At 45.2% G+C, this 115343-nt stretch carries 125 protein-coding genes and 1 other RNA gene (1 of these 126 cut by a window edge); 100 read left to right on the forward strand and 26 right to left on the reverse strand.

All coding sequences use genetic code 11. The annotated features are described in order from the left end of the window. The first annotated feature begins 106 nt into the window (after positions 1-106). From H9L42_RS02015 to ppdK, 10 genes are read left to right on the forward strand one after another with little or no spacing between them, the layout of a single operon-like run. Positions 107-370 carry a YabP/YqfC family sporulation protein gene (locus H9L42_RS02015; RefSeq protein WP_187301766.1) on the forward strand — a complete coding sequence of 88 codons (264 nt, stop codon included), beginning with the start codon at positions 107-109 and terminating at the stop codon, positions 368-370. Then, the gene (locus H9L42_RS02020) at positions 318-1553 is read left to right on the forward strand and encodes a sporulation protein YqfD (RefSeq protein ID WP_187301767.1); all 1236 of its coding nucleotides are present in this window, start codon (positions 318-320) and stop codon (positions 1551-1553) included. Before H9L42_RS02015 ends, H9L42_RS02020 begins: the two co-directional genes overlap by 53 nt. Further along, positions 1507-2496 carry a PhoH family protein gene (locus H9L42_RS02025; RefSeq protein ID WP_187301768.1) on the forward strand — a complete coding sequence of 330 codons (990 nt, stop codon included), beginning with the start codon at positions 1507-1509 and terminating at the stop codon, positions 2494-2496. The genes H9L42_RS02020 and H9L42_RS02025 overlap by 47 nt, the downstream gene beginning before the upstream one ends. Further along, positions 2493-2975, forward strand: a complete 483-nt coding sequence (gene ybeY, locus H9L42_RS02030) for an rRNA maturation RNase YbeY (protein ID WP_187301769.1) — start codon at positions 2493-2495, stop codon at positions 2973-2975. Before H9L42_RS02025 ends, ybeY begins: the two co-directional genes overlap by 4 nt. Continuing rightward, positions 2959-3351, forward strand: a complete 393-nt coding sequence (gene cdd / locus H9L42_RS02035) for a cytidine deaminase (protein ID WP_187301770.1) — start codon at positions 2959-2961, stop codon at positions 3349-3351. Before ybeY ends, cdd begins: the two co-directional genes overlap by 17 nt. Beyond that, a complete protein-coding gene (gene era / locus H9L42_RS02040; protein WP_187301771.1) occupies positions 3348-4244 on the forward strand; it encodes a GTPase Era in 897 nt (298 codons plus the stop codon). Before cdd ends, era begins: the two co-directional genes overlap by 4 nt. A gap of 14 nt (positions 4245-4258) precedes the next feature. Beyond that, positions 4259-5026: a DNA repair protein RecO gene (gene recO / locus H9L42_RS02045; protein ID WP_187301772.1), complete on the forward strand. Its 768-nt coding sequence runs from the start codon at positions 4259-4261 to the stop codon at positions 5024-5026. Positions 5027-5044: 18 nt separating this feature from the next. Then, positions 5045-5716 carry a DUF4342 domain-containing protein gene (locus H9L42_RS02050; protein WP_187301773.1) on the forward strand — a complete coding sequence of 224 codons (672 nt, stop codon included), beginning with the start codon at positions 5045-5047 and terminating at the stop codon, positions 5714-5716. Between the two features lie 32 nt (positions 5717-5748). Beyond that, positions 5749-7152: a glycine--tRNA ligase gene (locus H9L42_RS02055; RefSeq protein ID WP_187301774.1), complete on the forward strand. Its 1404-nt coding sequence runs from the start codon at positions 5749-5751 to the stop codon at positions 7150-7152. Between the two features lie 15 nt (positions 7153-7167). Beyond that, entirely contained in the window at positions 7168-9795 is a 2628-nt protein-coding gene (ppdK, locus tag H9L42_RS02060) for a pyruvate, phosphate dikinase (protein ID WP_187301775.1), read from the forward strand. Positions 9796-9921: 126 nt separating this feature from the next. Here ppdK and mscL read toward each other — a convergent pair whose 3' ends face one another. Beyond that, positions 9922-10347 (reverse strand): large conductance mechanosensitive channel protein MscL, encoded by a 426-nt coding sequence (mscL, locus tag H9L42_RS02065; protein ID WP_187301776.1) that lies wholly within the window; start codon positions 10345-10347, stop codon positions 9922-9924. Positions 10348-10532: 185 nt separating this feature from the next. Between mscL and H9L42_RS02070 the strand changes: the two genes are divergently transcribed. Then, positions 10533-11054: a nitroreductase family protein gene (locus H9L42_RS02070; protein WP_187301777.1), complete on the forward strand. Its 522-nt coding sequence runs from the start codon at positions 10533-10535 to the stop codon at positions 11052-11054. Positions 11055-11062: 8 nt separating this feature from the next. Here the strand turns inward: H9L42_RS02070 and dinB are convergent, their stop codons facing one another. Further along, entirely contained in the window at positions 11063-12283 is a 1221-nt protein-coding gene (dinB, locus tag H9L42_RS02075) for a DNA polymerase IV (protein ID WP_187301778.1), read from the reverse strand. Between the two features lie 102 nt (positions 12284-12385). Between dinB and H9L42_RS02080 the strand changes: the two genes are divergently transcribed. After that, positions 12386-13630 carry a MalY/PatB family protein gene (locus tag H9L42_RS02080; RefSeq protein WP_187301779.1) on the forward strand — a complete coding sequence of 415 codons (1245 nt, stop codon included), beginning with the start codon at positions 12386-12388 and terminating at the stop codon, positions 13628-13630. Here the strand turns inward: H9L42_RS02080 and H9L42_RS02085 are convergent. From H9L42_RS02085 to H9L42_RS02115, 6 genes are all read right to left on the reverse strand, one after another. After that, positions 13627-14151, reverse strand: coding sequence for an adenine phosphoribosyltransferase (locus H9L42_RS02085; protein WP_187301780.1), 525 nt, complete (start codon positions 14149-14151; stop codon positions 13627-13629). The genes H9L42_RS02080 and H9L42_RS02085 overlap by 4 nt on opposite strands. Positions 14152-14470: 319 nt before the next feature. Continuing rightward, positions 14471-15220 (reverse strand): class I SAM-dependent methyltransferase, encoded by a 750-nt coding sequence (locus tag H9L42_RS02090; protein WP_187301781.1) that lies wholly within the window; start codon positions 15218-15220, stop codon positions 14471-14473. Continuing rightward, positions 15217-15729, reverse strand: a complete 513-nt coding sequence (locus H9L42_RS16875; protein ID WP_243235610.1) for a hypothetical protein — start codon at positions 15727-15729, stop codon at positions 15217-15219. The genes H9L42_RS02090 and H9L42_RS16875 overlap by 4 nt, the downstream gene beginning before the upstream one ends. Before the next feature lie 72 nt (positions 15730-15801). After that, positions 15802-16341: a TIGR04076 family protein gene (locus H9L42_RS02105; RefSeq protein ID WP_187301784.1), complete on the reverse strand. Its 540-nt coding sequence runs from the start codon at positions 16339-16341 to the stop codon at positions 15802-15804. A 10-nt stretch (positions 16342-16351) separates the two neighbouring features. After that, positions 16352-16591, reverse strand: a complete 240-nt coding sequence (locus H9L42_RS02110) for a hypothetical protein (RefSeq protein ID WP_243235611.1) — start codon at positions 16589-16591, stop codon at positions 16352-16354. Positions 16592-16849: 258 nt separating this feature from the next. Continuing rightward, positions 16850-17206: a PAS domain-containing protein gene (locus H9L42_RS02115; protein ID WP_187301785.1), complete on the reverse strand. Its 357-nt coding sequence runs from the start codon at positions 17204-17206 to the stop codon at positions 16850-16852. A 291-nt stretch (positions 17207-17497) separates the two neighbouring features. Between H9L42_RS02115 and H9L42_RS02120 the strand changes: the two genes are divergently transcribed. Further along, on the forward strand, positions 17498-18748 hold the full coding sequence (locus tag H9L42_RS02120; RefSeq protein WP_187301786.1) for an MFS transporter: 1251 nt from the start codon (positions 17498-17500) through the stop codon (positions 18746-18748). Positions 18749-18813: 65 nt separating this feature from the next. Here H9L42_RS02120 and H9L42_RS16880 read toward each other — a convergent pair whose 3' ends face one another. Both H9L42_RS16880 and H9L42_RS16885 read right to left on the reverse strand, forming a co-directional pair. Further along, positions 18814-19215: a hypothetical protein gene (locus H9L42_RS16880; protein ID WP_243235612.1), complete on the reverse strand. Its 402-nt coding sequence runs from the start codon at positions 19213-19215 to the stop codon at positions 18814-18816. Between the two features lie 198 nt (positions 19216-19413). Beyond that, on the reverse strand, positions 19414-20199 hold the full coding sequence (locus H9L42_RS16885; protein WP_243235613.1) for a vWA domain-containing protein: 786 nt from the start codon (positions 20197-20199) through the stop codon (positions 19414-19416). Between the two features lie 257 nt (positions 20200-20456). On the opposite strand from H9L42_RS16885, the gene H9L42_RS02130 reads away from it, so the two are divergent. From H9L42_RS02130 to H9L42_RS02165, 8 genes are all read left to right on the forward strand, one after another. Then, positions 20457-20825, forward strand: a complete 369-nt coding sequence (locus H9L42_RS02130) for a hypothetical protein (protein WP_187301787.1) — start codon at positions 20457-20459, stop codon at positions 20823-20825. A gap of 13 nt (positions 20826-20838) precedes the next feature. Then, positions 20839-21447, forward strand: coding sequence for a hypothetical protein (locus H9L42_RS02135; protein ID WP_187301788.1), 609 nt, complete (start codon positions 20839-20841; stop codon positions 21445-21447). Positions 21448-21724: 277 nt separating this feature from the next. Beyond that, the gene (locus tag H9L42_RS02140; RefSeq protein ID WP_187301789.1) at positions 21725-22771 is read left to right on the forward strand and encodes a virulence RhuM family protein; all 1047 of its coding nucleotides are present in this window, start codon (positions 21725-21727) and stop codon (positions 22769-22771) included. A gap of 26 nt (positions 22772-22797) precedes the next feature. After that, complete coding sequence (gene uvrB, locus H9L42_RS02145) at positions 22798-24780, forward strand: excinuclease ABC subunit UvrB (RefSeq protein ID WP_283243205.1); 1983 nt, start codon at positions 22798-22800, stop codon at positions 24778-24780. A 16-nt stretch (positions 24781-24796) separates the two neighbouring features. Further along, positions 24797-27643: an excinuclease ABC subunit UvrA gene (uvrA, locus tag H9L42_RS02150; RefSeq protein WP_187301790.1), complete on the forward strand. Its 2847-nt coding sequence runs from the start codon at positions 24797-24799 to the stop codon at positions 27641-27643. 115 nt (positions 27644-27758) lie between these two features. Next, on the forward strand, positions 27759-29159 hold the full coding sequence (locus H9L42_RS02155) for an MFS transporter (protein WP_187301791.1): 1401 nt from the start codon (positions 27759-27761) through the stop codon (positions 29157-29159). Between the two features lie 63 nt (positions 29160-29222). Further along, positions 29223-30164 carry a DMT family transporter gene (locus H9L42_RS02160; protein ID WP_187301792.1) on the forward strand — a complete coding sequence of 314 codons (942 nt, stop codon included), beginning with the start codon at positions 29223-29225 and terminating at the stop codon, positions 30162-30164. Beyond that, positions 30164-31597: a nicotinate phosphoribosyltransferase gene (locus H9L42_RS02165; protein ID WP_187301793.1), complete on the forward strand. Its 1434-nt coding sequence runs from the start codon at positions 30164-30166 to the stop codon at positions 31595-31597. The genes H9L42_RS02160 and H9L42_RS02165 overlap by 1 nt, the downstream gene beginning before the upstream one ends. 49 nt (positions 31598-31646) lie before the next feature. On the opposite strand, the gene fba is transcribed toward H9L42_RS02165, so the two are convergent. Both fba and H9L42_RS02175 read right to left on the reverse strand, forming a co-directional pair. Then, on the reverse strand, positions 31647-32576 hold the full coding sequence (fba, locus tag H9L42_RS02170) for a class II fructose-1,6-bisphosphate aldolase (protein WP_187301794.1): 930 nt from the start codon (positions 32574-32576) through the stop codon (positions 31647-31649). Between the two features lie 92 nt (positions 32577-32668). After that, positions 32669-33064 carry a hypothetical protein gene (locus tag H9L42_RS02175; protein ID WP_187301795.1) on the reverse strand — a complete coding sequence of 132 codons (396 nt, stop codon included), beginning with the start codon at positions 33062-33064 and terminating at the stop codon, positions 32669-32671. A gap of 115 nt (positions 33065-33179) precedes the next feature. Here H9L42_RS02175 and H9L42_RS02180 point away from each other — a divergent pair, with 115 nt between their 5' ends. Next, entirely contained in the window at positions 33180-33434 is a 255-nt protein-coding gene (locus H9L42_RS02180; protein WP_187301796.1) for a hypothetical protein, read from the forward strand. 17 nt (positions 33435-33451) lie between these two features. On the opposite strand, the gene H9L42_RS02185 is transcribed toward H9L42_RS02180, so the two are convergent. Beyond that, the gene (locus tag H9L42_RS02185; protein ID WP_187301797.1) at positions 33452-33775 is read right to left on the reverse strand and encodes a hypothetical protein; all 324 of its coding nucleotides are present in this window, start codon (positions 33773-33775) and stop codon (positions 33452-33454) included. Between the two features lie 133 nt (positions 33776-33908). On the opposite strand from H9L42_RS02185, the gene H9L42_RS02190 reads away from it, so the two are divergent. The 29 genes from H9L42_RS02190 (at position 33909) to H9L42_RS02330 (ending at position 64876) form a co-directional block, all read left to right on the forward strand. Beyond that, positions 33909-34877: an RluA family pseudouridine synthase gene (locus H9L42_RS02190; protein ID WP_187301798.1), complete on the forward strand. Its 969-nt coding sequence runs from the start codon at positions 33909-33911 to the stop codon at positions 34875-34877. Positions 34878-34914: 37 nt separating this feature from the next. Continuing rightward, on the forward strand, positions 34915-35460 hold the full coding sequence (gene lepB, locus H9L42_RS02195; RefSeq protein ID WP_187301799.1) for a signal peptidase I: 546 nt from the start codon (positions 34915-34917) through the stop codon (positions 35458-35460). Then, positions 35460-35972: a signal peptidase I gene (lepB, locus tag H9L42_RS02200; RefSeq protein ID WP_187301800.1), complete on the forward strand. Its 513-nt coding sequence runs from the start codon at positions 35460-35462 to the stop codon at positions 35970-35972. The genes lepB (H9L42_RS02195) and lepB (H9L42_RS02200) overlap by 1 nt, the downstream gene beginning before the upstream one ends. 124 nt (positions 35973-36096) lie before the next feature. Beyond that, on the forward strand, positions 36097-36594 hold the full coding sequence (gene lepB, locus H9L42_RS02205; protein WP_187301801.1) for a signal peptidase I: 498 nt from the start codon (positions 36097-36099) through the stop codon (positions 36592-36594). A gap of 10 nt (positions 36595-36604) precedes the next feature. Then, positions 36605-37057, forward strand: coding sequence for an SsrA-binding protein SmpB (gene smpB, locus H9L42_RS02210; protein WP_187301802.1), 453 nt, complete (start codon positions 36605-36607; stop codon positions 37055-37057). A gap of 9 nt (positions 37058-37066) precedes the next feature. After that, positions 37067-37357, forward strand: a complete 291-nt coding sequence (locus tag H9L42_RS02215) for a hypothetical protein (protein ID WP_187301803.1) — start codon at positions 37067-37069, stop codon at positions 37355-37357. 80 nt (positions 37358-37437) lie between these two features. Continuing rightward, positions 37438-37813: a transfer-messenger RNA gene (gene ssrA, locus H9L42_RS02220) on the forward strand. 255 nt (positions 37814-38068) lie between these two features. Beyond that, positions 38069-38221: a hypothetical protein gene (locus tag H9L42_RS02225; protein ID WP_187301804.1), complete on the forward strand. Its 153-nt coding sequence runs from the start codon at positions 38069-38071 to the stop codon at positions 38219-38221. A gap of 93 nt (positions 38222-38314) precedes the next feature. Further along, entirely contained in the window at positions 38315-38827 is a 513-nt protein-coding gene (locus tag H9L42_RS02230; protein WP_187301805.1) for a hypothetical protein, read from the forward strand. After that, positions 38796-39623: a ParA family protein gene (locus H9L42_RS02235; protein ID WP_187301806.1), complete on the forward strand. Its 828-nt coding sequence runs from the start codon at positions 38796-38798 to the stop codon at positions 39621-39623. The genes H9L42_RS02230 and H9L42_RS02235 overlap by 32 nt, the downstream gene beginning before the upstream one ends. Continuing rightward, positions 39577-40518 carry a ParB/RepB/Spo0J family partition protein gene (locus H9L42_RS02240; protein WP_187301807.1) on the forward strand — a complete coding sequence of 314 codons (942 nt, stop codon included), beginning with the start codon at positions 39577-39579 and terminating at the stop codon, positions 40516-40518. Before H9L42_RS02235 ends, H9L42_RS02240 begins: the two co-directional genes overlap by 47 nt. A gap of 227 nt (positions 40519-40745) precedes the next feature. Continuing rightward, positions 40746-43637 carry a VaFE repeat-containing surface-anchored protein gene (locus tag H9L42_RS02245; protein ID WP_187301808.1) on the forward strand — a complete coding sequence of 964 codons (2892 nt, stop codon included), beginning with the start codon at positions 40746-40748 and terminating at the stop codon, positions 43635-43637. A 62-nt stretch (positions 43638-43699) separates the two neighbouring features. Beyond that, entirely contained in the window at positions 43700-44020 is a 321-nt protein-coding gene (locus H9L42_RS02250) for a hypothetical protein (protein ID WP_187301809.1), read from the forward strand. Between the two features lie 3 nt (positions 44021-44023). Then, complete coding sequence (locus tag H9L42_RS02255; protein ID WP_187301810.1) at positions 44024-44161, forward strand: hypothetical protein; 138 nt, start codon at positions 44024-44026, stop codon at positions 44159-44161. Beyond that, a complete protein-coding gene (locus H9L42_RS02260) occupies positions 44124-44333 on the forward strand; it encodes a hypothetical protein (protein WP_187301811.1) in 210 nt (69 codons plus the stop codon). The genes H9L42_RS02255 and H9L42_RS02260 overlap by 38 nt, the downstream gene beginning before the upstream one ends. An 83-nt stretch (positions 44334-44416) precedes the next feature. Then, entirely contained in the window at positions 44417-51466 is a 7050-nt protein-coding gene (locus tag H9L42_RS17320; protein WP_187301812.1) for a DEAD/DEAH box helicase family protein, read from the forward strand. 64 nt (positions 51467-51530) lie between these two features. Continuing rightward, on the forward strand, positions 51531-52196 hold the full coding sequence (locus H9L42_RS17325; RefSeq protein ID WP_187301813.1) for a PC4/YdbC family ssDNA-binding protein: 666 nt from the start codon (positions 51531-51533) through the stop codon (positions 52194-52196). A gap of 10 nt (positions 52197-52206) precedes the next feature. Continuing rightward, on the forward strand, positions 52207-53178 hold the full coding sequence (locus tag H9L42_RS02275; RefSeq protein ID WP_187301814.1) for a DUF3991 and TOPRIM domain-containing protein: 972 nt from the start codon (positions 52207-52209) through the stop codon (positions 53176-53178). Continuing rightward, positions 53162-53584 (forward strand): DUF3846 domain-containing protein, encoded by a 423-nt coding sequence (locus H9L42_RS02280; protein WP_187301815.1) that lies wholly within the window; start codon positions 53162-53164, stop codon positions 53582-53584. The genes H9L42_RS02275 and H9L42_RS02280 overlap by 17 nt, the downstream gene beginning before the upstream one ends. Before the next feature lie 27 nt (positions 53585-53611). After that, the gene (locus tag H9L42_RS17140; RefSeq protein ID WP_187301816.1) at positions 53612-55075 is read left to right on the forward strand and encodes a peptidoglycan DD-metalloendopeptidase family protein; all 1464 of its coding nucleotides are present in this window, start codon (positions 53612-53614) and stop codon (positions 55073-55075) included. 334 nt (positions 55076-55409) lie between these two features. Next, entirely contained in the window at positions 55410-56000 is a 591-nt protein-coding gene (locus tag H9L42_RS02290; protein ID WP_187301817.1) for an MptD family putative ECF transporter S component, read from the forward strand. Continuing rightward, positions 56000-56722 carry an energy-coupling factor transporter transmembrane component T gene (locus tag H9L42_RS02295; protein WP_187301818.1) on the forward strand — a complete coding sequence of 241 codons (723 nt, stop codon included), beginning with the start codon at positions 56000-56002 and terminating at the stop codon, positions 56720-56722. Before H9L42_RS02290 ends, H9L42_RS02295 begins: the two co-directional genes overlap by 1 nt. A gap of 13 nt (positions 56723-56735) precedes the next feature. Continuing rightward, a complete protein-coding gene (locus H9L42_RS02300) occupies positions 56736-58199 on the forward strand; it encodes an ABC transporter ATP-binding protein (protein ID WP_187301819.1) in 1464 nt (487 codons plus the stop codon). Positions 58200-58206: 7 nt separating this feature from the next. Then, complete coding sequence (locus tag H9L42_RS02305) at positions 58207-59160, forward strand: helix-turn-helix domain-containing protein (RefSeq protein WP_187301820.1); 954 nt, start codon at positions 58207-58209, stop codon at positions 59158-59160. A gap of 111 nt (positions 59161-59271) precedes the next feature. After that, on the forward strand, positions 59272-61038 hold the full coding sequence (locus H9L42_RS02310) for an ABC transporter ATP-binding protein (protein ID WP_187301821.1): 1767 nt from the start codon (positions 59272-59274) through the stop codon (positions 61036-61038). 1 nt (position 61039) lies between these two features. Continuing rightward, positions 61040-62788: an ABC transporter ATP-binding protein gene (locus H9L42_RS02315; protein WP_187301822.1), complete on the forward strand. Its 1749-nt coding sequence runs from the start codon at positions 61040-61042 to the stop codon at positions 62786-62788. Between the two features lie 22 nt (positions 62789-62810). Continuing rightward, positions 62811-63191: a metal-dependent transcriptional regulator gene (locus tag H9L42_RS02320; RefSeq protein WP_187301823.1), complete on the forward strand. Its 381-nt coding sequence runs from the start codon at positions 62811-62813 to the stop codon at positions 63189-63191. A gap of 213 nt (positions 63192-63404) precedes the next feature. Further along, positions 63405-64370 (forward strand): helix-turn-helix transcriptional regulator, encoded by a 966-nt coding sequence (locus tag H9L42_RS02325; RefSeq protein ID WP_187301824.1) that lies wholly within the window; start codon positions 63405-63407, stop codon positions 64368-64370. An 11-nt stretch (positions 64371-64381) separates the two neighbouring features. Then, a complete protein-coding gene (locus H9L42_RS02330; protein WP_187301825.1) occupies positions 64382-64876 on the forward strand; it encodes a GNAT family N-acetyltransferase in 495 nt (164 codons plus the stop codon). A gap of 67 nt (positions 64877-64943) precedes the next feature. On the opposite strand, the gene H9L42_RS02335 is transcribed toward H9L42_RS02330, so the two are convergent. Further along, complete coding sequence (locus H9L42_RS02335; RefSeq protein WP_187301826.1) at positions 64944-65252, reverse strand: helix-turn-helix domain-containing protein; 309 nt, start codon at positions 65250-65252, stop codon at positions 64944-64946. A 244-nt stretch (positions 65253-65496) separates the two neighbouring features. On the opposite strand from H9L42_RS02335, the gene H9L42_RS02340 reads away from it, so the two are divergent. The 20 genes from H9L42_RS02340 (at position 65497) to H9L42_RS02435 (ending at position 74917) form a co-directional block, all read left to right on the forward strand. Beyond that, positions 65497-65691, forward strand: coding sequence for a nucleic acid-binding protein (locus H9L42_RS02340; RefSeq protein WP_187301827.1), 195 nt, complete (start codon positions 65497-65499; stop codon positions 65689-65691). Positions 65692-65709: 18 nt separating this feature from the next. Continuing rightward, on the forward strand, positions 65710-66357 hold the full coding sequence (locus H9L42_RS02345) for a flavin reductase family protein (RefSeq protein ID WP_187301828.1): 648 nt from the start codon (positions 65710-65712) through the stop codon (positions 66355-66357). A gap of 95 nt (positions 66358-66452) precedes the next feature. Further along, on the forward strand, positions 66453-66863 hold the full coding sequence (locus H9L42_RS02350) for an ester cyclase (RefSeq protein ID WP_187301829.1): 411 nt from the start codon (positions 66453-66455) through the stop codon (positions 66861-66863). Between the two features lie 40 nt (positions 66864-66903). Next, positions 66904-67299, forward strand: coding sequence for an SRPBCC family protein (locus H9L42_RS02355; protein ID WP_187301830.1), 396 nt, complete (start codon positions 66904-66906; stop codon positions 67297-67299). Between the two features lie 28 nt (positions 67300-67327). Further along, a complete protein-coding gene (locus H9L42_RS02360) occupies positions 67328-67510 on the forward strand; it encodes a DUF4177 domain-containing protein (protein ID WP_243235614.1) in 183 nt (60 codons plus the stop codon). A gap of 20 nt (positions 67511-67530) precedes the next feature. Then, complete coding sequence (locus H9L42_RS02365; RefSeq protein WP_187301831.1) at positions 67531-67860, forward strand: DUF3795 domain-containing protein; 330 nt, start codon at positions 67531-67533, stop codon at positions 67858-67860. A gap of 164 nt (positions 67861-68024) precedes the next feature. Further along, positions 68025-68471 (forward strand): helix-turn-helix domain-containing protein, encoded by a 447-nt coding sequence (locus H9L42_RS02370; RefSeq protein ID WP_187301832.1) that lies wholly within the window; start codon positions 68025-68027, stop codon positions 68469-68471. Positions 68472-68510: 39 nt separating this feature from the next. Then, on the forward strand, positions 68511-68909 hold the full coding sequence (locus tag H9L42_RS02375) for an SRPBCC family protein (protein ID WP_187301833.1): 399 nt from the start codon (positions 68511-68513) through the stop codon (positions 68907-68909). Positions 68910-68954: 45 nt separating this feature from the next. Beyond that, entirely contained in the window at positions 68955-69137 is a 183-nt protein-coding gene (locus H9L42_RS02380) for a DUF6019 family protein (RefSeq protein ID WP_187301834.1), read from the forward strand. 24 nt (positions 69138-69161) lie between these two features. Then, the gene (locus H9L42_RS02385; RefSeq protein ID WP_187301835.1) at positions 69162-69575 is read left to right on the forward strand and encodes a DUF3788 family protein; all 414 of its coding nucleotides are present in this window, start codon (positions 69162-69164) and stop codon (positions 69573-69575) included. A 24-nt stretch (positions 69576-69599) separates the two neighbouring features. Next, positions 69600-70058, forward strand: a complete 459-nt coding sequence (locus tag H9L42_RS02390) for a VOC family protein (RefSeq protein WP_187301836.1) — start codon at positions 69600-69602, stop codon at positions 70056-70058. A gap of 34 nt (positions 70059-70092) precedes the next feature. After that, a complete protein-coding gene (locus H9L42_RS02395) occupies positions 70093-70620 on the forward strand; it encodes a GNAT family N-acetyltransferase (RefSeq protein ID WP_155219492.1) in 528 nt (175 codons plus the stop codon). Between the two features lie 47 nt (positions 70621-70667). Next, positions 70668-70922 (forward strand): YgiT-type zinc finger protein, encoded by a 255-nt coding sequence (locus H9L42_RS02400; RefSeq protein ID WP_155219495.1) that lies wholly within the window; start codon positions 70668-70670, stop codon positions 70920-70922. A gap of 74 nt (positions 70923-70996) precedes the next feature. Next, complete coding sequence (locus H9L42_RS02405; RefSeq protein ID WP_187301837.1) at positions 70997-71632, forward strand: GyrI-like domain-containing protein; 636 nt, start codon at positions 70997-70999, stop codon at positions 71630-71632. Positions 71633-71644: 12 nt separating this feature from the next. After that, the gene (locus H9L42_RS02410; protein ID WP_187301838.1) at positions 71645-72268 is read left to right on the forward strand and encodes a CatA-like O-acetyltransferase, family 2; all 624 of its coding nucleotides are present in this window, start codon (positions 71645-71647) and stop codon (positions 72266-72268) included. Between the two features lie 19 nt (positions 72269-72287). Continuing rightward, positions 72288-72731, forward strand: a complete 444-nt coding sequence (locus tag H9L42_RS02415; RefSeq protein WP_187301839.1) for a hypothetical protein — start codon at positions 72288-72290, stop codon at positions 72729-72731. 312 nt (positions 72732-73043) lie between these two features. Further along, positions 73044-73619, forward strand: coding sequence for a transcriptional repressor LexA (lexA, locus tag H9L42_RS02420; RefSeq protein ID WP_346726272.1), 576 nt, complete (start codon positions 73044-73046; stop codon positions 73617-73619). Positions 73620-73641: 22 nt separating this feature from the next. Next, positions 73642-73911 (forward strand): hypothetical protein, encoded by a 270-nt coding sequence (locus tag H9L42_RS02425; protein ID WP_187301841.1) that lies wholly within the window; start codon positions 73642-73644, stop codon positions 73909-73911. Positions 73912-73943: 32 nt separating this feature from the next. Next, positions 73944-74138, forward strand: coding sequence for a hypothetical protein (locus H9L42_RS02430; protein WP_187301842.1), 195 nt, complete (start codon positions 73944-73946; stop codon positions 74136-74138). Between the two features lie 308 nt (positions 74139-74446). Further along, on the forward strand, positions 74447-74917 hold the full coding sequence (locus tag H9L42_RS02435; RefSeq protein ID WP_187301843.1) for a sigma-70 family RNA polymerase sigma factor: 471 nt from the start codon (positions 74447-74449) through the stop codon (positions 74915-74917). 91 nt (positions 74918-75008) lie between these two features. On the opposite strand, the gene H9L42_RS02440 is transcribed toward H9L42_RS02435, so the two are convergent. Together H9L42_RS02440 and H9L42_RS02445 are read right to left on the reverse strand one after the other, a co-directional pair. Beyond that, on the reverse strand, positions 75009-75407 hold the full coding sequence (locus H9L42_RS02440) for a putative toxin-antitoxin system toxin component, PIN family (protein ID WP_187301844.1): 399 nt from the start codon (positions 75405-75407) through the stop codon (positions 75009-75011). Position 75408: 1 nt separating this feature from the next. Continuing rightward, positions 75409-75666: an AbrB/MazE/SpoVT family DNA-binding domain-containing protein gene (locus H9L42_RS02445; protein ID WP_187301845.1), complete on the reverse strand. Its 258-nt coding sequence runs from the start codon at positions 75664-75666 to the stop codon at positions 75409-75411. 636 nt (positions 75667-76302) lie between these two features. On the opposite strand from H9L42_RS02445, the gene H9L42_RS02450 reads away from it, so the two are divergent. From H9L42_RS02450 to H9L42_RS02475, 6 genes are all read left to right on the forward strand, one after another. Beyond that, positions 76303-76677 (forward strand): type II toxin-antitoxin system PemK/MazF family toxin, encoded by a 375-nt coding sequence (locus tag H9L42_RS02450; protein WP_187301846.1) that lies wholly within the window; start codon positions 76303-76305, stop codon positions 76675-76677. Between the two features lie 142 nt (positions 76678-76819). Next, positions 76820-77020, forward strand: a complete 201-nt coding sequence (locus tag H9L42_RS02455; RefSeq protein ID WP_187301847.1) for a helix-turn-helix domain-containing protein — start codon at positions 76820-76822, stop codon at positions 77018-77020. 11 nt (positions 77021-77031) lie between these two features. Then, positions 77032-78219 (forward strand): tyrosine-type recombinase/integrase, encoded by a 1188-nt coding sequence (locus H9L42_RS02460; RefSeq protein WP_187301848.1) that lies wholly within the window; start codon positions 77032-77034, stop codon positions 78217-78219. 591 nt (positions 78220-78810) lie between these two features. Next, entirely contained in the window at positions 78811-79905 is a 1095-nt protein-coding gene (locus H9L42_RS02465) for a Fic family protein (protein WP_187301849.1), read from the forward strand. A 298-nt stretch (positions 79906-80203) separates the two neighbouring features. Continuing rightward, on the forward strand, positions 80204-80584 hold the full coding sequence (locus tag H9L42_RS02470; RefSeq protein WP_087178933.1) for a TnpV protein: 381 nt from the start codon (positions 80204-80206) through the stop codon (positions 80582-80584). A gap of 210 nt (positions 80585-80794) precedes the next feature. After that, entirely contained in the window at positions 80795-81643 is an 849-nt protein-coding gene (locus H9L42_RS02475; RefSeq protein WP_187301850.1) for an ABC transporter ATP-binding protein, read from the forward strand. Here H9L42_RS02475 and H9L42_RS02480 read toward each other — a convergent pair. Then, positions 81600-81944: a hypothetical protein gene (locus tag H9L42_RS02480; RefSeq protein ID WP_187301851.1), complete on the reverse strand. Its 345-nt coding sequence runs from the start codon at positions 81942-81944 to the stop codon at positions 81600-81602. The two genes, H9L42_RS02475 and H9L42_RS02480, sit on opposite strands and share 44 nt — an antisense overlap. Positions 81945-82092: 148 nt before the next feature. Here H9L42_RS02480 and H9L42_RS02485 point away from each other — a divergent pair, with 148 nt between their 5' ends. Continuing rightward, positions 82093-82314: a DUF134 domain-containing protein gene (locus H9L42_RS02485; protein ID WP_187301852.1), complete on the forward strand. Its 222-nt coding sequence runs from the start codon at positions 82093-82095 to the stop codon at positions 82312-82314. Positions 82315-82427: 113 nt separating this feature from the next. On the opposite strand, the gene H9L42_RS02490 is transcribed toward H9L42_RS02485, so the two are convergent. After that, positions 82428-84836 carry an MBG domain-containing protein gene (locus H9L42_RS02490; protein ID WP_187301853.1) on the reverse strand — a complete coding sequence of 803 codons (2409 nt, stop codon included), beginning with the start codon at positions 84834-84836 and terminating at the stop codon, positions 82428-82430. Positions 84837-85209: 373 nt separating this feature from the next. On the opposite strand from H9L42_RS02490, the gene H9L42_RS02495 reads away from it, so the two are divergent. Next, the gene (locus H9L42_RS02495) at positions 85210-85470 is read left to right on the forward strand and encodes a transposase (protein ID WP_187301854.1); all 261 of its coding nucleotides are present in this window, start codon (positions 85210-85212) and stop codon (positions 85468-85470) included. Positions 85471-85908: 438 nt separating this feature from the next. Then, the gene (locus tag H9L42_RS02500; RefSeq protein WP_087255585.1) at positions 85909-86799 is read left to right on the forward strand and encodes an ABC transporter permease; all 891 of its coding nucleotides are present in this window, start codon (positions 85909-85911) and stop codon (positions 86797-86799) included. 68 nt (positions 86800-86867) lie between these two features. Here the strand turns inward: H9L42_RS02500 and H9L42_RS02505 are convergent, their stop codons facing one another. Continuing rightward, positions 86868-88304: a MobA/MobL family protein gene (locus H9L42_RS02505; protein WP_187301855.1), complete on the reverse strand. Its 1437-nt coding sequence runs from the start codon at positions 88302-88304 to the stop codon at positions 86868-86870. Between the two features lie 247 nt (positions 88305-88551). Continuing rightward, entirely contained in the window at positions 88552-88767 is a 216-nt protein-coding gene (locus tag H9L42_RS02510; protein ID WP_004612412.1) for a helix-turn-helix domain-containing protein, read from the reverse strand. 180 nt (positions 88768-88947) lie between these two features. Between H9L42_RS02510 and H9L42_RS02515 the strand changes: the two genes are divergently transcribed. Both H9L42_RS02515 and H9L42_RS02520 read left to right on the forward strand, forming a co-directional pair. Beyond that, positions 88948-89634 carry a helix-turn-helix domain-containing protein gene (locus tag H9L42_RS02515; protein WP_187301856.1) on the forward strand — a complete coding sequence of 229 codons (687 nt, stop codon included), beginning with the start codon at positions 88948-88950 and terminating at the stop codon, positions 89632-89634. Between the two features lie 87 nt (positions 89635-89721). After that, a complete protein-coding gene (locus tag H9L42_RS02520; RefSeq protein ID WP_465270633.1) occupies positions 89722-90834 on the forward strand; it encodes a tyrosine-type recombinase/integrase in 1113 nt (370 codons plus the stop codon). 386 nt (positions 90835-91220) lie between these two features. Here H9L42_RS02520 and H9L42_RS02525 read toward each other — a convergent pair whose 3' ends face one another. After that, positions 91221-92495: an ATP-binding protein gene (locus H9L42_RS02525; protein WP_187301857.1), complete on the reverse strand. Its 1275-nt coding sequence runs from the start codon at positions 92493-92495 to the stop codon at positions 91221-91223. 158 nt (positions 92496-92653) lie between these two features. Further along, entirely contained in the window at positions 92654-92968 is a 315-nt protein-coding gene (locus H9L42_RS02530) for a helix-turn-helix domain-containing protein (RefSeq protein WP_465270634.1), read from the reverse strand. A 226-nt stretch (positions 92969-93194) separates the two neighbouring features. On the opposite strand from H9L42_RS02530, the gene H9L42_RS02535 reads away from it, so the two are divergent. The 7 genes from H9L42_RS02535 to H9L42_RS02565 all read left to right on the forward strand — a co-directional run bounded on the left by H9L42_RS02535 (position 93195) and on the right by H9L42_RS02565 (position 100948). After that, positions 93195-93905: an ABC transporter ATP-binding protein gene (locus H9L42_RS02535; protein WP_187301858.1), complete on the forward strand. Its 711-nt coding sequence runs from the start codon at positions 93195-93197 to the stop codon at positions 93903-93905. Continuing rightward, a complete protein-coding gene (locus H9L42_RS16915) occupies positions 93898-95475 on the forward strand; it encodes a hypothetical protein (RefSeq protein ID WP_187301859.1) in 1578 nt (525 codons plus the stop codon). Before H9L42_RS02535 ends, H9L42_RS16915 begins: the two co-directional genes overlap by 8 nt. Positions 95476-95523: 48 nt before the next feature. After that, a complete protein-coding gene (locus H9L42_RS02545; RefSeq protein ID WP_187301860.1) occupies positions 95524-95856 on the forward strand; it encodes a DUF3795 domain-containing protein in 333 nt (110 codons plus the stop codon). A 163-nt stretch (positions 95857-96019) separates the two neighbouring features. Beyond that, positions 96020-96652 (forward strand): alpha/beta fold hydrolase, encoded by a 633-nt coding sequence (locus H9L42_RS02550; protein ID WP_187301861.1) that lies wholly within the window; start codon positions 96020-96022, stop codon positions 96650-96652. A 31-nt stretch (positions 96653-96683) separates the two neighbouring features. Further along, positions 96684-97334 (forward strand): TetR/AcrR family transcriptional regulator, encoded by a 651-nt coding sequence (locus H9L42_RS02555; protein ID WP_465270636.1) that lies wholly within the window; start codon positions 96684-96686, stop codon positions 97332-97334. A 107-nt stretch (positions 97335-97441) separates the two neighbouring features. Continuing rightward, positions 97442-99211 (forward strand): ABC transporter ATP-binding protein, encoded by a 1770-nt coding sequence (locus H9L42_RS02560; RefSeq protein WP_187301862.1) that lies wholly within the window; start codon positions 97442-97444, stop codon positions 99209-99211. A 3-nt stretch (positions 99212-99214) separates the two neighbouring features. Next, entirely contained in the window at positions 99215-100948 is a 1734-nt protein-coding gene (locus H9L42_RS02565; RefSeq protein ID WP_187301863.1) for an ABC transporter ATP-binding protein, read from the forward strand. 652 nt (positions 100949-101600) lie between these two features. Here H9L42_RS02565 and H9L42_RS02570 read toward each other — a convergent pair. The 3 genes from H9L42_RS02570 to H9L42_RS02580 form a co-directional block, all read right to left on the reverse strand. After that, entirely contained in the window at positions 101601-102926 is a 1326-nt protein-coding gene (locus tag H9L42_RS02570) for an APC family permease (RefSeq protein ID WP_187301864.1), read from the reverse strand. A gap of 50 nt (positions 102927-102976) precedes the next feature. After that, positions 102977-103870: a carbon-nitrogen hydrolase family protein gene (locus tag H9L42_RS02575; protein ID WP_187301865.1), complete on the reverse strand. Its 894-nt coding sequence runs from the start codon at positions 103868-103870 to the stop codon at positions 102977-102979. 76 nt (positions 103871-103946) lie between these two features. Next, complete coding sequence (locus tag H9L42_RS02580; RefSeq protein ID WP_187301866.1) at positions 103947-104699, reverse strand: helix-turn-helix domain-containing protein; 753 nt, start codon at positions 104697-104699, stop codon at positions 103947-103949. A gap of 321 nt (positions 104700-105020) precedes the next feature. Between H9L42_RS02580 and H9L42_RS16800 the strand changes: the two genes are divergently transcribed. From H9L42_RS16800 to H9L42_RS02605, 6 genes are all read left to right on the forward strand, one after another. After that, positions 105021-105188 carry a hypothetical protein gene (locus H9L42_RS16800; protein ID WP_207734893.1) on the forward strand — a complete coding sequence of 56 codons (168 nt, stop codon included), beginning with the start codon at positions 105021-105023 and terminating at the stop codon, positions 105186-105188. Positions 105189-105323: 135 nt separating this feature from the next. After that, positions 105324-105833, forward strand: coding sequence for a cyclophilin-like fold protein (locus H9L42_RS02585; RefSeq protein WP_187301867.1), 510 nt, complete (start codon positions 105324-105326; stop codon positions 105831-105833). A gap of 17 nt (positions 105834-105850) precedes the next feature. Next, the gene (locus H9L42_RS02590; protein WP_187301868.1) at positions 105851-106384 is read left to right on the forward strand and encodes a flavodoxin family protein; all 534 of its coding nucleotides are present in this window, start codon (positions 105851-105853) and stop codon (positions 106382-106384) included. 16 nt (positions 106385-106400) lie between these two features. Further along, entirely contained in the window at positions 106401-107438 is a 1038-nt protein-coding gene (locus tag H9L42_RS02595) for an aldo/keto reductase (RefSeq protein ID WP_187301869.1), read from the forward strand. Positions 107439-107467: 29 nt separating this feature from the next. Next, positions 107468-108457, forward strand: a complete 990-nt coding sequence (locus tag H9L42_RS02600; RefSeq protein ID WP_187301870.1) for a DUF362 domain-containing protein — start codon at positions 107468-107470, stop codon at positions 108455-108457. Then, positions 108450-109355: a permease gene (locus H9L42_RS02605; RefSeq protein WP_187301871.1), complete on the forward strand. Its 906-nt coding sequence runs from the start codon at positions 108450-108452 to the stop codon at positions 109353-109355. The genes H9L42_RS02600 and H9L42_RS02605 overlap by 8 nt, the downstream gene beginning before the upstream one ends. 65 nt (positions 109356-109420) lie before the next feature. Here the strand turns inward: H9L42_RS02605 and H9L42_RS02610 are convergent, their stop codons facing one another. Then, positions 109421-110839 carry an alanine/glycine:cation symporter family protein gene (locus H9L42_RS02610; RefSeq protein ID WP_187301872.1) on the reverse strand — a complete coding sequence of 473 codons (1419 nt, stop codon included), beginning with the start codon at positions 110837-110839 and terminating at the stop codon, positions 109421-109423. 331 nt (positions 110840-111170) lie between these two features. On the opposite strand from H9L42_RS02610, the gene H9L42_RS02615 reads away from it, so the two are divergent. From H9L42_RS02615 to H9L42_RS02635, 5 genes are all read left to right on the forward strand, one after another. Further along, positions 111171-111869, forward strand: coding sequence for a response regulator transcription factor (locus tag H9L42_RS02615; protein WP_187301873.1), 699 nt, complete (start codon positions 111171-111173; stop codon positions 111867-111869). After that, a complete protein-coding gene (locus tag H9L42_RS02620) occupies positions 111869-112816 on the forward strand; it encodes a sensor histidine kinase (RefSeq protein WP_187301874.1) in 948 nt (315 codons plus the stop codon). The genes H9L42_RS02615 and H9L42_RS02620 overlap by 1 nt, the downstream gene beginning before the upstream one ends. A 67-nt stretch (positions 112817-112883) precedes the next feature. Further along, positions 112884-113888 carry an Rpn family recombination-promoting nuclease/putative transposase gene (locus H9L42_RS02625; protein ID WP_187301875.1) on the forward strand — a complete coding sequence of 335 codons (1005 nt, stop codon included), beginning with the start codon at positions 112884-112886 and terminating at the stop codon, positions 113886-113888. Positions 113889-114064: 176 nt separating this feature from the next. Next, positions 114065-114748, forward strand: coding sequence for an ABC transporter ATP-binding protein (locus H9L42_RS02630; protein ID WP_187301876.1), 684 nt, complete (start codon positions 114065-114067; stop codon positions 114746-114748). Further along, positions 114741-115343, forward strand: partial view of an ABC transporter permease gene (locus H9L42_RS02635; protein ID WP_187301877.1) — the 5' end (the start) only. The gene runs 1908 nt beyond the window's last position; only the first 603 of its 2511 coding nucleotides appear in the window; its start codon is at positions 114741-114743; its stop codon lies beyond the right edge, outside the window. The genes H9L42_RS02630 and H9L42_RS02635 overlap by 8 nt, the downstream gene beginning before the upstream one ends.

Raw genomic sequence — 115343 nt, forward strand, 5'->3', positions numbered from 1 at the left:
CTGATTTTGCCACAAACGGATAAAAGTTTCAATAATCTTACCGTAAAAGTCTGACATATTCCCGGAAAAGCTCTAATAAAATAGAAGGAAATGAAAAGGAGGGACTATGGCCATTAAGGATGAACTGCTGTTTGATTTTTCCATTCATCTGCCGAGGGTACTGCTCAGCGGCAATACTGTGATTCTGGATAATGTAAAAAAACTGGTATTGCTTTCGTCCGAACAGATCATCGTATATCATGGGCAGCGTTTTACCTCAGTCAGAGGGAAAGGCCTGAAAATAAAGGAACTCAAAGACGAAAGGATGCTGATAACCGGTGACTTGGAACAACTCCAGTTTTACGGAACATTACAGGAAGATAAAAATTGAAGGTTTCCAGCCTGATAAATTGGTCGATCGATGTATCCGTGACCGAATCCGCCTTCGGGGAATTACATTTGTCAGCAACCTGGAGCTAACTTTGTTTGTAAGTGATCGGGACTTTAAGAAACTGAAAAAAATGGCGGGAAATCGTTATAAAATTACGATTCTCGGAAATGGAGGCTACCGATACTGGCTTGGTTTTCTGAGAAATCGAAAAATTACAATTCTGGGAATGATCCTTTTCGCGGCCTTTCTTTATTATCAGAGTCTGTTTGTTGTGGAAATTCGAATTGACGGGTATGAAACAATTAGTGAGGCGTCCCTCCGTGAAACTTTGGCGGAAGCGGGTCTTTATGAAGGATGCAGGAAAAAACTGGATGTGGATTCGATCAAAATACGGCTTTATGAGGAATACGATAACATTTCCTGGGCAGGGATTACCCTAGATGGAAATCTGGCGCAGGTAAAGATTTCAGAGGGCGCAAACCCGATAAAAAAAGAAGAAACAAACGTCGCGAAAAAAAAGCCATGTAACATTGTAGCAGACAAAGCCGGATATATCAGCAGTGTAGATCCTGAAGAAGGGCTGAGGGCAGTAAAGGACGGGGCTTATGTAAAAAAAGGAGATGTTCTGATAACGGGAAAGATTCCGCTGAACAGCACAGCATACGGAACCGAGTCAGAAGATGAAACGGAAACTTATGTTCATGCGGCGGGGACAGTTGAGGCAAAGATTCCCCAGCGGCTCCATTTTTTCGCGGAAGCGTATGAACGGATCAAAAAAGAAACAGGGCGCTGCATCTGGGGAATTTCCATTAACGGTCACAATCCGGCAAAGGCGTTGAATACTTATGAGACCTGCATCGTGGAAACGAAAAATCTTTTTAACATTGTAAAGCCTTTCCGCCTGAAAGTGGATCTTGTTTGCGTCAAAGAAGTACGGATCAGCCAGAGAAAGGCTGGGAACAGAGAACTAAAAAAAGCGGTAAATGCGCAGGTACGCAGGTATGTGAAAGAAAATTTACCGGAAAGCACACAAATCTTAAATAAAAGTTTGAATTTTTCACGGGAAAAAAATATAATAACTATAGGTGTGACATTAGAGACCCTGCAGAAAATAGGAATAGAAGAGGAGATTGTAGTTGATAAACAACGAGACGGAAAACATAAGAAAAATCGCGATCGATGAAACAATTGACCGCGGGGAGCTGTTTGGAACGCTGGACAGTAATGTCCGCATCCTGAAGGAAAATCTCGATGTGGATATTATGCAGAGGGATAATGAACTGATTTTGCGTGGAAAGGATGCGAAACGGGCGGAGGCGATTTTTCAGGAACTAATGGAAATCATATCCAGCGGTGAAAAGCTGGATGAACAGAAGATCAATTACGTGATTGCCCTGAAGGACGAAGGTCTCTCCTATGAGGAAAGCAAGGTGAACAAGGATATCATTTGCTTTACTCATAAGGGAAAGCCGTTGCGCCCTAAGACCCTGGGACAGAGAAAATATGTGCAGAGCATCCGCAAGAGAGATATTGTCTTTGGAATCGGGCCCGCGGGAACAGGTAAGACCTATATCGCGGTTGCCATGGCAGTCCATGCTTTTAAGAATAAAGAAGTGCAGAAGATCATTCTGACGCGTCCGGCGGTGGAGGCGGGAGAGCGCCTGGGGTTTCTTCCCGGCGATATGCAGGAGAAGGTGGATCCATATCTGAGGCCTCTTTATGATGCCCTTTACGACGTTTTGGGAAGAGAAAGCGCACTGCGATTGAAAGAAAAAGAAGCGATCGAGGTTGTGCCGCTTGCCTACATGCGGGGGAGGACGCTGGACAATTCATTTATTATTCTAGATGAGGCGCAGAACACGACGAGAGAACAGATGAAGATGTTTCTGACTCGGATGGGGTTCGGGTCAAAGATTGTTGTGACCGGAGACGTAACACAGGTGGATCTCCCCAGAGGTAAGAAATCCGGACTTCTGGAAGCCGCTAAAATTCTGAAAAACGTAAAGGGTATCGATTTCTGTTATCTGAAGGATGTAGACGTTGTGCGGCACGAGCTGGTTAAGAAGATTATCGGGGCATATGATAAGTATTATCAGGCTCACCCGTATGAGGAGGATAAGGAATGAAGATTTTATACGACGCGTCGGAAGGAGCCGGGGTTCTGGAAGCGGAACTGCTTAAGACGCTGGAAAAGGCAGCGTCTTTGTGTGTAGAGTCCGAGGGTATTGATCCGGAGAGGACGGAAGTGAGCCTGACCCTTGTAAGCGGTGAAGAAATTCAAACCTTGAATCGGGATTACCGGGGGGTGGATCGGGTTACGGATGTCCTGTCTTTTCCGCAATACGAGGATATAAGGGAACTTCCACAGGAAGGCGACATTCCCATCGGCGATGTGGTGATCTGCCTTCAGAAGGTTCGTGAGCAGGCGTGTGAATTCGGCCACTCGCAGGAGAGAGAGATGGTGTATCTGTTTGTCCACAGTATCTGCCATCTGCTGGGCTATGATCATATGGAAAAAGAGGACAAGGATGAAATGCGGGCGAAAGAAGAGAAAGTGATGAAGCAGCTGGGGCTGGAAAGGAAAACGGATGAAAGGGGAATATAAAGATTTATACCGCAAAGCGGACGCGGTTAAAAAGAACGCTTATACGCCTTTTTCTCATTTTCAGGTGGGAGCCGCGCTGCTTGCGAAAGACGGGACCGTATTCACGGGAGTGAATATCGAAAATTCTTCTTATGGCGCGACTATCTGCGCGGAACGGACCGCCTTTGTGAAGGCGATTTCAGAAGGGTATCGGGACTTTCAGGCCATCGCTATTTCTTCCAGCGGAGGCGAGGCGCTGCCTTGCGGGATTTGCAGGCAGTTTATGTACGAATTCAGCCCGGAACTGGACGTTATCACAGGAAAAGATGAAAACAGCCTGAGGGTGCAGCCTTTAAGCCGGCTGCTTCCGGAAGGCTTTCGATTGGAGACAGAATGAAATCAGGATTTATCAGTATTATCGGTAGACCCAATGTGGGAAAATCTACCTTGCTTAACGCGATTTTAGGAGAGAAAATCGCCATTGCCACAGAGAAACCCCAGACTACAAGAAATACGATACGGGGAATTTATACGAGGCAGGAAACTGAAGAACGGGAAGGGGTGCAGATGATTTTCATCGACACGCCGGGAATCCATAAACCAAAAAATAAGCTAGGGGATTTTATGACCGAAGCGGCGCTTAATACCTTCCATGAGGTGGACGGGATTATCTTTATCACCGACGATCGGCTGAGCAAGGGACCGGGAGACCCGTATATTTTGGAAATGCTTAAAAAAGTAGAAACTCCGAAACTGCTGGTCATTAACAAGATTGATAAAACCGGACCGGAGGAGTATCGGAGGGCGTATGAAGAATTCGAGGGAACAGGAATCTTTTCAGGTATTATCGGCACTTCCGCCTCTCAGGGAAAAAATGTGGAGGATGTCATAAAAGCCGCAGAGGCTTTCTTAAACGAAGGTCCGATGTACTTTCCGGCGGATATGGTAACGGATCATCCGGAACGTTTTATTGTCAGCGAATTGATTCGGGAAAAGCTGTTGATGTATCTGCAGGACGAAGTCCCTCACGGCGTGGCGGTGGAGATCGAGCAGTATGAAGAAAATCCAAAGCTTACCAGGATTGGAGCGGTGATCTACTGTGAGAAAAAATCCCACAAAGGAATTATCATAGGAAAAGAAGGCAGGAAGCTGAAAGGGGTAGGAAAGAGCGCTAGACAGGAGATTGAAGCGCTGCTGGGAACAAAAGTCTTTCTGCAGCTATGGGTAAAGGTGAAAGAGAATTGGCGGGACAGTGATTTTGCCTTATCCAATTTCGGTTACAAGGAATAGAGGAGCGAGACGTCATGATCACAGATACAGAAGGAGTCGTACTAAGGCAGATAAAAGCTGCCTACGGCCGCCGTATGGTGCTTTTGTTTTCCAAAAAATACGGGAAGATCAGCGCGGGAAGCAGTATCAGTGAGAAAGGAAGAAGCCGGGCGGCGCTTGCCATGCGCCCTTTTACCTATGGCAGATACGAGCTTTTTAAGAATCGGGACAGCTATAATGTAAATTCGGCGGAAGTAATTAAAAGCTATTACAAGATCGGGGAAGATGTAGATAAATACATGAACAGTTCCTATGTGCTGGAATTTACGGAGAAGGTGCTTCCTGAAGGCCAGCCGTCCCAGGCGATGTTCAATCTGATTCTGGATTTTTTCAGCGTTATGGAGGAACGGAAAAAAAGCCACGGTACACTTGTTTTGGGTTATGAAATCAAGACCCTGAAGATCATGGGCGTTATGCCAAACCTAAAGGAGTGCGCTTTATGCGGGAAAAAATGTACAGAGGAACACGCATCGCTTTTTTTCAGCATAAAGGAAGGCGGCGTAATTTGCGGGGATTGCGGCCGTAACCTTGAAATTCCTTCCAATGATACATTGATTTATCCGATTAATTTTGGTATAGTAGATATATTAAAGTACTTTGCGGATCATTCTCTCAAAAATTTTGAAAATCTGGCCTTGAACGAGAAGGTCCGGTCGCAGTTACAGACTATGATAAGGCAGTATGCGGCATACTATTTAGAGATTGGTGAATTAAAGAGCGAAAGCTTTTTAACGGAGTATTGAATAGCAGGAGGTTATGTCATGGAGATTACGTTGGAAAAAATTGAACTGGTCAAGGACAGAACAGGCGTGAGCTACGCGGAAGCAAAAGAAGCGTTGGAAGCTGCGGACGGCAGTGTGGTAGACGCAATTATCAGCATTGAGGAAACGATTGATCGGAAGGACAGCCGTTCTTTCAGCAGCCAGGGAACTGCAGTTCTGGATAATTTAAAAGATCTGATTAAAAAAGGAAATGTCGCCAAAATCGTTGTGAAAAAGGACGATGAGGTTGTGCTGAACATCCCGGTAAATCTGGGAATTATCGGAACTGTCGTTGCGCCGTGGGGAGCTGTATTGGGTGTTGTCGCGGCTTTCGGTTTTAAATGTGTAGTGGAAGTGGTTAAAGACGACGGTACGATTATTGATGTAAGCGATACGGTTTCTGATACAATGGGATCCGTTGTAGAAAAAGGCAGTGTCGTTGCGGACGAAATGAAAGGCCGGGGCGCGGATATTTATCAGAACGCGAAGGCAAAGGCAACGGACGCCATCAGTAAGGTAAAGAAGGAAAAGGAGGATATTGATTTCTCCAGCTGCTTTACAGAAGAAGAGGATGACGTTGTTGAAGAAATGGAAAATACGAACGAACAGGAAGAACAAGTGAGTGACATCAGCTTTGAAGATGTCAGTGACGACGATCCAAATATGAAATAAACAAAATAGAAATGGTAGGTAGTATACGAGCAATGAGTAAAGAAGTGACGATGGACAAAATTACCGCCCTGGCCAAGAACAGAGGATTTGTGTATCCGGGTTCGGAGATTTACGGGGGCCTGGCAAACACATGGGATTACGGCCCTCTGGGCGTTGAGTTTAAAAACAACGTGAAAAAGGCCTGGTGGAAAAAATTTGTGCAGGAATCCAAGTACAATGTGGGACTGGATGCCGCGATTCTGATGAATCCGCAGACATGGGTAGCTTCCGGTCACGTAGGGGGATTTGCCGATCCTCTGATCGACTGTAAGGCATGTAAGTCCAGATTCCGCGCGGACCAGCTGATTGAGGAATACCTGAAATCCGAAGGCATCGAAGATATTTCTGTAGACGGATGGTCCAATGAAAAACTGGAAGAATTTATTCAGGAAAAGGGCATCCGGTGTCCGGAATGCGGAAAAGCGGATTTCACGGGAATCCGGCAGTTCAACCTGATGTTTAAGACTTTCCAGGGGGTGACAGAGGATTCCAAATCGGAACTTTTTTTGCGGCCGGAAACTGCTCAGGGAATCTTCGTTAATTTCCGGAATGTTCAGCGGACATCCAGAAAGAAGATCCCATTCGGGATCGCGCAGATCGGGAAGTCTTTCCGTAACGAGATTACGCCGGGAAACTTTACCTTCCGCACGAGGGAATTTGAACAGATGGAACTGGAATTTTTCTGTAAGCCGGGAACAGATCTGGAATGGTTTTCCTATTGGAAGGACACTTGTGTGAACTTCTTAAAGAGTCTGGGTATGAAAGAAGAAAACATTCGCCTCAGGGATCATGAGAAGGAAGAGCTGTCCCACTACAGCAACGCGACGACGGATATTGAATATCTTTTCCCGTTTGGATGGGGAGAACTGTGGGGAATCGCCGATCGTACGGATTTCGATCTGAAACAGCATATTGAGCATTCCGGGCAGGAAATGAACTATATGGATCCGGAAACCAATGAAAAATATGTTCCTTACTGTATTGAACCGTCACTGGGAGCGGACCGCGTGGCTCTGGCTTTCCTGGTGGACGCTTATGATGAAGAAGTCCTCACTGACAGCAAAGGAAAGGAAGACACAAGAGTTGTCCTTCGCTTCCACCCGGCTCTGGCGCCGTTTAAAGCAGCTGTGCTTCCGCTCGCGAAAAAATTGGCACCGACAGCTGAGCCGATTTATGAAGAATTATCCAAGTATTTTAATGTGGATTATGACGCGGCGGGCTCCATTGGCAAACGCTACCGGAGAGAGGATGAAATCGGTACTCCGTTCTGCATCTGTGTGGACTTTGACACGCCGGAAGACAAGTGTGTGACAATCCGTGACCGGGATACCATGGAACAAGTTAGAATTCCTGTTGATCAGGTTAGAAGCTATATAGAAGAAAGACTAATTTTTTAGTAAGGAGAATGTAAAGTGGAAAAGAAAAAGTTTGTTTACTCATTCAACGAAGGCTCCAAAGACATGAGAGACCTGCTGGGAGGCAAGGGAGCAAATCTGGCGGAAATGACCCGGATCGGACTTCCGGTGCCTTTCGGATTTACGGTAACGACACAGGCCTGCAACCGCTACTACGAAGAAAATCAGACGATTGGGGAGGATATTGTAGCGGACATCTTTGAAAAGCTTTCCGACCTGGAGAATGTAACCGGCAAGCAGTTTGGGAGTGTAGAAAATCCGCTGCTGGTATCGGTACGTTCGGGAGCGAAAATTTCCATGCCGGGAATGATGGACACGATCCTGAACCTGGGATTAAACGACGAGACGGTGGAAGGGCTGGCAAAGCTGACGGAGAACCCGAGATTCGCCTATGACAGCTACCGGAGATTCATTCAGATGTTCGGAGACGTGGTGATGGAGATTGCCAAGAGCAAGTTTGACGCCATCTTCGATGCCAAGAAAGAAGCGGAAGGCTGTGAATATGACGTGGACCTGACAACCGAACATCTGCAGGACATTATCGAAGGCTATAAAAAGCTGGTAAAAGAAGAAATGGGACGGGAGTTCCCGCAGGATCCGAAGGAACAGCTGATGGAAGCGGTGAAAGCGGTATTCCGTTCGTGGAACAATGAGCGAGCGATTCTGTACCGGGAACTGAACGATATTCCGGGAGATATCGGAACGGCGGTAAACGTACAGTCCATGGTATTCGGAAACATGGGGAACACTTCGGGAACAGGAGTGGCCTTCACAAGAAACCCGGCCAACGGAGAGAAGAAGCTGTTCGGTGAATTCCTGGTGAACGCGCAGGGAGAAGACGTGGTAGCGGGAATCCGGACGCCGCAGCCGATTGCGGAGATGGCGGAAGCGTTCCCGGAAGTATATAAGGAATTCGCGCGGATTTCCGAACTGCTGGAAAAACATTATACGGATATGCAGGATATGGAGTTTACGGTAGAGCGGAACAAACTGTATATGCTGCAGACGAGAAACGGAAAGCGTACGGCAGCGGCGGCGGTAAAAGTAGCGGTAGATATGGAAAAAGAAGGTCTGATCGACAAGAAGACGGCGGTTACAAGACTGGAGCCGGCGATGATCGACCAGCTGCTGCATCCGAAATTTGACGAAGCGGAACAGAAGGCGGCGAAGAAGCTGACCAAAGGACTGCCGGCATCCCCGGGAGCGGCGACCGGAAAGATTTACTTCAACGCGGCGGACGCGGTAGCGGCGGTTGAAAACGGAAATCCGGCGGTACTGGTAAGACTGGAGACTTCTCCGGAAGACCTGGCTGGAATGGTCGCGGCGGAAGGAATCCTGACGGCAAGAGGTGGAATGACCTCCCACGCGGCGGTGGTAGCAAGAGGTATGGGCAAATGCTGTGTATCCGGGTGCGCGGAAATCAAGGTGGATGAAGAAGCGAAGAAACTGATCATCGGAGATGAGACCTTCGGGGAAGGGGATTATATTTCCCTGGACGGAACGACCGGAGACGTCATGAAGGGACAGGTGAAGACGGTTCCACCGGAACTGTCGGGCGATTTTGGAACTATCATGCAGTGGGCGGATGAAATCCGAACCCTGAAAGTGCGGACCAACGCGGACAATCCGAGAGATGCCAAACAGGCGGTCGAGTTCGGAGCGGAAGGAATCGGACTTTGCAGAACGGAGCACATGTTCTTTGAAGAAGAGCGGATTCCGGCAGTTAGAAGAATGATCCTGGCGGATTCGGAAGAAGAGAGAAGAGAGGCTCTGTCCTTCCTGTTGCCATACCAGAAGGGGGACTTTAAAGGAATCTACGAGGCGATGGGGGATCGGCCGGTGACGATTCGTCTGCTGGATCCACCGCTTCATGAGTTCCTGCCGCATACGGAGGAGGAAATCCGCCAGCTTTCCGAGCAGATCAACGTACCGTATGAAAAGCTGGCTAAGAAGACGGAAGAACTCCATGAATTTAACCCGATGCTGGGCCACAGAGGCTGTCGTCTGGCGGTCACCTATCCGGAAATCGCGGAGATGCAGGCGGAGGCCATTATCATGGCGGCCATTGAAGTGAGAAAAGAAAAGGGTCTGGACATTGTGCCGGAAATCATGATTCCTCTGGTAGGAATGAAGAAAGAGCTGGCGGATGTGAAGGCGACGGTTGTGAAGACAGTCGAGAAGGTAATGGAACGGGAAGGCGTGAAATTCGATTATCTCATCGGAACCATGATCGAGATTCCGAGAGCGGCGCTGACTGCGGATGAAATCGCAGAGGAAGCGGAATTCTTCTCCTTCGGAACCAACGACCTGACCCAGATGACCTTTGGTTTCTCCAGAGATGATACCGGAAATATTATCAAAGAGTACAGAGAAAAAGGAATCTTTGAGGAAGATCCGTTCCAGAGTATCGATCAGGTTGGCGTAGGTCAGCTTGTTAAGATGGCGGTGGAAAAAGGAAAAGCGACAAGACCGAATATTAAGCTTGGAATCTGCGGGGAACACGGCGGAGATCCGAAGTCTATCGAATTCTGCCATAACATTGGTCTTCAGTATGTATCCTGCTCGCCGTTCAGAGTACCGATTGCGAGATTAGCGGCCGCGCAGGCAGCAGTGAAAAACAGCTGATTGCAAATGGAGACGGTTAACCGATGTTGCTAAGTAAATAAAATAGAAAAGGTTCCGGCTGGTCAGAGTATCTGCTCTGACGGGTCGGAACCTTTTTGCGCGCAAGTGAGCGCGGATAGCGCTCTTTTAAGCGTTCTGTATCTGATTGTCTGTACATTCTGTCTCTAATAGGGAAGTACAGTGCGCGCAGCGGGTGGCTTCCACAGGGATGTCACTCAGACAGAAGGGGCATTTCTTTGTTGCGGGAGCTTCTTCTTTTTTCCTTGAGCCGAGAGCTACCAGTTTATTGATCCCCTTGAGCAGGCAAAACAGTACAAAGGCCATGATGAAGAAATTAACCAGAGCTGAGATGAAGGCGGAGGCAAATCCGGCAACATCCTGCAGGGTATAAACCTGGCCACCTGTTACAAAGTTCAGAATGGGATTGATAAAGTTATCCGTAAGAGATGTAACGATTGCGGAGAAAGCGCCACCGATAATTACGCCGACGGCCATGTCCATCATGTTTCCGCGCAGAGCAAAAGTTTTAAATTCTTCGATAAATTTTTTCATATCAACATTGTCCTTTCGTTCATTGATATGGTATAAAAAACGCTTTAAATAATATAGCATATCGGCGGGAAGAAAAAAAGAAATTTTTTATATTTCATGATATAATAAATTATTACGGTTTACAGAATCAGAAGGCCTGCGGCGGCGGATTTGCCTGCCGGAGCAGCCAGAAGGAGAATAAAAAGATGATTGAGAAACTGCAAAAACGGCGGAGTATCCGCAGGTACACGGAGGAAGCCGTTCCGGAAGAAAAACTGAAAACAATTTTAAGGGCGGGACTTTTGTCTCCCACGTCGAAAAACCTTCATCCCTGGGAGTTTCTTGTGGTGCGGGATAAAGAAACCCTTGGAAAACTGACAGACTGCCGGGATAAAGGCGCGGACATGCTCAAAGGCGCGGCCGCGGCGGTAATTGTAATGGCGGACACAGAGGTAAACGATGTCTGGATCGAGGATTGCTCCATTGCCATGAGCAATATGCATCTTACCGCGGCGGATCAGGGAGTGGGAAGCTGCTGGATTCAGATCCGGAACCGGAACAGCAGAAAAGATGGAATGACATCGGAAGCCTTTCTGAAAGAATTGTTTTCTTTGGAAGAGAAATACGCGGTGGAAGCTATTCTTTCACTGGGTATTCCGGCTCAGGAGCGGCCTCCCCTGCAGCTGGACGAAAGACTGTGGGAAAAAGTCCACTTTGAGACATTCTGAGCCTGGGATCAGTCGCTTCGATTGTCTTTGGGATCAATGCCGATATCGTTGTTCAGCACCCGCCCGAAGGTGATGGCGTTTTCTCCGAACCTGGCCCGGATATCGTCGATGGCCCGCTCCACTTTTTCCCCTTTTTCGTGAGAGGCTGTATTTTCATCGAAAAAGGAAAGCTGCTGCGCCTCGTTTTCATCGCACAGGTTAATCGCGGTAATGGTCAGCATCCGAATCGGCGCGTTAAGCTTCCAGGAAGCCTCGATAATCGAAATGGCTTCCCGAAAGATTTCTTCCGCCAGGTTTGTGGGCGCGGACAGCTGTTTCTGGCGGGAGATTACCTTGAAATCGGGATCTTTAATATCCACTTTTATCCCGGCGCCTTTCATCTGGTATTTGCGGAGTCGGCTGGCGACTGTATCGGAGAGGGCCGTTACCGCAACTTTGATATCATCTATCCCTATCAGATTCCTACGGAAGGTGGTTCCATTGCCGACAGACTTTATTTTTTCTCGCTCCGAATAGCGGCAGACCGGACTGCTGTCCAGGCCGTTGGCGTATTCGTACAGCATGCCCCCCTGCTTTCCTAAAAGCGCGGTTAAAAGTCCGCGGTCGGTTCGGGCCAGATCACCGATAGTATGGATCCCCGACTTGTTCAGCTTTTCCGCGGTGGCGCTTCCGACGAAAAACATCTTTCTAACGTTCATGGGCCAGAGAAGCTGTTTGTAATTGTCGCGGCTGATTACGGTCGTTCCGTCCGGTTTATTGTAATCACTTCCCATCTTCGCGAAAATTTTATTAAAGGAAACACCTACGGACAGGGTGAGACCCAGTTCTCCGCGGATGGTCTCACGCAGGGTGTCGGCGATTTGCCGACCGGTTCCGAACAGTTTGAGGGAAGCGGAAACGTCCAGCCAGGATTCATCAATACTGAACGGCTCCACCATATCGGTGAACCGCTGATAGATTTCATTGATCTTCAGGCTGTATTCTTTGTATTTGTAGTGATGGGGCGGAAGAAGATGAAGATCCGGGCACTTTTTTTTCGCCTGCCAGACTGTCTCAGCTGTTTTTACATTATATTTTTTTGCATGGGTATTTTTGGCCAGTATAATACCGTGGCGGTTCTCCGGATTGCCGCAGACTGCCACCGGAACATGTTTTAATTCAGGATGCTCTAAAAGCTCCACAGAGGCGTAAAATCCGTCCATGTCACAGTGTAAGATTGTTCTGTCCATAGACCTATTATATACGATCCCCGCGGCGCAGACAAGCGGAGGGAGAAAAGGACCGACAGACGGAACGTAATCCGACAAAGGAAAGGAATTAAGGAGTTTGTTATGAAATATGATTTTACAACCATTATGGATCGCCGCGGACGGGACGCGATGGCGGTGGATCTTCCGGGGAATTCTTCGGGAAAGGGATTTTTCTCAGGAGCAAAGATTCGGGAGGGATTTGATATAATTCCCATGTGGGTGGCGGATATGAACTTCCCCACCGCTCCCGCGATTCCCCGGGCCATCGCCTCCAGGCTGCAGCATCCCGCCTATGGGTATTTTACTCCGAGAAAGGAGTATTACGACGCGATTATCAACTGGCATCAGCGGCGATATGGGATTACCGGGCTGGAAAAAGAACAGATCGGGTATGTGAACGGAGTTTTGGGAGGCGTCGTGTCCGCGCTGAATGTTTTCTGCTCTCATGGGGACTGTGTTGTGCTGCAGTCGCCGACCTATATCGGTTTTACCCACGCGATTAAGGATAACGGGTGGAAGATTGTCCTCAATCCGATGATTCAGGACGAAGACGGAGTGTGGAGAATCGATTATCTGGATCTGGAGGAAAAGTTGATCCGGCATCACATTCACGCCGCCGTTTTCTGTTCGCCCCATAATCCTTCAGGGCGTGTGTGGGAGCGATGGGAAATTGAAAAGTTGATGGAACTTTACCGAAAATATGAGGTATATGTGGTTTCGGATGAAATCTGGGCGGATCTGGTGATGCCGGGCCAGCGCCATATTCCGACCCAGTCAGTTTCGGAAGACGCGAAGATGCGGACCGCGGCCCTGTACGCACCGTCGAAAACCTTTAATCTTGCCGGGCTGGTAGGATCTTATCAGGTGATCTATTCACCCTATCTGCGCCAGCGGATAAAAAAAGAAGAGGCTATGACTCATTTTAATGAAATGAATGTGCTTTCCATGTACGCGCTGATAGGCGCTTATTCCGGGGAGGCGGAAGAGTGGCTTGATGAGTTGAGACAGGTCCTGGACGGCAATCTGACTTACGCGGTGGATGTGATCCGTCAGAAGTTTCACGGCGTGAAGGTAACAAAGCCGCAGGGCACTTATATGCTGTTTTTAGACTGCACAGAGTGGTGCGCGGAGCATGAATGCAGCATAGAAGAACTGTACAAAGCGGGTATTGAGGTGGGCGTTATCTGGCAGGATGGCCGGCCGTTTCATGGAGACTGCCATATCCGCATGAATCTCGCGCTTCCGCGCGCCAGAGTAGAAGAAGCTTTTGAACGGCTGGAGCGGTATGTGTTCTGTGGAAAAGAAAAGAGCCGCGGTGAAGTTTAAGCTTCATCGCAGCTCAGAACTGAGGCAATCTCATAGTCTTTCAGCTGTCTGCGGCCTTCCAGTTCAGGAAGTTCCAGCAGACAGCAGATTTTTACCACTTTGCCGCCAAGGGTTTCCACCATGTCCGCGATGACCCGCAGTGTATTTCCGGTTGCCATCAGATCGTCGATGATGACCACTTTCTGTCCCGGAGCTACCGCGTCTTTGTGCATTTCCAGTTCTGTCCGGGCGTATTCCATCTCAAATCCCGCCCGTATCGTTTCACGGGGCAGTTTCCCTTTCTTTCGCACGGGTATAAATCCTTTTTTCATCTGATAAGCGATAGGCATTCCCAGGAGAAATCCGCGGGATTCCGGAGCCGCGACCAGATCGAAGTCTGTATCCGCAAGCAGCTTCAGAATTTCCTTGATAGCAAGCTGTAGTCCGTCTTTGTCCTGCAGGATTGAAGTAATATCCCGGAAAACAACACCGGGTTTCGGAAAATCAGGAATGCTGACTAAATAATCTTCCAGTTTATTCATTGTAAAATACCTCCATTTTTGTTCGAGATACAAGTTCCGTTTCACCTTCAAATCAGGAAGAAGCGGTACCGCGGCTTTTCAACAGGCGAAATGTGTCTGTTTGCAGGGGTTTGCGGATTATCCACAAAAAAAATATTATTGTATACAATTATATCCAAGGGAGGTTGTGGATAAACATATTTTTACAATTGTTGAAAATTAAAGGTTTGTCCCGAATTGTCCCAAAGAGTTATCCACAGGTTTTGCTCCGCCATTTGTGTTTTCTGCGGGAACGGCTGTTCCTGTGAAAAAACAGTGTGTTTCTGTCCGCAGGAGTCGTTTATTTCCGGGACATGGCATAAAAAACATAGCTGTAATCGTCTTTATGACGCAGATAGAGGTCGATTTCCGATTGTAGCATGGCCGCCGCACCCAGGGCATCCGGCTGATCCGGGTAAAGGTTTCTTATGCGATCCAGGTTTTTCTGTAAGGGAGCATAATACTCCTTCGTCCAGTCGCTGACCGGGCAGACAAAATGGCCTTCGGAAATATATCCGGCATCTTCAATCCGCCGCAGATTTTCCGCGATGGTGCCGATCTGGGGGTAGGCGGACTGCCAAAAATCCAGGCTTTCGCGGGAAGGGTCATCCTTTAGCCAGCTGATTTCGCTGCAGATCTGAAAACCGCCCGGTTTCAGAAAGCGTTTCCACTCCTTCAGGCCGCGTTCAAAACCAATGATGTAAATGGCGCCTTCCGACCAGATCAGATCAAAACTTTCCTTTTCAAAGGTCATATCAAACATGGACATCTCCAGACCGTGAACCCGATCGGAGATGCCGCGGGCAGCGGCGCTCTGGTTAAGCGTTTGGATATAAGGGCTGTGGCTATCAATGGCGGTGATATCCGCTTTCGGAAAATGAGACGCGAGAAGGAACGTATGGGTTCCAACTCCGCAGCCTACATCGAGAATTCGCACGGGCTGTGATTTCCGCGGGAAAAAGGCCAAAGCTTTTTCTGTGGATTCTCTGCTTCCCGGGCCCAGGCGTTCCATGCCCTGAAATGCTTCATAAAAATAGTCTTCTTTTGTCATTGTATATCCTCCATTGTTTCTTCCGGCATGTAATCTCTGCGAAGATCCGCAAAACGCACCATGATCCAGAAGGCAAGAGCCCATTGAACCAAGACGCGGCCGATCAAAATCCAGTCCCAGCCCGCGCCCACGCTGTCCAGGAACAGATCGGTCATGGAAACTGCCGCGCTGAAGGTTTCCGCGACCGCGAAAATACAGGCGATGCGCAGGCAGGGGTGTGTTCCGCCTTTTTCCAGCTGTGCGGAACCGGCAAAAATACTGGTATAAAAAAGCAGCAGAATCAGGCTTTCGACAAAAAGAGAAAGACCGCTTATGAACCAGTAGCCGGACGGGTATGTCAGTTGAAGATACATGCGGATGAACCATAAAGCCACGCCTGCCAGCCCCAGCTTTTGTGCGTACTGAAAAAGCTTCACCCCGGAACCCCGGTAAAGAAAACTGGCTCCGGAAACTGCCAGGTACAGGCCAATCAGCCCTAAAACGCCCAGGAACAGGTTTGGTCTACCCACGAACTCAAAGATATTTCTCAGGGAAAAGGGAAAACCGATTCCCGACAGTAATTTTTTACCTTTCCTTCGAAATTAATCAATTCGTGAGATCGTATAATTTCCGCATTCTCCAACAAGAGCGTGGAGCAATTCGTCCGGTATATCCTTTTTGAGAATCACCTCAGCAAAGCCTTCTTCCAGGTTAAAAAAGGCATCCTGCACTGCTTTCGGTTTTTTGAGAGCCGCAACAATTTTCTCCCTGTCTTCCCGGGTGCGGATCCCTTTTATATAAAGAACCTTGTAATCAATCCGCTCGATTTTAAAGATGACCGGACGGGTGCCGTCGTTGCAGCAGGCGATCATGATTTTTTCGTCATTGGTCCAGCCCCGCATGATAGAGCCGCCCTGCAGCGCGGTATAAATATAGCGGCTGATGCAGTCCCAGGCTTCCGAACACTGGGTTCCGTTTCCCTCCCGCCAGAAGTCATCTTTTTTTCCGTAGCGTTCAAACAGGAACTCCTGCCCCACTTCATAAAAGGGGCAGGGCCCCGATTTTGGATCTGCCAGATACTGCTCCTGCAGATCGGGATATAGTTCCTTTCTCAGTACCGTTACTTTACATTTGTGCTGCATGGTGAAGTGCCTACTGTTCCCTGTTATGCAGCAGAGCCAGCGCGGAACCGATTGTAGCGAGGAACAGGAGCCCCATCCGCAGCCAGACCATAAAGAGCCCGAACTCTCCGCCACATACTTCATCTGGAGAAGTTCCGAATTCATCGCAGAAAACGCCCAAATCCCAGAACAGCTTCAGGGAAATCAGAAAAGATGCCGTACAGCAAATAAATAAAATCAGTTTTAATAATTTTGTTTGACGTAATTTCATAGAATACCTCCACTTTATTGAAAACACAGATCTACATAATCTATTATACCTTAAGACCAGTCTTTTGGATATAGAAAAAACAACGCTGTGGAAGCAGATATCCACATGCGGGAATGGGCAATTTTTTCAGAGAAACGGGCAAGTATCCAAAACATCGGTCTGTCATCAGCTTTGCGGTATGTGATGAAAACGGTCTTCCGCGGGGGTAAGGGTGCGAAGCATCCGAGCAAAGTCTGAATTCATTTTGCATCAGCCTCCTTATAACTGCTGATTTAGCTCAAACCGCTCAAAGAAACCGATCCACTCGCCTTTGCTGTTTCGGACTCCCTGTATGTAGATACGCAGGTTCCGGGTGGAAACGCCGATAAAGACTTCTTTTCCATTGCGCTTGATCCCTTCATAGGCGGTTTTGATCCGCTCCACAGATTTTTCGTTGTTGTGGCATTCGAAGATAGACGCTCCGATTAAGTCTGAATAGCCTCGTTCCTGATAATAATGGTATTCCGCGTTCCGATTCATAAAGCGGATTTTGTAGTCATTGTCCACGAAAACGATGGGGTATGGATAAGCGTTTAAGATTGATTCCAGTAATTCCGGTTTTTCTGTGTGTTCCATGTATTCCATTCCTTTCCGTTCCCCACGGGGAACCATGACAAAGTATAAGTATACGCTATATTCTTAGTATAGTAGAAGGAAGAACGTTCTTCAAGCGTTAAGGGTCTGGTTTTGAGGATTTCTCCGGTATCACCCGAAATAGCCACTCTGAAAGCGAAAGAGAAATGATGCTTTTGTGGGATTTTCCTTTTTCGCGAGAACGGTTATGCTGTTTATGTTAAATTTTGAATTTTATGATAATTTGGCGATTATGGACAGTTCCGGAATGGTACAATAAAGGAGGTTTAAACCATGGAAAACAACATCCAGACACAGAAAAAGTTTCATTACGCATGGATGATACTGGCAGCTATGTGCGGCATTATGATCGGCACGATGGGAACGGTTTCCAGTTGTATGGGGATTTTTACGCCGTCTGTCGCAGCGGATCTGAATGTTCCGGTGACGGCGGTATCCATCTATTTTACAATTCGTACGCTGACGATGGCGGTCTTTCAGCCAGTGGCGGGCATAATGTTCAATAAATTCGACACCCGCGTTCTTATCGGGGTTGCCGTTGTACTGAGCAATGGCGGAATGATGCTTATGTCGCAGTTCCACCACATCTGGGGTTGGTATATCTGTGCGGTTATTAACGGCATCGGGCTAGCCTTTATTTGTTATCTTCTGGTTCCCATCGTGCTGAATAACTGGTTTAAGACGAATCTGAGCCTTTCCATCGGAATCGCGACTGCCTGCACAGGGATCGGAGGAGCAATCTTCTCCCCTCTCTGCGGACAGTGGATTGCCGCATATGGATTCCGGAACACTTATCTCCTGATCGGGGGTATTGGTCTGGTGGTTTCTCTTATCTGTGTACTCCTGCTGCGCTCCAGACCGGAAGACAAGGGACTGCGCCCTCTGGGTGCTGAAAAGGCGGAAAAAATGGGAGACTCGGCGGCAGACACCAGAGGAATGACAGTGAAAGAAATGGTCAAGACCCCGCAGTTCATTCTGATCTATGTAATTGTGATCGGGATCTATTTTGCAGGAGCGTTTATGCAGGATGTAACGAACATGGCGGTCAGCAAAGGATTTGATATTGAGCATGCTGCCACGGTTTCCACGGCTATGATGCTGGGAATCATTTTCGGAAAAATTGCATTGGGGCTTCTGAATGATCATATCGGAACCCGGACAACGCTGGTAGTGGGAGCAATTTTTGGGATTGTTTCTTTTGCGTTCCTGGTGCAGGGCGGATCTTCTCCGATTTTTGTGTACGCGGGAGGATTCCTTTTCGGCGCGTGCTGTGCGGCGATGTCTGTCAATCCGGCTTTTGCCATCAAAAGAGCCTTTGGAAACCGGGAATATGCGAAAATTTACAGCTATGCGGCAACTGCCGGTGTTCTGACCAGTTCAATCGGTCATCCGATCTATGCGGCCGTGTATGATATTACCGGAAGCTATAACGGCGTAATGGTAGCCTGCATCGTTGGGCTGGTACTTGTTATTATTCTGACCTTTCTATCGGTTGAACAGTGCCGCAGAAAGTGGGATAAGTAAGTGAACAATATTTTTGGCTATGCTTTTCCCATCCGGAGACTGTTTCCGGAGAAGTCCTGCAAAAGTTATACTGTCACGGTTGAGTCACAGCAGCGGAAGTCCGTGTCAATATTGTGGGCGATAAGGCGGACTTTGAGGTTTCTGGTATTGCACATGGAGTTGGGAACGCTGCCTGCGGATACATCCAGATCTTCAGGAAGCACAAATTTGATACATTTTACCAGAATGTCCCGGCAGCTCGGAGAAGTGTGGGCGGGGATCGTGATTGCCTTCATTCCGCGCTGATATTCGTCTCCATTGGCGTCGACTTCCGTGAGGATAACCCCAAGAGCCACTCGCTTTCCGGGACAAACATTTTTGACGGTTACGTCCAGCTGGACAATGCGTCCCAGCGATTCCAGATAGGTGTCACCCAGATCGACCTCAACGGAATCCTCACAGCCTTCCACCTTTAAGTCAATCGGCACCGGACAGGGTTCGGGGTCGACAACAATCCCACAGTCTACCAGAACAGACGGATCCGGGAACGTAACGGAATTGCCTTCGTTATCGGTATAAGTGATAGAGGCGTTGATCGGTTTTGTTCCTGAATCCTGCCCGATATGGCGGACGAAAAATTCCAGCGAAGCGCCTTCGTTGGCGGAAACGCCCAGTTCCGGTATCTCTCAGCGAAGGGTTGTCGCGTTTACCATCATGGCGCTGCCTTTGGTAGGTGGAATCACGCTGGTTATCATAAAGTCAGAATTTACGATTTCATCAATTATAATATCGGTCGCGCCGGGTTTGGAAATATTCGCCGCCAGATCTTTAAACAGGTCTTCCAGATCCGCGTCATTAGGTGTAACCGCCACATGAGAGGTGTCCGGATCCGTTGCCCAGTCATTTAAGGTGTCTACATCAATTCCGTCCGCACCAACGAGTCCAATACAGTAAATGATGATTCCTGCTGCCCGCGCTGCTGCCGCTACAGGGCTGGGCGGCGGACCCGCAGTTGTCTTTCCGTCAGTGAACATGACAATGACCTTGGCGTTTGTCGAGGCAGGATCAAACAGTTGGATCGCTTTTTCAAAGGCGTCCGCGTGGTTTGTGGATCCGCCTGCGGAAAGGTTGTCGACAGCTGTTTTTAAATCAGCCACAGAGGTAATAAGCTGCGTATCCGCTGTGGCGGTGTTCGCGAAGCTGACAATTCCGATCCGGCTGCCGGATCCGATCTGCCCGTCGTGGGCGCTGTCGATTGCTTCGTCAATAATATCAATAAACGTCTTTGCTCCGGCTTTCATATTGGCAAGGGGCGATCCCGCCATGCTGCCCGAACGGTCGAGCACCAGAGCAATGTCAGTTGGGTTCGAAGAAATATCGGGGGCCGCGGAAAGGGCCAGGGTTACTTTCAGCATCCCTTGGCAGTCGATACGGCTCACATTGATCTGCTTGTTTGAGTTTGTAATACCCATATAGATTCCTCCTGATTACCCTTTCAGCTATTTGGATTACCGCGCCGGTTTTCCTGCTGCTGGGAGCGGCGCTGCCGGCGGCGGTTTACAGAAGCGTATCAAAGAAAACGATTGTGGAGCGGTTGCGTGAGATAGAATAAGAACAATTTGATAAAAATAACATAAAAGTAATAATTTGGAATGAATTCCATTGACATGCCCTTATCCCGATGTTATACTTTTTTCATCAATATGCGCGAGGGAAAGGAGAGAATGGAATGACGGACAATGAATTGCTGGTGGCGATTTCCGATATGATGGAGCTGCATCTGCAGCCGGTGTGCCAGCGGCTTGATAAACTGGACAGCAGAATCGATCGTCTGGAAAGTCGCGTAGACGGACTGGAGGAAATGTTAACAAGTCTGGACAATTATGTGAGAATCGACATGGATACAAGGTTGAAGCATGTGGAACTGACTGTGGAAAACCGTATGCTTCCTGTTCTCCTGGATTTAAGGAGCTGCTACAAAGATACTTATGAACGGTACAGGAAGTGGGCGGATCATCTGGAAGGCATGAACCAGGATGTAATTCTGCTGAAACGGACGGTCACGGAACACAGCAAAAAGCTGGAACAGCTGTCGTAGGACAGCGTCAGCCATGGAAGGGATATGTGATATGAAAGTAGAGCAATTTGTAATGGCTTACGGCGTGGAACAGGATCGGCTTCGCGCGCTGCTTCCGGAGGGGTTCGAATCTTTGCGGCCGGTTTTGAGAATCAATGGAGAAATCCGGGAGGGTGATCCGGAGTCCGTATACATAGAACTGAACACTGCCGTCGAGGCCTGTGGAAAGCGGGGATGGCTGAACATCGGCTGTTGGGACAGCGGCAGTTCCGAACTGTGTTATCAGAGAAAGGGGAAATCCGTAACCTTTGAAATGCCTTTTCTGACCATTACCTATACAGGCGTGGGAGTGGAAGGCGGATGTCCTGCGGAAAAGGATAACGACGGCTGTTTCTTTTTCGGGGAAAGGCTGACGCTGCGGCCGCCGGAACAAATCGAGGAAAAGAAAGAGTTCTGCGACTGTACGTTTGCATGGAAGTTTGCGGAAGGCGGCGCCCATGGAGCCAGTATCGGGAAAACTCTGCCTGCCGTTTCCTCCGCGCCGAAAACACATTACGCAAAGCAGGCCTTTTCCGTGCTAAACGCGGCGGCAATTCCCTGTGAACAGGTATTGGGAGCCTATGTGGTGCGGTTTGAGCGGTGAAGGAAGGTGTGCGAAAGGCTTCGGATGATGTTTTTCATATTCCGGCGGCAATGAAAAATAGATATGGAAGTAAGAAAAGTACAGAACAAACGTTCCTTTTTGTTGTGTACTTTTTAATTTTTTTGTGCTAGAATGGAAACGGCATTTACGATACTCTTTTGTGCTGTTTCGTCCATATTTTGAGGGCAGAATGATACGAAACGGACAAAATGATTTTATGACGTTCGCAGGAAAAATTCGTAATGATTAGAAGCTCTTGAATTTAAAGGTGAGGAATATGAATAAGAAAAAAGAAATATCGATAGTACGTTCTTCGGCAGCAGAGTATCTAACATTTATTACAGCAACCGGAGAAAGTGATGTTAATGCTATATATTTTGATGAAAATGTGTGGCTGACTCAGAAAATGATGGGACTTCTTTACAATGTGAAAACTCATACGATTAATTATCATCTGAAAAAGATATTTGCAGATGGAGAATTAGACGAGAATTCAGCTATTCGAAAATTTCGAATAACTGCTTCAGATGGGAAAAGCTATAACACAAATCATTATAATTTAAAAGCGATTATCGCTGTGGGAAATAAAGTGGACTCCCCAAGAGCCGTTCAGTTTCGTAAATGGGCAAATGGAATTATAGAAGAATTCACAATAAAAGGCTATACTATGGATGATGAACGACTAAAGAACTTTGGAACTGTACTGACAAAAGATTATTTCGAAGAACAGTTGCAAAGAATCCGGGAGATTCGGTTGTCTGAGCGGAGATTTTATCAGAAAATCACAGATATTTATGCAACTAGTATAGATTATGATTCCAAGGCACAAACAACAAGACTTTTTTTTGCAAAGGTGCAAAACCAATTACACTGGGCGATTCACGGGGAAACGGCAGCAGAGGTAATCTATCATAGAGCGGATAGTGAAAAAGAGCATATGGGATTACAGACATGGAAGGATGCCCCTAATGGTAAAATACAAAGATTTGATGTTACAGTTGCAAAAAACTATTTGAACGAGCAGGAACTTTCGGCTATGGCTCGAATTGTTAATGCTTATTTAGACCTGGCGGAAATGCGTGCAGAAGAGCATATTCCCATGACGATGGAGGACTGGGCGGAACAGTTTGAGGGCATTTTAAGATTATCGAAGAAAGAAGTTTTAATGCACGCGGGGAGCATATCGGCGAAAATAGCGGAAGAACATGCGTTAAGTGAGTTTGAGAAGTATCGCGTAAAGCAGGACAGATTATATCAGAGTGATTTTGATCGGGTATTATTGGAAATGGAAAATGAGGGAAGTGACAATTTTGAAAACAGCTAGAAAATACAAGACAGGAGGACTCGCAATTGAGAGAAGAACGTCTTTTTAAAATAGCATCGGAATTCGCGCCCATGGGGGATCAGCCCCAGGCCATTGAGACACTGGCAAAGGGCGTGCTGGAAGGAAAATCACATCAGACCTTAATGGGCGTCACCGGTTCGGGGAAGACCTTTACGATGGCCAATATTATAGAAAAGGTCCAGAAACCGACCCTGGTGATCAGCCACAACAAAACTCTGGCGGCCCAGCTTCACGGGGAGTTCAAAGAGTTTTTCCCTGACAATGCGGTGGAGTATTTTGTGAGTTACTACGACTATTATCAGCCGGAAGCCTATGTTCCATCCACGGACACCTACATTGAAAAGGATTCCGACATCAACGAAGAGATCGAAAAACTGCGCCACTCGGCTACAGCGGCTCTGTCGGAACGGACCGACGTAATTATCGTAGCCAGCGTTTCCTGCATCTACGGACTGGGAAGTCCGGTGGACTATGAAAACCAGGTCCTGTCTCTGCGCCCTGGCATGGAAAAAGACCGGCAGGATATTCTGCGCAAGCTGGTGGACATCCAGTACACCAGAAACGATATGGGATTTATGAGAGGCACGTTCCGGGTGCGGGGCGACATCATCGACATTTATCCGGCGGGAGCCGAAAGCGCTGTGCGGATCGAGCTGTTCGGGGATGAAGTGGAGAGCATCAAGGAGATCAATCCGGTAACCGGAGAAATCATCGGCCTGAGAAATCACGTGGCAGTGTACCCGGCGTCCCATTATGTGACAACCAAGGAAAACATTGAACGGGCGGCTCTGACCATTACCGATGAACTGACTGAGCGGATTCAGTGGTTCAAAGATCGGGGAAAGCTGCTGGAAGCCCAGCGCATTGAGCAGCGGACCCGTTATGATATTGAAATGCTGCGGGAAATCGGAAGCTGTAAGGGAATTGAGAACTACTCCAGGCATCTGAACGGTCTGCCTGCGGGAACCCGGCCTTACACCTTGATCGATTATTTCCCGGATGATTTTCTGATTCTCATCGATGAATCCCACGTGATGCTGCCTCAGCTTCGTGCCATGTACGCGGGAGACCGGTCCAGGAAAAGCTCGCTGGTGGAATACGGATTCCGTCTGCCGTCGGCTCTGGACAACCGCCCGCTGAAGTTTGAAGAATTTCAGCAGCTGGCCCATCAGTGCATTTACGTCAGCGCCACGCCGGGACCCTACGAGCGGGAGCAGAGCGGAGGCATTACGGCGGAACAGATTATCCGGCCGACCGGACTTCTGGACCCGAAGATTGAAATCCAGAAGAGCGAGGGGCAGATTGACCATCTGATTGGGGAAATCAACAAAACTACGGAAAAGGGAGAAAAAGTCCTGGTAACAACGCTGACCAAAAAAATGGCGGAAAGTCTTACGGATTATTTAAAAAATGCGGGAATTCGTGTTCGATATCTTCATTCTGAGGTAGATACATTAGAGAGAATGGAAATTCTGCGGGATCTGCGGATGGATGTGTTCGATGTATTAGTGGGAATCAACCTGCTGAGAGAGGGACTTGATATTCCGGAAGTCTCGCTGGTAGCCATACTGGACGCGGATAAGGAAGGCTTCCTGCGGACGGAAACTTCTCTGATTCAGACCATCGGACGGGCGGCCCGTCACGCGGAGGGGCGGGTTATCATGTATGCCGACAGCATCAGTCCGGCCATGAAGGTTTCCATTGAGGAAACAGAGCGGAGAAGAAAGATTCAGGACGCTTACAATAAAGAGCATGGCATTACGCCGAAAACCATTAAAAAGTCCGTTCGTGATGTGATTGAGGCGACCAAAGCCGCGGACGATGAAGAGCGGTACAAGGGCAAGAGTCCTCTGGAACTGACTAAGAAAGAACTGAAAGAATATGTAAAGAAACTGGAAAAAGAAATGAAGCAGGCGGCGGCCGATCTGCAGTTTGAACGGGCGGCGATGCTTCGCGACCAGATTTTCGAATACAAAGTAAAGTTATAGCAAATGAGGGGAAGAGATGGCAAAAGATATTTATATCAAGGGAGCAAATGAAAATAATCTGAAACACATAGATGTGACTGTGCCGCGGGACAAGATGGTGGTGCTGACCGGACTTTCCGGATCAGGGAAATCGTCCCTGGCCTTTGACACCATTTACGCGGAGGGACAACGCAGATATGTAGAAAGCCTGTCCGCTTACGCGAGGCAGTTTCTGGGACAGATGGAAAAACCGGATGTGGAGTATATTGAAGGGCTTTCGCCGGCTATTTCCATCGACCAGAAGACCACCAGCAAAAATCCGCGTTCCACAGTGGGAACGGTGACCGAGATCTATGATTATCTGCGTCTGATGTACGCCAGGATCGGCGTTCCTCACTGTCCGGTCTGCGGAAAGGAGATTTCCAGCCAGTCCGTGGATCAAATCGTGGATATCCTCATGTCTCTGGGAGAAGGAACCAGGCTTACTATCCTGGCTCCGGTGGTGCGCCAGAGAAAAGGGGAGCATGAAAAGATCCTTGAGCGTATCCGCAAAGAAGGCTTTACCAGAGCGCGGATTGACGGAGAAATGGTGCTTATCAATGAAGAGGAAGTCAAGCTGGAAAAACAGCAGAAGCATATTATTGAAATTGTTGTGGACCGGATTATTGTCAAGGAAGGAGCGGAGAGCCGCCTGGCGGAAGCATGCGAACTGGCGATCTCCCATGGAGACGGTCTGGTAGTGGCGCATATAAAACAGGGGGATCAGGAATACGACCGGATTTTCAGCACCAGCCTGGCCTGCCCGGAGCATGGAGTCAGCGTCGCGGAACTGGAACCCCGCATGTTTTCCTTCAATAATCCATTTGGAGCATGCCCGGACTGTAACGGATTGGGATTCAACGAACGAATTGATCCGGATCTGATTATTACGGATCAGGAAAAGAGCATTCCGGAAGGGTGTCTGTCAGCGATTTTCGCGTCCATGGAGTTTTCGGGATTTTACCGTCAGCTGATTGACGCGCTGGCTGAGTACCACGGTGTGGATATCCATACGCCTTACAAAGATCTGCCGAAAAAATTCAAAAAGGAATTGCTTTACGGAACCGGAAAACGGCATCTCAAATACTACTACAAGAGCAGAAGCAACGGGTCGGAGTCTTATCGGGATCATCCCTTTGAAGGGATCATCAACAACCTGGAACGGCGTTACCGGGAAACCAATTCCGACTTTATCAAAGAGCGGATGCGCAAATACATGACGGTGACGCCCTGCGAAAGCTGCGGAGGAAAGCGTCTGCGCCCTGAAATTCTGGCAGTGACGGTAGGAGATAAAAATATTGCCCAGCTTTGCGATCTTTCCGTGCGGGAAGCGCTGGAATTCGTGGATAAGCTGAAGCTTTCGGAAAAGGAAGCGATGATCGCCAATCAGATTCTCAAGGAGATTAAGGCGAGATTGCAGTTCCTGATTGACGTGGGGCTGGATTACCTGACTCTTTCCCGTTCATCGGGGACCCTGTCAGGGGGCGAATCCCAGAGGATCCGCCTGGCGACGCAGATCGGATCCAGCCTGGTGGGAGTTCTGTATATCCTGGACGAACCCAGCATCGGGCTTCATCAGAAAGATAATGAAAAACTGCTGGCAACTCTGCGTCATTTGACCGACATCGGAAACACCCTTATTGTCGTGGAACACGATGAGGATACCATGTACGCCGCGGATCATATCATCGATATCGGGCCGGGAGCGGGGATTCACGGCGGCGAGCTGGTAGCGGAAGGAACCGCCGAAGAAATTAAGAAATGTGAACGTTCTCTGACCGGCCAGTATCTGAGCGGCAAAAAGAAGATTGAGGTTCCGAAAAAAAGGCGGGAAGGAAACGGCCTGAAGCTGCAGATTAAAGGGGCCGCGGAAAACAACCTTAAGAAGATTAATGTCGATATTCCCTTAGGCAAGCTGGTCTGCGTCACCGGCGTGTCCGGATCCGGAAAAAGCAGTCTGGTCAACGAGATTCTGTATAAGGGCGTGGCGTCCATTACCAACGGACTGAAAGAGCGGCCGGGAGCCCACAAAAAAATCCTGGGTATTGAACACATCGACAAAGTGATCGACATTAACCAGTCGCCTATCGGCAGGACGCCTCGTTCCAATCCGGCCACTTATACGGGAGTGTTTACCGGAATCCGGGATCTGTTCGCTCAGACGCCGGAAGCAAAGCTTCGGGGCTACGAAAAGGGCCGCTTCAGTTTTAATGTAAAAGGCGGGCGCTGCGAGGCGTGCAGCGGCGACGGAATCATTAAGATTGAAATGCACTTCCTGCCGGATGTGTATGTTCCCTGTGAAGTCTGCAAAGGAAAACGATATAACCGGGAAACGCTGGAAGTCAAGTACAAGGGCAAAAGCATTTTCGACGTTCTGGATATGAACGTTTCCGAAGCTCTGGAGTTTTTCCGGAATATCCCGTCCATCGCGAGACAGCTGGAAACGCTGGAACAGGTAGGACTGGGATATATCAAACTGGGGCAGCCTTCCACCCAGCTTTCCGGCGGAGAGGCCCAGAGAATCAAGCTGGCGTCCGAACTTTCCAAGCGGAGTACGGGGAAGACTCTTTATATTCTGGATGAGCCGACAACAGGTCTGCATTTCGCCGATGTGGACAAGCTGCTGCAGGTGCTGGACACTCTGGTGGACGCGGGGAATACAGTGGTCGTCATTGAACATAATCTGGACGTGATCAAACGGGCGGATCACATTATCGATCTGGGTCCGGACGGAGGATTCCGGGGCGGGCAGATTGTGGCGGAAGGAACGCCGGAAGAAGTGGCGGAAGTGGAAGGATCCTATACCGGGGAGTTTCTGAGGAGAATTTTAGGTAGCGAAGAATAAAGTCCACAGATCGCAAGATAATACAAACAATCAGCAAAAAAAGAGTTTACGAATCAGAGAAAGATGATGTAGACTCTTTTTTGGAGTAATCAGTCGAATAGTAAGGAATGTGAATATGAAAAAGCGAGAATTAGCAGCATATGGAGCGGCAAGTATCGCGGACGCGGGGCCGTATAGTCTGGTGACCGTTTATCTGATTGTCTTTTTGACAACGGTAGCAAAGCTGTCCCCGGAGCAGGCAGGGATGGTGACATCTGTTACGATTCTTGTAAATGGAATTGCGGAAGGTCTTTTAGGCTATATTTCCGATCATACAAAGAGCCGGTTTGGCAGGCGAAGGCCTTACCTGCTGGCTTCCCTTGTACCTCTTGGGGCAGGACTTATCCTGCTTTTTACTGTATTTGAGGGAAGCCCTTCTGTGCGAATGGCATCTTATCTTGGCGCGGGATTTTTATTCTGGGCAGGATTTGGTATGTATTTTACGCCTTACTCCGCTTTGGGGGCGGAGCTAACTTGCGATTACAGTGAAAGGAGTATTCTCAGGACCTGCGCTCGGATTTTTGGTCTGGTAGGAAATATTCTGGGGATGGTACTGCCTCTTACCATTGTCAGCTTTCTAAGCGGCAGGGGCTGTTCTGAAGCACAGTCGTGGAAGATATTAGCGTCTCTTATGGCTGTATGCGCCTGCAGTTCCATTCTAATTACCTGGAATTCGACAAGAGGAAAAGAACAGACGGGTAACGTTGGCTGCTCTGAGGAAGGAAGCAGGGTCAGTATTTTGGGGCTCCTGAAGGATTACTGGAGTATTCTGAAGCTAAAGCCTTACAAATACCTGATAGGCGTTATTATTTTCTTTATGGCGGCAAATACTTTTTACAATTCCAGCATGGTCTTTTTCGCCAGGTATACGTTGGGAATCCGCGATGAAATCACGTCGGCTGTTTTTCTTATTTCACTGATCGCGAATTTTATTTATACACCCATTCTCGGATGGGGCTCTGCCGCAAAGGATAAAAAGCATGTGGTGGCAGCTGCTCTGGCTGCGGCGGGGCTCGGCTGTCTGTGTTTCTTTTTTTCAGGAATTGACAGTTACGCGAAAATGGTGGCGTATGTATGCGTCTTTTCTCTGGCGTATGCCGCTTACTGGCAGTTATTTAATTCTCTTTTGTATGATCTCAGTGAAGTAGGGGAATATGTGCTGGGAAAACGAACGGAAGGCAGCATTATGTCTGTTTACGGTCTGATTTCTTCGATCAGCACTTCTGTAGCAACACAGGCGGTAGGCTGGATTTTGGGGATGAGCGGATATAACGCGGCGCTCGAAGTCCAGAGTCAGAGCGCGCAGATGACGATTAATTATCTGTTTACCCTTGTTCCAGGAGTTTGTTTGCTGGTCGCGGCAGCTTTGCAGCAATTATACCCTCTTAACAAAAAACGATTTCAGCAATTAAAACAGGCGATTTCTGAGAAAGATAAAAAAGAAAGTATTCCTTCGGAATTGAAAAGGATCATTTAGTGCTTTACAAAAGCATGAGCACAGCATACAATTAAGAATGAGAAATTTCAGGACAGGTGAAAAATGAGCGAGAAAAGACAAATTGATATTGATGATTGTAAAAAAGAAAGCCGAGACAGAGCAAAGTTTTATACATACCTGCTGATGTCCGGTCTGGTTATTGCGTGGGGGTTCGACTATGTGGTGGCAAAACATGTGCTTACCATCCTTCAGCCCTTAGGTCTTTTATTTTTTAAATATACCGTCGGAATGGTTCTGATAATTTGCATCAAACTGAAAACTGATCGGAAGAGTATTGTACGGAAAAAAGACATTCCATTGTTTGTTCTTTGTTCCATCTGCGGGGAAATTCTTTATTTTTTCTGTGAATATACCGCCATGGATTATATCCCGGTTTCTTTGGTAACGATTATTCTGGCCTTTGTCCCGGCTCTTTCTATTATTATCGAACGGGTTATTTTTAAACGAACCGTTACAAAGCCAATGGCAATCGGTGTAACAATCTGTATTCTGGGGGTTGCTCTGATTATCGGAGTTGACTTTGAACATTTGCTTCAAGGCAGGATGATTGGATACTTGCTGGCGTTCGGAGCTGTTTTTTCATGGAATGCGTATAATTTTCTGACGGCTTCGCTTCATGATCGTTACAGCAGCATTACACTGACCTGCACACAGCTTATTTGTACATCTCTGCTTACACTTCCGTACGCAATACATACAATGCCGCCTCTTGAGGCTTTTACACCGGATATGATCGGTGGTATAATATACCTTGGCCTGATCAATGCAGGGTTGGGATTTCTGATTACTGTAAGATCGCTGCATGTGATCGGCCCTACCTCTACCGCGTTGTTTTCCAACTTCCTTCCGATTACAAGTACGTTTTTTGGTTGGATTCTTCTGCATGAATCTATCTCTGGAGTGCAGTTGGCGGGAGGCGCGGTTGTTGTTGCGGCGGCATGTGTTGTTATTAAAGAGAAAGGTAAAATGGAGGAATTATCCTGATGATTGAAAAGCTGAACCTGACCATGCTCACAGACTTTTATGAACTGACCATGGCAAATGGGTATTTTGAATCAGATATGGCGGAAGATATAGCCTATTTTGATTTATTTTTCAGACAGATACCGGACGGCGGCGGTTACGCGATTATGGCGGGGCTGGAGCAGGTGATCAATTACCTGGACAATCTGGAGTTTTCCGAGGAAGATATCGCTTATTTAGAAAAAAAAGGAATCTTTCGCGAAGAATTTCTGGATTATCTGAGAAATTTTCATTTTGTATGTGATGTCTGGGCGGTTCCGGAGGGAACTCCTATTTTTCCGGGAGAGCCAATTGTGACAGTACGGGGGCCGGTGATGCAAGCTCAATTTGTAGAGACCATGCTACTGCTTCAAATTAACCACCAGAGCCTGATCGCTACAAAAGCAAACCGGATTGTGAGAGCGGCGGGAGGAAGGCCGGTTATGGAATTTGGAACTAGGCGAGCCCACGGTGCGTCAGCAGCTGTTTACGGCGCGCGGGCAGCGTATATTGGAGGCTGTTCCGGCACGGCATGCGCAATTGCAGATCGGGATTACGGAGTGACTGCTCTGGGAACCATGGCTCACAGTTGGGTTCAGATGTATCCGAATGAATACGAAGCTTTCCGCAAATATGCGGAAATTTATCCTGACGGCTGTACGCTGCTGGTAGATACCTACAATGTGCTGAAGTCTGGAGTCCCCGCGGCGATTCGGGTGTTCGATGAACTACAGCCGAAAAGTAAAGGAATCCGTATTGACAGCGGAGATGTTGCCTATCTGACGAAAAAAGCCCGGAAAATGCTGGATGAGGCGGGACATGAGGACTGCCAGATTGTGGTATCGAATTCGCTGGATGAATATATTATTCAGGATATTATTGTGGAAGGGGCATGTATTGACTCCTTCGGCGTAGGCGAGCGCTTGATTACATCTAAATCAGAGCCAGTATTCGGCGGCGTGTACAAGCTGTCTGCGTTGGAAAAAGACGGGGAAATGATTCCCAAGATCAAGATCAGTGAGAATATAGAAAAAATTACAAACCCGGGATTTAAAACCGTATACCGTCTGTTTGACCGCGATACGAATAAAGCCATCGCTGATGTAATTACGCTCGATGGAGAACCGGTGCCGGAAGGGGATGGATATGAGATTTTTGATCCAAGGGCTGTCTGGAAGAGAAAGAAATTATATAATTTTTATGCGAAAAATCTGAGAGAACCGATCTTTGAAAAGGGAAAATGTGTCTATCAGATCCCTTCTATTGACGCGGTGAAAGAGCACTGTAAGGAGCAAATTTCAACGCTGTGGGAAGAAACGCTTCGATTTGAAAACCCTCAGACTTATTATGTGGATCTTTCTCCTGCGCTGTGGCAGATGAAAAATCAGCTGATCGAAGAGCACAATAAATTTTAAGTAAAAGCATATAGAAAAAGCGGGCCGGGAATTTCCCGGCCCGCTATATTTATCTAATGTTAGATGCGTTCAGCACATTCTTGATTTTATGCTGAACCATGCGTTTAATTGCGTCTCTGGCAGGTCCCAGATACTTTCTTGGATCAAAATCCTCAGGGTGTTCTATAAGATGCTTGCGGACTTCCGCAGTCATAGCAAGCCGCAGATCGGTATCAATATTAACTTTACAGATTCCGTGCTTTGTCGCCTCTTTAATCATATCTTCCGGGACACCTTGAGCTCCGGGAATATTTCCGCCATATTCATTGCACTTCTGCACAAATTCCGGAAGAACCGTGGACGCTCCGTGAAGAACCAGCGGTGTGTCCGGAATCAACTGGTGGATTTTCTGTAAACGTTCAAAATCCAGATAAGGTTCACCTTTGAATTTGTAAGCGCCATGACTGGTTCCGATAGCAACTGCCAGTGAGTCAACGCCTGTTTTCTCCACAAATTCCGCGGCTTCCTCTGGAACTGTGAAGGTCGCGGAGCGGGCGTCTACCTTGATATTATCTTCTACACCGGCCAGCTTCCCAAGCTCTGCTTCAACAACAACTCCCTTACTGTGAGCATAGTCGACAACTTCCTTAGTGAGACGGATGTTCTCCTCGAATGGGTGTTTGGATCCGTCAATCATGACGGATGTGAATCCATCATCGACACATTTTTTACAGATATCAAAATCTTCACCATGATCCAGATGCAGCGCAATATCGAGGCCCGTATCAAGAATAGCAGCCTCTACAAGCTTAAGCAGGTAGGCAGGTTTGGCATATTTTCTGGCGCCCGCGGAAACCTGAAGAATCAGAGATGTATTTTCCTCTTTCGCCGCATCGACAATTCCCTGTATGATCTCCATGTTGTTCACATTGAACGCACCAATCGCGTAATCGTTTTTCAACGCTTTTGCGAACATTTCTTTGGTAGTGATTAAAGACATTTTGTTCCTCCTGATATTTGATAATGGTACAAAGACTATACTACATTCTATTATACACGGATTAACAGAAAAAACCTACCAAATTTCTTCTTTTATTTGGAATTTTGATTCCCGCTCAGCATGGAAATCAGCGGCCCTAGAGTCTGCATGGCGCTCTGCAGATCAATATTTGGCAGTTGAGGAGCGGATGCAGAAGGTTCCGGCGGCAGAGGAGATGCTTCGTCTTCAGGGAAAGAAGCTGGTGTAGGGGCAGGCGCGGGAATATGCGCTGACGAAGGAACCTGCCGGGGGACGGAGCCTGTGAAAACGGGTCCAGACAGATTCGTGCCGATATGACTGAGCTCGCTTACTTTTTCCAAAGTGTTTACAGCACCATGGAGCTGGGAAAGCAGCGTATCCATATTCAGAGAGACATTTCCATGAGACGGGCCGGGCATCCGTCGGCCTCCGGCTGCCGCCGCAAGAAGTAATAATGCCAAAGGATTCATATATGTAACCTCCATATTCATATGATTTACTATCATATGAAAAATATAATGTCTTTGTGCAGTGGTACCGCATATATATAGTGTGAGCATATTGAAGAAAACAGGAGGTTAAAAGATGGATAATAGAATGATTATGGAACTGGCGAAGCAGTTGGGGTTGCCGGAAGAAACAGCAGAAGCGAAAGCCAAGGAATATATAGGGAAAAGCGATGAGGAAATCCTTCGTGAAATTAAAAGGATAAAAACGATTTTAAAGAAAGATAAAAAAGCATATCAAAAACAGATGCAGACAATTCGAGCGTTGGCAGGGACCATGAGCGGACCGCAGAAAGCGCGCCTGGAAAAAATAATTGCTCTGCTGGAGTCTTAATTACAGGGGGTAGGATACTATTGAGCTGCTGATGTCGGTGATGTCGCCGCAGACGTTGGGGCAGTAGTTGTCTGTGTGGCCGCCGATGAAGACGGAGATGTTGTTCCAGAGGAAGCAGCTGCTGCCGCACTCGTTCCTGACGCGGAGGACTGGGAAGAAGCCGGAGCAGAAGTGGTGGTCTGCTGGGTAGTCTGCTGCGCCGCTGTGGATTGAAGCAGGGTATCCGGATAGGACATAATGTCCCCGATACGCAGGTAGATAATGAAAGCTGCCGCCGCTAAAATGAGAAATGCAACAATGATGTCGTTTTTATCATAAAAAAAGTCCTTGATTCGGTTCATATTAAAATCTCCTTTTTAAATACCTCTTTTACTAGGGTATCATATTTCACATACTTTCACAAACTCAAATTTATGAAATTTTCTTCATAGATCATATATACTTTTATGCCGCACTTGTTGTATAATAAATTTTATGGTGAAATTAACGATCTCGAATAATGATAGTGAACAGCGGTTGGATCGCTTTCTGAAAAAGTATCTGAACCATGCGCCGCTGAGTTATATATACAAGCTGATCCGCAAGGACGTAAAGGTAAATGGAAAGCGTGCCCGTATTGATACGATGCTGACAGAAGGGGATGAAATTGCTCTTTATATCAGCGAAGATGAAATCCGGCAGCTTCGAAAAATCAAGGAAAAACCGGCGCCAAAGCGGCAGTTTGGCATTGCTTATGAAGACGAAAATCTGATCGCGGCAGAAAAGCCTTTTGGGCTTCTGACTCACGGTGACTCCAGAGAGAAGAAAAATACGCTGGCAAATCAAATCTGCGGTTATCTGCAGCAGAAAGGAGAGTACGATCCGGGGGAGGAAAAAGTTTTCGTCCCTTCACCTGCGAACCGACTGGATCGAAACACAACAGGATTGGTTCTTTTTGGGAAAAACCGGCAGACACTCCAAGCGCTCAATCAGATGATCCGACAGCGCGGATTTGTGGGTAAGTTTTATCTTACGATTACAGCTGGAGAGATGAGAGAACCGATGGTTCTGACGGATCGAATGGAAAAGGAATCTGGAAATAACCGTATAAAGGTGTTGCCAAAAGATGGAGAGCGCGGAAAATTGATGGAGACCATTGTAAGGCCGCTGAAAACGGGAAAGGGATTTACCCTTGCAGAGGTAGAGCTGATTACCGGCAGAACGCATCAAATCCGTGCTCATTTGAAAAAAGCGGGATTTCCAGTTATCGGAGATGGGAAATATGGGGATCCGGCAGTAAATAGGAAGGTGAAAAAAACATTCCAGTTGACGACCCAGCTGCTGCATGCTTATAAAATACGGTTTGAGCGGACAGATCCGGCGCTGGATTATCTGGAAGGGCGCGAGATCACAGCGAAGCTTCCGGGGTTCTTTGAGGGAATAAAAAAGGAACTTTTTGACTAGGATAGGAACAGGGTAACATTAGACAAAGGAGCAGGATATGTCACAGAAAAGCAAGTATCAATCAGAGGCTTCATGGAGACTCAGATATAGGCCGTATATTGTCGCGGCAGTTCTTGCCTTTGTGCTGACCATGCTGGTCGCTCCTGAAGTCAATGAGGGTGATGGGATGGAGCCGGCCTTGAAAGGCGGACAAGTACTGGTGGTTACGAAAAAATCTTACTCTGCCAACCGGGGCGCTCCGAAACTGGGTCAGATCGTGATTTTGGAAAAGACCCTGGCTCCGGAAGTTTATGGGGATAATATTATTAGCCGGGTTGTGGGTTTGCCCGGTGATGAAATTGAAATAAAAAACGGAAAGGTATATCGGAACGGGAAAGAGTACATAACTGAAGGCGGTATTTCCGGGGCAGAAGGCAGTCTAAGCGTGAAAGTAAGCAAAGATGACGTGTTCCTCTTGTCGGATAATCGGCGCTCGACGATGGACAGCCGCAATAAAAAGTTGGGTACCGTTGACATGCGGGAGATCAAGGGAAATGTCAAGTTTATCATCTGGCCGTTATCTGATTTGGGAGGAGTACAATAATGAAAGGACTAATAAGGGATATTTTGATAGCGGTTGTGATTGTAGTGGCAATTACAATGGTTATTAAGCCGACGATCGTAAAGGAAAGTTCCATGCAGCCAACGCTGTATGAAAATAATTATCTGCTGCTGAACAAGCAGGCCTATCGATTTGGGGAAGAGAAAAGAGGCGATATTATTGTGTTTGAATCGTCTTTGGAAGATGATAACGGAGGCACAAAGCTTTTGATCAAGAGAATTATTGGCCTTCCGGGGGATACGATTACGATTGAAAACGGAAAGGTCATTCTCAACGGAGTTGAGCTGCAGGAGGATTATACTCTGGAAGATGAAACTCCCGGTTATTTGGTAGATTTTGAAGTTCCGGAAGGACAGTTTTTCGTTATGGGAGATAACCGCAGGGTCAGCATTGACAGTCGTTCGGAAGAAGTAGGTTGCGTGGATGAAGAACAGATTGTGGGAAAAGCCTTTGTAAGATTATATCCGTTCAGTGAGATCGGCGGGCTGTATTGAGGCTAAACTCACATATGAGATTATGGATACATAGCATTGAAATGTTCAATAAAATAGGATGATTTTGACCTGTGGGAAACCCTGCTTTTGTACATAAAATTAAAATGAAGGAAGATGATATGTAATGAAAAGCAGGAAAAAAAGGGGAATTGCGTTGACGAGCGCCGCGGTTCTGGGAATCCTTTTCGCCTTCGCGGGAACATGTTCGTTTTCAATATGGAAAGCACAGGGAGATTCCATGGCGCCGGCGATTCAAAAGGGAGAGCGTGTATGGATCAATAAACTCGCCTATTTATTTGGTAAACCCCAACAGGGAGAACTGGTTGCTTTCCATTGTGACGTTTACAGCGAAGACGGGGAAGGCAGTACGCTGATTAAGCGGGTGGCGGCGACAGAAGGCGATTCTGTAGAGATTAAGGACGGGACGTTTTATGTAAACGGCCGCGTTTATAATGAATTCGCAGCGGAGCTTGTTTATATGGAACCCATGGAAGAAGTTACAGTAAAAGAAGGCGAGGTTTTTGTTTTAAGCGATGACCGCAGCGCGGCTCTGGACAGCCGGGACAGTGCGGTGGGAACGCTGAAAATTTCGGAACTGACCGGAAAGGTTTGTTTTAAATAAGGTATGGATAATGAGTGGGATTAAGGTAGTTGCCAATAATAAAAAGGCAAGGCACGATTATTTTATAGAAGATACTTATGAGACGGGAATTGTCCTGACCGGGACGGAGATTAAGTCCATCCGGCAGGGCAAGGTCAATATAAAAGAAAGCTACGCGAAAATTGAAAACGGGGAGATGATTTTGTACGGAATGCATATCAGCCCGTACGAGCATGGAAACCGTTTTAATGTGGATCCTCTGCGGCCGAGAAAGCTGCTGCTGCACAAGCGGGAAATTCAGAAACTGATCGGGTATACGACTTTAAAAGGTTTGACACTGGTGCCCCTGAGGATGTATATTAATGAAAAAGGCAGGGCGAAATTGGAACTGGCGGTGGCGCGCGGCAAAAAGGATTACGATAAGAGAAACACAATCGCGAAGAGAGACGCGGACAGAAGGATGCAGCAGGCCATGCGGAAGTAAGGAGGAACGATGATGCAGGATTTCTTTAACAAGGCGGGAAAAGTCGCCAAAGATACGGCAAGCAGAGCCGCGGATAAAGCGGGAGATATGGTTGAAATCGGCAAACTGAAGGCGAAAATCAGCGCCGCGAAATCAGATGTTTCTGCGAAAAAGAAGAAGATCGGGGAGTATTATTTTGAACAGTATATGGGCGGCGCCGCGGTAGACGGGGCAGTAGGTTCCATGTGCGAGGAGATCAAAGGAAAGCTGGAAGAAATTGAGGAACTGGAGAAAAAAATTCAGGAAGTAAAAGAAGACTAGTTTCAAATCCGGAATTTTGTGGTATAATAAATCAGCAGATGAAAAAAGCCTTTTCCGGCGGAAATCATATTGCTTTATATGGGGATGTCTTTGGTTTCGACGGGGGTGTGGAAACCGGAGAAGCGAGCCGCAGTTTGTCCGGTCTGCGTTAAAAAGGACACGTTAAATATAAACGCTAAAAAGAATAACAATTTTGCACCGATGGCTATGGTTGCGTAAGGCGGTCATAAGCTGTGCATGTCGGCTCCGGCTCACCTGTAGGCCGGATGTCCGGCAACGACTATACAGGAAAACTCTATGTGAATTCCTGGCAGCATAGGGGAATAACAGGATAGCCGACGAAAAAGCCTGCTTTTGGGCGTTTTCAGAAGCGAAACTCTAAAACAAAAGCTGCGCTCGGAGAAACTCTTGTGGAAATGCTTTCGGACGCGAGTTCGATTCTCGCCATCTCCACCACTGATCGGCTCGGGATGCTGACGCGTTCCGGGCTGTTTTATTGCAACGGAAGGCGCATGATTTCAATGGGTACAGCGTTTTTTGAAACGTGATTTCAGGCCATTTACAGACGCATATAAACGGCAAAAAAACACAAAAAATAGGGGATTTTTGAGGAGAATAGGGGATGAATTGGGGACAAAAATGTGCGATTTCTTTGCACATTTGTCAAGCAACCTTCTTTCTGATACACTGCCAGCAAAGGAGGGAAGAACGATGTTTGAAAAGAAAATTCGAATCTGTCTCAACTCGGAAGAAATAAGAATTTTAACCAGAAGTCTCATTGACCTGAGAAATGATTTAATTCAACAGGGAAGATATACGGACGCAGTAGATGAGATCCTGCTGAAGCTGCTGAAAAAAGCATAGAATCCAGTACATACATATTAGTGAATATCTGTTTTACATAGCCATCTCAATAAGGAGGTGGCTTTTTTCATGCAGAATTTCAGGAGGTAGAACATGAAGATTTCCGTATTTGAAGGAAAAAGAAAAGAAAACGAAGCTGTAAAATGTGAAGAAAAAGAAAGATGCCCTGTGGAGTTTATCGAAGCTCTGGCAAGAGTTCTCGACCAAAGCATGATGCAAGCGGCAAAAGAAAAAGGAATCACAATCGACGTATATACGGATATGATCCACAGGATAGGTGGGTATACGGAGAAGGAAGAATATGATGTGGCGTTTGATATGCTGCTTCAGCTTGCCTCTGTCCTTGAAACGGATGCGAAGTTTATCATAGAGGGACTTCCGTTTCTGGATGAGAACGCAGTAGATATATTTCTGGAATACTTTGCGGAATATATCGAAGACGGGCATGTACTGGATCTTCTGCTTGAGATTCCGGAAGATGAGGAAGAGGAATGGGAGGAAGTTTCGCTTGAAGATGTGCTTGATGAAGCATATAGAGCGATCAAGGAGATGTTTTGCGGTGAGGTGAAAGTAAATGAAGGAAGCGAAGATAATCGCCATATGTAATCAGAAGGGCGGAGTCGGCAAGACGACGACAACGGTCAATTTGGGGATCGGTCTTGCAAAAGAGGGAAAGAGAGTCTTGGTGATCGATGCAGACCCGCAGGGCGATCTGACGACCTGTCTCGGATGGAAAAATGGCGATGAACTGCAAACCACGTTAGCCGACCTGATGAATAAGACTCTTACAGAAAGACCAATAGGAAAAGGAGAGGGAATCCTGCACCATGAAGAAGGGGTGGATCTCCTGCCATCGAATCTTGAACTTTCCGCAATGGAAATGAATCTGGTCAATGCGATGAGCAGAGAACTGACCTTAAAGAATTGCCTGAAAGAGATCAAGAAAGACTATGAATATATTCTCATTGATTGTATGCCGTCTCTTGGAATGATCACCGTGAACGCATTGGCAGCGGCAGACAGTGTGATGATTCCGGTGCAGGCACAGTATCTTCCGGCAAAGGGCATGACGCAGCTTGTTCAGACCATAGGGAAAGTGCAACGGACCCTTAATCCGGACTTGAGAATTGATGGTATCGTTTTGACGCTTGTGGACGGCAGGACGAATCTTGCGAAACAGACGCTGCATATTTTAAGAAATCAATACGGAAACCGGATGAAGATCTATTCTTCTCAGATCCCGGTTGCGGTAAAGGCTGCTGAGACAAGTTTTCAGGGGAAAAGCATTTATGCTTATGATAAAAACAGCTCTGTAGCAAAAGCCTATGAAAATCTGACGAAGGAGGTGATAAGGAATGGCGAGAAAACAAGAGATCGACTTCGAACTTCCGAAGCTCGATGACCTTTTTACTACGCAGCAGGAGCGGGACGAGGCGAAGCTAAAGAAGATCCATGATATACCTCTCGATCAGATCGACGATTTTCCGAGTCACCCTTTTAAGGTCATGGACGATGAAGAGATGTTGAAGCTGGTGGAAAGTATTCGGGAATACGGCGTTATTACTCCTGCTATCGTGAGGAAAAAGGAAGAGGGGAAATACGAAATGATCTCTGGACACCGGAGAAAGCGGGCCTGCGCCCTTGCAGGAATTGAAACATTAAGGGCGGAAGTCGTTGAGATGAGCCGCGATGAAGCCATTATCTTTATGGTGGATTCCAATCTCCAAAGGACGAAGATCCTTCCGAGCGAGAAAGCGTTTTCCTACAAGATGAGGCTGGAGGCGATGAAACGGCAGGGAAAGAGAACGGATTTAACTTCCGCCCCACTGGAGCGGAAGTTTGCTGAAGCAAGAGATCGTATAGGATATGAAGTTGGAGAAAGCAGAGAACAGGTAAGGCGATATATTCGTCTAACGGAATTGATTCCGGAGATTTTGGAAATGGTGGACCAGGAACAGGTTGCTCTGCGTCCGGCGGTGGAGATCTCTTATCTTCCGAAGAAGATGCAGAAAACCTTATGTGAAATCATGGATATGGAACAATGCACTCCGTCTCATGCCCAGACAATCCGAATGCGGCGTATGCTTGAGAGCGGGAAGCTGACGGAAGAATCGCTTCTTGCCATCATGCAGGAAGAAAAGCCGAATCAGAAAGAACGGCTTGTTTTAAGAGACAGCAGAGTGCAGAAGCTCTTTCCGAGGAATCTTCCTGCTGAAAAGCGGGAGGAATATATCATAAAAGCAATGGAGTATTACGGTAAATACCGTGAGAGGCTGAAGGAAAGCAAAGAGCGGTAAGCATAGCAGGAGTATCTTTGCCGTTTCCTTCCCCACACCCCAACCTTCGGACAACCTGTAACTTACTGAAAAAGAAGAATCTTACTCATAAGTATAGCCATCTGCAATGCAGCAGATGGTTTTTACATATAGCCTGAAGTCCGCAGGCAGTATGAATTTAACGACAAGGAGGGTAAAGAGCTATTGCGGACATTCTCCCTTAAGAATCAGGGAATTGGAGGAGTAACATGCAGAATATACGAAAGAAAAACAGGAGTAGGATTCTTGCAGGTCTTCTGTGCATTGCGCTGCTTATCGGCATGATGCCGTTTAATGCAATAAACGCTCATGCGGCAGACGGGAAGATCACGATCAGAGTAGGTGAAAGGATCGACTACAGTTCACACTTCACCCATTATTTTTACGCAGGGGATAAAGAAAGCCCTGTTTACTGTGCTCAGCCGCAGCTTCCGGCACCAGGATCGGGAACATATTCATACAGCTTCTTAAAGCCGGATTCGGTTTTGGCAAAGTGTCTTTACTACGGATATGGCGGACCGGGATTTTCCGAGTATACGGATAAAACGCTCAGCGGCCAGTGGGATGGAAAGGATGACGCTTATGCACTTACGCACATCATAATTTCCATTGCGTATGATAAGACGACAAGCGCAGATGTTGATCCGTTCAGAGGACTCAGCGGGACATGGAAAACAAAAGCACAGAATCTGTATAACTATGTGAAGAGCCTGCCGGATCCGCCGGTAAATTACAGAGCATATCTGATTAAGGTGGATGGGTGCCAGGATCTTTTAGGGTCGTTTAACGACACAGGAAGTATAAAGCTTAAAAAAGCATCTGTAAGTGGCGTAGTAACTGACGGGAATCCAAACTACTCCCTTGCGGGGGCGAAATATGGCGTGTATTACGGAAGTGAGCTGATCGGAACGATCACGACGGATTCTTCCGGTGAGGGAAGTCTTGACAATGTTCTCGTTGCAAATTACACGGTAAAGGAGATTGCACCATCGAAAGGCTATGCGATCGATGTGTCGGGTCATAATGTAAGTGTGAAAGCTGATACTACAGTGACGGTAAATGTAAAGGAAGTACCGCAGGTAAATCCTATGGATCTCGTGCTTCAGAAGCTCGATCTTGAAACAGGAGAAAGCAGCCCGCAGGGCGGAGCAAGCCTTGCAGGAGCCGAATTTACAGTGGACTTTTATAAAGCAAAGGCGGAAAGCAGTGTATCCGGGATGGAGCCGGAACGAAGCTGGACGTTCAAGACCGATGAAAACGGGCAGATAAAGTTCACGAAAGAATATCTTGTTTCAGGTGATGATTTTTATTACGCAAACGATGGAAAGACCATAAGCCTTCCGCTCGGAAAGGTCGTAATCAAAGAGACAAAGGCTCCGGAAGGGTATCTTTTAAGCGATGCGGTATATACGGTGAATATCACATCTGAGGGAACTGCGGAAACCGTCAGGACATATAACGCACCAGATGCGCCGGAGCAGGTGAAACGAGGAGATCTGGAGTTCGTAAAAGTATCGGATGGTGATTTAAACAGGCTCGCTAATGTGCCGTTTAAACTCACATCGCTTACGACAGGAGAAAGTCATATTCTCGTGACTGACAAGAACGGATATGCAAGTACCAGCGCAGAATGGAATTTGCATACAGCAAATACGAACAGGGGCGAAACAGCAGAGGACGGGATCTGGTTTGGAACTTCTGCACCGGATAACAGCAAGGGAGCGTTGATCTATGATGACTATGAGCTGGAGGAGTTGAGATGTGAAGCAAATAAGGGAATGAAACTTCTGAAGTTCAAGGTGAGTGTATATAAAGACAGCGTAACCATTCCTCTCGGCACGCTTACGGATGACCGTATCGAAATAGGAACGGAGGCACTGGATGAGGAAACAGGCACTCATTTTGGAAAAGCGGAAGAGACCGTGATCATTGTAGATACCGTTTCTTATGAAGGACTTGAAAAGGGGAAAGAATATAAACTGATCGGGACTTTAATGGATAAGGAAACAGGAGAACCGATTAAGCAAGACGGTAAAGCGGTGACCTCAGAGACTACTTTCGTTGCCAGAGATGAGAGTGGAAAAGTGAGTGTTGAATTTGAAGTTGAAGGGAAACTATTGAGAGGTAAGGCGGTCGTTGCCTTTGAAAAGCTGTATTACGAAGATATAGAGCTTGCAATACATGCGGATATCGAGGATGAAGACCAGAGCGTATATTATCCGGAAATCGGAACGCAGGCAAAAGATAAGGAGTCAGGGCTTAATAAGAGCATTGCAAATGAAAAAGTAACAATCGTTGATACTGTTTCCTATGAAGGACTTCAGAAAGGAAAGATTTATACTCTGAAAGGTACTTTGATGGATAAGGAGACGGAAAAGCCGCTTCTTATCGGTGGCGAAGAGATCACCGTAGTAAAGAAATTCAAGGCAGAAGATATTTCCGGCGAGGTAAGTGTGGAATTTGCGATCAATGCTTCCGATCTTGACGGAAAGGAAATTGTTGTCTTTGAGAGCCTGTATAAAGGGGATAGAGAGCTTGCAGTCCATGCAGATATTGAGGACGAAGGGCAGACGATTTTCTTCCCTGAGATCGGGACAACGGCAAAGGATGGAAGTGATGGAGATAAGATTCTTTCTTCTGATGGCGAAGTGACGATTGTAGATACGGTGGAATACGACGGTCTTATAGAAGGCAGGAGTTATACTCTGAAAGGCACTTTGATGGATAAAGACACAGAAAAGCAGGTCTTGATAGATGGAAATGCGATCCTAGCGGAAACAACCTTTATAGCGGAAAAGGCAAGCGGGAGCGCCGAAGTGACGTTCCGTTTTTCTGCGGACTCCCTGAAGGGAAAAGCCCTCGTTGTATTTGAAACACTGTACTATGCAGATTCTGATATAGAAGTAGCAGATCATCAGGATATCGAAGATGAAGGTCAGACCGTTATTGTAGAAAAACCTGTAATGCCGGACACTCCAAAGACAGGAGATGATTCCAATGTTTGGATCTGGATCGCACTGCTTGTAATAGCGAGCGGAACGATTGCAGCTGTGCAGATAAGAAAAAAGAACGGGCAGGAAAACACGGATGACGAAGAGTAAATAGTTTTTACAGAGGAGCAGTAAACAGATTGCTCCTCTGATTTTGTAAATGGAGGGGTGATATGTGTTTATTTCGAATGGATTTGGCGATCCGCTTTGGAATTCATGCTGCCATTATCATGCAGTTTCTTTGGGAACACTTAAATCCCGGAGTGTGTGATGAGCGGATCAGGAAATTCAATAACAAAAGATGGTACAGGTGCTCGCAGAAGATGATGAGTGGATTTCTCCCTTTTCTCAGCCGCAGCATGATACAGGACGCCATGGGAACGCTGGTAAAGCAAGATGTGATTAGAAAAGGATGTCATAATGAGAATCCATTTGATAAAACGAACTGGTATTCCTTTACGGAGTACGGCGAGTATCTTATGAGAGGAGAATAAATCGTGAAGATATTATGTGAGGAATGCTGCTATTACGATGTAAGATCCGGGCTTTGCGGGTTTTGTATGAAAAGGATCGTAAGAGAGGTGGAGGAAAAGTTAAATGGCGATGGACAAGACGACGATAAAGGTACTGAATAAGCTGTTCGAGCATGGATATCGAACGGAAAAGGCGATCTTGAATTTCAGCCTGGAGGATATTCAGAAGATAGAGTGTTATGCACCGTCAGAGATCGCAGCGCTGATAGGACTTAAAGAAGCGGTAAAAGGAAATAAGGTAATTTCCTACCTCAGCGGTGGGGAAGAAACCTGATAATTACGGGGCGTACAAAAGCAGCTGCGCCCTTTACATAGGTCAGTTGTTTGTCATAAAGTGAAGAAAGGCAGGTGAAGTATATGGCAAGCAAGTATGTGTATATTGCGAAGCTTTATGATTCCATATCAAAAGAAGTCGCAAGAAGTCCGGAGGACTGGAAAGCTTTTCTTGAAACAGCAAGTAATAACTATAAGCTGAGATTTGATGAAAATCTGCTTGTTTACGCACAAAAGCCAGAAGCAACTGCGGTTCTTGAAATTGAGAAATGGAATGGCAGATTTCACAGATGGGTAAATCGAGGAGCCAAAGGAATTGCTGTGTTTTACGATTCTCCGGATGGGAAAGCCTCACTGAAACATTATTTTGACATTGCAGATACGCATGAAGGAAAGAATCCGGTTCCGGTTCCGATCTGGAAGATGAAGGACGCATATAAAGATGAAGTAATCAGCGCATTAGAAGGGGTCTTTGGAGAGCTTGAGAGGAAAGACAGCCTGAAAGAGGCAATTATCAGCGCTGCTGAAAACGGGGCGGAAGATAACTTTACAGAGTATCTGGAGGCTCTGAAGGCGTGCAGGCAGGGAAGCTTTCTTGATGATCTTGACGAAGACAATCTTTCGGCAGTATTCCGAGAAACTGTAGCAGAAAGCGTTGCATATATGATGGGAAGCCGCCTTGAAGCTTCAAAGGATATGGCGGAAGAAATGATGTTCTCGTGGATCAGTCAGTTTAACACAAAAGACAGCCTGAATGCTCTTGGATATGCAACCGTGGATATTGCGGCAATGGGACTTAGAGAAATTGCGAAAACCGTTCTAATGCTCGAAAAAGAAGATCGCACATTTGGAGCTGTAAAACAGAGCGAATATAATGAGGAAAAGGAAAGGAGCAAAAAAGATGGAGATCACTTATACGATGATAAACGGGGTTCAGATACCGGATATAAAGGTGCTGGAGACAGAAGAAACGGAACTCGGAGTCTGGGCAATGAGAAGGAAGGATTATCTTCAGAAGGAGAAGCGGACCGTATATTACAATCTTCTGACGTCGTGCAAGTTGAGCGAACATCTGCAGCAGATCGAGCGCGAAGCGGAAGAGATGATGCAAATGCTTACAGATCAGATGAAAGTGAAGGAGAAGATCAGCGAAGAACTGAAGGAGAAATCTCCGATGCAGTGGACACAGGAGATGAACAATATCAGACAGAGCGCAAAGGAGATCGTACTGAGGGAACTCATATACAATTAGCATACTTTGATCGCGGAGCGGAAGACAGAAGTCTTCCGTTTTTTCATATAGACAAAGTGGCGGAAGCTGTCCGCAGTTTTTTTGATGAGAATACTTTACAGGAGATCGAACTTTTCTATAAAGAAAACAGTGATGAAGGAAGCAGGATTTCTTTTCTGAAAGAAAAATTTTCGGAACTCCCTGAAAAAGACGCGCTTGGTTATGGTTGTAAACTCTACAGTAATGTCCTGTTTCTTTATGAAGGCGAGCAGGGAATACCGCAAAGCGGAGCCTACTATGACTGGCGCGTTATAGAAGAATGTTTGGAAGGACTTATGCTCACGGGAGCATTTTACAGTGAAATCGATCCGAGAAGCTTTACCTTTTCGCAGGAGATCATCGATATAGCTTTAACCTCCGGAAGCCTGTATGAGAATGGGAAGTTCCGAATTTATGAGCAGTTTCAAAAGAGCCTTTCAGAGCAGGAGAATATAGCGTTTCTGAAACAGGAATACGGGATCGGAGGAAGATCCGATATCAAGGAAGGAACCAGGATTGGTGAAAATCATAATAGTAAGGGGATCGAACTTCATAGAGGTTACGGTGAAGATGCTCCGAGGTTCTTCTTAAAGTGGAAAGATGTCTGCCGCAGGATAGAGGATCTGATAAAAATCAACAGATATCTGAACGCGAAGGAACTCTCCGAATATCCCAAGTGGCTTGAACGACAGGAGGAGAAAAGAGCGCAGAAGAGGGCGGAACAAGAGGAGAAGCTTAAGCAGCCGGATAAAAATATCCACTATGAATATCATCTTGGAGACACCGTGTATCTTGGAGCCTCACAGTATGAAATCCTTGAGATAACGGAAGATTCGGTAAAGCTCTTTGATGAGAACTGCCCTCTGATCAATCAGGAACTTCCAATCGAAGTGTTTGAGCGAAGGATGAGAGAAACGCCTGCAAATGAGCACCTTATTGCAGGAGATAAGCAGAATGCTGCACATGAACTTTCTGAAAAAGAAGAAATTGAAAAGACAGTATCCGAAGAAGATTCTTCAGAGCAGAGTTTAAAAGCAGATATCGTTCCTCTTTGGGAAAGAGCTGATTCTGAAAAGAATATGCCGAAAGCACTTAAAGGCGAGAAAAAAGATTATCGTATCGCGGCCGGGTTTGATGATTATAGAACGAAGAAGGAGCGTTTTGCAGACAATATAAATGCGATTGAACTTTTGAGAAAACTTGAGCAGGAAGAAAGATATGCAGATACTGCTGAGCAGGATGTGCTTGCAAAATATGCAGGCTGGGGAGGAATACCGGAAGTATATGATGAAGAAAATGAGTCGTGGCACGATGAATATATCCGTCTGAAAGAGCTTCTTACAGATGAGGAATATTTATCTGCAAGGGAATCGACGCTTACCGCCTTTTATACTCCAAAGACCGTGATAGATGGAATCTATAAGGTGCTTGAAAATATGGGTTTTAAGCAGGGGAATATCCTGGAACCGTCCTGCGGAGTTGGAAATTTCATCGGCTGCCTTCCTGACAGCATGAGAGAAAGCAGGGTTTATGGTATTGAACTTGATAAAATAAGCGGCAGCATCGCAAAGCAGCTTTATCAAAATGCGAGTATAGCAGTCGATGGTTATGAGAATACAAACCTTCCGGACAGCTTCTTTGATGTGGCGATAGGGAATGTGCCTTTCGGAGATTTTAAGGTGTCTGATCCAAAATACAATAAATATAACTGGCTGATTCATGATTATTTTTTCGGAAAGACATTAGATAAAGTAAGACCCGGAGGCATAATTGCGTTTGTTACAGCAAAAGGCACGATGGATAAGACGAACAATTCAGTGCGGAGATATCTGGCGGAGCGTGCGGATCTTCTTGGAGCCATCAGGCTTCCTGATAATACCTTTAACAGCGCCGGAACAGAGGTCACTTCGGATATCCTGTTTTTGCAGAAACGAGACCGCATGGTAATCCCGGAACAAAACTGGATGTATTTAAGCGAGCTTGAAGACGGAATAAAGATCAATTCCTATTTTGCAGATAATCCTGAAATGATACTCGGCGAAATGAAGATGATTTCAGGAAGGTTCGGACCGGAAGCCTCCTGCGTTCCTTTTGAAAATGCGGATCTTGGTACGCTTCTTTCGGAGGCGGTTTCCGGAATTCATGGTGAGATTTCAGATTATGAAACAGATGAAATGGAGGAAGAAGAGGCAGTCCCGGCAGACCCGGAAGTGCGAAACTTTTCGTTTACCGTAGCGGACGGGGCTTTGTATTTCAGAGAGAACTCCATGATGTATCCGGTAAAACTTTCCGATACGGCAGTCAGCAGAGTAAAGGGAATGATCCAAATACGCGATAGCGTTCGCCGCCTGATAGAGCTGCAAACAGAAGATGTTCCGGAAGGGGAAATCAAAGAAGAACAGGGAAAACTCAATGCTCTATACGATACCTTTACAAAAAAATATGGTCTTATAAATAGTAGAGCAAACAGTTCGGCATTCTCAGAAGACAGTTCGTATTGCCTGCTTTCAGCACTTGAAGTGATCGATGAAAACGGTAATCTGATTCGAAAAGCGGATATGTTTTCAAAAAGAACGATCTCACCTGCACGGCCGGTGGCAAGGTGCGATACTGCGTCGGAAGCGCTGGCGGTCGCAATCGGCGAGCGGGCTTTTGTGGATATGCCTTTTATGTCAGAGCTTACGGGAAAAGAAGAAACGGAGATATATGACGACCTGAAAGGCGTAATTTTTCTTAATCCAAAGTACGAGCTTGGTGCAGAATCTCAAAAGTACCTTACGGCGGATGAATATCTGTCGGGGAATGTCAGGGAGAAACTGAGGGTGGCGAGATCCCTGGCTGAAAGCAATCCAGAATATCGGATTAATGTAGGGCACCTTGAGAATGTGCAGCCGCAAGATCTTAATGCAGGAGAGATAAGCGTAAGACTTGGAGCCACCTGGATTCCGACAGAGGTGATAAGTGAATTCATCTTTGAGCTTCTGTCCACGCCTAAATATGCGCAGTGGAACATTCATGTGCATTATTCAAACTATACAGGTGAATGGAGCATTGAAGGAAAAAACAGTGATCGCGGAAATGTCAGTGCATACAGCACCTACGGTACGAAGAGAATAAACGCATATAAGATTATTGAAGAAACTTTGAATCTGAAAGATGTGAGGATCTTTGATTATCTGACGGATGAGGATGGGAAAAAGAAGGCGGTGCTGAATAAGAAGGAGACTGCAATTGCACAGGGAAAACAGGAACTTATAAAGCAGGCTTTTGCTGACTGGATCTGGAAAGATTCAGAAAGGCGTCAGTATTTGACGGAGAGATATAACCAGAAATTCAATTCGATCAGACCAAGGGAATATGATGGCAGTCATATAGTCTTTGCCGGCATGAATCCGGAAATTGCGCTACGAAAGCATCAGAGGAATGCTGTTGCGAGGATATTGTACGGAGGAAACACATTGCTTGCACACGCTGTAGGTGCGGGGAAGACTTTTGAAATGGCAGCTGCCGCTATGGAATCAAAGAGGCTTGGACTTTGCAGTAAATCCATGTTTGTTGTGCCGAATCATCTGACGGAGCAATGGGCGAGTGAGTTCCTGCAGCTATACCCTTCCGCTAATATTTTAGTGGCAACGAAGAAGGATTTTCAGAAAAGGAACAGAAAAAGATTTTGCGGGCGAGTGGCCACAGGTGATTACGATGCCGTTATAATTGGACATTCTCAGCTTGAGAAAATCCCGGTAAGCGAGGAAAGGCAACGAAAAATATTAGAGGAACAGATCGAAGAGATTACGGCAGGGATTGCAGAGCTTAAAAACAGGAGAGGGGAAAGGTTTTCCATCAAGGCTCTTGAAAAGAGCAGAAAAAAACTGAAAGCAAAGCTTGAAAAGCTGAATGATCAGAGTAAAAAGGACGATCTTGTAACCTTTGAAGAGCTCGGCGTAGACCGCCTCTTTATTGACGAGTCTCATTATTATAAGAACCTGTACCTTTATACCAAGATGAGAAATGTAGGCGGGATCGCACAGACGGAAGCATTCAAATCCTCTGATCTTTTCATGAAATGTCGGTATCTTGATGAAATCACGGGAGGCAAGGGAATCGTATTTGCAACGGGAACGCCAATAAGCAATTCCATGACGGAGCTCTATACGATCCAGCGGTATCTGCAATATGATATGCTGCAGAGAAATGATCTCCAGCATTTTGATGCATGGGCGTCTACCTTTGGCGAGACGGTGACTGCGATAGAACTTGCGCCGGAAGGAAGCGGATATCGCTCGAAAACCCGGTTCGCCAAATTCTATAACCTTCCGGAGCTGATGGCAATGTTTAAAGAGGTTGCCGATATTCAGACGGAGGATATGCTGAAACTCCCGGTTCCGAAAGCCAATTATCATAATGTGGCGGTAAAGCCATCTGATTTTCAAAAAAAGATGGTAGAGGAGCTTTCTGAAAGAGCGGAGCGTGTGAGAAATAAAATGGTTGATCCGTCAAAAGACAATATGCTTAAAATTACAAACGACGGAAGAAAGCTCGCCCTTGATCAGAGGCTTGAAAACGAAACCTTGCCTGATTTTGAAGGCAGCAAGGTCAATGCCTGTGTGGATAACATATTTAAAATATGGGAAAAAGGGAAAGCTCAAAGGCTGACGCAGCTTGTGTTTTGCGACCTCTCCACGCCAAAAGATGATGGCTCTTTTAATATTTATGATGATATACGGGACAAGCTTGCCTTAAGAGGCGTGCCGCAGGAAGAGATAAAATATATCCACGAAGCAAACACGGAAGCGAGAAAAATGGCACTGTTTTCTCAAGTGAGACAGGGGGCGGTTCGTATCCTGATCGGCTCTACCCAGAAGATGGGCGCAGGCACAAATGTGCAGAATAAGCTCGTTGCAATACACGATATTGACTGTCCGTGGAGACCGTCTGACCTGGAGCAGAGATCAGGCAGAATCATAAGACAGGGGAATGAAAATGAGGAAGTTGAGATCTTCCGGTATGTGACGGAAGAAACATTCGACGCATATCTCTATCAGCTGGTGGAGAACAAACAGAAATTCATCAGCCAGGTCATGACGGGGAAATCCCCTGTGAGAAGCGCCGAAGATTTTGATGAGGCGGTTCTTTCCTACGCAGAAATCAAAATGCTTGCAACGGGAAATCCTCACATCAAGGAAAAGATGGATCTTGATATTCAGGTATCCAAGCTGAAGCTTTTGAAGCAAAATTTTCTAAGTGAAAAGTATTCCCTTGAAGATAGGATCGAGCGGGTTTTTCCTGCACAGATAAAGTACTATGAAGAGCAGATACAAGGGTTTAACGAAGATATTGCTTTCTTAAATTCACAGCCTTCCGATGAAAAGGAATTTGCAGGGATGTTAATAAAGGGAGAGAATTTTGTGGAAAAAGCGCAGGCGGGAGAGCGGATTTTACAGGAGTGCAAGGCGATGAAAAGTCCTGATCCGGTTTTTCTGGGTGAATACCGCGGCTTTAATATGGAGCTTTCTTTTGATACAGTTGCAAGGGAGTTTATGATTATCTTAAAACGCTCCATGCAGCATACGGTAAAACTCGGAAACGATGCAAGCGGCAATATCATAAGGATCGACAATGTTCTTTCAGGTATTGAAAAGCGGGCTGCTGTTGTAAAAGCGGAATATGAAAATGTTTTGACTCAGCTTGATAAAGCAAGGATAGAGACCAGCAAAACCTTTGAACATGAAGATGAGCTCAAGGAAAAGTCCGCAAGGCTTGATGAACTCAATATCCTTTTGAATCTGGATGAAAAGGAAAATACCGTAATTGATGTGGAGCCGGAAGAGCTTCAGGATGTGCCGGACAGAGAATATGAACGATAGGACATCATTATTTAATATATGAGCGTGCAGGGCAGAAAAAAGGCGCGCTCAGGATACATACCGGATGGCGATCCGAGGTCATTCGGTTTTTTTATTGCTCAGAAAGGAGGTGGAAGCTATAGGAGAAAGGCGTGATATTAACAGGGAACTACTTGAGAAAATGGAGGTGGAATATGAAAGGTATGTAAACGATTTGCTTGGAAAAAAGCCGGAGGAAATCATAAAAAGCTCTTATGAAACTGTGATCAGGGACGAGATTTTATTCATGATAGAAGGGAATTACTTTTCTCATGAACAGATGATGGATCTTCTTAGCTTTGAAAATCCGCTCGAAATCTGCACGACTGCATGGAAAGAGTGCAATGAGGTGGACACAGAAGAAATAAGGGAAAGTGTTGATGGGTATTTACAGGAATTGAAAGATGATATGAAAAGAAAGGAAGAGGAACTTATGATAAATAACAATGATATCAGTTTTGAAATCGTAGAACATATAGGAGTGATTTCTCAGAATCAGCATGGTTGGGCAAAGGAACTTAATGTCGTATCATGGAACGGCAAAAGACCTAAATTCGACATTCGCGATTGGTCGCCTGATCATACCCACATGTCGAGAGGGCTTACTTTAAGCGAGCATGAAATGAAAAATCTTAAGGATATTGTAGCAGACAAAGATCTGACAATACCTGCAGGCTCCCGTGATAAAAAGGAAAAGGATTATGAAAGATAAGGTGGTATAAATGGGCTGGGTGACTACGCAAGAGATCGAAAAGGCCAGACAGATCGATCTTCTGACATATCTGAAGCTTTATGATCCGAGTGAGCTTGTCAGGATCGGAAATGATATTTATTCGACCAGAACTCACGATAGTCTTAAGATCAGCAACGGTGCATGGATGTGGTTTTCCAGAGGGATCGGAGGCTACAGCGCGCTTGATTACCTTATAAAAGTAAAGGAGATCCCGTTTGTTGAAGCCGTTAATTTATTAAACGATAAGGGGTGCGCATATCGCAGCACCCCTGCTTCATCTAAAGGAAAACTTCAGGATAAGAAGCTGCTGCTTCCGGAAAGAAACGAAAGGAGCAGCAGAGTAGTTGCATATCTTTGCAGGAGAGGAATCGATCTTGAAATCATAAAATACTGCATTGAAAATGACCTCTTATATGAATCCAGGGAACATGGCAATGCGATTTTTGTGGGATACGATAATGAGAATGTCCCAAGGTATGCATCTTTTCGTGCCACAAATGGGATGAGGATCTTAGGTGATGCTGCCGGAAGTGATAAGAGGTACTGCTTCAAAATATTAAGTCCGGCAAGTAATAGTACGCATATTTTTGAAAGTGCGATCGATCTGCTTAGCTTTGCTACCCTGCGAAAAATGGACGGATTTAACTGGAAAGAAGAAAACCTTGTATCCCTTGCCGGCGTATACAGACCGAGAGCTGACGGCACATCAAAAGTGCCTGTTGCTCTTCAGAAGGTCCTTTCGGAAAACTGCAGGACATATGATCTGCATCTTCATTTTGATAATGATTTTGCAGGAAGAACCTCTGCAAAGGGACTTATGAAGGCTCTTGAGGGTGTGTATGTGGTCTACGATGAACCGCCGCCATACGGCAAGGATTTTAATGATTATTTATGTAGACGAATACGCTTTTCTGAAATAGAAGAGGAAAAGGAGATGATGAAAAATGAGAGAGACCGCTAAGCTGAAGGTACTGTATATTGAACCGATGAAAACTCCCAAAATTGTTGAAATCGATGGTGATTTAGAGTCTATGCAAAATCTTGTTGGAGGATATATTGAAGAGTATATGCCTTTTGAAGATGAGGTCGCGATCGTTTGTAACGATGAAGGAAAGATCAATGGACTTGAACCAAATCGAGGGATATTTGATAAGGAAGGAGAGCTTCAGGATATAATCTGCGGTTCTTTTTTTATCTGCTATGCGCCGGTAGAAAGCGAAAAATATCTTTCGCTTCCGGATAATCTCAGAAAAAAATATGAAGAAATGTTCCGTCATCCTGAGATAATCACGCGTACAGATACGGGTGATCTTAAGATAAGAAGACTGTTTTTACCCGGAAGAGATATTGACAGAAACGAGAGATAGCGTTTTGCAGATATATTAGCAAGCAGGATGAAACATTCCTATGCCAGAACAAAGGAACTGGTAGAAGAAAAGCAAAAGAGCACCGAAGGCTCACCGGCAGAATATGCCGTAAACAGGCTTTCCGGCGCAGGGAATACACTCATGCGAAAAGGCGGCGGGAAGTTTAATGAAGCCGGAGGAAAGAGCGTCACTGTTTTGAAGAACGAGATCAGGCAGCGAAGGCAAGGAATAAAGGACAAGGGAGCGGACATAAGCAGATCGTCATACACTGTAAGAAGGCCGGGAACAAAGATAAAAAAGGCAGGGCGAAGCAGTAATGAAATATCGTATTCGGCAAATAAACATGCTTTGTCGAAACGACTTGCTCAAAAACGGCTTACCGGAAAACATGTTAAATATTCAGGCGTGAGAAAAGGCGCTGTCAGGGCAATCCATGCAGTGCGAGCGATCGCGGCGAGTTTAAAAACACTTTTTGTATTCCTGTTTGCGGGAGGGTGGATCGCAGTGCTTGCTGTTGTAATATGCTGCCTCTTTGGGGCAGCTCTTTACTTTTTTGGCGACAGCAGTTCCAATGATTATCTTCCCGTGAGTGCAGAAGTGGAAAGCTATACTCCAGTAATAGAAAAGTATGCGAAAGAATATGGGATACCGGAATATGTAGAGCTGATCAAGGCGGTCATGATGCAGGAGTCAGGCGGCAGGGGTACGGATCCCATGCAGGCTTCAGAGTGCAGCTTTAATACGAAGTATCCGAAAAAGCCAAACGGGATAACCGATCCGGAGTACTCCATAAACTGCGGTATCCAATATCTTAAAAGCGCTATTACAGCTGCTGGAGTCCAAAATCCGGTGGATATGGACAGGATAAAGCTTGCCCTGCAGGGGTATAACTTCGGTGTGGGATATATATCATGGGCGCTTGAAAACCACGGTGGATATTCGAAGGCGGGAGCCGTAGAATATTCCAAACAGCAGGCGAAGAAAAACGGATGGTCTTCATATGGAGACACGGATTACGTGGAGCATGTGCTTAGATATTATCCGTATGGCAACTATTCCTATGATGTTATCTTTAACGGAAGCGGAAAATTGGGACTTCCGATAGCAGGTATGACACAGGGAAATATAACTTCCCATTTTGGACCGAGATCTTCTCCGGGAGGGATCGGCTCAACAAATCATCAGGGACTGGATATCGGATTTCCAACCGGGACAAAAGTACTTGCCTGTGAATCGGGGACAGTAACTTCCGCAGGCTGGAACGGAGGACTTGGAAAATGCATTATCATCAGACATAGTAACAGCCTTGAGACTGTTTACGGACATCTCAGTAAGATCAATGTATCAAAAGGACAGAAAGTAGTGAGAGGTCAGGTGATCGGTGAAGTTGGAAATACAGGTAACTCAACAGGACCGCATCTGCATCTGGGAGTCAGGGTAAACGGCAGTTATGTGAATCCAGAAAAGGGATGGCTGAGCATGGGGAAATAGAAAGACGAGGCAGGGCGTTTCCCCTGTCTCTTTACATATATGCGCTCAGTGTAATTGGTGAAGTCCGAGTTCAACATGAATAGAAATCATTATGTGCCGAATGGTAAATATATTAGGGCGAAAAGGTGATAAAAGAGCAAAGCATATATATATGTTTGCATTGCTTGACGGTATATGAAATCAAATATTCGTAACCATTTGGAGTATTTTCAAACTATCCAGAGTGGCACAGTCTATTTGGGTTATAGTAAAATTTGATTATGCGAAATCCTGTTTCGCTATTTTTAATCACAATGGGTTAGAAGTATCTAACTACACTGGAGGTATGTAGAGAATGGAAGCAAGAAGTAACAAACTACAAGCCAAAGACCTTATCAACGTAGGCATTTTCACCGCCATCTATTTTGTCATTTTCTTTGCGGGTATGATGCTGGGATATATCCCTATCTTTATCCCGCTGTTAGGATTGGTGTGCCCCATCCTGTGCGGTATTCCCTTTATGCTGTACTTAACGAAGGTCAAAAAATTCGGCATGGTATCTCTGACTGGCATTATCCTTGGCTTGCTGAATTTAATTATGGGTAGTGGCGTGCTGGTTCTGATTTTTGGTATCATCTTTGGCGTTCTGGGCGATGTAATTTTGCGGGCCGGAAAGTATCAAAGCTGGAAATGCACGCTCCTTGGCAATGGCGTGTTCTCCCTTTGGATCATGGGATATGTAAGCCGGATGTTCTTAACTCGTGACACTTTTTTTGCTTCACTTGTAAGCAGCTATGGACAGGAATATGTAGATACCCTTATGTCCTATACTCCTGGCTGGACATATCCGGTTCTGTTTGTTGTCACTTTTATCGGCGGCATTTTGGGGGCGCTTCTTGGCAAGGCCGTGTTGAAGAAACATTTTGAAAAGGCGGGGATTGCCTGATGGATGCGGCGATTACAACGCTAAAATTTGAAAACAAAGCTGTTATTCCCACCGATCCAAGGACAAAACTGTTTTTGACTGTAACTGTCAGCACGATTATGATTACCGGAGGTACAGGCGGATTTATGAATTTCGTCCGTCCGTGCCTCATGGCTTGTCCGATTATTTTTCTGCTCCTTTCGAGAAAATGGACAGCCGCAGCCAGATTTGCAGTTACATACGCTGTTTTGTTTGCGTTGGAATTAACGGTATTACCGCTGCTCACTGGCACATGGAATTTTATCCTGGGAGCCGCAGTCGGAATTTATACGCATATGCTCCCCGGATTTATCATGGGATATTATCTGGTGAGTACGACAACCGTCAGCGAATTTGTTGCTGCGATGGAGAAGATGCACATTCCACAAAAAATCGTGATCCCTATGTCGGTGGTATTCCGATTTTTCCCCACAGTCAAAGAGGAATATGCAGCCATTCGGGACGCTATGAAGATGCGCGGCATCACTACCTTCCGCAGTCCCATGAAGATGCTGGAATACCGGATTGTTCCTCTGATGATTTCGATTGCCAAAATCGGAGAAGAACTGTCTGCGGCTGCTCTTACGCGAGGGCTTGGAGCGCCGCAGAAACGGACGAATATATGTAAAATCAGCTTTGGGCCTTTGGACTTTTTCTTCTTCCTGCTGGCGATACCCTGTTGGGTCGGTTTCTTTATCTGTTAGGAGGAAGGCGCCTATGATTGAATTTCGCAACATCAATTTTCGATATGCCGGGGGAACGGATGCCGGCGGGCTTGTAAACATTAACTTAATCATCCCGGACGGGCAAGTTATCCTTTTGTGTGGACAATCTGGCTGCGGAAAAACAACCCTGACCCGGTTGGTGAATGGGCTGATCCCAAATTATTATGAGGGCGAGTTAAGCGGTGAAGTCCTGCTGGATGGAAAGAACATCAGCAGACTTCCACTCTATGAAACAGCAAAATATGTGGGGAGCGTTTTTCAAAATCCCCGCACACAGTTTTTTACGGTGGACTCTACTAGCGAACTGGCCTTTGGATGTGAAAATCAGGGCTTGCCTGAAGAAAAAATCATTCAGCGGGTGAAATCGACTGCGGAGCAGTTTGGGATGGAGAACCTGCTGGGGAAAAATATCTTTTCTCTTTCCGGTGGGGAAAAGCAGAAAATCGCCTGCGCCTCTGTATCGGCCAGTGATCCGCCCATCATTGTCCTGGATGAACCATCTTCTAATCTGGATATGTCAGCCACAAAAGATTTGCGCCGGATGATCCAGATTTGGAAACAGCAAGGGAAAACAGTTATTATTGCGGAACATCGGCTCTATTATTTGAAAGAGCTGATAGACCGTGTTATTTATTTGAAAAACGGAAAAATCGAAAAAGATTATCTGGCTTCGGACGCCTTGAAACTGTCCGCAGCGCAACAGGCAGAAATGGGATTGCGGCCTTTTGACCTGGGGGCGTTCCCGGTGGTAGCACATTCTGCTGTAAGCTGCGGTACTATCGAATGTGAGAACTTTCATTTTGCTTATACAAAGCAAAGGGATGCGCTGGATATTGACAGTCTTTCGCTGCCGCAGGCGGGCATTATCGCGGTGATCGGCCATAACGGAGCTGGAAAATCAACCTTGGCCCGGTGCCTCTGCGGATTAGAGAAACACTGTAAGGGCATTGTGAAAGTGGATGGGAAAACGTATAATAGAAAACAGAGGCTGTCCCTGTGCTATATGGTCATGCAGGATGTCAACCATCAGTTGTTTACAGAAAGCACAGAGGAAGAAATGCTCATCAGCATGGCGGAGCCAGCTTCGGATAAGGCGGATGCAATTCTTGACCGATTGGATTTGTTGCAGTTTAAGGAGCGGCATCCGATGGCGCTCTCCGGCGGCCAGAAGCAGCGAGTGGCGATTGCTACCGCCCTTGTTTCCGAGCGTAAGGTTTTAGTGCTGGATGAACCTACCAGCGGCTTGGATTTACAGCACATGAAGGACGTGGCCGATGAACTCATAACGATACAGGAGATGGGAAAGACCTCTCTTGTTATCACCCACGATTATGAGCTGATCGTCAGTTGCTGCACTCATGTTCTGCATTTGGAACACGGTGTGGTACAGGAACAATATGCGCTGGATGCCACAGGGCTTCAGCTCCTCAAAAACTTTTTTATTGAATCGAGGTGATCACAGTTTGAACAGAAGCGACCTGTTTTTTTCGCAGCAAAATATGAATTTGCTCTGCCGGGACGAATCCTGTTCCGTTTATCAGATGAAAAACGAAACAGGAGATGGAACAGCAACCTACTATGAGGTGTATCCCGGAATTGGAGTTATATATAATGACTTCCACATGGCAAGTTGCCCGCCGAGGCGCTTCGACAACACTCACTATATTTCTATCCATCACTGCCGGGAGGGACGCATTGAGTGGGAAGTCAGCAATGGTGCTTATCTTTATCTTGCGTCCGGCGATATTATGCTGGACAGTTCTGCTACGGAAAACAACCATTGCAGCTTTCCCGTAAGTCATTACCACGGGATTACAATTACAATTTCTGTTCCCGAAGCTGCGGAAAGTCTCGGAGAGCTTCTGTCCCTATTTTCTATCGATCTGGAACAGATTGAACACCAATTTGCCTTAAAGGCTCGGCCTTTTATCATGCACGGGAATTCCGTTCCCGACCATGTGATTTCGGAACTCTACCAGGTGCCGGAAAATATCCGCTTGGAATATCTCAGGGTAAAGGTATTAGAACTGTTGGTCACGCTCAAGACAGTAGACCCTACGGTTTTAGGTGTGGAGCGCCCCTATTTTTATAAAACACAGGTAGAGAAAGTTAAAGCAATCATGGCATTTATGACGGAGGAGCCGGAACGTCACTTCACAATGGAGGAATTATCTGAAAAGTTTGATATTTCTACTTCTGCCCTAAAGCAGTGCTTTAAGGGAGTTTACGGCACCGCTATTTATACCTATATGCGGAATTATCGGATGGACCTGGCGGCGTCCCTTCTCACACAAACGGATGAACCGATTACAGTGATTGCCGGAAAAGTCGGTTATACGAACACCAGCAAATTCTCCGAAGCGTTCAAAAAAGTCAAAGGGAAAACACCGCTGGAATATCGAAAAATAAAAATCTAAATGGAGCAAAACGAGGCTTCGCAGAGTGGCAGACAAATTGAATACCTGTAATACTTAGAGAGTACCAAAGAGATTGGTGCTCTCTAATTTTTTGCTAAAGGAGGAAAGGAAATGAAGCAGAAAAGCTGGATTTCTATTGTGTTTTCCTTTGCTTCACAGTGCCGGGGCAAGATTGTCCTGTCCGTCTTATGTGCAATCATCAGTGTGGTTGCCGGACTGATACCTTATTGGAGTGTTTACCAAATTATCACACTCTTTATCGACGGTTCACCTGTGATGGCAGAGGTTTGGAAATGGTGCTGGATCGGACTTGGCGCTTATGCGATACGCTTCTTGCTCTATGGTATTTCAACGAGCCTGTCCCACATATCTGCCTACACCATTTTGGAGAATATTCGTTTGACCCTTGCCCAGCGGCTGATGAAAGCTCCGCTGGGGACAGTCATCGGAGAGTCCGTGGGTAAGCTGAAAAGTGTATTGGTAGACCGGGTAGAAACGATTGAGCTGCCGCTGGCCCACATGATCCCGGAGTGTATCTCCAACCTGCTGCTCCCCGTAGCAGTCTTTGTCTATCTGGCCTGGATTGACTGGCGTATGGCTCTGGCTATGCTGGTGACTGTGCCTCTCGCTTTTATCGCTTTTGCCATGATGATGAAGAATTTTAATAAGCTCTATGCCGATTACATGGAGTCCAATAACTATGTGAACGGCGTGATTGTAGAGTATGTGGAGGGCATTGAAGTTATCAAGGCGTTTAACCAGTCCTCCAGCTCCTATGAAAAATTCACAAAGGCGGTTCAATCTTTCAAGGACTACACCCTCAAATGGTATCAAAGCACTTGGAAGTTGATGAATTTTATTTCTGCGGTGTTACCATCCACCTTTTTGGGGACGCTCCCGATTGGTATGTATCTCTATTGGACCGGCAGCCTGGCCCCGCAGGATCTTGTGATGTGCCTGATCCTCTCGCTGGGGATTGTAGGTCCGCTGATGAACTTTACCACCTATGTCAATGAAACGAAAACGGTTGAATATGCCGTACACGATGTAGACAAGCTGCTCCATGTGGAAGAACTGCCCGATACTGGAAAACCAGTGGAGGCGCAGTCCAAAGACATTCAGCTTCAGGATGTTTCGTTCTCTTATGATAAAGAGAGCGGTAAACAGGTGCTTTCCCATATCAATCTGAAAATCCCGGAGGGAAAGTTTACGGCACTTGTCGGCCCGTCCGGTGGAGGTAAGTCCACCATCGCCCGCTTGATTGCCCGTTTTTGGGATGTGAACGATGGAAAAATCACCATTGGCGGTGTGGACATTCGCAGTATGCCGCTGGCCCAGCTTGCCGATATTGTCAGCTTTGTTACACAGGATAACTTCTTGTTCAACTGCTCCATCAAGGAAAATATCCGGCTGGGAAACCCTGATGCTACGGACGAGGAAGTATATGCGGCAGCAAAAGCCGCCTGCTGTGATGAGTTTATACGGAAATTGGACAATGGCTATGACACGATGGCCGGGGATGCGGGGAACCGGCTTTCAGGTGGTGAAAAACAGCGTATTTCTATTGCCCGCATGATTTTGAAAAATGCCCCCATCGTGATTTTGGACGAGGCAACGGCGTTCACCGATCAGGAGAACGAAGAAAAAATCCAGCAGTCTATCGCTGCTTTGACAAAAGGGAAAACGCTGCTGGTCATCGCGCATCGTTTGTCCACCATCAAAAATGCCGATCAGATTATTGTCCTGCAAAACGGGCAGGTTGAGAACACAGGTACTCATCAGCAGCTTTTAGATGGCGACTCTCTCTATCGGGATATGTGGGAGGCGCATATCGGAGCGCAGAACTGGTCTGCCGGTTCCGGGAAAGGAGGTAACTGATATGTTTCGGATTGTAAATCGACTGATCCAATGGACAGGAAAATATAAACGGCGTATTTACATCGGGTTTATCTACGCTTTCATTCACAGCATTTTTACCGCAATTCCTATTATGCTGGCTGCAAAGGGACTGAGTGCTGTTCTGGATGACTGGGGTGGCGTTAAACCATTGGAGAGCCAGGACATCTGGATCATGCTGGGGGCCATGATTTTAGCTGTATTGGGTCGATACCTGTTCTCTTATCTCCGAGCCATCACGCAGGAAAGTGTCGGTTATGAAGCAACCGCTGACGAGAGAATCAGGCTGGGAGACATTTTGAAGCGGGTGTCGCTTGGCTTTTTCAGTAAGAACAATATGGGCGAACTTTCCGCAGCCGCTACAACCGACCTCTCGTTTATGGAAATGTTCGCCATGAATATGGTCAACACCGTTGTGAATGGATATATCACCGTTGTTGTCCTGATATTGTTCCTTGCATTTTACAGCCCTCTGGCGGGAGGAATTGCTCTGGCTGGTGTCCTTCTGTCTGCCCTGTTTCTTCACCTGCTGGAGGCGCGCAGCCACCAAAACGCTCCTATCCATCAAAAGGCACAGGACGATATGGTGGAAAATTCCATCGAGTATCTGCGAGGGATGCAGGTGGTGAAAGCCTTTAAGCAGGAAGGTGTGTCTATTGCCGGTATTCGCAAAGCATACAGCGACAGCAAGAAAATCAACATCAAAATTGAAGTGGAATATATGCCCTTCAACTGTCTGCACCTGTTTTCGCTGAAAGCTGCCTCCATCGCCATAGTAGCTGTGGCCGCTCTGCTGACCTATAACGGCAGTATGGAACTTCCTACCATGCTCATGCTGGATATGTTCTCTTTTATGATCTTTGGAAGTGTGGAAGCCATGAACAACGCCGCCCATGTATTGGAGGTCATTGATGCTACGCTGGACAAACTGGACGGCATTGAACACGCTGACATTATAGACAAAGACGGGAAAGATATTTCTTTGCAGAACACGGACATTGCTTTCCGTGATGTGACATTCTCCTACGATAAAGTTCCTGTTTTACGGAATATCAGCTTTTCCATCCCGCAGGGCAGCACTACGGCCATTGTAGGGCCATCTGGCAGCGGCAAGACCACGATTTGTAACCTGATTGCCCGTTTCTATGATGTGGACAGCGGCGAGGTCACAGTAGGCGGTGAGGATGTACGGAACATGACCTGTGACAGTTTGCTCCGCAATATCTCGATGGTCCTTCAAAAGGTCTACCTGTTCCACGATACCATTGAAAACAACATCCGTTTCGGTAATCCAGGTGCAACAAAAGAAGAAATTATAGAGGCCGCGAAAAAGGCTCGGTGCCACGACTTCATTATGGCTCTTCCCGATGGATATGAAACGGTGATCGGCGAGGGTGGCTCTACGCTGTCTGGCGGAGAAAAACAGCGCATTTCTATTGCTCGCGCCATATTGAAAAACGCTAATATCGTAATTCTTGATGAGGCAACTGCAAGTATTGACCCGGAAAATGAGCACCTGATCCAGCAGGCAATCAGTGAATTGACCATTGGAAAAACGGTTATCGTTATCGCTCACCGTCTGGCAACGATTGAACACGCTGACCAGATTTTAGTGGTGGATAAAGGTCAAGTTGTTCAGAAAGGAACACATCAGCAGCTTGTTCAGCAGGAAGGACTTTATCGCCGTTTCATTACAATCCGTGAGCAGGCAGAGGGCTGGAGCATTGCCTGATAATTTGAGGGAGAACTGCAACATGAAACTTCATGCGTCCGGGGAAGACTATCTAGAAGCAATCTTTGTTATTTATAGAGAAAAAGGCATGGTACGCTCCGTAGATGTGGCCCGGCACATGGAGGTGTCAAAGCCCAGTGTGTGCCATGCGGTGGCTACCTTGCGGGACGGCGGCTTTCTCACGATGGACGAGGATCACTTTCTCCATCTGACCAATGTGGGTCGTGAAGTGGCGGAGCATATTTATGAAAAGCACCGTTTCTTTACCGATCGGCTGATCGAAGCCGGAGTAGATCCGGAAACGGCTGAAAGGGAAGCCTGCCGGATGGAGCATGTGATTAGTTCAGAAACTTTTGAAAAGATAAAGGCTGTAGCTAATCCCAATACGAAGAAGGGAAAATAAATAGATTCTTAGGCGGCCCTGAGTATTTTACAGAGCCGCCCTTTTTATTATGGCAAGAAAGATTATAAGTGAAAAAATAGAAACTATTGTAGGAATCTTGCTCGATATTATCTCTTTACATACCGATTGCTGAATGCTGTAAGTGTGAGGTATAATAAAAACATAGCATTGAGCAAGAGATAAATGTAACAGAAAGAAAAAAACGGAGACTACATGAACGCAGTACACACAAGGGATCGTATCTTTCTCATTATGAAGATGCTTTATGAGAAAAGTGATGAAAATCATCCTTTAGCAACAAATGAAATTATGGATTTTCTTGCACAGAATGGAATTACTGTAGACAGGAAAACCTTTAGAGAAGACATGAACTTTTTGATCCAGTCAGAGGATCTTGATATAATCAGGATTAAAAGCTCTCCCAATAAATATTTCTGGGGTGAGCGTGTGTTTGAAATTCCGGAACTAAAGCTATTGATTGACGCAGTTTCCGCAGCTCGTTTTATCAGTCAGGATAAGAGCGATGATCTGATCAAAAAGCTCATTGCTCTGGCAGGAAAGAGCCAGCGCCACGAGCTGATTCGTAATGTACATGGCACAGGGAAAATGAAGGCGGATAACCGCAGGTTGTACTATATTGTAGATATCTTAAACGATGCAATCAATCAGAAGAAAAAGATTAAATTTCAGTATTACGAATACGACGGGCAAAAGTATAAGGTACTCCGCCATGATGGAGAAGAATATATCCTAAGCCCATACGCGCTTTATTGGAATGAGGACAATTACTATCTGGTGGGGTTTTCTGAGAAACGGCAGAAGGTGATTACTTTTCGAGTAGACCGCTTATGCTTGCCGGAAATTTTAGAAGAAGCAGCTATCTCAGAACCGAAAGACTTTAATATATCGGATTTTGGCAACAAGGTTTTCCGCATGTTTGGCGGAGAAGAAACGATAGTGAAACTTTTGTGTAAGGACGAATTGATGAAGTACATCATTGACCAGTTTGGCACAGAAGTAGAGACGCAAACGCACAGCGACGGCACTTTTACCGCATGTGTCTCTGTAGAACTTAGTCCGGCTTTTTACGGCTGGGTGTTCCAGTTTGCCGGAAAGATGAGGATACTGTCACCGGAGAAAGCGGTAGATGAATATAAAAAGATGAAAGCAGCGAATTAAGGAGCAGACAAATGTATATTCGACATATAAGACCGGAAGATGATCGTATGTCTATCAGTGAAATATATGAGCGAAGCTGGAAACATGCTTATAAAGACATTTTGCCGGATAGTTATCTGAATGCGATACCACGAGGTCACTGGGCTTCCGTGATAGATAGCCCCGGCTGGAATACACTGATTTTGTTTGAGCGGGGAAAGATAGTCGGAACCAGCAGCTTTTGCAAATCTCGCTTTCCGCAATTTGAAGGTTGCGGAGAGATCATTTCTCTGTATCTGCTCCCGGAATATATGGGGAAAGGATATGGAAAAGAATTATTGAAATTCGTGATCGCAGAATTGTCGGCGCAAGGATTTCAAGAAATTTTTTTATATGTGCTGGAAGAAAACAATCGAGCAAGAGTTTTGTATGAACATTGTGGATTTTTGAAGGCAGAAGATGTGATAGAGGAAAAAATTGGCGACAAAAATATCCGGGAAATTCGATATGTTTTGAAATCTGGCTGATTGAAAGAGGCTGCATTCTATGTAGAGATATCGTTTGCTGTTATATGAAGAAATTATAGCGAATATTTTACTTTTGAAGTCCCTTTGCCAGAGCGATGAGGTGATCCAATTGATCGCTATCCAGCTTTTTGGCGATATTATATAATTCATTTGCCTTTGTCGGATCATTTGTTTCTATATCAAAAAAGTCTTTCGGGGTGATTTCAAGATATTCGCAGATATAGAAAATGCCAGAAAGAGACGGCATAGATTTTCCGCTTTCAATATTATTGATATATCCGGGATTTTGCCCCATCGATAAGCTCATGTCGCGAGCTGATACACCTTTTTCTTCTCTGAGCTGCGCAAGACGCATGGAAAAATCTTTTTCTGTCATGATTTTTATCACCACCATTCCATTTTATTGTAACCGATAGGAGACCTTAAAGTATTTGTTTACAGATGTTACTGACATTGTTATGTTGGTCAATAGATGATATAATTGACAGCGGTAATGGTTATAAAACGATATGAGCTGTTTTGTTTGGAATCTTTTCCGTAAAACTCTTTCCGGTTGTATATCTATAGTGTATGATCATATAGTCAGAGACAAGAGGCTATGAAACGGAGGAAATATAATTATGAGAACATGTGTAAGATGCGGAACCGAGATGAAAGAAAACTGTACAATAAAGGTGGAAGGCGCTGGTTACGGCATTGTGATGTCTTCTGACGAGAGTAAACTGTTCAGCGGAAGGATCGGCAAGCCGAAGGTAGCAATCTGTCCGAAGTGCGGCGAAGTCTCCATCTATGTGGAAGATGTAGAGAAGCTGTGATATGTGAGGGTGGCAGCGATGAAGATCGAGATTGAAAAGGATTTCCCGCAGTATTTTAGACCTGCCTATCCGGAAGAATTTGAGCTGTTTTCGCACTTTGAAGTAACGGCGGGCATACCGACCGTTCTCTTTGCTGTAACGACTTGGAAAGAGAACGGAAAACCGAATGTATGCTTTCATTCGTGGAGCTGCTTTCACGGAGATAAAAGCGCATTCTTTGCCGTGATGGGCAACTTATATCAGCATACCCACACCTATGCCAATATCCAAAGAGAAAAAAGCTTTTGCATTAACTTCCTTCCGATAAGCTGCTATGACAATTTGGTAAATACCATTCATCAGAATGAATGGGACGATGACGAATTTGCCGCAGGAGGCTTTACGGTTGCCAATGCCAAAACCATTCACGCGCCTGCGATTAGCGAAGCGTTTCTCACAATGGAATGTACCTTGAAAGAAATACAGGATTTAAGCGGTGCGGGTATTACGGCTATGGTAATCGGACAGGTACAGCACATCTCTGTCGAAGAAGCCTACGCACAAGGGTATGAATTAAGATATGGCAAGGACGGATTTATGCTGCTCGTGCCTGCGCCGCAGGACCTTGTTACCGGAGAGCCGAATCAGTCGGCGATTGCCACTGTGCATATTGAGAAATACGACTGATTTAAGGAGGGACAAAATGGCGGTTTCAAATATAAAAGCGCTTAACAGGACAGCACTACCTATGCGGTCAAGGCAGAAAGCTCTGGAGGAACAAAATGGATAATAAGAAGATCGTAAAATATTTTTATGAAGTGATTGTTTCTGAAAATATGCTTGATAAACTGTCTGAGTATATATCGGAGGACTGTATATTCAGAATGGGAGAAAAAACTACTTTCGTAGGCGTGGACGGAATGAGACAGCACCTGATGGCTTTGAAAAAAACCTATCCTGACTACACAATGAAGATTCTCCGCCAATATGAGGAGGATGACTATGTTATTTCAGAGTATATTATGAGAGGCACTCATAAAAGTGAGTTCGTTGGAATAACGCCCACAAATAAAATTCTGGAAATTACAGGGATTGATATAGATAAGGTTACAAGTGGGAAAATTGCCGAACATAGCGGAGCTGCAAACACCTTTGAAACTTTTTTAGAACATCATTTAATCAGACCTGTATAAAGTATAGCTTGGGACGATTGGAATTAGGGAGAGTGTGAAAATGGCGACTTCAAATATAAAAGCGTTGATTCCGAGCGAGCTTCGCCAAGTATGGGATTTTGTTTTAGACATTGAGAATTACGCTGCTTGGAGAAGTGATCTGTGTAAAACAGAAGTTATAAGCGACAAGCAATTTATCGAATATACCAAAGATGGCTACCCTACGACATTTACAGTGACGCTTATCGAGCCATACAGACGATGGGAATTTGATATGGAAAACAGCAATATGAAAGGTCATTGGATTGGTATTTTCACTGCCAAAGCCGATGAAACAGAGATAGATTTCACGGAGTGCGTGGAAGCAAAGAAATTATTGATGAAGCCCTTTGTGAAGTCGTACCTGAAAAAGCAGCAGATACAATTTGTTGCGGATATAATGAAAAATTATTCTTAAAGAGTCATACATAGAAAGGCGGTTTATTATGAAGAAGTATGAGTATATGACAGTTGATTTAAGCGCAGAGCCATCGTTTAATGTTCATATTAAGCTGGAACGGTATATTGAGAAGCTCAATGAATATGGAAAACAAGGCTGGCGTTTGATTTCCGGAACTGATGACTGGAAGTATTCGATCTTTGAGCGTGAAATTGATGATGAAAAATAACAAACAGGAGGCGTATACTTATGAAAGATATGATTGGATACTGTGGGCTGGACTGCGAAAAATGCGACGCATACCTTGCGACCGTCAATAACGATCAAGCCCTGCGGGAGAAAACGGCAAAATTATGGGCAGAGTTAAATAACGCTCCCATTCTGCCGGAACATATCAACTGTGAGGGCTGTCGTGTGAACGGAGCGAAAACAGTATTTTGTGAGCATATGTGCGAAATCCGGAAATGTGCTTTGAAAAAAGGAGTTTCCACTTGCGGCGACTGTCCGGAATTAGAAACCTGCCCCACTATTGGGGAGATCCTCGAAAATAATCCGTCTGCTTTGGAGAATTTGAAATGATAGAATACATAGAGTAACAAATTAGAATTTACAGGACTCAAGGCTATAAACTAATAAAAATTTCCTTGTCAAAGAATCTTTGTGTTTAAAATAACGGACTGTAAAAGAATGTTTGCTTTTCTGTTTGTAACATTCCACTGATAATGTCCTTAGGAGGTATAACGATGAGTATTGGAAAAACAATATTAAATGTTCGAAAGGAAAAAGGAATGTCACAGGAGGAATTCGGCGGATTATTTCATGTTACAAGACAGACGATATCAAATTGGGAGAATGAAAAAAACTATCCAGATTTGAATACGTTAGTAACTATGAGTGATATGTTTGAAATTTCTCTGGATAAATTATTGAAGGAGGACAAACAAATGGTAAAAACAATAGATAAGGAAAGATTATACGGGAAGTATTATAAACATAAGCAATCCATTATTGATTTTTTTACAGGTGCTGGTACAGGATTAGTGATTTCGTGCTGTATTTCTCCAGATTCTATTAGAAGGACGGTTATACTTTGCATTGGGATTGCGATGTTCTTTATTGGTGGAGTTAAGAAACTTAGATGGGACAAAGATGTTGTTAAGTATCTGGAAAAGCAAGAAAAGGAGCAATAAAGATACAAGCAAATTAAAATTTGAGAGGAAGTGCCAAAAATGACAATTTCAAATATAAAAGACAGTATTGATAGTAATATTCATAAAGTTTGGGAAACTGTTTTAGCAGTTGATAAATATACTCAATGGCGAAGTGATTTAAGTAAAACGGCAGTAATAAATGAAGAACAATTTATTGAATATACCAAAAACGGCTATCCCACCACTTTTACTATCACTGTTGTAGAACCGCATAAGCGCTGGGAATTTGATATGGAAAATAGCAATATGAAAGGACATTGGGTTGGCATTTTCACTTCCATAGACGATAAAACGGAGATTGATTTTACAGAACAGGTAACAGCAAAGAAATTCTATATGAAGCCGTTTGTAAAATCATATTTAAAAAAACAGCAAACACAGTTTGTTATGGATTTAAAAAGAATATTAGAGAAATAAATCCTAAGTTGTAGAGCAGAAAATTGGAATTTGGAGGTTCAAATTATGTGGGAAGAATTAGGAATCAGTGGTGGAACTGCAATCATTATTTTGATTGCATTGTACTTTATTGTGAAATGGGCAGTAAAAAACGGTGTAAAAGAAGCGTATAAGGATATTACTGGAAAGAAAACAGCTGAGGATACTGAAATTGAAATGGCACTCGGACTTGACACTAAAGATAAGTAAATCCGGATTTACGGAGGAGATACAGTGCTTGAAAATATACCTACTCAATCAACTATGACTGAATTGCTCGGACAACCTTTGTTTGAGATCTGGCAAGAGCTGTGTTCGGTGATTGAAGAAAAATACGATATGGAACGGCTATGGAATACAGGCGGTAAGAACTGGACTTATGAATATAAGTACCGCAGAGGCGGCAAAACGCTTTGTAGCCTGTACGCAAGAAGGAATTGCGTTGGTTTTATGATCATTTTTGGAAAAGATGAAAGAGCAAAATTTGAAGATATAAGAGATTCGCTTTCTGACTCCGTTTGCAGACAATATGATGAAGCAACAACTTATCGTGACGGGAAATGGGTGATGTTTAAGCCAACCGATACTTCTGAATTCGATGACTATATGAAGCTGCTGGCTATTAAAAGAAAGCCCAATCGGAAATAGTAATGAGAATATCGGGAGGAAAAAATGAAATTAAAAAACCCTATGCTGGTAGTAACAGATATAGACAGATCAGTTGAATTTTATAAAAAAGTCTTTGGACTTCATATCATTATGGACTTTGGAGCAAATAAGACATTAACAGGCGGTTTAGCCTTACAAACTGTTGAAACATATAAAAATTTTATCGGTACAAATGACATTTCTTTTGGCGGCAACAACTTCGAGATTTATTTTGAGGAAGATGATTTCGATAAGTTTGCCGAGAGGCTGAAGGAATGTGATATTGAATATATCCACCCGATTATGGAACATTCTTGGGGGCAGAGAGTCGTCCGCTTTTATGATCCTGATAAGCATATTATCGAAGTCGGAGAGAATATGAAGGTCGTATGCAAGCGTTTCTTGGATAGTGGAATGACGCCGGAACAGGTTGCAAAGCGAATGAATGTACCTATGAAGTTTATAAATGCTTGTATGCGGTAAGGCTATTTTTAAATGGATAAGGAACGAGTAAGATATGAACTACTCTATAAGAGAAATGCGAAAAGAAGAATATAGTCTGCTCGGTGACTTTTTGTACGAAGCAATTTATATTCCGGATGGTACGGCTGCGCCGCCTAAATCAGTGATAGCTTGTCCCGAATTGCAAGTATATATTGCAGACTTTGGAAACAGCAAACACGATAAGGCTTTGATTGCAGAAGTTGACGGCAATATTGTTGGAGCAATATGGGCAAGAATTATGAACGATTACGGACATATTGATGATAATACTCCATCGCTTGCAATGTCTGTCCTTAAAGCGTACAGGGGTATGGGAATCGGAACTTCATTACTCACGCAAATGATGTCAACGGAAAAAGCTGCCGGTTATGCGAAGCTTTCTTTATCTGTTCAAAAGGACAATTATGCAGTAAAGCTATATCGAAAAGCTGGCTTTATAGCGGTCAAAGAAACGGACGAGGAATACATTATGATCGTCAATCTAAATTCTATTTACAAAACGATCGTATTTGACTATAAAAACGGTTTACCACGACTTTAGTAGAATACATAGATTAGAAAATTTTAATTTCTCAAGGAGGGTTTACAATGAAATGTATAAAATGCCATAACACACTACACACGGAAACTGGCGGATTTTCTATGACCATCAACGGAAAAACTATAAAAGTCATAAACGCACCTGTATTACATTGCAAGAACTGTAATTCGGTAATTATTAGCGATGAAGTAAAAGAAAAGGCAAAAGAATTTTCAAAAGTGTATTTATATCCAGACAATACTCTTGATTACGCAGAATGTGAAGCTGGAACGATGATGTCGGTAATGAATTTACTGTTTTGATGATGACAAAATCCTAAGTTGTTGAACAGGAAGATATATGTGATAACATATTGGACTGATAAGGAGTAAGCAAAATGGCTTTTGATTACAAGAAAGAATACAAGGAATTTTATATGCCGAAGAACAAGCCCGGAATTATAGAGATTCCGAAAATGAACTATATCGCCGTCCGGGGAAAAGGCAATCCCAACGAGGAAAACGGAGAATACAAAAACTCAATCGGCTTGCTGTACGGCATCGCCTTTACCATAAAGATGAGCTACAAGGGGACGCATAAGATCGAGGGTTTCTTTGAATATGTCGTACCGCCCCTTGAAGGACTTTGGTGGCAGGAAAACACAAAGGGACTTGATTACGCCAGAAAAGAAGATATGCATTTTATCTCTATGATCCGGCTGCCGGACTTCGTAACGAAGGAAGATTTTGAGTGGGCAGTTGAAGAAGCAACAAAAAAGAAAAAGCAGGATTTTTCTAAAGTTGAGTTCTTCCCCTATGATGAAGGACTGTGCGTTCAGTGTATGCACATCGGCTCTTATGACGATGAGCCTGCCACCGTTGATTTAATGCACGACTATATGAAAGCAAACGGGTATGAGCTGGATATTACGGACACAAGATACCATCACGAAATCTATCTGAGCGATCCGAGAAAATGTGATGTGAGCAGACTGAAAACAGTTGTGCGCCACCCAATCCGGAAAGCTGAGTAAACGGAGGATATTATGCCTAAAGAAGTCGACCCTAAAGATACTGCACGAGCTACGGCATATGCACTTTGGATGAAAGCACCCAATCCAATGGTAACTTTTTTCAAGACCTTTGATGTGACCAATCTGATAAAGGTCAGCAGAAAAAGAAGCTTGAAATTCAATATGCTGCTCGATTACTGTATCGGCGGAGCTGCTGTAGGGATAAAGGAGTTTTATATCCTTCCGGTCGGCGATAAACTCATACAGTATGACGCAATAGCGGTCAACACTATCGTGAAAAACAAAGAGGGTGAAGTCAGTTCCTGCGATCTTTCCTATGACGCGGATCTGAGCAAATTCAACGAGCAGTACCTGGAGTATACGGCACAGGTTGCAGCGAGCTGTAAGGACAGAGACTTGTCAGAAAACAGTATGGTCATCGGCACGTCCGCCATCACAGATACGGAGATCGACGGAGCTGTCGGCATGAACAGCGGTATTTTCAATAATCCGTTCATCATCTGGGGAAGGTACAGAAAGAAATGGTTTCGGTACTATCTGCCGCTGTCGTTTCAATTCCATCACACGCAGATGGACGGCGCGCACGCGGGCGCGTTTCTGGAAAGGGTACAGATCGAAATTGACAGATTGAAGTAAAAGGAAAAGAGAGGATGTTATGAAAAAAGTATGGATATTAGCAGCGGTAATGATGATAGCGCTTCTGTGCGGCTGTCAGGCAAACGAAGATACGGGAGCGGATTACAGAGATGACTTTTCAAAGGCGCAGGAGATCGCAGTGGTTCCCGCAGGCACATCGGAAGTTACCAAAATCATATCTTCCGGTGAGGATATTGAAGCATTCGTTTCAGGCATGGATATAGAAAGCTGGAAATTGGCGAAGCTGCCAGAGGGAGCAGTGGAAGTCGGAACTTTCGGGCTATCACAAGAAAAAACGATAAAGCTGGGTCAGACCGATACTGACGGGACGCTTTACGATGTAGCCACGATCACATTATATGAAGAGCCTTATATTGCTGTAGAGATCGTCGGGGTGGATATGGATATGATGTTCCAAGTGAGTGAAGGTGCGGCAGATCATTTGAAGGGGTATTTTGAATAACGTTCGGAAATATTTTGCGGCAGATACGCAATTGTTATATATAGTTGACAAATTGCCAATAACAGTTGGTTGATAAAAGATGGGATACATGTAATGCTTGCTTTTATAAAAAACAGAGCAAAGGAGACCAAGCGTAATATTGGAATATATATGATGTGGTATTGCTAAAGATGGGGAGTTATTTCCCCATCTTGTTTTATATTTAAAAAAGCACTTGCAGTTTGCAGAGATGGGCGTATAATGAACCTATCGGAAACAGATTGATTCTGATAGAAACGGAGAGATATAATGAGAAGTAAAAGTATCGATACAATGAAAAAAATCAAAACCTTTGCAGAGGAATATTATATGCTCCATTATCAATCTCCGAGTATGGCACAGATCGCAGAGAATATCGGGATCGCACGAAGTACTGCGTATAAGTATTTGATAGAGATGGATCATAGGGGGATGATTTCTTATGACGGTAAAAAAATCCGTACTGAAATTATAGACCATTCTAATCCGAAAATGATCAGGGCTGCGGTACTGGGAAATATCGCATGCGGACTTCCTAATGTTGCAGAAGAAAATATCGAAGAATATGTGTCGCTTCCGGAGAGTCTGTTTGGCAGGGGAGAATTCTATATCCTGAGAGCAAGAGGAGAATCTATGATCGAAGCCGGGATTGAAGATGGGGATTTAGTTGTAATAAGAAAACAGTCTTATGCAAATGATGGGGATATTATAGTAGCTCTCGTTGAAGAAGAAGCGACATTAAAGAAAATGTATCGAGAAGAAAATGGACGTATCATTCTGCACCCTGAAAACAAGGATATGTCCGATATCGTTGTTGACAACTGTATCATACAGGGAATAGCAGTAAAGGTAATTAAGGATTTGAATTAAGACGGTATGAGAGGTGAAGCGTATGGGAGTGGAATATTATAAAGGCAAACCTATTCCTTTGTTTGAATCAGTAAAGTTTAATAAAGAAATCGGATATGGTTTGTCTGCAAGTGAAGATTGTAAAAGCTATTTGTTATATGAATTCAAAGATCACAACGTTGTACCGCGCCTAAAGATTAATGTAAAAGAAGGAACTGCGCTGGAACTTGAACTTGATAGTGAAGGCAAATTCAATGTTCATATCTTTGATAAGGAAGGTAATGATAAAGGAATTTCGCAACTTCCGATATAAGATAATAATAATTGTCTTTGGGAGGTGAAAGAATGGAGAGAGGGAAATACATCATCACTTGCCCCATATGCGGAAAGCGGCTGTTCAAGAGCCAGTCGCATAATGGATGTATTATAGATGTACAGTGTTCTAAATGTGGGAGCTATTTAAATATCAAGCATGTTGACTGTACACTGAGTGTGTGTGAAACGGTCGCTGAATATAAGGGAAAAGAAAATGAAAAGTAAAACTGAATAATGAGGATAGCAGAAGAACCGGTGAACTGGGCAGGAACCCTTAAGACCGGCGCTGCTATCCGAGAGTTTGTGAATGGTCTGTACTTGACAAAGAATCATTAAGAGCCTGGCAAAACATAAGTGATCCTGATTCAGGATATGTTTTGTCAGGTTTTTTTGTTGCCTTTTTCAGATCGCTTATGTTAGGAGGCTCGGAACGGAGCACCCTGTGAGAAGAAAATGGCAGCCTGACATGGCGAAATATCCGTGATCTCCGATTTCAAACAAGTTGGAACAGTTTGGAATTCGGAGGTCAGGAAATGAAATTTAATTATAATACAGAGAAGAAAAAATATATTAGAAAATGGGAAGTGCTGGAGAAAGAATATGAAACAGCTGGAATGGATAAGAGCTTAATTGAAGAAATGAAACGCTTTGATTGGGAGCTTTTTAAGAAAGAACGGGTTTTCTGCAGACATAATCAGTATCTGGAAGTCAGTTATCCATATAATGAAGGGAAAAGCCCAGAGCAAAATTCTTTGATGTTAAAGTTTATAGAGAAGTTTTCATATGAAGAACGATATTTTCAGGACAGTAGGTATGGATGGATCGAGGAAATTGAAAATACGAGCCTGGTAAAGAAAATAAAAAATCTTAATATCTCAGAAATAGAAATACTGACAATGTATGTCTTTGAGGAGAAATCACAGACAGAAATTGCAGAAAAGATGAATCTCACTCAGCCAAGTGTTTCGAGGCGTATTAGAGTGATAAAAAAGAAACTGAAATAAACAATACAAAAAGAGGGGCGGCAGATTGCCGTCCCTTGAAAGATTTTATTCGCAAATATACAGCTTTTCGGCTGATTCACCGTTGGTAAAGTCAAGCTTTCACACCTTCATTTTCGAGAAACTGTGCAACGGTCATGCATTTCGGACGCTCCATATCCAGAGTTAAAAAATCTTTGTCTCCGGTGAGGATAATATCCACATCTGATACGATAGCAGCATTTAAGATCGGCTGATCTTTTGCGTCACGTATCAACTTTTCTGCATGCTCTACCGCAGGAATCAACTCATAGGACATTTCTGTCAACAGTACTTCGGCATCCGGGAGATACTTTGGCGCTTTCCGTTCGAGAATATTCCGTAATTCCGCGATGTTGCGGTCACACAGAACAATTTCGTGATTGTCGGCAATATAGAGTAAAGCCTGTGCCGGTTTGGAATGGGGAAAGACCAAAGCGGAAAACAGGATGTTTGTATCTACCAATATACGCATCTTATCGTTCCTTTCCATACCGTGTTTCGTCTACAAGCGCCTGGATATCATCTTCGCTGGATACGTTCAGTGCCTCAGCAGCTCCGGCAAAAGCGACCTGAGCTTTTCGGATTGCCGCAGCGGAGGCATTGCTGACAACGATCTCTCCATTCTGTTTTTGCAGGAACAGGATTTTATCGCCGGACTTCAGCCCAAGCTGTCGCCTGATTTCTATCGGCACAGTAATTTGACCGTTTGCAGAGATTTTTGCCAGGTTCATACAACTCACCCTTTCTATTCTTTAGAATTCAAGTTTTCTTTATATGTTTATATTATATCCCACGTGCCGGAGAAAGTAAACTCGTTCAACAAAAGAGTTGCTCGTTTATGAACTTTTTTAAATATAGAAATAAATATATGTTGCCTCAATGCATATTTTTAGATTTACAGGTGCCTACCATATAGGAGGAACGATGAAAGCTTATAAGAAGCAGACAAAATAAAACCTCCGATGAACCTTGATAACAGAATACTCAGTCCATCAGATACATTATCTATGGTAATACGATGAGTATAAGCGCCATTTGCGGATACGCCTATTACAAGAACTTGTAAGCGATAAATATTCGGCAATAAACGACAGGCAGCTCCTGTCCTGCGCGATGACCACCATAGAGGATAATGATACTCCCGTCCAGCCACAGCCCTGCAAAGCAGGATCACGCAATGGGGGCGGCTCTGTGAGAACCACAGTTGGGGTGAGAGTCCCGTGGAGCAAGTACGCTGCTTGCCGTTTGATGGATTCCTCACTTCCGGGATGTCGAGGACAAATATGGAAGATATCATATAGAAATGTTTTGCTGGCAGAAGGCATTTACTGCTATTCTGCCGGCTCTTACATAGGAGGTAGGCAGATATGGAAGAGAGAAGTTTTAAAAGAGGAGAGATATATGTAGCGGATCTGAGTCCGTATGTAGGATCGGAGCAGGGAGGAATTCGTCCGGTGATTATATTACAGAATAATTTGGGGAATATATTCAGTCCAACACTGATCGTGGCGCCGCTAACAAGTAAGTATAAGAAGCGTAATCTACCCACCCATTATTTGATAGAGGATGTAGAGGAACTGAAAACAACTTCTCTGGTGCTTTTGGAACAAATAAAGACAATAGATAAACGGAGAATAACCGAGTATATTGGACAAGCATCAAAAGACGATATTAAAAATATTGAAAAAGCATTAACGATCAGCTTGGGATTTGAAATCCCTGTTGAAATCGATGCTCCTTAATCGGGAGCATTTTGTAAAAGATTAAAAAATGAAAATCGCACATTTCACAAAAGAAAAAGAATGCGGTATGTTAAAAGCAGATTCTATATAGAAGGAGTCATCCATGGATATAAAAACCAATAGTCAGTTAATGAGAGTATATGTGTCAAGCGAAGTTAAATTTTACACGATAAGTGATTTAATGAAACTTCTGGGCTGGAGTGAAGCTACCATACAGAAATTATTTAACGATCCGAAATTCCCGGCAGCTAATTTTGGCAGGAATAAAGTGGTGGAGGCTCATGCACTGATCGACTATTTCTCAAGGCGGCACGACAAGCATAAGGAAGTTTACTGGAGATAGGAGATGTTGAAATGGCAAAAGGAAAACCGAAAAAAGGAATAAACGGTGAGGGTACTTTCCGGTATAAAGACAGTGGGAAAATTGAATACAGAATTTCATACAGAGATGAATTCGGATCTATTCGCAGAAAGTCCTTTACAGGTATTGATGAAGATGAATGCGTATATAAGGCTGAAGTGTTTCTGGCTAAGGAGGAAAAACGGCAGCGAGGGATTGACGTAAACGCGACGATACCGGAAATCGTCAAGTATCGTTATGATTTGGATTTACAAAAAAATTATGTTGGCGAGCAAGGATATTCACGAAACATGGGGACCTTGGGAATTATTAAGAGGAATAAAATCGGAAGTATTCCGATTGCTGAGTTGACAGAGCTGCATATAGATATATTTCTTTCTTCAATAACGAATTATTCAAACAGCGTTATAGGAAAGATTTATCAGCAGATGAGGATGGCGTTTGCTATTGCGTTGAAAAAAGGCATAATCGAAGAAAATCTTATGCTTTCTGAAGATTTGAGATGCCCAAAATCAAATAAGAAAGATAAGAAAGTAAGAGGGCTTACCGAGGAAGAGCAGGATAGATTTGTGAAAATGTTAGAAGAATATCGAATTCCAAGAAATAGAAATGATTACAGACTTCAGCTGTTGATAGAATTGTTTAGTGGAATGAGGATGGGAGAAGTTAATGCACTGAGCCCTGATAACATTGATTTCAAAAATAAAATCGTTCATGTCCGGTCTACTGTATCGAGAGGGTTAGAATACAGAGATTTCATAAAAGATGGTACCAAGACTTATACTGGTATTCGTGACATACCGATGAACAAGATGTTGGAAAAATACTTGTTAGAAGCGATGAAGAAAATGAAGAAGAATCCGCATAATCTGGTTTTTTATGATTTTAATAAGAAAAGTATTGTTTCAACGAGTCAGGTAAATTGCTTTTATCGAAGAGTGTGCGAGAAAGCAGATATTGAATATAACGGACAGCATTCTCTCAGGCACACGTTTGCAACACGATGTATAGAAGCGGGAATTCCCCCGGTAGTTTTGAAAAATTGGTTGGGACATAAAAACATCCATATTACCCTTGATACCTATGCAGATGTATTTGACAGAATGAATTTCAACGCAGTTGAAAAATTGGAAGATTACATCGGGACTTTTGAAGCTGGGAATAGGGAAGCAGTTATTTAGTTATTGGGAAATCATTATATATGATATTCCGGATTTTATAATACGATTAAAGAAGATCTAATTGTAAAGCTTAAAGCCTGAGGCTTAAACGGTAAGAGGTTAATTGGAGACAGAATAGGGGACGAGTGGAAAGTAAAAGCCTGAAACTAAGTAATATCAAAGGGTATAGAGCTTTCGCAATCCCGTCATCTCCACCACTAGAACGTTGAAATTTCAACGTTCTTTTCTTTTGGGGATGGAAGTTGACGTAAAATTGACGTAAAAAATGTTTTCAGGCTTTCGTATCTTGATAAAATAAATTAATTCGTTTTGCGTCTTCGTGTTCTGTTTTTTCCAGAATGTGCATGTGGGTTCGCAGGTGTGTTAAGAATCGTGAATATTTCCAAGAGAAATTTTAGTTTTGCTTTTGTGTCGAATGACCTGGGGCCACCGGTGGCGGGGAAGTTCCCCGCTATTTTCATATAGGAAGTTTTTTGGTGTAGGAAAGAAAGACATTGAATATGAAAAATAGTGAAAAAATAATGTAACTAAGTCAAAAAAGGTTATAATAGAATTAGCTATAAAATACAGAGTAACGAAGGATATGTAAAAATGATAAAGGTTACATTGACCAACGAAATACTGAAAAGAATCACTGCTATTAATGAGAATCGGTTCTCTCTTAGCAAGATCTGTATGCCTGCAGTAACAAGGAACAGATTGAGAAAGAACTCAAAGAAAAAAAGTTCTTATGCATCAAACCGGATTGAGGGAAATCCGCTTACTGAAAATCAGGCAAGCGAGGTTATTGAAAGAGATCCTCACAGACACTTCCTGAAACCGGAGCAAGAAATCCGCAATTATTTCCTGGCGCTGAATATGCTTGAAAAAATGGCAGAGCAGAGGAAAGCTTTCTCTTTGGAAATGATACTTAAGGTTCAGGCAGTAGTGGAGAAGGGTGCTTCAAAGGAAAAAATCGGACTGCGAGGACCGATGCCTCCTGGAACTCTTTTTGCAGTATATGATTCAGATACAGGTGCTGCTGCGTACATTCCACCTGAATACTCAGATATACCGAAGCTGCTTGATGAGCTGGTGGAATATGTGAATACAACGGATGATCACCCGTTAATAATAGCGGGCATAGTGCATTATCAGATTGTTACGATACATCCTTTTGAAGATGGAAATGGAAGAACGGCCAGACTGCTTTCGGGGTATCTTCTCGACTACTACGGATACGGATTCAATGGTATAGGGTCACTTGAAGAGTATTTTGCGTACGATTCGGACGAGTATTACGCTTCCCTTCAGATGGGCCTGCCGCCTCTGTATTATTCGGGCAGAGATAATCCGCCGCATCCGGAGATATGGATCAACTATTTTCTCAGAATGGTGGAACTGTATTCATCAAAGGTATGCGAACTATCAGAGAACGCAGGGCGGGATGAACTTGCCGTCAGCCTGTCGCATCTTAGTGTAAAAGAAAGAAATCTGCTGGCATTCCTTCTTGAGAATAGGATATATTCTTTCACTCCGATAGAAATAAGCAGGCAGATAGGAGTAACGAACAAGACCGTAATCAACAGATGTGCTGCTCTTACCGCTAACGGATTCCTTATTCCGAATCTTGTGAAGGAAAGAATCCGCTCATATGATGTAAGCGACTTTGCAAAAGCAGGCGAAGAGTACATTGTTCGGAAATAGAACAATGTACATGAAAACTGGAATTTGAAAACCATAAAATTATGAGTGATTATTGCTCTCCGTAGGTTATCAATAAAATCCTCCAAAAGCCTTGAAAATAAAGGATTTATCGCAATGTGTTCGCCTTATCTCTTTATATGATTTCACACAAGTTTACTCTTTCCCTGATTGCTCATAAGGGCAAATTCAAGGGCAAGAAAATCTGATAACAAGATATAACGATAACAAGATATAACAGAGTGTGGCAATCGGAGAACTGTGACATATGTGCGAATATATTATAACGGAGGATTTTTTAATGGACAAGTATATTTATGATGCAAGCAATGGTTTATGGTATGAGTTGCAGGGGGATTATTATATTCCTTGCCTTACTTTACCAGCCGAAAAAGAAAACAAACCTATCAGTTTGTGGGGGCAGCGACACAAACACTACTTACAGGAACATAAACGGACGGTTTATATTTCGCTGCTCACAAGCGGCAAATTGAATAATTACCTTGCCGACATTGACGAACAAGCAACGGAAATGATGTTTCGATTGGTTGAGCAAATGGCTGACAAGGAGGGCGTGACCGAACAACTTAAAGTAGAAAACCCGATGTTGTGGGTTGGTCGAATGAATGAGATACAGGCAAGAGCACGAGAAATTGTATATGCCGATATTATCTATAAGTAAAAAATGTAATATATAGAATATTAAAATTGTGGCAGTCAAAAATTAAAACTTTGCCTGCCACAATTATGATTCGATGTGTTCTCTTTCATAATGAATTTAATTTACGGTATCGCACTGCATCTACTAATTTGGAGTTCGATTAGAACAGGAAAAGATTATATTGATTGCTCTCTATGCGAGATTAAAACCGATTATACAGGAGGAAATTGAATGAGCAATATTATTCAAATCAATAATCTTAATAAAAGTTTTGGAAGTGTAAACGCTGTTCAGAATTTGAGTTTTCGTGTGAAAAAAGGAGAGTTGTTTGCCTTTCTTGGTATCAATGGGGCAGGAAAATCAACTACAATCAATATTATGTGTGGACAACTGTCGAAAGACAGTGGAAGCGTTTTTATTGATAAACACGATTTAGATAAGGATATGGACTATATTAAGCGTGAACTGGGCGTAGTTTTTCAATCATCTGTCTTGGATTCTGCCCTTTCTGTTTATGATAATTTGGAAAGTCGTGCCGCTTTATATGGCATTACTGGAATGGAGTTTAAGAAACGACTTGAGGAACTGGCGAAAATATTAGATTTTGAAAATTTATTGAAACGCACCGTTGGTAAATTATCAGGAGGACAACGCCGAAGAATTGATATTGCAAGGGCTTTGTTTCATAAGCCTAAAATTCTTATTCTTGATGAGCCGACAACAGGGCTTGATCCGCAGACACGCCGACTTATTTGGAATGTTATATCAAGTTTTCGCAAAGATGAAAATATGACTGTATTTTTAACTACGCACTATATGGAAGAAGCTGCGGAAGCTGATTATGTTGTAATCATTGATGATGGAAAAATATCCGCAGAGGGTACTCCGCTTGAATTAAAAAATATTTATACTGGGGATTACATCACAATTTATGATGTAGATGAAAAGGATATTAAAGCACTTGATGTGGAATATGAGCAAATCCGAAACGGTTATCGCCTTTCTGTACCGAATACAAAGGCTGCAACTGAATTGATTATTCGTATTCATCGTAGAGCCGCAACACTTTTTCATACCTGAAATCGATGCCTCTGTCATGCAATACTTCCGCTATCAGCGGCTCTGATTTCGACCGTACCATGAGCCCGAATGTCGTCCTGTGTATCAGTTCATCATCACGAAACTTCATGCCTCCCGCTTTCTTTTTACTTCTTTTCTCATCAGTGCTGTTTATGCTGCGATAGGTCTTCCCCAGCAGCGGCATTATGCAGTCCGGCGAGTAGCCGCGGTATTTCTGCAGCGTACGCTCCTGCGCTCTGATGTTCTCAGACAATATTTTCAGAGCCGCCGCCGCGAAATGTCTGTCCCTGATCGCCGTCACCAGTTCTCTGTTTTCTATATCTATATATTCCTGCTTTACAGATCCCGACTGCATTCTGTAATAGTAAAGGAAGCCGGGGCTATAATGGTGGCAGGCGGGCGGAAAATCGCTTGTCGGAGAGGGGGGCTGTCATGCCGAGACCTAAGAAATGCAGAAGGATATGTGCGCCGGGCAGATGGGCGTTGCCCGGACTACAGGACAGGCCGTATACAACAGCGCGAGAAAAAAGCTGGCGGAAGCGCTGATAAACGTACGCTGCCTTATAATAAAGGGTGAAAATTACGAGATCTGTCCAAGAGCCGGAGAGTGTGCCTGCAAGCAGGGATGTGGCTTTGGCTGCGGTAAAGGCGGCAGCGATGCAGACGGCTGATATGAAGAAAACAGCCTAATGTCTTTACCGGCATTGTATGGACATAAAAGGGGACTGCGCATTAACGGGTTATGTGTTAATGATCAGTCCCCTGTGTTATAATATGCACTTGTTTATCTCATCTTTTTCTTTCTTCCGAAAAGAGCTGCTGCTGCGGCGCCAAGAGCCGCAAAGCCTGCCAATCCCGCCCAGAGAGCGATATCGATGTCATCGCCTGTCGGTGCGGAGCCGCTGCCGCTGTCATTGTCACCGTCGCCGCTACCGCCGCCCGGCAAAGCTTCTTTGATCTCAAAGGCTTTGACTGCTTCAAGTCCCGTATAGTTTTTGCTGCTTGTTACCGCTGCTTTCACATACCATGTCCCGGCGTCTGTAGGGACGGTATCGGTATATTCGCCGTCTTTACTGTCGCTGTATGCGAATGAAACATCTCCGAATTTCGCAGCGGCTGTCGGAGCATTTGCTCCGTCTCCCTGTCTCCAGCCTTTGATGGAAAGCTCCTGCGTCCATTCGTTTGCCGCCTGACTGATGGTAAACGGCAATCCGGCATCAGCGCCCTTGTAGTTATCGTCATCTTCCACACTTGCAATAACAAGATACTCTCCTGCGTCTGTCGGTGCAGAAGAAATTTTCTCATAGCCATCCGGCAGGTTATCTTCCTTTCCGTCATCCTCTTTCTTCTTACACCATGTGAATGAAACGTCTCCTGTGCTTCCTTCCTTAGCTATTTCAGGAGCTTCGACAGCCTTGCCGTCGTATTCCTTATTAAGACTTTCGGTTGCGATCTCGAGAGTACTGTATGCCTTGTCAACGTATACTGTCAGATTGCGTTCCACATATTTACCGGTTTTGTTATATCCATCCACATTACTAAAATCATATTCTTCGGTATAAGACGAAACATCAAAATGAGCGGGATATTTTTGTTCTCCTACAGAGACAGGAGTATTTTCATCTTTCCATGTCCAGTCAACCGGCAATTCGATGTCCGACAGCTTGTCTTCGTAAACGGCAGTCAGGTCAGTAGGCGGGTCTATAATGAAGGTTGCAGCAGGCAGTGTGAAATCTATATTTCCATATGGTATCCCGCTGATCTTAAAGCCATAATCGGTTTCAGTTACCGTCAATCCTTTCAGCTTGATTGATTCGTTAAGCTCTTTAATATAATCCTCAGGCAGAGAATATCCTTCATTTACGGTTACGGTAATTTCATCTATATGGTTGTTTAAATTTACTGGTTGGCTTCCGTTATTTGAAGATATTGCAAGCCCAGTGCCTGCAGAAATCTTTACATTATATCCGGGTCCTTGTGCAGCCCTCATGGCATATGTGATCCGATTATCCGTATCCGTTTTTTCCAGCCAAACCTCGCAGGCATTAAAGTTGTCCGCATTCATGCCCATTTTTTTCATATCTTCCGCAGTAATCGTTACCTCGTCCTCTCCTGCAGTGACTTGTTTCGCATAGGCTCCCTCGCTGTCCTGCACTACCAGATATGTACCTGGTAGTGCGTTGGTTATAGTCACTTCTTTTCCATCATTGGACACCTTTGCCATCCACCTGTCAGTGGAAGAAAGATAACGCAGCGTAAAAGCTCCGTCTCCGTTTCCATTTGCGTTAGCAAATGTCATCTCGCCTTCTTTCGTCGCTGCAGGTGCGGCAGATGCAAATGTAACGGTCGACAGACTTAATTTAAAGGCAGGCTTCACATAATGGCCTGCAGCGTCCCAGACTTCTTCAAATGTAGTCCTGGGAGAAGGAGAAGCATCATATTCCAAAGCCATCCACCCGCCATAAGGAGCACGAAACCACCAATTAATTGAGCCTAAATACTTATTACCAAAATGAGAGGTATGACCGGTAAAAACAGGCAGTCCGCCGGACAGGTCATCCATACTGTTTTCTCCTACAGTTATTTTGGCATTAGGGTCGTCTTTAAAGAATACCGTATCATTAGGAGTTACATAAGGTGCATACAGATAGTCTCTTGTATAATATGGCTCCTCGTTTAGGCAATCCCAGGTATAGATGGTCGAACGTCTCATCATAAGTTTTTCGCCCTTTGTGAAAATATTATTGCCTTCAAATTCTTCCTGCAGCTTTTCCCTTACCAGGCTGCGACCGTAATGGCATGAGTTGACCTCTTCCGGAGCTCCATATGGGTAAACGCATCCCCACTCTTCATCATACTCTACAGGGGGATATCCTCCCGTCGCGAAATTCTGATTATATAACATAACATAGTCGTAAAGCAGTGTTAAACTGTCAGGGCTCTGACTTCCCGCTATCCACCAGTTACGATCTCCGCGGCTTCCAAAGTATACCTTTGCAGAAGATGTATCGCCGGCAGTATTAAACGTCTTCAGATCTTCAACAGTTGCAAACAGGGTTTTATCCAGCTTTTCCGATTCATCCGGCGTATCTGTCCCGCAGACTTCCGTGCTCAGTTGCGGTAGCGTTATCGCTGCCATGATCACAGCTATCAGAACTGCCATGATTCGTTTTCCCGTGTGTTTTCGCATCATTGGGAAGCCCTCCTCTCATTTCCCGATATATATATTATATTTATATCAGAAAAGTCTGTCTCTAACATCGCCCGTTTGCGGGGGTGAAATGGGTAATAAAAAGCCGAATTTTGCTGCGGATGTGTGGGATGCATCTTTGAAAAACGCTTAGCGCTCGCAGTATACAGGCTTCCGGGTATGTTCGCTGTTGCGAACAGTCGGAAGAGCGGTTTTTCTCGCATGTTTTGAGAAATCATGGAAAATCGATCGAACCGGTGAACACTGGAAGAGGGGATAATATTTACGCATACAGGGCATTTGTGAGCTGGTATAAGTAAATTGTAATAGTGAAGTGACTTTTGTAAAATAATGTTAAGCGAAAGGAATGAATGTTATGATTTACTGTGAACCGGAATTAAAAGAACATATCATAAATCTACATATCCAGGATGGACGTACATATCAAAGCCTATCTGACGAATTCGGATTTTCTACAGATGTCATAAGAAGATGGGTGAAAAAGTACAGGCAAAATGCAAAGGAAGATGCAGAGCGTGCAAAACAGATAGCAGATATGGAAGAGCTCAGGCTACTGCAAAAAGAAGTCGAGGAATTGAGGAAGGAAAATGATTTCTTAAAAAAAGCATATGAATAGTGAATTGGGGCTGAGATCTGTGACACGTAAAGCAAGATATCGTTATCGCAAAGGAGCGGAAGCATATGCGGTTTTTGATAATCTGCTTGAGCGTGATTTTAGTGCAAAAGAAAGGAACGAGAAGTGGTGCATAGACTTCACATATCTTTTTCTTGCAAACAGGAGCAAACGGTACAACTGTACGATCATAGACCTTTATGACAGACTGCCTGACTAACCAAGAAATCAAAGAGCCCTCACAAGGCCATAAAACCGGTGAGGGCTGAGTTGCTTTGTCCTAAAGTCAAGAACCCATAGAAATGAGCTCTTGACTTTCATTTTTGTTTAAATTATATTGTGTGTATCAATCGAGGATAGCTGGTTCTGGCGAACCTTACATCTCAAATTACCATAGAAGGATAATTTACAGAAATTATTTCACACACTCGAAAAATGAGTATGGCTTTCATTCTTATCAAAAGGAATATCAAATTGTTTTTCAAAGATAAGGGAATGTTCTTTACCTCTTTGATAACGCCTGCTATATTGCTTGTACTCTATGTAACTTTTCTTGGGAATGTGTATCGGGATAGTTTTACATCTAATTTACCTAATTCATTAAAACTATCAGAAAGTATAATAGAGGGACTGGTAGGCGGTCAACTTATCTCCTCTATTCTTGCTGTTTCGTGTGTAACGGTTGCTTTTTGTTCTAATTTTTTAATGGTGCAAGATAAAGCAAATGGTACGATAAGAGATTTAAGAATATCTCCTGTGAAGTCAGCTACACTTTCGCTGAGTTATTATGTTGCAACCTTGCTTTCAACACTTATTATTTGCTTTGCTGCAACGGGTATCTGTCTTACTTATGTGGCTATTGTCGGTTGGTATATGTCACTCGCAGATATATTCTTTTTGTTTCTTGATATTCTACTTCTTGTTTTGTTTGGAACAGCATTATCTTCGATTATTAATTTTTTCTTATCAACACAAGGACAAATTTCAGCGGTAGGCACAATCATCAGTGCGGGATATGGTTTCATTTGTGGTGCATATATGCCTATTTCTTCATTTGGAGAAGGGCTGCAAAAAATAATATCATTTTTGCCAGGCACTTATGGTACATCACTTATCCGAAATCATACAATGCAAGGGGCGCTTGCCGAAATGCAAAATCAAGGTATTCCAACAGAGGTTATTGAAAAACTAAAAGATTCTCTTGATTGCAATCTTTATTTTTTCGGAAGTCAAGTAAATATTGGAACGATGTATATGATACTTGGTATCACTATTTTGGTATTGATTGGAATTTATATTTTGTTAAACAAATCAAAAAAATATAACTGTTAATTTAGTAGCTGCAAATGATTATGTAATCCGCCGCTATGGGTAAAACCATAACGGCGGTTTTTCAATGCCTATCGGCTATCTCTGTCAATGGATTTTTTACGCTGTCTTTGCGGTGGGTTCTGCTTGTTGCGTTCCTGTATCTCTCGCAGATGTTTTAACACACTCTGCTTTTCGGGCGGTCTATGCTGTTCTTTAGCGGCGGCTGTCGGTTTCCTGCTGACTTGGTATTCCCACTCAGCAAGTTCACGGTTGTACTGTTCCACAACGCTTTCCATTTCTCGGAAAGTCCTCATAAAAACTTGTACATCGGGATAACCGTCCTCTTTGAGTGTATCGGGGATTTTATCCAACCTGTCGGCAATCTCCGCTTCGGCTTCTTTGATTTTTACCTCCAACGCTTTTCGTTCTTTGCCTTTGAAAAGCCCCTTTGTATCGGCAAGCTGCTGTTTCAACTGCGGCAGAACTTTGTCCTGCAAGTTTTTGATTTTTACCGCTTTGTCCTGTACTTTTATCATCAGGTTTCTCATATGGCGGAACTCTGCCATATCAATATCAAGCGTAGGCTTAGGCGGCATATCCTTTTCTCGGATAAGGTTTTGCAGAAAGTCTTTTGCCTTTTCCACAATTCCACGGAACAGATTGGGCAGCCAGCCTTTGCTTTTGATAGACTGACTTGCTTTTTCGTGTATCTCGGTCTGCTTGACTTCTAAAATTTTTGCTTCGGAAATACCCGATATGAGTGCCATATCCGCTGTCCTGTTCCATTCCTGCCTTGCGGTGTTGTCCGCTTCAATCTCTGCGGCTTTGGGATTGTTCTTTCCGATTTTTTTGGTGGGAAGATAAACGCTGTTCTTATCAAATACCTTTAACTGCTGTTCAGGATCAGCAATATGGCGATTGATAAGGTCGGTATAAACCTCTTTCACTTCCCGAAGAAAAGGCTCGCTTTTGAATTTATCATCTTTCACGGTAAAGAGGTGGCTTTCGTAAATCTCGCCTTTTTTTATGACGGTGCAGCCTTTTCGTATCTGTCCGTTCTCCCCTGTGATTTCTTTCTTGGTGCGTACCCTTTTGCCTGTTTCATCATAGAACACGCTGCGTGTGGCTATCTTGATGTCAGGCTCAGGAAGCAGTTTTCTTTCGCTGAAGATAAGGTGGATATGATAGTTTGTTTTGCGTTTGTTGTGGTGGAGGGCTGACACGCACTCCACGCCATACCGCCTGCGGAACTCCTCCGTAAAATCTTCAAGGACTTCCTGCGGCTCATATCTTGTATAAATTTCGGGCAGGGCGATAATCAATTCCCTTGCTTCAATACATTTGCCCTCTGTACCGCTTCGCTTAAATTCCTGCTGGCTTTCCCTTGCAAGGTTACTCCAAAATTCATTGTCGGCGGTGCGGTAGGTGGCATAGAGATTTTCCTGTCTTGCGTGGCTTGTGATATAGGATATTCTTCCCTTGACATTGTGTAGCTTCGACATCTGTATAAATGAATGTCTTGCCATATACTCCTTCCTCCCGTGACGGGCATACTCTTTTTGCAACCGAGAAATCGGTTGCCGCTGTTTCGGCGGCGTAAGCAGACGGACAGCGGAGAAAACAGCAGGCTGTTTTCTTCTGTATCATAGCGGCGGTGCATTGTCCGAAGCTGTGATACATAGCCCCCTGCAAGGGCGAAATACCCAGAGTACAAATCGAAGATTTGTGCGAGGGGTGTATTTCGCTCTCAAACGCCGAGGGCTTAGAGAATGGTTATTCTACTTTTCGGACATCGTTTTCATTGAGCAGGTTTCTTCCCTGATTGACGCTCATAAATCGCTCTAAAGTATCCCTGCGGATAATCGCTTTTCTGCCGACTTTAAGGACGGGAAGCTTGCCCCAGTCTACCAACTTACGCATTGTATTTCTTCCGATACCCGTACATTCTGCTGCTTCTTCTATGGTTAAACCCATTTTGATGTTGCTCATTTTATCAATCTCCTTTCAAAATACGCATTTTGCAACTATGTATATGCTATTATACTTATTTCGCTATCTGTTGTCAACTTGTTTTGCAACTTATTAAGAAATATTTTTGTGTTTTATTAAAATTATGGTTGCAAAATAGGTCTTACCATGCTATACTATCAGCAATAGGAGGTGAAAACCTTGAAAAAAGAAATCACATTCACCGCAAAACAGGTCGGTGAACGAGTTAAAGAACGCCGAACAGAATTAAACTTAACAATGCCAGAACTTGGTAAGCGTATCGGGGTAAACAAATCCACCATTCAGAGATATGAAGCGGACGGAGTAGACCCGAAACGCACAATGATTATCAACGGGCTGGCAGAAGCACTCCTGACCACTCCCGAATGGCTGACAGGACTTTCCGAAGATAAGGAATATGACAGCCGCACTTTATGTGCAAGGGATATGGAGGAACATATCAAAAAATATCTTGATACGGTTTCTTCTGTGGTAAAGGGAGAACCGCACCAACGGCTGCTCACGACATTCCTCGGAAAGATGATTGACCTCTATACGGTTATGACTTATCACTTTGCAGACGCTATGGCTGAGGTTGACCGTGTAGCGGAGGACGAGGGCTTAAAGCAGTCCTTACGCCGCTATGCGATTGAGTCAGGGGCGATTATGGAGAGAGTTTACCGTAAAGAAATGGAAATTCCTATCGAGGATATGAAACAGTTTTTAGATGGGATTTTACATATCTACGATGAGGGACGCACCGCTGTAAAGATTGGCGACCTGTTCGGGATAGCGACAGCAGCCGAAGAAAGGGTTGCTGAAAAAGAAAAATTCCGTGGCTCTTTGACAAGTGAAAACGATGATTGACACTCATCGGCATAAGTAACATTATTACTTTACGCACACCATATGTCACAGTCCCGATTGCCACGGATAGGAAGGGGAAATTTATCTATGGCAAAAGGTTCTGTAAGAAAAAAAGGTAAAAAGTGGTACGCACGCTTCTACATCGAAGATGAAAGCGGCAGAAAAGTACAAAAAGAGTTTGTGGGAACAGAAAGCAAGTCGGAAACAGAAGCCCTGCTCAGAAAGGCAATCGCTGACTATGAGGAAAAGAAATTCGTTGCGAAGTCTGAAAACATCACGGTTGGTATGCTGCTCGATCTGTGGGTGGAGGAAGAACTGAAACCCGGCAATCTCAGCAATGGAACGGTAATGTCTTATCAAGGAACGGTCAACCGTATCAAACAGCACCCGATAGGAAACCGAAAGCTGAAAACCGTAACCGCCGACCATTTACAGGCGTATATAGACTTTCTCAGCTTTGGAGGTACAAATCCTGACGGCACAACCGCAAAGGCACTCAGCAAAGGGTATCTCCGATTGTTTTCGGCTGTTTTACAAGGGGCGTTCCGTTTTGCAGTATTCCCGAAAAGGCTGATAACCTTTAACCCGATGCAGTATGTGGTATGGCGAGGAAAGAAAGAAGAATACGAACTGTTCTCGGACGAGGACGGAGAAACAACTTCCACACCAACGCTCAGCTACGAACAGTATCAGAGGTTAGAGGACTTTCTGAAAAAGAAAAACAATCCTGCACTTCTGCCTATACAGATAGCCTATTATACAGGCTTGCGTATTGGAGAGGTATGTGGTCTGACTTGGCAGGACATCAACCTTGAGGAACAATACCTGACAGTACGCCGCAGTATGCGTTACAACGGGGCAAGGCACAGAACAGAAATAGGGGCAACAAAGCGTAAAAAAATCCGTACCGTGGACTTTTGCGATACGCTTGCCGCAATCCTGAAAGCTGCGAAAGCAGAACAGCATAAAAACCGTTTCCGATACGGGGAACTGTATAGCCTTAATTACTATTTGGAGGTTAAAGAAAAAGACCGCACCTATTATGAGGTTTACAGTCTGCCGAGGTCGGAGGAGGTCCCAGCAGGGTACAAGGAACTATCCTTTGTCTGCCTTAGACCTGACGGAGCATTTGAAGCACCGAGTACGGTGGGGATTATGTGCAGGAACTTCTCGGACACGCTGATGTCAGTACCACAATGAACATTTACGCTCACGCTACAAGGGAAGCGAAGCGTACTTCCGCAAGACTGCTGGATAAGGTAATCGGCGGAGAATAAAAAATTTCCCTTGTTTCGGCTCATAAGGGCAAAAACAAGGGAAAATACATAAGGTTTGAACATTTAATAGGCGATATGCCTTGAAAATACAGGGTTTATAGAGGATTGAATAGATAAACTGGAATTTGTCGAGATAATAGAGAAATCTAAAGGCACAAGAAAGGCTGAAATAGCATATATGAAAGCTCCCGAATAAAGGCACATTGAGTCTGGGCGGGAGCTTTTCATAAACATAGCTTTATATGAATATCGATTTTTCATGCAGCCGATAGGTGCATAGGTATATATGCACAGCAATTACAACAAACATCAAATCAGCCAAGCCGGTACATACCAGTTTTTACTATCTACAGGCAATAAATCGTTTGCCATGCAAACCACACTTCCTGTTCCAATCTCAACTTTCAGGGATTCTAATCCGCGGAAGTTTTCTTCATGGGTTATGGGGTCCAAAACCTTGAAATTCTTAATGGCCGTCTTTCCCGGCGATGCCGATTTTGTAATCTCGATCGGAGACAGTACACCGTTTTGGTAAATCAGCAGATCGATTTCTTTCTTATCTTTATCCCTATAATAGAAAACAGGAGGCTCTTTTCCGGCGTTCAGATAACTCTTATAGATTTCGGAGAATACATAACTCTCAAAGAATGCGCCGGACATTGCGCCTTTTTCCAGAGCTTCGGGGGTTCCCCACTTCAGCAGATATGCAGCCAGGCCAGTATCCAGAAAATGAAGCAGCGGCATTTTTACAGCACGTTTGAGCGCATTGTTGTGATATGGTTGTACAAGAGCAATAATATGGGATGATACAAGAATTGAGAGCCATTTTTTTGCTGTTGGAGCAGAAATGCCGGTTGCGCCTGCTAGTTCCTCATAGACAACCGGTGTTGATGTATGAGCAGCAACCACCGTCATAAAATTGTAAAACTGCATTTGATCTGCAACCTGTGCAAGATCCCGGATATCACGCTGCAGGTAGGTATCTACATATGAGCGGTAATAAGTTTCCAGATCCATATTCTTATCTGCGTAAAGCTCAGGCATGGAGCCTTTAAAGATTCTGTTATAGATTTCATTTAAGTCTTTTCTGCTTCTTACAGATAAACGGCCCATGAGATGTGTAGCATCCGTCTGAAAAGGCTCACTTGGCTCTTGGTATATCTCGGCATCGGATAGTCCAAGCAGATTCACAATCCCGACCCGGCCCGCCAGACTTTCACTTACATTCTTCATAAGGCGGAAAACCTGTGAGCCTGTAATCCAGAAATCCCCTTTCTTTTTAGATTGGTCTACACTCATTTTTATATATGGTAACAGTTCTGTTGCATACTGTATTTCATCAATCAGAACCGGTGGTGAATATCTTTGTAAAAACAACGCCGGATCTCGTTTTGCTAAAAATCTTACGTCGGGATCATCTAAAGTGACATACTTTCGTTCTACTCCCTCATTTTTCTGTTCCTCTGCTAGTTTTTGCAGCAATGTCGTTTTTCCGACCTGTCTGGGACCGGTTAACAACAGCACCGGGAACATTTTGGAAACCCGTGCAATCGTTTCTTCTGAGGCTCTTTTTATATATGCCATGACAGACTCCTTTCGATTATATTATACTCAGATATTTTAAAAATATTCGTCTAAACTAAAATGCAATTTTATTATAACCAAACATATAATACCGATCAAGACAAAATCCGTCCAAACAAAAACATCATTTTAGTTTGGACGGACTATTTACAAACGAACTATTTCTGCAATCCTTTTGCCAGGGCGATGAGATGATCCAGCTGTTCGCTGTCCAGCTTTTTCGCGATGTTGTATAGCTCAGTTGCCTTGGTGGGATTGCTTGTTTCTACATCAAAAAAATCTTTCGGGGTGATGTCGAGATATTCGCAAATATAAAAAATTCCTGAAAGGGAGGGCATGGATTTTCCGCTTTCAATGTTGTTGATATACCCGGGGTTCTGTCCCATTGATAAGCTCATGTCGCGGGCCGATACGCCCTTTTCTTCTCGGAGCTGCGCCAGACGCAGAGAGAAATCTTTTTCTGTCATATCCATTCTCACCATCCTTTTGTCTTATTGTAACCCATACCATGTCTTAAAATATTTGTTTACAGACGTTAACCAGGTTGTGATAAAGGTTAATAGATGATATAATTGACAACGATAATGGTTTAAAAATGATATACATTTTTTACGGATCATTTGTGTAAAAAACACTTTTCATCTTTATTGTTATCATGTAATATCAACGTAGAACGAAAAAAGAGATAAGGAGATGGTTATGGAATTTGTGATCGAGCATTTGTCCAAAAGCTTTGAAAAAAAGGAAGTCCTGAAAGATATCAGTTTTACCTTTGAGGAAGGGAAGATCTACGGGCTTCTCGGCAGAAACGGAGCAGGGAAGACCACGTTGTTCAATTGCCTGAATCGGGATCTTAAGATGGATAACGGCAGCTTCTGCATAGTGGACGATAGTGGCGGCAGGCGCGAAGTGGCTGCGGAGGACATCGGATATGTACTGTCCACTCCGACGGTTCCCGAGTTTCTCACCGGCCGTGAATTTTTAAAGTTTTTCATAGATATCAATGAAAAAACGATCGCGGCCCAGAAAGGTATTGATGAATACTTTGATTACGTGAGCATTGAACCGGAAGACAGGGACAAGCTGCTTAAGGACTATTCTCACGGTATGAAAAATAAAATGCAGATGCTAATCAATATCATCGCGCAGCCGAATATCCTGCTCCTTGATGAGCCTCTGACCTCCCTCGACGTCGTTGTGGCGGAAGAAATGAAGCAGCTTTTGCGTTCTCTGAAACAAAAGCGTATTACGATATTTTCCACCCATATCATGGATCTGGCCCTCGATCTGTGTGATGAGATCGTTCTGCTGAATCATGGGGTACTGGAAGTTGTGGAGAAAACGGATCTGGACAGAAAAGAATTCAAGGATAAGATCCTTGAGTCGTTAAGGGAGGAGGACCATGAATAGAACTTTGAGAATCTCCTTTTCCCTGAAAAATACATACCGGGTAAACGGAATCCTGTTTTCATTAAAGCAGATCCCTATTTTAAGAAATCTGTTGCCGACTGCGCTTTACAAAGTAAGAGGACTGAAAATATTTGCCAACATACTGTCTGTGTTGTGGGAGATCGTTTCTGCGTTTATCGGGAAATTTCTTTATCTTATAATCATGATTTTCGGCGCGGGGATGCTGTATAAGGATTTGCCTGCTGATCAGGTGATCCTTCATATTCTGCTGCCTCTTACGGTGATCGGATGCTTTGCGAATACAAAGCTTTTCAATCCCACGAAGGATAAGTACTACGCGATATTCCTTATGAAAATGGATGCCAGAGAATATACGCTGGTCAATTATCTGTATGCCATCGGCAAAGTGATCATTGGATTTATGCCCCTTATGATCCTGCTGGGACGGTACAGAGACTTTCCTTTCTGGTTATGCGTGCTGCTTCCATTTTGTATAGCCGGCATGAAGCTGTTTGTCGCTGCTGTTTCGCTCTGGGATTATGAAAGGAGAGGATTCGGATATAACGAAAACAAGCTCGGCAAGTATATATGGGGATGCATGGCTGTACTTCTGGCGGCTGCCTATGCTTTGCCGATCTTTGGACTGGTTTTGCCAACGCCTGTTTCCATAAGTATCTTTCTGCTTTGTATTCCTCTGGGAATCGTCGGTATGATTAAGGTGCTGACATTTCACGATTATCGCGGGATTAATCAGGAGCTGCTGTCAGGGCTGACAAATCAGATGGATTCCGCGGCCAAAACAAAGGTTGCAAAACAGACCAGCGAGAAGAAAATATCCGCCGATACTTCCATCACCAGCAATCGCAGGGGCTTTGAATTTTTGAATGACCTGTTTATAAAAAGGCATAAGAAGATACTCTGGAACTCAACGAAGAAGATCTCCTATATCTGCACGTTTATCATCGCGGGAATCCTGATGGTGACATTTCTGAAGCCTGAAATAAAACCCGCGATCAACGCAATGATCCTGACATGGCTTCCATACTTCGTGTTTATCATGTATGGGATCAATCGCGGCACGAATTTTACACAGGCCCTTTTCATGAACTGCGATCACAGCCTGCTGACCTATTCGTTTTACAAACGGCCGGATCTCGTGCTGCGGCTTTTCCGGATCCGGCTGCGCGAAATTATGAAGATCAACGCGGTACCCGCCCTGGTAATAGGAGGAGGGCTGGCGCTGCTCTTATTCGTGACCGGAGGAACCGGCGATCCGCTGAATTATGTCGTGCTGATTGTATCTGTCCTTTGCATGAGCGCATTCTTTTCCATCCACTACCTGATGATCTACTACCTGCTTCAGCCATATAACGCGGGTACGGAAATGAAGAGTGGTACATACCGGCTTGTGCTGATTGCGACCTATGGGGTATGTTTCGCCCTGATGCAGGTTCGCATGCCTATTTTGATATTCGGAATGATAACGATCCTTTTCTGCGTCCTTTACAGTATTGTCGCAAGCATCCTGGTCTATCGTTTCGCGCCGAAGACGTTCCGAATCCGGGCATAAATGGGTGGCGTTTTACGGCTAAAAGAAAAATCTGGGAGGATAGAAACGATGAATGAAAGGATTGGATTTTGCGGGTTGGATTGTGAAAAATGCGACGCGTATATCGCGACGGTCAATGACGATCAGGCCTTGCGTGAGAAAACAGCGAAATTATGGGCGGAGTTAAATAAGGCGCCCATTTTACCGGAACATATCAACTGTGAAGGCTGCCGTACAGACGGCGTTAAGACTGTATTCTGCGACAGTATGTGCGGGATTCGCAAGTGCGCGCTGGAAAAAGGCGTCGCCACCTGCGGCGATTGTCCTGAATTAGAAACGTGCTCAACAGTCGGAACCATTATCGAGCAGAACCCTTCTGTGATGGAAAATCTGAAGGGATAAATACAGGCGCCAAAAAACGTGTCCAAAATCGAATTTATTTATAAATTGGACATTTTTTAAGAGGGTGACAGAAAATGGAACGTAGGTCGCGGCAATATTCTTTTGCGCAGTATGGCTAAGAAATCTTTAGGAATACAGATGAAAGGATTCAATGGAGGTTGCCATGAACAAAGTTTTTATTCACGGTTCAGGACATAAGGCGACAAGCTGGGAGGAAACGATTGCTCATATGAAAAAAAGCAGGGATATACAATGCCCGGAGTTATCGTCACTTCTCAAGGGGAAAGAGACAAGCTATATAAATTTATATACTTCGTTTGTAGAATATTGCGGCAAACTTGATGGCCCCTTGCATTTATGCGGGATTTCCCTGGGTGGCATTCTGGGATTGAATTATGCTTTGGACTTCCCGGAAAATGTAGGGTCATTGGTTTTGATTGGAACCCCTCACAAAATACCCAAAGTGATCTTTGCGATTCAAAATAGGATGTTTAAGCTCCTGCCTGAATCTGTTTTTGAAAATATGGCATTTAATAAGCGGGATACGTTTGTGTTGGGAAATTCCATGAAAAACCTGGATTTCAGCCGCGGCGCGCAGAATATGGAATGTCCCGCGCTAATCATTTGTGGAAAGAAAGATAAGGCAAATATAAAATCGGCCTATTACTTTTCGCAAAACATGAAAACCGCGAAATTGGAAATCATCGAGAATACGGGTCATGTCGTAAACGAAGAAAACCCGAAAGCTTTAGCGGAGGTACTCGATCAATATTACGACGAAATTCTTTCCTCTTGACAATATTTTTTTTGTGAACTATAATATAACAGTGATATATAACGGTGTTATAAGGAGGGCACATATCATAAACGAAAAGTTAACAACCTTAGAACGCATCCATCAAGCGGCAAAAGCGGAGTTTCTGGAAAAGGGTTATAAGGGCGCCTCGTTGAGAAATATTGTAAAATCAGTAGGCATGACTACCGGAGCCTTTTATGGTTATTACAAAAGTAAGGAGGAATTATTCGAGGCGCTGGTAGGCGAACATTACCAATATATCCTTACCTGCTTTAAGAAGGCGCAGCAGCAATTTGCCGAACTTCCACACGAACAGCAGCCGGAAGTTATGAGCGAAATATCGGGGATTTGCATGTACGATATGCTCCACTATGCCTATGCCCACCTGGAAGAATGCAAACTCATTCTCTGCTGCTCGGAAGGGACAAAATTTTCCGGCCTTATTGATGAAATGGTAGAGATCGAGATGGCGGCAACCCACGCTTATCAGCAGGTTCTGCGAGAACTTGGAAGACCTTCGCCAAAGATTGATCCTACGCTGGAACATATCCTGATTACTGGCATGTTTCATACGTTCTTTGAACTGGTAATTCATGAAATGCCGCTGAGTAACGCGGAAAATTATGTAAAGGAAATGCGTGCCTTTTATACAGCCGGATGGATGAAGATTATGGGGCAATAATGCCCTGTAATTTTTGAACGATAGTTAGCGAAAACTAACTAAAATTGCGCAAGATGATATCTATGAGTGATCGGTATCATCAACCGATGGAAAAGGGGGAATCTTTTTTGAAAAAACAATCAAACCTGTCACGCCTGCTCCAGATTGCGGGCAGTCACAAATACCTGATTTATGCTTCGTGGGTACTTTCAGCAATCAGCGCTTTCATCGCTTTGGTGCCCTTTTATTACATCTGGAAAGTGATTCAAGAAGTATTGGAAGTCGCGCCGGATTTTAGCCGTGCGCAGAATCTGACCCATAATGGCTGGATGGCAGTGCTGTTTGCGGTTATCGCCGTACTTGTGTACATAGCGGGACTGATGTGTTCCCACAAGGGAGCTTTTCGCATTGCAACGAACTTACGACTACAGACCATGGAGCATATTGTTAAGCTGCCGCTTGGGTTTGCGGAAAGCTTTGGCAGCGGCAGACTGCGTAAAATTGTCAACGAATCCAGCGCTGCCACCGAAACTTATCTCGCCCATCAACTTCCCGATCGGGCTAACGCGCTCGCTACGCCCTGCGGACTGTTGGTGCTGCTGCTGGTATTCGACTGGCGGCTCGGCCTTCTGAGCCTTATTCCGGTGGCGCTTGGGTTTTTGATCATGATGACAATGACCGGACAGCGGATGCAGGAGAAAATGAAAGAGTACCAAAATGCGCTGGATGATATGTCCAACGAGGCAGTGGAATATGTTCGGGGCATCCCGGTAGTCAAAACCTTTGGTCAGACGATCTTTTCCTTTAAAAAATTTAAAGGTTCGATTGACCGTTATAAAGTATGGGTAATTGCCTATACCAAACAGCTTCGAACGCCGATGATGTGCTATACGGCAGCCATTAACGGGGTTTTCGCGGCACTGATCGCGGGAGGTCTGTTATTTACGCAAAACGGCGCAACAACAGAATTTCTGCTGGATCTGATTTTCTATATTATCATTACGCCAATTATTTCTGTCACGCTGACGCGAATCATGTTCCAAAGTGAAAATGCCATGATTGTAAATGATGCATTGCAGAGGATCGACAGTGTTTTGACTTTGAAACCGCTGGGAGAGACAAAATATCCAAAGCATCCGAAAGACGCTTCGGTAGAGCTGCAAAAAATCCGTTTCAGCTATGATGGACAAACGGAAGTGTTGAAAGGCATTTCTCTTGCTGTACCGCAAGGACAGACTATAGCCTTTGTCGGGCCCTCCGGCGGTGGAAAAACGACGCTCGCCAATTTGATCTCCCGTTTTTTCGACCCTCAGAGCGGTACCGTCAGGATCGGCGGAGTTAATGTAAAAGAAATTGCCAAAGAGGAACTGATGAATACGGTTTCTTTTGTGTTCCAAAACAGCCGCCTTATTAAGGCTTCTATTTTGGAAAATGTACGTATGGGAAAACCCGACGCAACCCGGGAAGAAGTTCTTGCCGCGCTTCACAATGCTCAGTGTGATGATATTCTTGCAAAACTGCCTCGGGGCGTGGATACCGTAATTGGCGCAAAGGGCATCTACCTATCCGGCGGCGAGCAGCAGAGAATTGCCATCGCTCGTGTCATGTTGAAAAACGCGCCCATCATTATTTTAGATGAGGCGACTGCTTTTGCCGATCCGGATAATGAAACGCGTATGCAGGCCGCTTTTTCAAAGCTCTCTGAAGGGAAGACGGTCATTATGATCGCCCATCGGCTTTCTACTGTAGTAGGCGCGGATAAAATCTATGTTATTTGTGATGGACAGATTACCGAGAGCGGTACCAGCGGAGAACTGCTGAAGCAAGACGGAATGTTCAAGCGGATGTGGCAGAACTATCAGACTTCCGTTCAATGGAAGGTTGCAAAGGAGGTATAATAAATGCTAAAATGGCTGCAAAAACGATATGCTTTATCAGAACAGGGAGCAAAAGACTTGGTCAAAGGCTGCCTGGCCTGCGTCCTTCAGAATCTCTCCTTTATGTTTCCGGTGGGACTGCTCTATTTTTTAGTAGGCGACCTGATGAGTGGCGGCGTTTCCAATGAAAAAGTCGCCTATTACGTCATCGGCTGCGCAATATGTATCGGGTTTATTCTGTTTACCACTTACATCCAGTATAACGCCACCTACTTTGCCACTTATACAGAAAGCGGCGTAAGGCGCATCACGCTGGCAGAACGGCTGCGAAAAATTCCCTTGTCCTTTTTTGGCAAAAAGGATCTGGCTGACCTGACCAGTACGATTATGGCAGACTGCACATTTTTGGAACAGAGTTTTTCTCACTTTATCCCAGAGCTGGCGGGATCGATTATCTCCACGGTTCTGATCTCTGTCAGTCTGCTTATTTTTGACTGGCGCATGGCATTGGCGGCGCTTTGGGTCATGCCGATAGCGTTTGCCATTGTAGGGTTTTCTGCCAGGGTACAGGAAAAACTCAATCAAAAAGCCATGGATGTCAAAATGTCCTGTGCCGATGGAATTCAGGAGTGTATCGAAACGGTACGGGATTTGAAAGCAAATAATGCCGAAAAGAAATACCTGAACGGTTTGGAAAAGAAAATCCGCGCAGTGGAACATCGCTCGATTCTCAATGAATTTGGACTGGCGGCCTTTGTAGTTTCCGCGTCATTAGTGCTGAAATTAGGGATCGCTACGGTCGCGCTGGTCGGCTCCATCTTGCTGATTCAGGGAAGTCTGGATGTAAGAACCTTCTTCTTATTTTTATTGGTCGTATCACGCCTTTATGATCCACTGCAGGGCGCGCTTCAAAATCTGGCGGCAGTGATTAGCACGCGCACTAATATCGCCCGCATGAATGAAATCCTCGATCACCCCATCCAGCAAGGCGATAACAGACTTTCTAACGAAGGCTATGATATTGTCTTTGACCATGTGGAGTTTGCCTACAATACCGGAGAAACGGTTTTGAAAGATGTCTCTTTTACCGCGAAGCAGGGGGAAGTCACAGCTTTGGTGGGGCCGTCCGGCGGCGGCAAAACAACTGTTTCCCGGCTGGCGGCAAGATTTTGGGATGTCAGCCGCGGCAGGATCACTGTGGGAGGTATGGATATTTCCAAAACAGACCCGGAAGCGCTGTTATCTTTGTTTTCCATCGTATTTCAGGATGTAACCCTGTTTGACAACACTATTCTGGAAAATATTCGAATCGGGAACAAAGAGGCTGACGATGAGCAGGTGATGGCGGCGGCAAAGCTCGCGAATGTAGACGAGTTCGCTGAAAAACTGCCGGATGGGTGGAATACCAATATCGGGGAAAACGGATGCGAGCTTTCAGGTGGAGAGCGGCAGCGCGTTTCTATCGCCCGGGCTTTCCTGAAAAATGCGCCGATTATTCTTTTGGATGAAGCAACCGCTTCGCTGGATGTAGAAAATGAAACACTGATTCAGACAGCGCTCTCCCGCCTGATTGCGGATAAGACTGTGCTGGTGATTGCCCATCGAATGCGTACGGTGGCCGGCGCGGACAAGATCGTGGTGCTCTCGGAAGGCACCGTAGCGGAAGAGGGCGCGCCGGAGGAGCTAAAAGAGAAAAACGGTCTCTACGCCCATATGGTGAAATTACAGGAAGAAAGCCAGAATTGGAGATTCGTGTAAATAAAAAAGAAGCACCGCAAGCGCTTTGATGTCGGATGACCCCCAGCCCACGCCCGAGACGTTAAATGCATCTGCTTTTACTAGCAATATAGCAGAAGCTTTCTTGAAAAGCAACAGCCTAAAAGAAAGACGAGAGAAATAATCAGAAAATCATAAATTGGGTCATATTGTGATTGTTCAGATGGGGCAGTGGAAAAATGAAAGAAAAACCCTCGGTATCAAGCGTCATCTCAGGCATTGCCAGACAACTCATACTTGTCCGCCGATAGGCTTTCTACTAATAATTTACTTGGATCATCAGTAAAAATCAATAGTTCAGCTCGAAAAAATGTCAGATTTTTTCCCAGACAACGGGCTGCAATTGCCCGTGTGGGGAGTTAAATCTGACCTTGTAAATACATTCTATATTAAAATAAGAATCAAGTAAATAAAAAAAGCGCCACAACTGCTGAACATGCCGAAAGACCCGCAGCCTACGTCCAAGACGCCTGATGTATCCGCTTTTACTTAATAATATAACTGAGATATCGGTAAAAAGCAACACTGAAATTGATACGTCGCATTCTTCTTTCATAGCGCTATAGGGACGGTAAATAGCAGGAGACCGACCTAAAGATGGTCGGTCTCCATATATAATATGCCTATATTTTCATCAGTCATCAATTCCAAGTTCCGGAGGTTCCTCCTTCAGACCTTTTGTCAGAACAAGCAGATAGATAATTCCGATTACTACCCACGCGCATCCCAGGATGATGGCGATTCTGTCCAAATGTACCAGCAGATACAGACAGAACAAGGTGCCGATGATAGGGAAAACCAGGTACATAAAGAAGCCTTTGGTGGAACGCTCTTTTTTTCTTATGAAATAATGCGAGATAACCGCAATGTTAACAAAACAGAATCCGATGAGTCCTCCGAAGTTGATATACGCTGTAGCGGAAGTAACATCCAGAAAGATAGCGAACAGCGCGATGATTCCCGTCAGAAGGATGGCGTTTATAGGTGTTTTCGTTTTTCCCAGTCTTCCGAAAAGTTTTTTCGGCAGGACACCGTCTCTTCCCATGGCATACAAGAGCCGGGCGCCGCTTGCCTGTGCCGACAGACCTGCCGCGAACTGACCGGCGATGGTTCCGATAAGGAAGATGCCGCCGAAAACAGATGGAGCGACCTGGCGCGCGATGTCGTAAGCCGCGTTGTCAGGATTCGGATAATCGAAGGACGGATGCACCAGATGCGTAAAGTAAGTTACGATAAGGAAGATTCCGCCGCATACAAGCAGGGTCAGTATAATCGATCTCGGGATATTCTTTTCCGGATCAATGGTATCTTCTGTGAACGTCGTCAGCGCGTCAAATCCCAGGAAGCAGTAGCAGGCTGCGGCTGCTCCGGCTACCATATAGCTGAAATCTACATCCGGATTGTAGAAGGGTGAAAAGGAAGCCAGTGTGCCTTCACCCATTCCTTCGGTTATCGCTTTGATGGTGAAAATCAGGAACGCGATGATAATGATCACCTGGATGGAAACCATCACGAAATTAATTTTGCTTCCCACTTCAACACCTACAATATTGATAAGAGATGTAATTACAATGAAGCCTACCAGCCATACCCATTCCGGAACGGCGGGAACAGCGGCGCTGAAATAAGACGCGCCGATTAGCCAGATGGCCATGGGAAAGAATACATAACCCAGCAGAACAATCCATCCGGCGATAACGCCCAGTTTGGAGTTAATGGCTTTCCTGGTGTAAGTGTAAGCGGAACCCGCGGCAGGGTATGCCTTTGCCATATGACCGTAGCTTAGCGCAGTAAACAGCATGGCAATGATGGTAAGGCAGATGGAACCTGATTCAACGCCGTGAGAACTTGTGGCAATGACACCATATATCGTGTAAGCGATCATCGGCGTCAGGAAAGCTACACCAAAGATGACCAGATGATGCAGCTTCATGGTACGTTTTAGAGTATCGTCTTTCATTTAAATCCCCTTCTTCCTTTGTTCATAGTATTATTATTTTAGAAAGCAGTTTAGAGGAACTGCTTATAAATATCTGGTCTGTAATCCGGCTCGCCGGTGATTTCTTTATTGATAAACAGGCGTCTTTCCGCCAGGGAAAGATCGATGGTTTCCATCAGGATTCCTTCCTGCACATTGTCTTTGTTTCCCGCGTAATAATGGAGGTTGGTTTCGTAAAACGGTGTGATTTTCGGTCCGATGACGCAGCTTCCGCCTCCAAAATAGTTTACCTTATCCATACCGCAAAGGTTTGCGCTGACAACGTAGATGGTATTGCAGAGAACCCCGTATTCCAATGTCGGCGCATAGTAGTCAATGAATGCCTGGCGGCTTCCTTCTTTCGGAATTTCCTCCACGACAGCGGTAGGGTTCAGATACAGCCTGCTGCCCTGGCTGCAGTAATATCTCTGAAGTTCCGGGAACTGGTAGGTGTCAAAGCAGATGCCGACGGAAATCGGTCCCCAGGGAGTGTCGAACATGAATGGTTTGCTTCCTTTGGCGCACCAGATGCTTTCTGTTTCAAAAGGATGCATCTTCTGATAGGCTCCGATTACACCGTCCGGGCCGATTGCTACCGCGGAATTATAAAGTGTCGCGTCCGGAGTATCCTCCAGTTTTTCCGCCATACCAAAAACAACGTAGATTCCGTATTCTTTCGTGACCTCCGCAATCGCCCGGCAGGACGGCCCGCTGATCTGTTCCGCTGTCCGAATCTTTTCTTCCTGAGAGATGTTGTCATCTACATAGTAGTCATACCCAAAAAGACACATTTCCGGAAATAACACCAGATCCGCGCCGCGCTTTGCCGCGGCTTCGGCGAATCCGCACATTCTGGAAAGATTGCTGTCTTTATCCGCCGCGTCAACTCTGAAATTAACCGCGGCTACTGTAATAATGTCTTTCATGCTTTTCATTTTCTCCTTTTCTTTTCTATTTATTATTAAAATAATTACCCCTTGTCATTCCTGTTTTTCATCCGGCCTATTTGCCGGTGCAAGTGGCCTTGCATATAAACTCAATTCGCGATTTGGTATCCGACTTCTCCAGAATTTTAGAAACATGCTTTTTAACCGTTGAAATTGTGATACATTTTTCTTCCGCGATCTGTTCATTGGAATAACCTTTGAGAATCATAGAGGCAATATCCTGCTCCGCATTGGTAAGCGCGAACTTATGCGTGATATTTTCAAATAGAAACGCGTAATTGGAAGCTCGCAGTTCAATGTGGGGCTGGAATACCCTGCAGATTTCCATTTCCCTCTCTGTAAAATCGATGTCCTTTTCATTGCGGAACAGATCCAGAGAACCGATACAAAACCCTCTGTTTTCCAGATTCCATCGGAAATTGGTGTCTAGAGAAATTTTTGTATTAGCGGGAGTCACATAGTCAATAAAGTATTCGGTTTCTTTTCGCTGATTGATATCGAATGCCTCGGTACTTTTAATAACAACCTCTTTATTGGGCATCATTTTTTCCACAACATCGTCGATATTGCAATAGTAGCGTTCATAGTCAATCAGTTCTTTTTCGCTGAATCCCTGTCCAAGATAATCTTTGACAATGTCAGACGCGGAAAGATCATAAAAATAAATACAGGCTTTTTCATAAGGAACCAGTCTTTCAATATCGAGCAGAAATGTATTTAAAGCCTTTAAAATATCATTTTCACTGTTCATCCGCAAGATGATTTCGTTAATTTTTTGCCAATCCTTTGCATACAGTTCTTGACTCATATCTACCCCTTTCAATATTGTTTGACTTTTTTGTTAACAATTATACTATCGAAACCTGGTATAATCTATGGGTCCCAGGTACCATTTTTTTGAGAAAGAATAGAAAATATCGCAGGGAATCGCGCGGAGCGTTTGTAAGGAAGGGTATCTGTTGTATAATTGAAGGTATAAAAACAGGAGCGCATTTGAATCAAATGAAAAACAACAAGAACAACAATTTGCTTATGGGAAGTCTGTGCGCTCTGGGATGTGAAACTCTATACGGGCTAAGTTACAGTTTCACAAAGCAGGCTACAGCAGGGGCGACCGTACTATCGCTGCTTGGATGGGGATTTTTCCTCCTTTATTGGCGTTTCGACTATTGTTTCCATCCTGACCGGAGTGATTGTCTTAAAGGAAGCTGTTTCCGTTTTTCAGCTTTTAGGCGCGGCAGTTATTATCGCCGGGGTATATACCGCGAATTCCAGAACGAATGTACAGGAGCTGTGACCCGGAAGGCGGCAGGTCGTATCCTCTATTCGTGAAAAGCATGGTAAACAATAATTTCTAAGTATTAGACATTGAAAACGATTTGAACCTATAATGAAGTCGAAATAAAAGATTGTTTACCGGGGAGGAAAACCGATGAAGAAAAAAGCCGTATGGATGATTGCGCTTGTATTGCTTTTTACTCTGGCGGCCTGCGGAGCGGCAGAGGATCCACAGAGGAATGAAAGCGGAACGGAAGAAACGGGTGTTTCAAGTAGCCAGGCTTCACGGGAAGAGAGCGGAAGGCATGTAAAAATGACGATTGGAAGTCAGGAAATACAAATCCTTTTGTCCGATACGCCTGCCGCTGACAGCCTATACGAAATGCTTCCGCTGGAACTGGAGTTCAGCGACTATAACCAGACAGAAAAAATCGCCTATCCGCCGGACGAACTGGACACAGAGGGAGAAAACTTTGGCGTAGAACCTTCTGTCGGCGATGTGTGTCTGTATGAACCGTGGGGGGATGTCTGTATTTTTTATGAAGATTTCAGTTACTCCGAGGATCTTGTCTATCTGGGGAAGGTGGAATCCGGAATGGAGGCGCTGGCGGCTCAAAACGGAGATTTTGCAGCAAGGATTGAACCCGATGAGGAACAGGAATGAGGAAGGGGAGGTACACAATGAATATTTTAGTAATCGAAAGCAGTCCGCATAAACATGGATCGTCCAATCTTCTGGCGGATCAGTTTATAAAAGGAGCAAAAGAAAGCGGGCATCAGGTGACGGTTTTTGACGCGGCCCGCGCGGATCTTCATCCGTGTCTCGGCTGTGATTTCTGCGGTATGAACGGTCCGTGCAGCCAGAAAGATGACGGAGAAAAATTGAAGAAACAAATTTTGGACGCGGATATGATGGTATTGGTAACGCCTCTGTATTATTTCGGCGTCTGCGCGCAGCTGAAAACCGTAATCGATCGATTCTACAGTTTCACCGGAAAGCTGGACTCCAAAGGCATGAAAACTGCTTTGATTGTGGCGGCGTGGGACAGTAACGAGTGGACAATGACGGAAGTGGAATCCTATTACGATACGCTTTGCCGTTATATGAATTTTAAGAATCAGGGAAAAATTTTAGGAACCGGCTGCGGGAACGTTCCGATGACGCAGCGTACGGGCTTCCCTCGGCAGGCGTATGAACTGGGACGTTCTCTTTAAGAAGGAGGGAAAGAAATTGAAGTATACAAAACTGGGAAATTCGGAATTGAATGTATCGCGTATTTGTATGGGCTGTATGGGCTTTGGTGACGCGTCCAGAGGACAGCACAGCTGGACCATTGACGAGGGACACACGCGTGAAATTGTAAAAAGAGGGCTGGAGTTGGGAATCAATTTTTTCGATACGGCCATCGGTTATCAGAACGGAACCAGCGAACAGTATCTGGGCCGGGCGCTTGCGGATTTCGCCAAAAGAGAAGAAGTCGCGGTTGCTACGAAGTTTTTGCCCAGAACCAACGAAGAAATCGAAGCGGGCATCACAGGACAGCAGCATATCGAGCGGATGCTGGACAAGAGCCTTGAAAATCTGGGAATGGATTACGTGGATCTGTATATCTATCATATGTGGGATTACAGGACGCCGGTTTATGATATTCTGGAAGGATTAAACAATGCCGTGAAAGCGGGAAAAGCGCGATATATCGGCATCTCCAACTGCTTCGCCTGGCAGCTTGCCAAGGCCAACGCTCTGGCGGAAAAAGAAGGTTTCGCCAGGTTCGTATCTGTGCAGGGACACTATAATTTGATTTTCAGAGAAGAAGAGCGGGAAATGGCGCCTTACTGCGCGGAAGAAAACATTGCCATGACGCCTTACAGCGCGCTGGCAGGAGGAAGGCTGTCAAAGCATCCGGGTGAGACTTCAAAGCGACTTGAAGAGGACAGCTACGCAAAGCTGAAGTATGACTCCACCGCTGGCCAGGATCGCCTTATTATAGAGCGGGTGGCGGAACTGGCGGAAAAGCGTGGAGTGACCATGACGGAAATCTCCCTGGCATGGCTTTTGACAAAGGTTACGGCACCGATCGTGGGAGCTACAAAGATGCGCCATGTGGAAGGCGCGGCAAGATCCACGGAATTGGTGCTTGACAACAGCGAGATTGCTTATCTTGAGGAACCCTATGTTCCCCATAAGTTGGTTGGTGTGATGGCTCAGAATACACAGGCGGCAGCAGCTGACACACATGTATGGTCCGTGGGGGATCAAAAGCGATAGAAGGGGCATATGAGGAAAGGAGACGGAACATGAAACGAAAAAACGCGGCAGCGCTTCTTTCTCTGGCAGCTGCGCTGATGCTTCTGCTGGCAGGCTGCGGGCAGAACGAAACGTCCGTCCAGACGCAGACAAACGAATCATACAGTACGGATAATGACAGCGCGCCGGCCGTATATATGACAGAGGACGTCAGCCCCCAGGGACTGATGGCGGTTTACGAGGCGATGGAGGCTTCCCCCGGGGAAAATCCCGCTATAAAGCTTTCTACCGGTGAGCCGGGCAGCAACTATCTTCGTACGGATCTGATCGGATCCTTTGTCCAGTCCTTTGAAAACCCGACCATCGTAGAGTGCAACACGGCCTATGGGGGTTCCAGAGCCAGCACCGCCATGCACTATCAGGTTGCGGAGGACCATGGATATACAGAGATTGCCGATGTGGATATTATGGATGAAAACGGCTCTATGACGCTGCCGGTTAGAGGTGGAGATAATCTGACAGAAAACTATGTAGGAGCCAATTTCGCTAATTATGATTACTATATTGTGCTGTCCCACTTTAAAGGGCACTCCATGGCAGGCTACGGAGGGGCTATCAAAAATATCTCCATCGGAATCGCTTCCAGTGAAGGCAAGGAACATATTCACAGCGGCGGAACCGGAGGCAGCATGTGGGATGGCGACCAGGACGCTTTTCTGGAATCGATGGCAGAGGCGGGAAAGTCGGTTGTGGATTATCTGGACGGAAATATACTTTACATCAATGTGATGAACCGCCTATCCGTAGACTGTGATTGTGACGGCAGTCCGGCAGAGCCGGATATGCACGATATCGGAATTCTTGCTTCCTTTGACCCGGTAGCGGTGGATCAGGCCTGCGTTGATCTGGTATACGAAGCGGAGGACGGAGATTCTTTGGTTGAGCGCGTTGAGTCGAGAAACGGACTTCATACGCTGGAGCAGGCAGAGAAGATCGGGCTGGGAAGCCGCAGCTACAATCTGGTGAATGTGAATGACTGAGATTTTGCAGCATGAAGCGATTTATCTCTGGTATTATTTTTCCCTTCAGCTGGAACAGATTTTAGGATTCTGGATTCTGGGAATGGTTCTGGGATCCGCAATCTCTGTTTTCCTGAAAGATTCCATCCACCGTGGAGTGCGTCTCCTGGGAGGACAGAAAATCGGCGTCTTGGGAATCGGCGCGGCAAGCGCTCTGGGAATCGCCTCTCCCCTGTGTATGTATGGAACCATCCCCATTGCGGCGTCTTTTTCCAGGAGCGGCGTGGAGGACGATTGGCTGGCGGCCTTTATGATGAGTTCGATTCTTCTCAATCCTCAGCTGATTATTTACAGCGCGGCACTTGGTCCGGAGGCGCTTTCCGTAAGACTTATTTCCTGCTTTGTGTGCGGATGCGCGGCAGGAGTTTTGGTGCGCGCCGGTTACCGTGGCAAATCCTTTTTTAACTTCACCGGTTTTGATGAACCGCAGAGCCGGGATACGGATCCCAATAGGTTATTTCGTTTTCTGAAGAATCTGGGGAGAAATGTCAAAGCCACAGGAGTGTATTTCCTGATCGGCATTTTTCTTTCCGCCCTCTTTCAGAGGTATGTGCCCGCGGAAGCTATGGTATCACTGTTCGGCGGAGATGAGGCTTTTGGTGTGTTGATGGCGGCAACCATCGGAGTGCCTCTTTACGTCTGCGGAGGCGGGACGATTCCCCTTCTTCAGGCATGGCTTTATGATGGAATGAGTATGGGAAGCGCGGCGGCGTTTATGATTACCGGACCGGCGACAAAAATTACGAATCTGGGGGCGGTGAAGATCGTGCTTGGCTTAAAGCGGTTCCTGCTGTATCTTGCCTATGTAATGACTGCTTCTCTCATAACAGGATTGATTGTAAATCAAATTGTTTATTGAATGTGAAAAAAGACCTGACAGCGTGATTTGCGTCAGGTCTTTTCTTACTGATATAAAAACAGAATCTACTTCCAATATTCGGTGCCGCTTACTCCGATATCAGCGGCCTTAAACTCAAGCGATTCACCGGATTTTTTCTTTTTCGTGTAATCTTTGAGCGCTTTAAATGCCGTATTCCCCAGGATAATGCAGACTGGCACGTTGATCAGCGCCATACATCCCATAAGAACGTCCGCCGTATCCCACGCAAGTCCCGCGCTGAACTGGGCGCCTACAAAGATGATGATAACCGCCAAAAGCCGATAACAGAACATGAAGGGCTTATTGTTAAGAGCGTTTTTATACAGATAGCTGATATTCATTTCCGCGTAAAAATAGTTGCCGACTACTGTAGTATAGGCGAACAGAGCCAGAGCCGCTGTAATGAAATATCCTCCAAACGCGCCGAAGTTGACTCCCAGCGATTCCTGGATATATAATCCGCTCATAGCGTTGCCGGAAGCGTCCAAGTATCCGGAAGGATCCAGTCCCGCGCACAGTACCATAAAGGCGGTGGAAGAACAAATGAGCAGCGTATCAATGAATACGGAAAGCATCTGTACAAGCCCCTGCTTAACCGGATGAGATACATCAGCGGACGCCGCGGCGTTCGGAGCCGAACCGATACCTGCCTCGTTGGAATAAAGCCCCCGCTTAATACCGTTCATAATCGCCGCACCGAAGACACCTCCCGCTACAGAAGAAAAGTTGAAGGCACCGGTAAAAATACTGGCGATCACGGATGGGAAAGAGCCGATGTTTAAAATGATCATTAAGAGCGCAACCGCGATGTAGGCAACTGCCATGATGGGAACGATCACCTGCGTAGCCTTGGAGATTCTTTTCCCGCCGCCGAAGATTACAACCGCTGAAAGGATGGCTACTACCGCACCGATATAAAGGGTCGCGTTGTCTGACGGTACATATGCCTTGACAAAGTCCGTCAGGTTAAAAGAGGCAAGAGCGTTAAAGCCGCCCATATAGGTGAGGATCAGAAAAACCGCGAAGACGCCGCCCAGGGCGGGAGCCTTGAGCGCCTGTTTGATGTAATAGGCTGGTCCACCGTAGGAACCGTCCGATCCCTTTTTCTTATAGATCTGAGCCAGCGTTGACTCTACAAACGCCGAAGCGCCGCCGAGAAGCGCAATGAGCCACATCCAGAAAACCGCGCCCGGTCCGCCCATAATGATCGCGCCGGTAACACCTACGATATTGCCTGTGCCGACCCTTGACGCGGTGGATACCATAAGGGCCTGAAAGGAAGAAATCGAGTCTTTGTCCTTTTTCGGCTCCGCGATGACCCGGATCGATTCTCTTAGCAGCCGGATCTGGACAAACTTTGTCCGGAATGAAAAGTATATGCCTGCCGCGATCAATAGTACAATTAGGATGTAGCTGTACATATACCCACTGATACTGCTGATGATATTTGCTATGAAATCCATATCATACACTCCTTATTTTGTAAATAGATTGCTGATATATTCTATATGGATATCAGGTGAAAATCAAGTGAAATCTTTTCAGAGGGCATCAGGCGCGAACATATCTGGGTTTTTTAAAGCTAGATGGCGAATGTCATACAAATTTTACCATATTTTAGCGACTTAGAGGGTGCAAGGACTAAAAAACGCAGCTATTCTCCAAGTCTTTTCGATTTGTTCGCATATTGTGCCACCTGGTCGAAGAATTTGCCAGTTTGTTCGCGTTACGTTTGACAGCGCCAGGGCCAGACGGTAAACTGAACCTGTAGAATAAATCAGGGAGTTTAACGATATGCAGGCAAAGGAACACGGAAAACGATACATTATGCTGCTGGAAGATGACGAAGATCTGGCGGAAGGAATTGAACTATCCCTGCGAAGCGATGATGTGGAACTCGTTTCCTGCAGGAGCATTGCCCAGGCAGAAGAACAGATGAAGAAAAGAACATTCGATTTGCTGATCCTCGATATCAATCTGCCGGACGGAAGTGGTCTCGCGTTTTGCCGGAGCGTGCGGGCTTCAAGCCGCGTACCCATCGCTATGCTGACTGTAAAGGATATGGAAATGGATATTGTCAGAGGTTTGGAATGTGGAGCGGATGACTATATTACAAAACCTTTCAGCCTTATGGTGCTGCGGGCCAGAGTGCGGGCGCTGCTGAGGCGCGGCGGGGAAGAGAAAGCGGCAGGCTACCGGGACGAGAGATTCCGCTTTTCCTTTGACACTATGGAGTTCTATAAAGATGGCAGCGCTGTAGAACTGAGCAAGACGGAACAGAGGATTCTGTATCTGCTGGTGTCTAATCCGGGCAGAATTCTGACAAGAGATCGGCTGATGGAATGGGTATGGCCGGAAGGAACAGAATATGTGGAAGACAACGCTCTGTCTGTAGGCATCCGCCGTCTCAGGGACAAGCTGGAGGACGTGCCCTCAAAACCGGATTTCATTAAAACCGTTTACGGCAAAGGGTATCTGTGGGAGAAGTTCTGATGTACGGATATGCTGCAGTCATCGCCGCGGCCGCCGCAGTCTGCCTTGCCGTGTACATTCTGCTTCGGCGGCATTATGAGAAAAAAATGAAAGAAACTTACCGGAAGCTGCTCCAGAGCCTGGATCGCGCTCTGGCAGGGGAGCTTCCGGAAATTTCTTACGATGAATCCATGGATGGAGCCGTAATGGAACGGATCGGCAGAATCCTGCGCGCCTATCATGTCAACCATGACAAAGCCGGAAAAGAGAGGGACGCGATCCAATCTCTGATTTCGGATATTTCCCATCAGATTCGGACGCCTCTCGCGGGCATCATGCTTTACGGAGGGCTTCTAAAGGAGCAGAAACTAAGCCCTGAGACCGAGAGCCTGGCTGATAAAATTCAAAAGCAATCGGAAAAGCTGGATTTTTTTATGAAAGAACTGATCCGGACATCCTATATTGAACAGGAGATGATTTCCATAAGCCCGGAGAAGATCGAGGTGGAATCCATTGTCGATATGGCCTTTCAGAATGTGGAACTTGCGGCGTTAAAACGGGGTGTAACTCTTGTGCGAAGGGAAATAAGCGGGGTCTGCTACGCGGACAGAAAGTGGACGGCGGAGGCTCTGGGAAATGTCCTGGACAACGCGATCAAATATTCGCCGGAAGGAGCTTCCGTTCATGTGGAGACGATAGCCTATGAGTCCTTTCTTTGTATTCAGGTACAGGATTTTGGAATCGGAATTCGGGAAGAGGAACAGGGGCGAATTTTTGAACGGTTTTACCGATCCGATGATGTCAGAAATCAGCCGGGATTTGGGATCGGTCTTTATCTCGTGAGAGAGATTCTGCGAAAAGAGGGAGGATATGTCAAAGTGGAATCAGAAAAAGGGAACGGAACGAAGGTAAAACTGTTTTTGTCGTGTTATGAAAATTTTTCTGCGGATTTAAATGGAAAATATTGACATATCGCTATAAATGGAATAAAATTACAGTAAATGTTATCCAAATCAAAAGGGAGGGATTTACTGTATGAAGAAAACGGTACATCGAGAGCCGCTGACCAGCGACATCATTTTCAAAGCTGTATTCGGCCGGGACACGCCAGGATGCAAACGGGCGCTCATCGGCCTTTTGAACCGGATTTTAGAATGGGAGGAAGATCCTATCGTAGATCTGGTATATCTGAACCCTTTTTCCATGGCGGAGCTGGAAGGAGCCAAAGAGATCATCATGGACATTCTGGTGGAAACCAGCCGGGGAGAGCAGATCGACATCGAGATGCAGATTGGAACTACCCGGGAACTGATGAACCGCTTTCTGTACTATCTGAGTAAACTGGTAGTGCGGGGGTTGGAAAAGGGAGAGGACTATGGTAAACTGAAAAAAAGCATCGTAATCGTGATCCTGCGGGACCGGTATTTTCCGGACAGCGAACCGGCTCACAGCTGCTTTGTGATGAAGAGCCGGGAGACAGGATACGATCTGAGCGAACTGGCACAGCTGCATGTACTGGAACTGGGGAAATACCGGTGGAAGGAAAAGGAAGCGGAGGAAATGAGCCCGCTGGAAGCGCTGAGCGCGTATCTGAGCTGCACCGGAGATCCGGAGAAGGAAGCATATGTAGAGAAGCTGGTGGGGAAAGGAGATGAAGTGATCGCCATGGCGGATGAAGAACTGAAAAAAGTGAGTGAAGATGATCGGTTGTTCGCGTACCGGATGTCCAAGGAGATGTACCAGATGGATCAGGCGATTCGCATGCGGACAGCGAAGGAAGAGGGCCTTGCCGAGGGTCTTGAAAAGGGCCGAACAAGGGGTCTTGCAGAGGGTCTGGAGAAAGGCCGAACCAGAGGTCTTGCGGAAGGCATGGAACAGGGAATGAAGCGAGGCATGGAAAAAGGCATTGCACAGGGAATGGAACGTGGTCGCAGCGAAGAACGGATGGAACTGGCGCGAAAATTGAAACAGAAAAAGATGCCGATGGACGAAATTATGGAACTTACAGGCCTGGCCCCTGAGGATATCGAAAAACTTTGAACACAGAAAAAGGACTCTTGCCGGAGTCTTTTTTTCGTGTATTGACAGATGCGTCTGTTTCAGGAAGCCCGCGGCAATTGCGAAAAAGATGACAAAACTGTCATCTTCAGGAAAGATTTGAGAAAGAATATTCTGTTAGGCTCAGAAGCAGAAAAAAAGAAAGCAGGTGTGTATGTATGGACATATTGAGGACGAGAAATCTCAAAAAGTATTATGGCGCGGGACAGACGCTGGTAAAAGCGCTGGACGGCGTTACCCTTTCGATCAGGGAAGGGGAGTTCCTGGCGATTGTCGGAACCTCGGGAAGCGGAAAATCCACGCTTCTTCATATGCTGGGCGGCCTGGACACTCCGACCTCAGGAGAAATTATCGTAGACGGCAGGGATATTTCCGGCATGGAGAAGGACGAACTTACGATTTTCAGAAGAAGAAAGATCGGATTTGTCTTTCAGAATTATAATCTGCTGCCGGTCATGAATGTTTATGAAAACATTGTGCTTCCCGTGAAGCTGGACGGAATACGGCCGGACAAAGGGTATGTGGATTTGGTTCTTACAGCGTTGGGCCTGGAGAAAAAGAAATACGACATGCCGGACCAGTTGTCCGGCGGACAGCAGCAGAGGGTGGCTCTGGCAAGAGCCCTGGCGGCAAAGCCTGCTATCGTGTTAGCGGATGAGCCGACGGGCAATCTGGACAGCCGGACAAGTCAGGATGTTCTGGGGCTGATGAAAACCTGCGGGCAGCGATTCGGACAGACCATTGTGATGATCACCCATAATGAGGAAATCGCCCAGATGGCGGACCGGATTATACGGATCGAAGACGGAAAAATTTTCGGAGGTGCGGGCGGCCATGCTTAAAGTAGAAAACAAAAAAGTAACAGGTGAAGTGGCGAGGGCCACCTACAAAGCAAACAGAAAACGCAACGCCCTCATCATTTTCGCGATCCTGCTGACAACCCTTCTGATCGCAGTGGTAGCGGCGGTGGGGATCAGCTATTGGAAAGCGGTTTCCGAGCGGCAGATCCGTATGGAAGGTATGGATTATGATATTGCTCTTACCGAACCGCGGGAGGAGCAGGTGAACCGGATCCGCGGTATGAAAGAAGTTGCCTGCGCGGGAGTCGCGGTAAAATGCGCGATTTTAGAGCAGTACCAGGATAAAACCCTGGATAAGACCAGGCTCTACTGGCTGGATAAAACCTGTTGGGAAAAACAGACCCTGCCTGCCCTGGAAACCTGGAACGGCAGTTATCCGAGGAAGGAAGAGGAAATCATGCTGAGCACTTTCGCTCTCAAAAACATGGGAATTAAAGAACCCAAAATCGGAATGGAGCTTCCGCTTACCTATTTCACATTGGCAGAAGGGGAGAATGAGACGTCTTTCGAAAAAGAGTTTGTTCTTTGCGGATGGTACACGGATTACAGCGGAGATATGCGCGGCTATGTCTCGCAA

The organism is Zhenpiania hominis (assembly GCF_014333425.1).
Classification (GTDB): Bacteria; Bacillota; Clostridia; order Peptostreptococcales; family Anaerovoracaceae; genus Hominibacterium; species Hominibacterium hominis.

Coding starts and splice junctions, on each gene's coding strand:
- H9L42_RS02015 (WP_187301766.1), top strand. CDS start 107: ATGGCCATTAAGGATGAACTGCTGTTTGATTTTTCCATTCATCTGCCG.
- ybeY (WP_187301769.1), top strand. CDS start 2,493: ATGAAGATTTTATACGACGCGTCGGAAGGAGCCGGGGTTCTGGAAGCG.
- cdd (WP_187301770.1), top strand. CDS start 2,959: ATGAAAGGGGAATATAAAGATTTATACCGCAAAGCGGACGCGGTTAAA.
- era (WP_187301771.1), top strand. CDS start 3,348: ATGAAATCAGGATTTATCAGTATTATCGGTAGACCCAATGTGGGAAAA.
- recO (WP_187301772.1), top strand. CDS start 4,259: ATGATCACAGATACAGAAGGAGTCGTACTAAGGCAGATAAAAGCTGCC.
- H9L42_RS02050 (WP_187301773.1), top strand. CDS start 5,045: ATGGAGATTACGTTGGAAAAAATTGAACTGGTCAAGGACAGAACAGGC.
- H9L42_RS02055 (WP_187301774.1), top strand. CDS start 5,749: ATGAGTAAAGAAGTGACGATGGACAAAATTACCGCCCTGGCCAAGAAC.
- mscL (WP_187301776.1), bottom strand. CDS start 10,347: ATGAAAAAATTTATCGAAGAATTTAAAACTTTTGCTCTGCGCGGAAAC.
- H9L42_RS02070 (WP_187301777.1), top strand. CDS start 10,533: ATGATTGAGAAACTGCAAAAACGGCGGAGTATCCGCAGGTACACGGAG.
- dinB (WP_187301778.1), bottom strand. CDS start 12,283: ATGGACAGAACAATCTTACACTGTGACATGGACGGATTTTACGCCTCT.
- H9L42_RS02080 (WP_187301779.1), top strand. CDS start 12,386: ATGAAATATGATTTTACAACCATTATGGATCGCCGCGGACGGGACGCG.
- H9L42_RS02085 (WP_187301780.1), bottom strand. CDS start 14,151: ATGAATAAACTGGAAGATTATTTAGTCAGCATTCCTGATTTTCCGAAA.
- H9L42_RS02090 (WP_187301781.1), bottom strand. CDS start 15,220: ATGACAAAAGAAGACTATTTTTATGAAGCATTTCAGGGCATGGAACGC.
- H9L42_RS02105 (WP_187301784.1), bottom strand. CDS start 16,341: ATGCAGCACAAATGTAAAGTAACGGTACTGAGAAAGGAACTATATCCC.
- H9L42_RS02110 (WP_243235611.1), bottom strand. CDS start 16,591: ATGAAATTACGTCAAACAAAATTATTAAAACTGATTTTATTTATTTGC.
- H9L42_RS02115 (WP_187301785.1), bottom strand. CDS start 17,206: ATGGAACACACAGAAAAACCGGAATTACTGGAATCAATCTTAAACGCT.
- H9L42_RS02120 (WP_187301786.1), top strand. CDS start 17,498: ATGGAAAACAACATCCAGACACAGAAAAAGTTTCATTACGCATGGATG.
- H9L42_RS16885 (WP_243235613.1), bottom strand. CDS start 20,199: ATGGGTATTACAAACTCAAACAAGCAGATCAATGTGAGCCGTATCGAC.
- H9L42_RS02130 (WP_187301787.1), top strand. CDS start 20,457: ATGACGGACAATGAATTGCTGGTGGCGATTTCCGATATGATGGAGCTG.
- H9L42_RS02135 (WP_187301788.1), top strand. CDS start 20,839: ATGGAAGGGATATGTGATATGAAAGTAGAGCAATTTGTAATGGCTTAC.
- H9L42_RS02140 (WP_187301789.1), top strand. CDS start 21,725: ATGAATAAGAAAAAAGAAATATCGATAGTACGTTCTTCGGCAGCAGAG.
- uvrA (WP_187301790.1), top strand. CDS start 24,797: ATGGCAAAAGATATTTATATCAAGGGAGCAAATGAAAATAATCTGAAA.
- H9L42_RS02155 (WP_187301791.1), top strand. CDS start 27,759: ATGAAAAAGCGAGAATTAGCAGCATATGGAGCGGCAAGTATCGCGGAC.
- H9L42_RS02160 (WP_187301792.1), top strand. CDS start 29,223: ATGAGCGAGAAAAGACAAATTGATATTGATGATTGTAAAAAAGAAAGC.
- H9L42_RS02165 (WP_187301793.1), top strand. CDS start 30,164: ATGATTGAAAAGCTGAACCTGACCATGCTCACAGACTTTTATGAACTG.
- fba (WP_187301794.1), bottom strand. CDS start 32,576: ATGTCTTTAATCACTACCAAAGAAATGTTCGCAAAAGCGTTGAAAAAC.
- H9L42_RS02175 (WP_187301795.1), bottom strand. CDS start 33,064: ATGAATCCTTTGGCATTATTACTTCTTGCGGCGGCAGCCGGAGGCCGA.
- H9L42_RS02180 (WP_187301796.1), top strand. CDS start 33,180: ATGGATAATAGAATGATTATGGAACTGGCGAAGCAGTTGGGGTTGCCG.
- H9L42_RS02185 (WP_187301797.1), bottom strand. CDS start 33,775: ATGAACCGAATCAAGGACTTTTTTTATGATAAAAACGACATCATTGTT.
- H9L42_RS02190 (WP_187301798.1), top strand. CDS start 33,909: ATGGTGAAATTAACGATCTCGAATAATGATAGTGAACAGCGGTTGGAT.
- lepB (WP_187301799.1), top strand. CDS start 34,915: ATGTCACAGAAAAGCAAGTATCAATCAGAGGCTTCATGGAGACTCAGA.
- lepB (WP_187301800.1), top strand. CDS start 35,460: ATGAAAGGACTAATAAGGGATATTTTGATAGCGGTTGTGATTGTAGTG.
- lepB (WP_187301801.1), top strand. CDS start 36,097: ATGAAAAGCAGGAAAAAAAGGGGAATTGCGTTGACGAGCGCCGCGGTT.
- smpB (WP_187301802.1), top strand. CDS start 36,605: ATGAGTGGGATTAAGGTAGTTGCCAATAATAAAAAGGCAAGGCACGAT.
- H9L42_RS02215 (WP_187301803.1), top strand. CDS start 37,067: ATGATGCAGGATTTCTTTAACAAGGCGGGAAAAGTCGCCAAAGATACG.
- H9L42_RS02225 (WP_187301804.1), top strand. CDS start 38,069: ATGTTTGAAAAGAAAATTCGAATCTGTCTCAACTCGGAAGAAATAAGA.
- H9L42_RS02230 (WP_187301805.1), top strand. CDS start 38,315: ATGAAGATTTCCGTATTTGAAGGAAAAAGAAAAGAAAACGAAGCTGTA.
- H9L42_RS02235 (WP_187301806.1), top strand. CDS start 38,796: ATGAAGGAAGCGAAGATAATCGCCATATGTAATCAGAAGGGCGGAGTC.
- H9L42_RS02240 (WP_187301807.1), top strand. CDS start 39,577: ATGGCGAGAAAACAAGAGATCGACTTCGAACTTCCGAAGCTCGATGAC.
- H9L42_RS02245 (WP_187301808.1), top strand. CDS start 40,746: ATGCAGAATATACGAAAGAAAAACAGGAGTAGGATTCTTGCAGGTCTT.
- H9L42_RS02250 (WP_187301809.1), top strand. CDS start 43,700: ATGTGTTTATTTCGAATGGATTTGGCGATCCGCTTTGGAATTCATGCT.
- H9L42_RS02260 (WP_187301811.1), top strand. CDS start 44,124: ATGGCGATGGACAAGACGACGATAAAGGTACTGAATAAGCTGTTCGAG.
- H9L42_RS17320 (WP_187301812.1), top strand. CDS start 44,417: ATGGCAAGCAAGTATGTGTATATTGCGAAGCTTTATGATTCCATATCA.
- H9L42_RS17325 (WP_187301813.1), top strand. CDS start 51,531: ATGGCGATCCGAGGTCATTCGGTTTTTTTATTGCTCAGAAAGGAGGTG.
- H9L42_RS02275 (WP_187301814.1), top strand. CDS start 52,207: ATGGGCTGGGTGACTACGCAAGAGATCGAAAAGGCCAGACAGATCGAT.
- H9L42_RS02280 (WP_187301815.1), top strand. CDS start 53,162: ATGAGAGAGACCGCTAAGCTGAAGGTACTGTATATTGAACCGATGAAA.
- H9L42_RS17140 (WP_187301816.1), top strand. CDS start 53,612: ATGAAACATTCCTATGCCAGAACAAAGGAACTGGTAGAAGAAAAGCAA.
- H9L42_RS02290 (WP_187301817.1), top strand. CDS start 55,410: ATGGAAGCAAGAAGTAACAAACTACAAGCCAAAGACCTTATCAACGTA.
- H9L42_RS02295 (WP_187301818.1), top strand. CDS start 56,000: ATGGATGCGGCGATTACAACGCTAAAATTTGAAAACAAAGCTGTTATT.
- H9L42_RS02300 (WP_187301819.1), top strand. CDS start 56,736: ATGATTGAATTTCGCAACATCAATTTTCGATATGCCGGGGGAACGGAT.
- H9L42_RS02310 (WP_187301821.1), top strand. CDS start 59,272: ATGAAGCAGAAAAGCTGGATTTCTATTGTGTTTTCCTTTGCTTCACAG.
- H9L42_RS02315 (WP_187301822.1), top strand. CDS start 61,040: ATGTTTCGGATTGTAAATCGACTGATCCAATGGACAGGAAAATATAAA.
- H9L42_RS02320 (WP_187301823.1), top strand. CDS start 62,811: ATGAAACTTCATGCGTCCGGGGAAGACTATCTAGAAGCAATCTTTGTT.
- H9L42_RS02325 (WP_187301824.1), top strand. CDS start 63,405: ATGAACGCAGTACACACAAGGGATCGTATCTTTCTCATTATGAAGATG.
- H9L42_RS02330 (WP_187301825.1), top strand. CDS start 64,382: ATGTATATTCGACATATAAGACCGGAAGATGATCGTATGTCTATCAGT.
- H9L42_RS02335 (WP_187301826.1), bottom strand. CDS start 65,252: ATGACAGAAAAAGATTTTTCCATGCGTCTTGCGCAGCTCAGAGAAGAA.
- H9L42_RS02340 (WP_187301827.1), top strand. CDS start 65,497: ATGAGAACATGTGTAAGATGCGGAACCGAGATGAAAGAAAACTGTACA.
- H9L42_RS02345 (WP_187301828.1), top strand. CDS start 65,710: ATGAAGATCGAGATTGAAAAGGATTTCCCGCAGTATTTTAGACCTGCC.
- H9L42_RS02350 (WP_187301829.1), top strand. CDS start 66,453: ATGGATAATAAGAAGATCGTAAAATATTTTTATGAAGTGATTGTTTCT.
- H9L42_RS02355 (WP_187301830.1), top strand. CDS start 66,904: ATGGCGACTTCAAATATAAAAGCGTTGATTCCGAGCGAGCTTCGCCAA.
- H9L42_RS02360 (WP_243235614.1), top strand. CDS start 67,328: ATGAAGAAGTATGAGTATATGACAGTTGATTTAAGCGCAGAGCCATCG.
- H9L42_RS02365 (WP_187301831.1), top strand. CDS start 67,531: ATGAAAGATATGATTGGATACTGTGGGCTGGACTGCGAAAAATGCGAC.
- H9L42_RS02370 (WP_187301832.1), top strand. CDS start 68,025: ATGAGTATTGGAAAAACAATATTAAATGTTCGAAAGGAAAAAGGAATG.
- H9L42_RS02375 (WP_187301833.1), top strand. CDS start 68,511: ATGACAATTTCAAATATAAAAGACAGTATTGATAGTAATATTCATAAA.
- H9L42_RS02380 (WP_187301834.1), top strand. CDS start 68,955: ATGTGGGAAGAATTAGGAATCAGTGGTGGAACTGCAATCATTATTTTG.
- H9L42_RS02390 (WP_187301836.1), top strand. CDS start 69,600: ATGAAATTAAAAAACCCTATGCTGGTAGTAACAGATATAGACAGATCA.
- H9L42_RS02395 (WP_155219492.1), top strand. CDS start 70,093: ATGAACTACTCTATAAGAGAAATGCGAAAAGAAGAATATAGTCTGCTC.
- H9L42_RS02400 (WP_155219495.1), top strand. CDS start 70,668: ATGAAATGTATAAAATGCCATAACACACTACACACGGAAACTGGCGGA.
- H9L42_RS02405 (WP_187301837.1), top strand. CDS start 70,997: ATGGCTTTTGATTACAAGAAAGAATACAAGGAATTTTATATGCCGAAG.
- H9L42_RS02410 (WP_187301838.1), top strand. CDS start 71,645: ATGCCTAAAGAAGTCGACCCTAAAGATACTGCACGAGCTACGGCATAT.
- H9L42_RS02415 (WP_187301839.1), top strand. CDS start 72,288: ATGAAAAAAGTATGGATATTAGCAGCGGTAATGATGATAGCGCTTCTG.
- lexA (WP_346726272.1), top strand. CDS start 73,044: ATGAAAAAAATCAAAACCTTTGCAGAGGAATATTATATGCTCCATTAT.
- H9L42_RS02425 (WP_187301841.1), top strand. CDS start 73,642: ATGGGAGTGGAATATTATAAAGGCAAACCTATTCCTTTGTTTGAATCA.
- H9L42_RS02430 (WP_187301842.1), top strand. CDS start 73,944: ATGGAGAGAGGGAAATACATCATCACTTGCCCCATATGCGGAAAGCGG.
- H9L42_RS02435 (WP_187301843.1), top strand. CDS start 74,447: ATGAAATTTAATTATAATACAGAGAAGAAAAAATATATTAGAAAATGG.
- H9L42_RS02440 (WP_187301844.1), bottom strand. CDS start 75,407: ATGCGTATATTGGTAGATACAAACATCCTGTTTTCCGCTTTGGTCTTT.
- H9L42_RS02445 (WP_187301845.1), bottom strand. CDS start 75,666: ATGAACCTGGCAAAAATCTCTGCAAACGGTCAAATTACTGTGCCGATA.
- H9L42_RS02450 (WP_187301846.1), top strand. CDS start 76,303: ATGGAAGAGAGAAGTTTTAAAAGAGGAGAGATATATGTAGCGGATCTG.
- H9L42_RS02460 (WP_187301848.1), top strand. CDS start 77,032: ATGGCAAAAGGAAAACCGAAAAAAGGAATAAACGGTGAGGGTACTTTC.
- H9L42_RS02465 (WP_187301849.1), top strand. CDS start 78,811: ATGATAAAGGTTACATTGACCAACGAAATACTGAAAAGAATCACTGCT.
- H9L42_RS02470 (WP_087178933.1), top strand. CDS start 80,204: ATGGACAAGTATATTTATGATGCAAGCAATGGTTTATGGTATGAGTTG.
- H9L42_RS02475 (WP_187301850.1), top strand. CDS start 80,795: ATGAGCAATATTATTCAAATCAATAATCTTAATAAAAGTTTTGGAAGT.
- H9L42_RS02485 (WP_187301852.1), top strand. CDS start 82,093: ATGCAGAAGGATATGTGCGCCGGGCAGATGGGCGTTGCCCGGACTACA.
- H9L42_RS02490 (WP_187301853.1), bottom strand. CDS start 84,836: ATGATGCGAAAACACACGGGAAAACGAATCATGGCAGTTCTGATAGCT.
- H9L42_RS02495 (WP_187301854.1), top strand. CDS start 85,210: ATGATTTACTGTGAACCGGAATTAAAAGAACATATCATAAATCTACAT.
- H9L42_RS02500 (WP_087255585.1), top strand. CDS start 85,909: ATGGCTTTCATTCTTATCAAAAGGAATATCAAATTGTTTTTCAAAGAT.
- H9L42_RS02505 (WP_187301855.1), bottom strand. CDS start 88,304: ATGGCAAGACATTCATTTATACAGATGTCGAAGCTACACAATGTCAAG.
- H9L42_RS02510 (WP_004612412.1), bottom strand. CDS start 88,767: ATGAGCAACATCAAAATGGGTTTAACCATAGAAGAAGCAGCAGAATGT.
- H9L42_RS02520 (WP_465270633.1), top strand. CDS start 89,722: ATGGCAAAAGGTTCTGTAAGAAAAAAAGGTAAAAAGTGGTACGCACGC.
- H9L42_RS02525 (WP_187301857.1), bottom strand. CDS start 92,495: ATGGCATATATAAAAAGAGCCTCAGAAGAAACGATTGCACGGGTTTCC.
- H9L42_RS02530 (WP_465270634.1), bottom strand. CDS start 92,968: ATGGATATGACAGAAAAAGATTTCTCTCTGCGTCTGGCGCAGCTCCGA.
- H9L42_RS02535 (WP_187301858.1), top strand. CDS start 93,195: ATGGAATTTGTGATCGAGCATTTGTCCAAAAGCTTTGAAAAAAAGGAA.
- H9L42_RS16915 (WP_187301859.1), top strand. CDS start 93,898: ATGAATAGAACTTTGAGAATCTCCTTTTCCCTGAAAAATACATACCGG.
- H9L42_RS02545 (WP_187301860.1), top strand. CDS start 95,524: ATGAATGAAAGGATTGGATTTTGCGGGTTGGATTGTGAAAAATGCGAC.
- H9L42_RS02550 (WP_187301861.1), top strand. CDS start 96,020: ATGAACAAAGTTTTTATTCACGGTTCAGGACATAAGGCGACAAGCTGG.
- H9L42_RS02565 (WP_187301863.1), top strand. CDS start 99,215: ATGCTAAAATGGCTGCAAAAACGATATGCTTTATCAGAACAGGGAGCA.
- H9L42_RS02570 (WP_187301864.1), bottom strand. CDS start 102,926: ATGAAAGACGATACTCTAAAACGTACCATGAAGCTGCATCATCTGGTC.
- H9L42_RS02575 (WP_187301865.1), bottom strand. CDS start 103,870: ATGAAAGACATTATTACAGTAGCCGCGGTTAATTTCAGAGTTGACGCG.
- H9L42_RS02580 (WP_187301866.1), bottom strand. CDS start 104,699: ATGAGTCAAGAACTGTATGCAAAGGATTGGCAAAAAATTAACGAAATC.
- H9L42_RS02585 (WP_187301867.1), top strand. CDS start 105,324: ATGAAGAAAAAAGCCGTATGGATGATTGCGCTTGTATTGCTTTTTACT.
- H9L42_RS02590 (WP_187301868.1), top strand. CDS start 105,851: ATGAATATTTTAGTAATCGAAAGCAGTCCGCATAAACATGGATCGTCC.
- H9L42_RS02600 (WP_187301870.1), top strand. CDS start 107,468: ATGAAACGAAAAAACGCGGCAGCGCTTCTTTCTCTGGCAGCTGCGCTG.
- H9L42_RS02605 (WP_187301871.1), top strand. CDS start 108,450: ATGACTGAGATTTTGCAGCATGAAGCGATTTATCTCTGGTATTATTTT.
- H9L42_RS02610 (WP_187301872.1), bottom strand. CDS start 110,839: ATGGATTTCATAGCAAATATCATCAGCAGTATCAGTGGGTATATGTAC.
- H9L42_RS02615 (WP_187301873.1), top strand. CDS start 111,171: ATGCAGGCAAAGGAACACGGAAAACGATACATTATGCTGCTGGAAGAT.
- H9L42_RS02620 (WP_187301874.1), top strand. CDS start 111,869: ATGTACGGATATGCTGCAGTCATCGCCGCGGCCGCCGCAGTCTGCCTT.
- H9L42_RS02625 (WP_187301875.1), top strand. CDS start 112,884: ATGAAGAAAACGGTACATCGAGAGCCGCTGACCAGCGACATCATTTTC.
- H9L42_RS02630 (WP_187301876.1), top strand. CDS start 114,065: ATGGACATATTGAGGACGAGAAATCTCAAAAAGTATTATGGCGCGGGA.